We start from the raw sequence: 108,607 nt of genomic DNA, 5'->3' as shown, positions 1-108,607 counted from the left end.
GTGCGCCAGTTCTTCGAGGCCAACGGCACGGCCTATCTGGTGATGGACTACTACGAGGGCCTGTCCTTCGCCGAGTATCTGGAGCAGCAAGGCGGACGGGTGCCGGAAGAGACGGCCGTCCAGTTGATGCTGCCTATCCTGGATGGACTGCGCGCGGTGCATGCCAAGGGCTTCCTGCACCGTGATGTGAAGCCGCAGAACATCTATCTGGCTAAGACCGATGTGGGCGGCGTGCGCCCGATCCTGCTCGACTTCGGTGCGGCGCGCCAGGCGATGGGTGAGCGCAGCCGCTCGATGTCGGTGGTGATCAGCGCGGGCTATGCCCCTCTTGAGCAGTACTCGCGTAAAGGCAAGCAAGGGCCATGGACCGACATCTACGCGGCCGCTGCGGTGCTGTACCAGGCCGTCACGGGAGAAGTGCCGCCGGAAGCCACGGACCGAATCATGGACGACGAGCTCAAGTCGGCAACAGGATTCGGCGTCTCCCAAGAATTGGGCGATGCACTAAGCGCCGCGCTAGCCATGGCCCCTGAAGCACGGCCGCAGAGCGTACAGACGTTGCAGAAGGTATTGAGACGTCCGGCGCATGGACCGAAGAGGCGCGCCGAGGTGCCAGACACGAGCGCGCCAATACCAGCGCGAACAAACCATTCGCATGAACCCAGGGCGCAGAAGCACACGGGAGATTCTGCCGTACCGCCAGTGGACCTGATAGCAGGTCGTTATCACGATTTGGGCGATGGTACTGTCATGGATATTCGGACCGGGCTGCAATGGATGCGATGCGCGTTTGGGCAGAACTTGAGCAAGTCGACCTGTCAAGGCGAAGCCCAGAAGCTGGATTGGAAGTCAGCGCTCGCGGCAGCCCAATCGCTGAACCGATCGGGCGGGTATGCGGGTTATCGGGACTGGCGGGTACCGACGATCGACGAGTTAAAGGGACTAAGATATTGCAAGGGAAGTTCAGAGGACATTGGAATTTGGCTCAACGACGAAAAAAGATGCGAAGGGGATCACTTCACTCCGGCAATTGAGTCGGAGGCCTTTCCAGGATCGCCAGCCGGCGCGTTCTGGTCTTCGTCGCCGAGCACCTCCTATTCGGGCAACGCGTGGTACGTCCATTTCTACTGTGGCGACGTCTACTACCATAATAAGTACAGTCTGGACTGCGTTCGTCTTGTGCGCGGCGGACAGTGACTTTACCTTTTGAATGATTTTTCAATGACGCGGAGACACGATATTAACGACGGATTTATGGGCGCTGTTGTGACCGTTGGAACATCCAGGAGTGGGTCGCGGCGGCGACCGCATGGTGGACTGAGGCAAAAAATGGCTGTCGCCAAGCTGCGAGTCCGTCCGGCCGCGGGCGCCTCCAGAAAGATTCAGGAGTGCCACACGACACTCCCCTCCAGAATGATTACAAACAGGGCATGCCCAAGGATTCTGGCGTATGGCTGATCCAAACTTCAACCACCTCTGCCCCGGCTGCTTCGTCGACAAGGGAGCGAAGCACCCCTGCCCGCACTGCGGATACGACGAGTTCGCGGCACGCGGGCCGCTGGTCCTGCCGCATCGGACCCTGCTGAATGGCCAGTTTCTGATTGGTCGCGTTCTCGGCAAGCCGGGCGGGTTCGGCATTACCTATCTCGGTTGGGACCTGCAGCTGCAGACCAGCGTGGCGATCAAGGAATACCTGCCGCGGGACTTGGCCGGACGCGGGACCGACCAGAGCAGGGTCGCCGCACATTCGGGCGAGGATGCGGAGCTTTTTCGCTTCGGCCTGGAGCAGTTTCTACGTGAGGCGAGAACGCTCGCTCAACTTGACCATCCCAACATCGTTCGAGTACGTCAGTTCTTCGAGGCGAACGGCACCGCCTACCTGGTGATGGACTATTACGACGGGCTTTCGTTGGAAGAGTATCTGGACAAGCAAGGCGGCCGCCTGTCCGAAGATTCCGCGATCCGGCTTATGATGCCGATCCTCGATGGTCTTAGAGCAGTACATGCAAAAGGCTTCCTACACCGCGATCTGAAGCCGCAGAACATCTATCTGGCCAAAACCGACACCGGTGGATTACGTCCGATCCTTTTGGATTTCGGCGCTGCCCGACAAGCGATGGGCGAGCGCAGCCGGTCGTTGTCGGTCGTCGTGAGTGCAGGCTATGCACCCTTCGAGCAATACCACAGGAAAGGCAAGCAAGGTTCATGGACGGATGTTTACTCGGCTGCGGCTGTCTTGTACCGGATGGTCACTGGAGAAATACCGCCAGACTCAGCCGAACGTGTGGCTCAAGATGAGCTGAAACCCGCGACCGCCTATGGCGTCACGCATTGGCTGAATGACGCGTTAATGCAGGCGCTTAGAATCAGCCCTGATGAGCGACCACAGAAAGTAGAAGCGTTTCAGGCGCATATTCGGTTTTCAGCCCAGAACCCTTCCATTCCCGAAAGCTCAGAATCAATGGCCTTTGATGCAGGTAATGACAAATCAGATTCTGAGTCAGACTTCAGCACAGCAGGGAATACTTCCGCAACCCATTTTGGATATATACCTGTTTCGAAATTTTCAAGAATAACGGATTTATCCGAGCGGGAAATCATAGAAAAAATTCGGGATGGAAGCTTCGATGGTAAACTTCTAGGGCGTGAATGGCATATAAGCGAGGAAGAGCTCCCTGGCAGTAAGGATATCGGGCGGGAAACGGAGAATGACAATGATTACATACCGGTTGCCGAGCTTTCGGGACTCGTAGGGATGCCCGAAGAGGTGATTATCTGTGATATCCGCGACGGGAAGTACGATGGGCTGTTGATAGATGGAGAATGGTATATTTATAAAGACGACCTTTTGGATATTCATTCCCCTCTGCCGAGGAATGACAGTATCTGGAGCAAAAGAGAATGGATCATGCAGCTGAGTGGCTTCGTAGGAATATCCATACTTGCCATTTTGTTCCTCAAGGTGGTTTTGGGGGTGGGCTTACCTTAGAGTAGAGTTGGTCTTCGATGACTTATCCACGCGTCATTTCACCAATCTGGCTGTCCTTTTCTTGCGTAATCAATTTCGCCGTATTCTTCTCTACCGATACAGAAGCGAATCTTAGCATCGCTCATATGGACGCCATCACTGTCCGAGTCGTATGCGAATCTGCAGGAGAGAATGAGTTTGATAGCGGGTCAGGTTTCGTGGTGGGGCGCGGCGATGTTGTCGTAACCAACCACCACGTTATCGAGTGCGCCCTTTCCGGCGGGCAGGCAGCAGTTGTCTTAGGTGCGGGTTCGGATGGCCTCGCTGTGGTCACCGCGGAAGTGCTTGGGAGTGATCCTGCCCGGGATCTTGCGGTGCTGCGTTTGCTGCGAAACAGTGGGCGTCCATCGGCACGCTTTGCGACCGCTGCGACGCTAAAGAAGCACGACCCGGTCACCGCTGTCGGCTTCCCGGGTGCAGCCGATGACACCGCTCTTGGCTCCGATCCGACGGATGCCACGCACACCGGCGGCATGATCAGCCGCATCAACCCGCCACCGGAAGATCCCACCGCAGCGCGAACGCTGCAAACGGATGCGCCAATCAATCCAGGAAACTCCGGCGGTCCCCTGTTCGATCGCTTTGGTCGGGTCATCGGCGTCAACACCATGAAGGCGCTCACCGCCGTACCTGGGGTCGGTGCCGATGGAGAACTGATCATCGAGCGAGTTCCGGTCGGTGAAGGCATCGGATGGGCGGTGTTGAGTGACGAGGTGCTGCCGATGCTGGACCATCACGATATCCCCTATCGCGTCAGCCGCAGCCGACCGAACGCGCTTGCGGATCTGTGGCAGCGCGAGCCCCTGATCGTCGTCCTGCTTGGACTGTTGATCGCGCTGAGCGGCTCAGCCCTGGTGCTTGCCAGCACTCGGCGCGGCCGTTCCTTCGTTAGGACGGCTGCCACGCATGCGGTTGGCTTCACCAGATCCCCTCGGGCCGCAACTCCCTGCCGCCGGGCCGTCTTGCACGGTCTGAGCGGTCCCTATGCCGGGCTTGATATCCCCTTGGGCGATAAGTTCCTCGCCATTGGTCGTGATCCTGCCATGGCCCAGGTCGTGCTGGCGAATGCCGAGCTCGTGAGCAAGCGACATGCGGTCATCAGCTTCGACGCTGAGCGCGGTTGCTTTCGACTGGAGGACTGCTGGTCATCCAACGGCACCTTCGTCGGGTCCATCGATCGAGCCCTTGACGCTGCACAACAGCGTCGGGCGGCCATCACCGTGGGAGCCGGGCAGGTCGTGGATCTGAAGCCGGGACAGCATTTTTTCCTCGCCACGCCAGAGATCGCGTTCGAGGTCGTGCTGGATTGAACGATGCCCAAGGCCGACTCAGGTTTGCAGATCAAAACACCCCATGAAGCGCCGCCATCGCGAGATCAACGTCTTCAACCTCTCCATGCTCGACGTGATCTTGGGCGCCATGGCCGCCTTCCTCATTATCATGGTGGTCTTGTTGCCGTATTACAAAAAGGAGCACGTCGAGTATCAAGCGGACAACGCGGCCATTCGTCGAGCGTTAGCTGCAGCAGAAGCAAGGCAAGCAGAGGCTGAACAGGCGTTGTTCGGGGCCGAGGCGAGAGCAGAGACGGCAGAAGCCGCGTTGTCTGAGGCTGAGGCGAGGCTGGCGGCGGCGGAAAGTGCCGTTGATGCATTGCGCCCGCGTGATTTGGACCTGATGCTCGTCCTGGACACGACGGGAAGCATGCGTGAGCAGATCGAAAGTCTGCAGGCGGATCTCAAAGTGTTGGTTCGTGTCCTAGCGGAGCTGAGCAAACAACTCCGGGTCGGCCTGGTGGCCTATCGCGATCAGGGTCCCGAAGAAGCGTACGTGACGCGCGTGTTTCCCTTGACGCCGATGAGCCGCGCCGACCAGGCCCGGCTTGAAGGCTTCGTAGATGCGCTGAGAGCCGATGGCGGAGGCGACATTCCAGAGGCCGTTGATGCCGGGCTCGCCAAGGCCATTGCACAGCCATGGAGTCCGGATGCCATCGGCGTCATCGTGGTGATCGGTGATGCCCCGCCGCACCCCGAGGCACTCTCATCGACCCTCAACCAGGCCGGGGGCTTTGCTGCGCGCTCCGAGCGATTCCGCATTTCGACGATCAGTGCGCCAGGTGCGGCCGCAGCGTTTTTTCGAACGCTCGCGTCACGAGGCAATGGTGTGTCGATCACAGGGACGACGGCGCTCTTGGAAAGCATCTTGACGTCGATTCTTAGCGATAGCTACACCGATGAGTAGAGGTATCGCGCAATCACATTTGCCTCAGATCAAGGGGCCTTGCGTATCTTCGTCACTTGATGATGACCGTGAACACCTCCGAGGTTATATCCGAATGACATCGCTTCACTTTGACAGCGCTTGCCTGACGCACGCTGGTGGCCGGGACGACAACGAAGACAACTGTGGCCAAGCCGATGGGTGCTGGGTGGTCGCGGATGGCCTCGGCGGGCATGGCGGCGGTGAAGTGGCCTCACAGGTGGCCGTGGAGACGCTGCTTGCAGCTGCCGCGCAAGGATCGCTGATTGATCCTGCCGCGCTCAGCTCGGCAATCCTTGCCGCCGACCAGGCCATCACCGCGCGGCAAGCGGCGGAGCAGCGCCTCGCGCAGATGCGCACGACGATCGTTGTCCTTGTCAGCGATGGTCGTACCGCCTTATGGGCGCATATCGGCGACAGTCGCCTGTATCAGTTTCGTGATGGTCGGGTACGCGTTCAAACAGCGGATCACAGCGTACCGCAAGCATTGGCCAACGCGGGCGAGATTGGTACCGCCGAAATCAGGCAGCACCCAGACCGTAACCGGCTCTTGCGCAGTCTGGGCAACGGCAAACCGACGCGACCGACCATGTCAGATCAGCCGCTGGCGCTGCAAAGCGGTGACGCGTTTCTACTCTGCACCGACGGATTTTGGGAGTATGTGACCGAGCCGGAAATGGAGATCGCCCTGGCCAAATCCACCAGTCCGCAACACTGGCTCGACGAGATGCAGCGGCTGCTTCAAGGGCGGGCGCCCGAGGGACATGACAACTACACGGCACTGGCGATTTTCGCGGAGGCGCCGGGTGTATCCCCGTGAAGCGACGCAACCGAGACATCAATGTCTTCAACCTGTCGATGCTCGACGTGATCCTTGGGGCCATGGCGGCTTTCTTGATCATCATGGTGGTCTTGCTGCCGTATTACAAAAAGGAGCACATCGAGTACCAGGCGGATACCACGAGTCTTCGCCGCGCGCTTGCCGATGCGCAGGCAGCGGCGGCATCCGCCGTCGCAAGGGCCGAGGCGGCCGAGGCTGAAGCGCTGCGGGAGCGCGGTCACAGTGATGCCCTCGCGAGTCGTCTGGCCAAGACATTTCTCGTGCTCTACATCCGCTGGGGTACCCTGGATGACATCGATCTACATGTCGTCGATCCTACCGGCGCTGAATTTTATTGGGAGCGGCGCACGGTGGCAGGCCGACCCGGCGAGCTCAGCGAGGACAACGTCGTTGGCCCCGGCGCCGAGGTCTGGGAGGTACGCGAGGCACCACCGGGGGAGTACCGAGCCTCAGCGAAGCTGTTTCGCATCAACGACACTCGGAAACCGGTCGTCATCAAAGGGCGCACCTTCTTTCGCGATGGGAGTCGTCCCTTGCGCGAGGTCGCTTTACACACCAAAGGCGAGAAGGCGTTGCTCGCAGTGATCAATGTCGCGGCCGATGGGTCGGTAACGGTTCGCTAGTCACTGCAGTGCCCGCGCTTGAAGGGCCTATGGCGTGTTACTTGAGACAACTTGAAGCAGAGACACCGAGTCAGAACAAGCGGAGCGCCTGGGTCGATGCGATGTTGTGGTGCAGTAGCCAAAGCGAACCGCTGCGATCAGGTAACTTGACGTTAAATCGATGATCAAGCACAGCCTTTTAGCCTTATGTCCTGGATGCTTTACCGATAAGGGAAGCGCCAATCCCTGCCCCCACTGTGGCTATGACGAGCATGCACCACGCGGTCCGCTCGTGTTGCCACATCGCACGTTGCTCAACGGCCAGTTCCTCATCGGTCGCGTGCTCGGCAAGCCGGGCGGCTTCGGCATCACCTACCTCGGCTGGGATCTGCAGCTGCAAACCCGTGTGGCGATCAAGGAGTATCTGCCGCGTGATTTGGCTGGACGAGGGGTCGATCGGAGTACGGTGGAAGCGCACTCCAGCGAGGATGCCGCGTTGTTCCGCTTCGGCCTGGAGCAGTTCGTGCGCGAGGCCCGCACCCTGGCCCAGCTTGATCATCCCAATGTCGTGCGGGTGCGCCAGTTCTTCGAGGCCAACGGCACGGCCTATCTGGTGATGGACTACTACGAGGGCCTGTCCTTCGCCGAGTATCTGGAGCAGCAAGGCGGACGGGTGCCGGAAGAGACGGCCGTCCAGTTGATGCTGCCGATCCTGGATGGACTGCGCGCGGTGCATGCCAAGGGCTTCCTGCATCGGGATGTGAAGCCGCAGAACATCTACCTGGCGAAGACAGACGTTGGGGGCGTGCGTCCGATCCTGCTCGACTTCGGCGCTGCGCGCCAAGCGATGGGCGAGCGCAGCCGCTCGATGTCGGTCGTGATCAGCGCGGGCTACGCCCCATTCGAGCAGTACTCGCGCAAAGGCAAGCAAGGGCCATGGACCGACATCTACGCAGCAGCGGCGGCGTTGTACCAGGCAGTGACCGGGGTGGTGCCGCCGGAGGCGACGGACCGCATCATGGAAGACGAGCTCAAACTGGCATCCGGCTTCGGCGTTTCCCAAGGGTTGAGCGATGCACTTCGTGCCGCACTAGCGGTGGCCCCTGACAGCCGCATCCAAAGCGTGCAGATGTTTCAAACAGCGCTGAAGCGGCCAGCGTCGCCATCGATTAGCCAGACTGAGGTGCCAAGTACCAGCTCGTCAATACCGTCACGGGCCAATAATACGCGGGCGCCCACGTCGAACAAGCAGACGGAGGCTCCTGCCGCAGCGTCAGCGGAGCTGATAGAAGGTCGTTATCGCGATTTGCGAGATGGCACAGTGATTGATGTGCGGACTGGGCTGCAATGGATGCGATGCGCGCTGGGTCAAACCTGGGACGGGTTAGCCTGTAAGGACGATGCCCAGAAGTTCGACTGGGAGTCTGCGCTAGCGGCAGCCGAATCCCTGAATCGATCGGGAGGTTACGCTGGCTATCGCGACTGGCGGGTTCCGACGATTGAGGAGTTGAAAGAACTAAGATATTGCATGAAGGCCTTTCAAGGTTCGCCAGATAGCGCATTTTGGTCTTCGTCGCCGAATGCCGACTATTCGGGCAGCGCGTGGAGCGTCCATTTCTACTATGGCTACGTCTACGACAGCCTTAAGTACTATCAGAGATACGTTCGTTTAGTGCGCGGCGGACAGTGACTTTGCCTTTTGAGCGACCGAAACCGTAGAAGAACTCCGCCACGACCCAATCCGGAGACAGTCGCTTGAGGGCCTGGATGGTCTTGCGCTGCGAGGTGAGCTTGATCTGGTGGATGCCCAGGCGTTGGTAGATTGCATCAAGCCTTGGATGCTGCGGCGATTCAATGATCGAGAAGAGGGTCATCGCGGCCTCCGTCGCGCGGTCATTCGGTGTAGAGCGACGCTGGCGATCAGCGTCTCGGTTGGAAGGGGACCTGTCTAATCCCGCTGGCCAGCTCCAGCCCTACGGTCATTCAAGACGTGCTCCGAGGGGCATCTGGCAGAGGCCTTAGTGGCCGGGCGTGGCAACGCGTCCACCGCGTCCAGTCCAGCGCCGGCAGGTCACAGGGTGCCCAAGACCGCCGTCGCCAGCGTCTTCTGGATGGCCGTCACGTTCTCGCTGCCGCGCAACGTCTTCGACACCGGCTCACCGTCGCCGGAGACCCAAATCTTCAGTTCGGCATCCAGGTCGAAATGCCCGGCCGTCTCCACGGAAAAGCGGGTCACGGCCCGGTAGGGGATGGAGAGATACTCCACTTTCTTGCCGGTCAGGCCTTGCTTGTCGATCAGGATCAGCCGCTTGTCGGTGAAGATGAACTCATCGCGGATGACCCGGAACGCCACCTCCACCGTCTCGCCGCGCGCCAGGATTGGCGCGAGCCCCTCCGCTACTTTGTTGGCCTCCACCAGGGAGGCATTACCCAGTAGTCCACTCAGTATCCCCATGCGCACCTCGCTCAATCTCGGTTGACCTTTGTCGGCAGCCCCCGCTCAGGTGCCACGGGGCGCCGTCTCGATGGTGGCACAGGCACCGCGCAACCGCAAAAGCAGCCCAAGACCGATCGCGGCCATCAGCCGTGCTGTGGCAGCCAGCACGGGCTCATCGAAGAAGATGCCCGCTGGTGTCCATAGACGAGTGTGTCCCTGGACAGCCTCTCGGGAAAGGTGGGTCTGTAGAGCGAGCTTTCGCGGTCGCGGGCAACGGTTGATCCCGGCACCCTATCGCCACCTGACAACCGGAGGCGAGATGCATGCAACCGTTGGAACTGCCCCAGGGCGTGGATGAGCCGCCATCACTGCTGTTATGGCGGCTCGATGACCTGATCCCGCTGATCCTCATGCTGGTAATCGGCATCCTGTCCGACCGGCTCTGGCTCTTTCTCGTCATCGGCTTCGTGCTCTCGCGCCTCTATGGGCGTTTTCGCGACAGCCGCCCCGACGGCTTCGCGCTGCACTGGTGCTACTGGCACGGGCTGCTGCCGCTGACGGCTCGCAGCTGTCCCAACCCCTTCAGCCGCCGCTGGCGCGCCTGAGGCTCGCGATGGATATGCGCACGCTGACCCAGACCTGGCGCGGCATCACGCTGGAGAACCGCTTCCACCGCATCGCCGTGGCACTGCTGCTCATCACCAACCTGCTCACCCTGCTCGCCCTGGTGCGGGCCGACCGCACCGTGGTGCTGGTGCCGCCGATCCTGGAGGGGCAGGTCAATGTCGCCCGCGACAGCGCGAGCCGCGAGGTCAAGGAGTCCTGGGCGGTCTATGTTGCCGAACTGCTCGGCAACGTCGGCGCGGGCTCGGCGGACTTCATCCAGTCGGCGCTGGAGCCCCTGCTCGCACCCCCGCTGCGCCGTGAGGTCATCGACGTCATCGGCGAGCAGGTCGAGGCGATCAAGCGCGAGCGCGTCTCCATGCACTTCTCGCCCAATGCCCTGCACCACGACGCGCAGAGCGACACCTTCTTCGTCACCGGCATGCAGGTGAGCGCGGGACCGGCCTCCAAGCCGGTGCGACAGCAGCGCACCTTTGAGGTGCGCGTGGCCTTCCGCCACTACCGCCCGGTGATCACGCATCTCGATGTCTATCCCGGCAGCCCGCGCAGCCAGTCACAGCCCTGAGGAGGGCCTGATGCCACACGACACCTTGACCAAGACGCCGCTCGGTGCGGCACTGCTCCTTGCGGCGCTGCCCATGCTCGCGCAGGCCGACAGTCCGTTCTTGCGCACCGCCTCCGCCACGGCCCTGGAGGGCAAGGCGGACGACAGCCATCCGGTGCTGGAGCTCGGTCCGCGCACGGTGACCGTCTCACCGGGCGCCAACGCCGTGCTGGAGCTTGCCGTCGATCATCTCAACCGCATCGTCACGCCCTTCAGTCGCCCCTCGGTGCGCACCGTCTCCGGCGTCACCACCGAGATCGACGGCAACGTGCTCTATGTCGCCACCGCCGTCGAGACCCCGGCGACGCTCTACATCACCGATGCCGATGATGCGCGCACCACCATCGGGCTGACCATCGCCCCGCGCCGGGTGCCGCCGCGGGAGATCCGCCTCGTCGTGCCTGGGGTGCAGCCATTCCAGCCCAAGCCCATTCGCACCGCCGAGGCCGCGCTGACGGCCCCCTTGCTGGCGGAGACCGCCCTCACGGGCCTTGGTCGCGAGCCCAAGCCTTACGTCGAAGCACTGACCGACGCCCTGCGCGCCCTGGCCCTCGGTAAGGTGCCGCCCGGCTATCAGCCGCGCCGAGCGCGCGCGACGGAGGCCGTGCACTGCGCCGTGCCGGGGCTCAAGCCCAAAACCGAGCAGGTGCTCGAAGGCGGCGCGCTGACCCTGGTTCGCGTGTCGCTGCGCAATACCGGCGACATGCCCATCCCGATCGATGAGCGCAGCTGCCATCTGCGTTCCGATCGGCCCATCGCCGCAGTGGCCGCCTGGCCTGAAACCCGGCTGCTGCCGGGCATGGAGACGGGGCTGCTGCTCGCCGTGCGCTCGGCGGATGCGAGGCAGGACGGCTCGGCAGGCGCTGTGCTTGGCGAGTCGCCCACGGAGTCCTTGCTGGGCGCCTTCCCGGAGACGGACCACTGATGGCCGGACTCAGCGACACCTGGCAGTCGTTCTCGCCCAAGACCCGCCAGTGGCTCACCCTCGGCGGCGGCGCGGCGGTGGTCGGGACCCTGGCGCTGCTGATGGCCACGGCGCCCGATGACGGGCAGCAGGAAGCCGAGCAGCGCCGTCGGCTGGTCTCCAACATCCTCACCGATGTCGATCCGCGGGATCTGGGCATCGACGGGCTCGGGCGGCGGCTGAATGCGCTCGAAGGCGAGGTGCGCACCATCGCCTACAACCTGGAGAAGGTGGGCCTGAGCGTCGCGGACGACGGCAAGCAGGCGAAGCTGCTGGAGACGCTGCGCCGCGAGCGCGAGGCGGATCTGAAAACGCTGCGCACAGAGATCGCCGCGCTGCGCAGCGATCTGGCCGTGCGACCGACGCAGACGGCCGCGACACCGGACGGTCTATTTCTGCCACCAGCGCCCTCCGAGTCCGGCACAGCACAAGGCACGCCACGGGGCACAGCCCTTCCGTCGCCCGCCACGCCACCGCGCCCGCCCTTGTCCGATCCCCAGGCGCTGCAGCAGATCTTCGACCCCCCGCCCGCGGTGCGCTCGGAGCCGGCCAATACGCCCGAGGTGGCGCTGAAACCCCTCAGCATCCGCCGCGTGCAGCAGGAGGGACTGCCTGCCGAGCCCGTGGAGGAGGAGATCCCCGATGTGCGCATCCCCGCGGGCAGCATCCTGCGCGGTGTCCTGCTCTCGGGCATGGACGCGCCCACCGGGCGCGCCGCGCGCCAGGATCCCTATCCGGCGCTGCTGCGCCTGAAGCACGAGGCGATCCTGCCGAACCGCTTCCAGAGCGATGTGCGCGAGTGCTTCCTGCTGGTCGGCGGCTATGGCGACCTGGGCTCGGAGCGGGTGTATCTGCGCGCCGAGTCGATCAACTGCATCCGCACCGACGGGCGCACCATCGAGGTGGCCATCGACGGCTATGCCGTTGGCGAGGACGGCAAGGTCGGCGTGCGCGGACGGCTGGTGAACAAACAGGGCCAGATCATCGGCCGGGCGATGCAGGTGAGCTTCCTGCAGGGCTTCAGCCAGCTCTTCAGCACCGTCCCCGTCGCCACCGTCAGCACGGGTGGCAGCACGGTGCCCTACCAGCAGGTGTTCTCGGGCGAGGCGCTGCAGGGTGCGGCCATCGCCGGCACGGGCAAGGCCCTGGACCGGCTCGCCGAATACTACCTGGACCTGGCCGAGACGATCTTCCCGGTGCTGGAGGTCGACGCCGGACGTGGGGTGGAGGTCATCCTCAACCGCGGCGTGGGGCTGAAGCTGAAGTGATTCGGACAACCGTGCGCCGACAGACAAGGTTCAAGCATGCAGGACAGAGGACACCGATGAGACGAACACCGAGATACCCGCGCGCGCTTCCCGCGACCGTCGCCCTGGCCCTGGTGGCGACTGGCAGTGAGGCCGCACCGTCCTTGCCGCCTACCCTGAGTTGGCTTGCGGCGCCGATGGAGGCCTCCGTGCAGCTGCCCGGCACCGGCGTGCAGATGATCGAGGCCGATGGTCAGCAATTCTTCCTCGCCGGCAACGGTCGCTATGTGCTCACGGGTCCCGCCTGGGACCTCTGGCACGGCGAGCGGCTCGCCTCCGTCGCCGAGGCCTCGGCGCTGGCCGGGCGCATCGACCTGACGCGCCTGCCGCTGGATGCCACTGAGCTTGGCGCCTTTCGCAGCGGCGCGGGGCAGGGGGCTGGGCAGGGCGCGGCGGCAGGGCCGACTGACCGCGAAGACGGCGCCGAGAGCGCGTCCTCGCCGGCCCCTGAGGCCCCCGTCTGGGTCTTTGTCGATCCGCTCTGCCCACACTGCCGGGATCTGCTGCAGACGCTGAACACCGAGGGCATCGAGGCGAACGTCGTGCTGCTGCCCATCGGCGGCAAGGCCTCGGTGCAGGCCGCGCGGCAGATCCATTGCGCCGCGGACCGGGCGGTGGCCTGGTCGGCCCTGCTGCAGGCGACCTCGACGGATCTGCCGACCCCCGCGCCCGACTGCGATACCCAGCCCCTGGTACGCGCCCTGATCACGGCGCAGCTGCTCGGGGTGGAGCAGGTACCGCTGCTGATCGCCCCCGACGGGCGCTTGCATCAGGGCGTGCCGGAGCAGCTGCAGGCCTGGCTGGCGGGGGAGTAACCAATGCGTCCGAGTGTCCTGATTCCCGCTTTGATCCTAGCCCTGATCGTGACAACGGCCCTGAGCGGCTGTGCCGGTGGTCTCGGAGGCCAGAAGCACTACGCCTGCGAGGGCCTGCCGAGCCGCCCGCTGTGTCTGTCCACCTCCGACGTCTATGCGCTGACCAACCACGCCGGCCCGCCGCCGGCCGAGCGGTTGGCTCGGCAGGAGAAGCAACGATGAGTCTGTCTGTCTCGACAACGGGCGTCCTGCTGACGGCGGCCCTTGCGCTGTCGTTGGGCGGCTGCGCATCCACCACACCAAGCACTGTTTCCGACCCTGCAGCGGATCGCCCGGCCGGCGTGCTCGACTCCCTGCAGGCCTATCAACCTGCTGCTGCGAAGAAGACCCGAAAACAGGCGAAGTCCGGCCCAGCCAAGGCGCGCGCTCAAGCGCCCAAGACCGCCGCCCTCGCGCAGACCTCCGCGCCCACGCCCCGGCGCGAGCCGGCCCGGATCATGCGCCTGTGGATCGCCCCCTGGGAGGACGCAAACGGCAATCTGCATGGCGCGAGCTTCGTCTACACCGAGGTCCAGCCGCAGCGCTGGCAGTTGGATGATCCCGCGACACGCAACGCGACCCTGGTGCTGCGGCCCCTGCAGATCGAGCCGCGCGCGGTGACATCCGGCCGTCAGTGAGCCCGAGGCCCTGGATGCGATCGCAACTGTATCCCCTGACCAACCCCGGCGCCCTGCGCCGATTCACCCCCAACCCGGAGAGCACTGTGACTCCTATCCCCCTGACTGACACTCAACCGCACTACAGCGCTGTTCGCCCGGCCGCCCGGTCGTCGAAGCTGTTGCTCACGGCCACTGCGCTGTCCCTGGTCGGCCTTGCGCTCCTCGCTCCCGAACCGGTCCTGGCCGGTACCGGCGGCACCGAGTTCCAGGCCACCTACGACATGCTGATCGGCTGGATGACCGGTCTGCTCGGTCGCATCATCGCCATCGCCTTCATCATCGTCGGCCTGATCGCCGGTGTCGCGCGCCAGTCCATCATGTCCTTCGCCATCGGCATCGCCGCGGGCCTGGGCATCTTCATGGCCCCGGACATCATCGACGCGGTGGTCTCGGCAACGCTGCCGATCACCCTCTGAGCGCCGTCCGCCGCCCGATTCGCCGCGACCGCACCCTTCACTGCTGCTGACTGACCGGCCCGAGCGCCGAGCCTGGGCGGGAAACCGCCTCCCCTGACCTATCCAGGTCATCCAGATCATCCTGGTCACCCAGGCGCTCGCCAGAGTCTTGGCTGAGCGCGCGTGTCTTGTCCTTGCCGTTTCCCGGAGTACTGCCCATGCGACGTCGCCGCAGATCCCATCTGCTCGGTGCCGAGCTGTACGGACCCACCGGGGTTGCCGTGCTCGATGCCGCCGGCCAACCACTCGCCCCCTGCGCGCCCGCCCGTGCGCGCCGTCTGCTCAGGCGCGGGCGTGCCTGGCTGCTGCGCGAGCGCCCGCCCCTGATCCAACTCACCCAGACCACCCTGGCCCCGAGCGACCCTGAGCAGCCATGACCAATCCCGCCAGACAGTTCCAGGGCGAGCGCGCGAGCAGCCTGTTCAGCGCGCTGGCCTATGACGCCGACAGCGGCCTGTTCCAGCACGACGACGACACGCTCGGCTTCGGCTTTCTCTGCCTGCCGCTGGCCGGCGCGGACGAGGCCTATGCCGAGCGCCTCTCGGTGCTGCTGAACCAGGACTGGCCGGCCGGTACGCTGATGCAGGTCGCGCTGTGGTCGACGCCCGATATCGACGAGCAGCTGGCGGTCATGCTCGGCCTGCGCCTCGATCTGGATGACGCGGTGCTGCGCGAGGCCACGCGCCAGCGCCTGGCATTCCTGCGCGCCGGGGTCAGCGAGCCCCTCGTGCCCGGCACCGACATCCGCGCGCGCGACCTGCTCGTGGTCATCACCGTCAAGGTGCCGATCGGCAGTGGGCTTGCGACACCGGAGGAGCTGAAGACCGTCGGCGAGCTGCGCGCCACCGCCGAGCAGATCCTGACCACGGCGGGCCTGCTGCCGCGTACCCTCACCGCCGACCGCTACGTGCGCCTCATGGGCACCCTGCTCAACTGGGGTGAGGAGGCCTCCTGGCGCGCGCGCATCGTCCCCGAATGCGATCCGCAGCGCTTGATCCGCGAGCAGCTGCTCGACTACACCCATGCGCTGGAGGTGGAGTCCGGTGCGTTGCAGCTCGGCGAGACGGTGGTGCAGACGCTGTCCTGCAAGCGCTACCCGGATCGGGTGGGCTTTGGCATCGGCACGCGCTACCTGGGCGATCCGCGCTCGGGGACGCGCGGTATCCGCCACAACGCGCTGATCACCCTGAATCTGCATTTCCCGGAGCAGGAACGCCTGCGCGGGCGCATGAAGACGCAGCGCCAATGGGCGACCAATACCGCCTATGGGCCGCTCGCGAAATTCATGCCCGAGGTGCTCGCGCGCAAGCATGGCTACGATGTCCTGTTCAGCGCCCTGGACAATGGCGATCGGCCGCTGCAGGCCTATCTGTCGCTGACGCTGTTCTCCCGCCGCGCCGAGGCGCAAGCCGCGGCCTCCAACGCCATCACCTACTGGCGCGAGCTGGGCTTTCAGCTCATGCGCGACCGCTACTTCGTGCTGCCGCTGTTGCTCAATGCGCTGCCCTTCGGCGCGGACCGCGCGGCGCTGCGCGACATGATGCGCTACCGCACCCTGGGCGCGCGCCATGCGGTGGCGCTGCTGCCGGTGTTCGGCGACTGGAAGGGCACCGGCACGCCCGTGATCAACCTGCTCTCGCGCTCGGGGCAGTTGATGGATCTCTCGCTGTTCGACTCCCAGAGCAACTACAACGCCGTGGTGGCGGCCAGCTCCGGCGCGGGCAAGAGCTTCTTCACCAACGAGCTGGTGTCGTCTTATCTGAGCGCCGGCGCGCGCTGCTGGATCCTGGACGTGGGGCGCAGCTACGAGAAGCTCTGCGATGCCTTGGGCGGGCAGTTCATCGCCTTCACCGATGCAGCCGAGCTCTGCATCAACCCCTTCGAGCTGGTGCAGCGCTGGGAGGAGGAGGCCGATGTGGTCACCGCCATCATCACCGCCATGGCCGCACCCACCGAGCCGCTCGGGGACTATCGCACCGCGGGGCTCAAGCGCGTCTTGAAGGCGGTCTGGGATGCCCGCGGACAGGCCATGTTGGTCGACGACATCGCCGCGGCGCTGCTCGCCGATGAGGATCCGCGCATCCAGGATGTCGGCCGGCAGCTGTTCTCCTTTACCTCCGCCGGCGAGTATGGGCGCTTCTTCAATGGCCCGAACACCATCACCTTCACCGATCAGCTGGTGGTGCTGGAACTCGAGGAGCTCAAAAGCCGCCGGCACCTGCAGCAGGTGGTGCTGCTACAGCTGATCTACCAGATCCAGCAGGCGATGTATCTGGGCGCGCGTGGGCAGCAGAAGCTCGTGGTCATCGACGAGGCCTGGGATCTGCTCACCAACGGCGACGTGGGCAAGTTCATCGAATCGGGCTACCGGCGCTTTCGCAAGTATGGCGGCGCGGCGGTGACCGTGACCCAGTCGCTTGCGGACCTCTACGGCAATCAGGTGGGACGCGCGATCGCCGAGAACAGCGCCAATACCTTCCTGCTCGCGCAGCCGGCACAGGCGATCGATCAGCTGAGCGCCGAGAAGCGCCTGCCCCTGTCCGAGCCCGCGGCGGAGCTGCTGAAGACGGTGCATACCGTCGCCGGGGCCTATTCGGAGATCTTCTGTCTCACCACCTTAGGCGGCGGCATCGGGCGGCTGGTGGTCGATCCGTTCCGGCGGCTCCTCTACAGCACGGCGCCGCAGGATGTCGCCGCGCTCGATGCCCTGCGCGCGCGCGGGCTCGGCATCGTGGAGGCGATCAACCGGCTGAGCGAGGAGCGCCAACATGGGGGTTGAGCTGTCGTCACGGCGCGTGCCGATGGTAGTGGTACTGCTGTCGATCCTGGGTGGTGCCCTGGGCAGTGCTGCGTTTCAGGCGGTGCAGGCGCATTTTGTCGTGGAGGACGCCTCCGCGCCGCCACCGCTGGTCATTCTGAAGCTGGCCGATGCGGTGCGTGCGGGGCAGGATGCGGCCGGGATTCGTGCCATGGCCGAGCGGCTGGCCGACGGAGGCTTTCTGGTGCTGGATGCACAGGCGGTGCTGGCGGCCCCGGCCGAGCTGTATCTGGCACAGGGCGGGGAGGGGCGGCCATGAGCGTCTTGGAGTCGTTCGCTGTGAAGGCAAACAAGAATGCGCCGCAGCGCCAAGGCCGCGCACGCCGCCGCGAGCCCTGGGACCGGTTCGCCCTGCGGGCGCTGTTGGTGCTGACCCTGCTCCTGGGCAGCGGGGCCTACGTCTGCGACCGTTTTCGCATCGGCATCGATGACCAGGAGGCGCTCTGTCTGCCCCCTTATCGCTGGTATCTGATCGACACCCATGATCGGACGATCGGGCAGGGCCAGTTGCTGGCCTTTGCCGCCAGCGAGGCCATGGCGCCGTACTTCACGCCCGGGCAGACGGTCATCAAGCGGGCGGTCGGCGTGGCGGGCGATCGCATCCAGGTGACGGCCATCACCACGCTGGTGAACGGCGTGCCGCAGCCGCAGAGCGCATTGGCGCTGGCGAAGACCCTTGGCGAGAGACCGGCGGCCTTCTCGCGCGAGGGCTTTATCGTCCCGCACGATCAGCTCTGGGTGATGGGCGAGACGCGCGACAGCTTCGACTCGCGCTACTGGGGCGCGCTGCCGATGGAGCGGGTCATTGGGAGGGCGTATGCGCTGTTTTGAATCGATGGTCGCCGCTGGGTTGGCCAAGGGCGACGGGGTCAGTGCCAACATGCTCACGTGCGGTGTTGCCTTGTTGGTTCTGGGCACTGGATCTGGTCAGGTGGCAGCGCAAGCCGATATGGATGAGGCCCTGCGTGAGATTCGCCAGCAGGCCAGTGCCATTGAGGCGCAGGCGCGGAGCGCGCCGCGACCGCCCTGGCTCGAGCAGGCGCGAGGGGTTTCCGAGTCGATGGTGCAGGGCCTTGAACCCATCGCCGAGCAGGCGGCTCGGATCACCGAGTGTGCTGTTGAGGGCAGTGTCTGCGACGCCTCCGCTCACATCGCTGTCGACGCTGGCCCGGTAGCAGACCCACTACACCAGGTCACCTTCACCCTCTATGTCTCGCGCTCCCTCGGCGAGGGTCAATTGCGTGAGCTGTTCGCGTTCGCCAGCGCTGAGCCGGACACCCGTATTCTGTTTCGCGGCGTCGCTGAAGCCGAATCGCTGATCGACTTCGTTGCGTCACTGCAGCCGCTCCTGGCGGAGCTTGAGCCGCCACCCACGGTGCTGCTCGACCCGACGCCGTTTGTCCGCGATGCCATACATGCCGTGCCGACGCTGGTCGCCCATGGTCCGGACGGCTCGGAGCTGGCCCGGGTCTCGGGGCTGGCGACCACTGGCTGGCTGCGCCGCGCGCTGGCCGAGGGCGAGCGCGGGGATCTGGGCGTGCGTGGCCCCGTGCGCGCGATCGCCGAGCCGGATCTGCTCGAGGAAATCCATCGCCGCCTGGCCCGGATCGATTTCGCCGCCCTTGGCGAGCATGCCCTGGAGCGCGCCTTCGAGCGGCTGCGCTTTGAATCCCTGCCGTCCGCCGGTGAGGATCGTACGCGGCTGATCGATCCGACCTTGACGGCGGGCGCCGACATCCGCCTGCCCGATGGGACACTGCTGGTGCGGGCCGGGGAGTCGGTCAATCCCCTCGACCGGTTGCCCTTCACCCAGCGCCTGGTGGTCTTCGATGCCGCCGACCGCCGTCAGCTCGCCTTCGTGCGCGAGCTGGCGGGGCAGGGCAGTGAGAAGCCGAGCGTCTATCTGCTGACCGGACTGCCCCGGAAGGACGGTTGGCGGGAACTGCAGCGTGTCAGCGAGGCGCTGGACAGTCCGGTCTATCTGCTCACCCCGGAGCTTCGCCGGCGCTTCGCCCTGGAGCGCGTCCCCGCCGTGGTCGAGGCCAAAGGCCGGCAGTTTCGCATCACCGAGACCGCCATGAGCGGTGTGGCGGTGGCGGAAGCCGAGGTGGGAGGAGCGCCATGAGGCCGCGCGCGCCGTCCAGTCTGCCTGCCCGTGTGCTCGCGTTGGCGCTGCTCGCCCTCTGCACGCTCCTGCTTGCGCGTCCGGCACCGGCCGCCGATGCCGCCTGCCCCGATGCCGAGCTGCTCTCCGGGCGGCTGATCACCGATGTCTGCTGGGCCTGCCTGTTCCCGGTGCGCATCGCCGGTGTCCCGCTCGGCGGCGGAGAGGTCCCCGACGGCGCGAGCGATGCCTCGGTGTGCGTGTGCAATGACAACCTTGGCGTGCCACGGCCGGGCTTCACCATCGGCCTCTGGGAGCCCGCGCGCGTCATCGAGCTGGTGCGCAATCCGACCTGCGCGCCGGCCCTCGGCGGCATACGCCTGCCGTTCGGCGATGTCCGGCTGCTTGGTACCGGCGGGCAGAGCGAGTACGACGGCAGCGACCTGGTGTTCTACAACGTCCATGTCTACGCCTTTCCGCTGCTGATCATGCTGGATCTGTTCTTCGACGACCGCTGCAACCCCGATGGTTTCAGCGAGCTCGATATCCTGCACTTCAGCGAGCTTGATCCGACCTGGAACAACTCGGAGCTCGGTTTCTTCGCCCATCCCGAGGCGACCTGGCTGACCTCGCCGACGGCCTTGGCGGCCTGTCTCGCCGACGGGGTCTCGGCCAGCGCCGGCACGCCCATCGACGAGCTCTTTTGGTGCGCCGGCACCTGGGGGCTGATCTATCCGTTTGCCGGCGCCCAGCCGACGCTCGGCTCGCGCCCGCGCTACACCTCGCTGTCGGCCACACGGGTCATGGCCGCGCTGCATCGGCGCGGGCTGGCCCGGCGCACCATGGGCGATGCGGCCCTGTGCAAGGCACCGATCGAGCCCTTCCTGCCGAAGAGCCAGTACAAGCTCTCGATGTTCTATCCGCTGCCGGAGGCGAACGATGCCCATGTCATCGGCGAGACCCCCTTCCGCTGGGGCATCCACCGCACCTATCCCGGACCCGGCGAGGACCACCTGTACCTCCTCTGGCGCTGGCAGGACTGCTGTGCGACCTTCTGAGCGGGAGTCCGCGCCCATGCCCTCACAGACGCGCTCCGCGGCCACCCGCGCCGTCGCGACGCTGCTCTGCGTCACCCTGGCCTGGACGCCCTGGGCGCTGGTCTGGGGCGATGCCCTCTCCGAGGTCGGTCGCGAGGGACAGGCCGTGGGCCAAGCCGCGGCGGAGGCCTTCGTGCTGCCGGGGTTTGCGGGCGACACCCTGTTTCTGGAGGGGTCTCTTGAGGGGGGATCGCTCAGCACCGAGGAACTGTTCCCCGGCGCCTCCGGCGCCAGCGCGGAGGACTTCAGCGCCCTCTATGGCCAGGAATACGGTCTGGGCGCGCAGGGCAGGGCAACGCAGTCGAGCCTGCTGGCCGGCGATGCGGGCCAGGCTGCGGCCTTCCAGACCCTCTATGGCGCGGTCGGCGCCTCCGGCACGGACCTGACCCAGGATCCGGTCTGGTCGCTCACCGATGCGGTCATCGCCGACATGGCCACGCTGGCCGACAGCTTCGCCGACTGTGAGGTCACCACTGACTTCCGGACCGACACCCGCGACGTCCATCTGCCGGAGATCGAGACCTGTCAGGAGGTGCAGCAGGGCGGGCAGTGCGTCATCTATCACAACTACGACCTGCCGCCGGCCGATCACATCGTCACCGCCACGGGCGGGGCGGTGGTGAGCAACTGCGGACGCGGCTGCCTGGAGGTGCGCTTCGACTTCCCCGGCGCCGCCCATGTCGGCTCCTGCCCGTCCTGCGCCTATCTGCCCGGTCAGACCTTCGGCTTCGTCGTCAACGACAGCGCACGCATCGAGCGCATCCAGGTCTCGGTGAGTCCACGCGCGACCGAGTTCGACACCGGCTGCACCTGGGATTGCAAGGTCGATCAGCTCTATCAGGCCTGGTCGATCAGCTTTCCCGGCTACAGCTATGCCGACAGCAGCACGGGCAACTTCGATGGGGTCAACCGCCCGAGCGTGATCAATCTCGACACCACGGCGCTGATGCAACAGGGGGCGCAGTTCAGCGCCGCCAACAACTACAAATTCGAGACCGACAGCGGCAACTGGTACGTCGCCCAGGCCCCCTACAGCGTCTCGGTGCGCGTCGACTTCACGCCGTTGCCGCTGAACGACCACGGCTGGGACGCGAGCGAGGCCTGCATCAACCTGGCCGCATCGGTGCGTGACAACGCGCTCTGCGATGGTGGCACCACCTGTCTCGGCGTGCCGCCGTTGAACCAGGATGGCTGCTACGAAGATGTCGGCGTGCTCGTCTGCCCCGAGGACTTCGTGGACTCTCCGGTGCCCTGGCTCAGCCCCTTTTGCCGCGAGATCCAGGTCGTCGCCGACTGTGGCGGCGTTCACAGCGGCCCCATGGACTGCTGGACCGATCCGCAAGGTCAGCTGCAGTGTCCCGACAACCCCGGCGATATCGCCAACGACTGCGGGCCGCTCGAAGAGGACCCCACCTGCGGCTACCTGGGCGCGACCTGCGTCGACGGGGCGCGCGATGCCAATGGCTTCTGCTATGTCACCGAGCACCGCTACGACTGCGGTGTCTCCACCACCGTGCCCGACTTCATCCGCGACAGCGACATGGACTGTGCGGGTCCGGTGCGCTGTGTCGGCAATGATTGTCTGGATCTTGGCTTCGAGCAGTCGGATGATTTCGCCGAGGCGGCCGCCGCGCTGCAAGCGGCGCAGTTCGTGGTGAGCGACGCGAACTGTGTCGCGGTCAACCAGTGCCAGGTCTTTGCCGGTGAGGCGCAGGCGTGCAAGCAGGCCGTGGGCGGCATCGTCGACTGCTGCGAGACGCCGGATGGGATCTCGCTCACGGACTATATCCAGCTCATCCTCGCCGTCAGCAAGATCGACTCGGCCATCATGGCGCTCGATACCGGCAGTGCCATCCGCGGCGGCTGGGAGCTCTTGCGCGATCCGCTGGTGGACAGCTGGGAGGTGGTGACCGAGGCCTTCACCTCGGCGGCGAATACGCTCATGGGCAACACCGCCGCGGCAGTGAGCGATGCGGCGGCCGAGCTGTCGCTGGAGGCGGCGAAACAGGCCCTGATGCGCCAGAGCGCGCAGTGGACGGCGAATGTCTTCGGCGATGCGGCGGCGAATGCGCTGTTCGCCGTCGAAGGCGGCGGGCAGGCCGTGGTCAACGGCACCCTGCAGGCGGGCAACCTCCAGCTCGGCGGCTTGATCGGCACCACGCTCGCCTGGGCCATGACCGCCTATATGATCTACAGCGTCGCGATGATCCTGATTCAGATCATCTGGACCTGCGAGGAGGAGGAATTCGAGCTCGGCGCCAAGCGCGAGCTGCGCAGCTGCCATTACGTCGGCAGCTACTGCGACAGCGAGGTGGTCGGCATCTGCATCCAGAAGCAGAAGGCGTTCTGCTGCTACAACAGCCCGCTCGCGCGCATCATCAACGAGCAGGCCTACCCGCAGCTCGGGCGCAGCTGGGGCGAGGCGAAGCAGCCGGACTGCCGCGGGCTGTCGCTGCAGGAGCTGGAGCGCCTGGACTGGTCGCAGATCGATCTGTCGGAGTGGATCGCCTTACTGACCCAGGCCGGGCAGTTTCCCTCACCCGATGATATGGACATCGACAGCCTCACCGGTACTGGCTCGACACTCAACACCGGCGGGCGCGCCGATGCGGCTGAGCGCACGGAGGCGCGCACCGACGGGCTCGATGCCAATGCCGCGGCGCGCGAGGCCGAGGAGGCGGTGTGGGAGGAGGTGCTGCTGGGGTTGCCTTGATCGGCTTTACGGCAGCATCGATTGGCAGCATTGGCGAAGCGTGGACGCTGGGTGGCGGTCTACTTCAGTTGGCGACCAAATTTGCCAGATGAAGCGGACAATCATTTGATCGAGCTCGCTTTGGCTGGACAGGCAGCGGCGATCGTGACGCACAATGTACGGGACCTTGCCGGCGGCGAGCTGCGTCTTGGATCGCTGCGGGTCATCAGCCCTGCGCAGTGCTTGGAGATTTGGCCATGACGACATTGACGATTCGATTGCCCGATGCAACAGCGCAGCGCTTGAATGCGCTTGCGAAAAGCCGCGGTATGAGCACGAACAGGCTCGTCGAGGAGCTCAGCGCGCAGGCGTTGGCCGCTTGGGACACCGAAAATCACTTCCGTGCATTGGCCGCCACCGGCAGCGTAGAAACGGCTTTGGCGGTGCTTGACCGGCTTGATGCACAGGACACTGAAACGCAGTCCAGCGCACGCGATCCCCTTGGCTGAGCGATCGTTTCTTGCCATTGCCGTTTCCCGGTTTGCTGACACTGCGATCCTCGTCAGCGACAGTCCCACTGGCGCCGGCTCGATACACAACACAGGCGAGCGCGCCGTTGCGGGCTTCGGTGCCAATGCGCTCGCGCGCGAGGCCGATGCGGCGGTTTGGGAGGCGGTGCTGCGGGGTTGCCTTGAGCACGTGGTGACATTGGTTCAGAGTTTGGAGAACGAACCTTACACGTCGTCCCCAGGGACCGTCACTTGACGGTGTGCTTCGGCCCATGATGAAGTGCAACACGGAACCCTGTGTTGAGGACGCTGTTCCATGGCGACAGTCAACTTTACTGGTGCGGTCGATCGCGACTTGCTCAAGCGGGCCAAGGTGATCGCGGCGAAGGCGGATACCTCCGTCAATGCCCTGTTCAACGCCGAGCTGCGCTATCTGGTGGAGACCTTCGAGTCGGCGGAGGCCTGCGGAAACGCCAATTATCGAACGCTGTTGGAGTTTTCTCTGGGGCGTCGCGATGATCGCGCGACCATGGCGGCGCTTGGGATCGACAGCGAAGAAGACCTGTTTCTGCTGATGGCCCAAGCACATCTGCCCATGCCGCGGCTGCCTGAGGCAACCACGCGGGCCATGGTGGATGAGCTAAACGCGCTTGTCTCCTGAGTGGTGTTGCAGGGCAGGGAGACGCCGGTTGTCATCCCCGACGCCGGCCCACTGATTACCCTGGCGTATGCGCAAGCCTTGGATCTCCTATTGCGACCCGGTTGGCCGGTGCAACTGGTCGACATGGTGCTGCATGAGGTGACGCGCCACCAGACGCCCACGAGCGCTCGGATCATGAGCTGGGTGGAGACCAATGCGATCGCCTGCCGCGCCACGCGAACCTATTCTGCCTATTGTGATCGCCTGGCCGCGGGTGATGAGCCGGTGCGGAAGGCACATTTGGGCGAAATCGCCATACAGGAAGCCATGAATGAGATGGCACTGACGACGCCGGACGCCACGGGGCTGTTCCTGTTTGAAGATCACAAGATAGCCCGTGCAAGCTTCCTTCTGCCGCCTAAGTGCCGCAAGATCAGCACGCGCGCCTGGCTGCTGTTTCTGGAGGACAAAGGCTGGATCGAGTCCGCTGCCGAGATCGAGCGGGCAGCGTTGCATGCGGGGCGGCATTTTTCTCGCTTGCGCTTCCCTCCGTGATCGCATGGCAAAAGAGTCAGTGCGTTGGCCGCTCAGACGGGTCCCACAAACGCTGTAGCTGGTCAAAGTCTGACCAATCCGGCCGTGCAGGTCGAACCGCCCGCGGGTTAGGTGATCGGCACCGGGCCTGCGCACAGGGTTATCCACAGCCGCTGTGGAAAGTGCAAGCGCTCAGGGAGGGAGCGTATTGCGGATAGGTGCCGACGTCCTGATGCCGTGGTGGGGATACTCCGGCGCCGACCTGGCATCCTGGAGTCATCCAGGGGCGCATGCTTCGCTCGACCAGCCCTCCCGCAACCGCTCCGCCAGCCGCGTGATGCGCTGCTTCGCCTGCTGGCGGCCGACGGCGATGCGCAGCGCCTTGGGCTCGGCGATGAGCACCACCAGCTGTTTGCCGCGGGTGACGCCGGTGTAGAGCAGATTGCGCTCCAGCAGCTGATAATGCTGCATCGCCAGCGGAATCACGACCACCGGATACTCCGAGCCCTGGGCCTTGTGGATGCTTGCGGCATAGGCCAAGGACAGCTCATCGAGTTCGCTGAAGTCATACTCGACCAGGCGCCCATCGACATCGACCCTGACCAGGCTCTGCTCCGGGTCGATGGTGCGGATGCGCCCGATGTCGCCGTTGAAGACCTCCTTGTCGTAATTGTTCACCCGCTGCAGCACCTTGTCGCCGGGGGCATAGGTGGTCCCGAAGCGCTGCACGCGCGGCTGCGCGCTGGGATTGAGCCGCTGCTGAAGCTCCAGGTTGATCGCCTGCACCCCGAGCGCGCCGCGGTTCATGGGGGTCAGTACCTGGATGTCCTCGACCGGATCAAAGCCAAACCGCAGCGGGATGCGCTGCGTCACCGCGGCAGTGAGCTTCGCCGCCAGGTCCTCGGCATCGGCCGCCTCGATCAGATAGAAATCACTCGTCTCGCCCTTGGCCGGCGCCCTTGGCACCTCCCCGCGGTTGATGCGATGGGCATTGACGATGATCTGCGAGGACAGCGCCTGGCGAAAGATCTCCGTCAGTCGTACCGTCGGTACCACACCTGAGGCGATCAGATCTGCGAGCACCGCGCCAGGGCCAACCGAGGGCAGCTGATCCACATCGCCGACGATCAGCAGCGCGGCGGCATCGGGCAGGGCGCGCAGGAGCTGATTCATCAGCACGGTGTCCAGCATGGAGGCCTCGTCCAGGACCAGCAGCTCCGCGTCGAGTGGCGTGTCGGCATCGCGCTTGAAGCGGTAGGCGCTCGGGTCGAACTCCAGCAGCCGATGGATGGTCTTGGCCTCGCATCCCGTGGTCTCGCTCAGACGCTTGGCCGCGCGTCCGGTCGGTGCGGCCAGCAGGACCGAGACCCCCTTGGCCCGCAGGATGCGCAGCAGGCTGTTGACCAGCGTGGTCTTGCCCACGCCGGGACCACCCGTGAGCACGGCGACCTTGCTCTCGAGCAGGGTGGCGATCGCCGCGCGCTGGGAGGGGGCCAGCGTCAGGCCGGTCTGTGCCTCGACCCAGGGCAGGGCACGCGCCACAGCGATCCGGCCCCAGGGCAGGGGACCGCGCAGCAGCCGCCTGAGATGGACCGCACAACTCTGCTCGGCCCGCTGCAGCGGTGTCAGGTAGATCAGCGCCTCCTCGCGGACGAGATTCTCCTCGTGTTCTTCATCGACGATACCCTGCTCGATGATGGGCGGCGGGATGTCCAGCAGCTTGGTCGCCATGCCCAGCAGCTGCTCGGGCGCTGCCGCGCAATGGCCCTGCTCGGCGTGGACCTGCAGGGCATGACGCACGCCGGCGCGGGCGCGCAACAGCGAGTCACGCGGGATGCCGAGATTCTGGGCGATGGTATCGGCGGTCTTGAAGCCGATGCCCCAGATGTCGAGCGCGAGCCGGTAGGGGTTCTCGCTGACGGTGAGGATGGCTGCCTCGCCATAGGTCTTGTAGATGCGCACCGCACGTGCAGTGCCGACGCCGTGGGACTGCAGAAAGACCATGATCTCGCGGATGACCTTCTGCTCGGCCCAGGCGGCGCTGATACGCGCGCGGCGCGTGCGGCCGATGCCGGGCAGTTCCTCCAGCCGGTCAGGGGTGGTCTCGATGACGTCGAAGACCGCTTCACCAAAGGCCTGCACGAGGGTCCGGGCGAAGTGCGGGCCGATGCCCTTGACCATGCCGGAGCCCAGATACTTCTCGATGCCCTCCAGGGTCGCGGGCGGGACGATCTGCAACTGATCGGCGCGAAACTGCAACCCATGCTGGCGGTCGTTGACCCACTGGCCCTGCGTCTCGATGCACTCGCCGGGGCTGACCGAGGCGGCCGTGCCGACGACGGTGACCAGATCGCGCTGACCACGGACCTTCACCCGCAGCACGCAGAAGCCGGACTGCTCGCTATGGAAGGTGACGCGCTCGATGCTGCCGGCGAGGCGTTCGTGCGGATGGTCGGGGGAGGCAGCGGAGGGCGGGGGCGGCATCGGGCGATTGTAGCGCTGCGCCCGGCTGCTGGGGCGCGTTGCCTGGCTGCTGGGCTGCCGATAGGGCGGCGATCGGCTAAAAAGGCTTCGACGTGTATCGCATGGCTGAGATCTGAGCAGCGTTAGGCGGTTGCGCTAAGGCATGCTCGGTGCCGGGCAGCGCCCGCTGAAATAGGCCTCCAGCGGGCAGGACACACCCTCCGGACTGCGGCAGGTCTGCGTCGCCATCTCCACCTGCCCGCCGGTGATGGCGCAGTAGATCTGGGCCGCGTCGTCGTAGCCGGTGATCTTGAGTCCGCCATTGGGGCACTGGCCGCGCAGCAGCGCCCACTCCTCGCACTGGCGGTTGTCCTCGAAGACACAGACGCCGTACTCGCCCCCGTCGGGGCGCGTGCGGATGTCGAGTGTGCCACCCTGCTCGATGCAGTGCACCGAGGCCGGGTTGGCCACGCCCATCGGGCCGAGCGCCTGCGCCGTGATCGGCGCGATGGCGAGTGCGGTCATCGCTGCGGCCAGCGACCAGCGTCCGGTCTGTCTCTTCATGATCACGTGAACTCCAAAGGTGCGAAATGGGGCTTGCCGGGCAGACCGCGGTGGTGGTGGCGATCCCTGCCGCCGGACTCAGGCCTGACGGAGATAGTCGAAGACCACTTCACCCAGGCTCAGGGTCAGATCCGCGATCAGATGCCTGGCCGCGACCATCTCCAGGACGGGCAACTCGGCCACGGGCGCCAGTGCATGGGGAAACAGGGCCAGTGCCCCAGGCCCGCTCCAGGCACCTTTGACCCTGACATCGGTGAGAGCATAGCGCACCAACTCGCAGATGCGCGCCGTGCCGTCGACATGGGGGATGATCTTGAGCAGGAAATTGGGCGTCTCGCCGAGACTGCGCTGAACCTCCCCGGGATCGAGCGCTCATAGTCCATGGTGCCGACCAGGGTGTCGGTATGCACCGCAAGGCGCGGCGTGGCGAGCTTCTTCGGAAAGCCCCCCCCAGAGCTCGCGTCCGCCGGCAATGGCCGCATGGCCATTCCCAGGTACATGGCGTGGGTGTAGTTGCCGGGCTGATCATTGAACTGCACGGCAATCACCTGGCCGCTCTCGGTGTAGTCGCCAAAGCCGGTGGAGTCCGGCATGCGAATGAACTCGTAGTGCACCAGCGGCTCCGCCAGTTCCAGCGGCTCCGGTACCACCGCGCGCAATTTGTCCGCATCCGTGCGATAGGTCAGGATGAAATACTCGCGGTCGACAAAGCGATACGGACCGGGTGGGTAAGCCGGATTGCCAAAGGGCATGGCGAAGGCCTGACGGCGAATGGTGGACATGTCCATACGCATGGCACCTGCCTGCAGCCGTTGGGCCGCCGCGCCGGGTACCCCGAGGCGCGGCCCGTTGTCGAAGAAGGGGTATAGCCACAGTATGGCGCATGTGCGCCACTTGGTCGGAGTGAGGCGTGGTGAAAAGCCGAACCGATGCGCCGACGGAACGCAACAGCCGGACCGGCACCTATGCCGTCCTGCTCGCGCCCCGGCAGCCCAAGACCGTCCAGATCGGGCGTCTGGGTGCCCTAACCCTCGCGGGCGGGGTCCTCGTCTATGTCGGCAGCGCCCTCGGCCCCGGCGGTATCGCGGCGCGTTGCCGGCATCATGCCCGGATCGCCGCGCGGCCCCATTGGCATCTGGACGACCTGCGCCCCCACTGCGATCTGCTGGGCTTCTGGGTCGCCTATGGAACCGAGCGGCTTGAGCATCGCTGGGCGTTGACCTTGGGCGCGCTGCCCGCAGCAAACTGGCCACTGCTGCGTTTCGGGGCGAGCGACTGCCGCTGTCCGGCGCATCTGATCGCACTGCCCGAGGTCCCGACGTCCGAGACGCTGCATCAGAGTCTGGGTGCCGGGTGCTGGCTTCAGCCTGGCGATCTCTGAGATTGAGCAGATTTGGCGATCAGATTGAACGCGGGCTGGGCATGATTCTGATGCGGTCATGTCCAACTGCTGGGCGGTGGTCAACAGGTCCGGTTATCAGTCCAATCCCGCCATTTGGCCTGGAAGTACACGTTTCCCGCCGAGTCCAATTAGCTGCCGCTCAAGTGGCTGCGGCGGAGGGAAGGTTAGACGCCGACAGAGGACGCTCGGGCATGACTTGGCGATGAGCTAGAGTCTAGTAGACCATCGCAACCACGAAACGTTGCAATGCCGACGAGGATGCCCTGGTGATCTTCGACCGAACCCTGGGCCTGGATTGACGGGACAAGATCTTACGCAGCGAGTGGTCATTCGACGCCAATATGCTAATGGTCCTGGGGATATGCCCGGCCCCTAGGATAACGACGTGACCCAGGACCAAGTGCGTCGACCCGAATACCCCGAGATTGGATTGTTCCCGTATCGCTAAGCCAACCTCTCCGGCGGAACCGCGCTACACTGACTCTGCCTGTAAAATCGCCATAATAAGTCCCACCAAGAGATCCAAAACCATTTTCAGGCATGGACATACCGACGCGCGAACCCATCGGACCCAACCCCGAACGTCTGGGTATTGAGCCGACGCCCAGCGACGACCTCGGTCGGCGCCCCCCAATTCCTAGGCCGCAAGGCCGAGCTTGAGGCCCCCGGTGCCGCCAGACTGACCCCGGACCCGACCCGCCCGCGGGAGGACCGGGGCGGGCCGGGTCTGCGCTAACTCGAAACGTCCAAGAGGATCTGCACATGACACCCGTAGATTCGTCTGAGCACCGAATCACCGCTGCTCCACCCCCCGAGTCCCCGACCGACTTCCTGCTCGTCGCCCCGCTGTCCGAGGAGCGCGACGCCCTGCTTGCACGCCTGCCGGGTCACCGCAAGCTGCCGCCGAGCGAGGACGACATCCGGGTCTACTACGCGGCGCAGATCCCGGCGCAGCTCGCGGACGGGCGCCCGGTCACCTACACCGCCGTGGTGCTGCCACTGGCCGGGATGGGCCATACCCAGGCCGCTGGCGCCACCGCCGATGCCATCCGCCGCTTCCATCCGCGCTATGTACTGCTGATCGGCATCGTCGGCGGCATGGCGAAGAACGCGGTGGCGCTCGGCGATGTCCTGCTGTCGGACCAGGTGGTGGACTACGAGCTGGCCAAGGTCACCCCGGACGGCCCATCCATACGCTGGCAGGTGCATCAGGTAGACCAGCGTCTGCTGATCGCCGCGCAGAATCACACCGTTGGCGACCTTGCGGACACCGCCGCCACGCGCCCGGAGCCGGGCCGGCCGCGGGTGCACATCGGCCCCGTCTGCACCGGCAACAAGGTGGTCGCCGATGACGTCCTGGCCGACCAGCTACGGGAGGTCTGGGTCAAGCTGATCGGCGTCGAGATGGAGGCCGGCGGTGTCGCCAACGCCGTCGCCCAGTCCGCCCGCCGGCCCGGCTTTTTCATGATCCGCGGCGTCTCCGATCTCGCCGACGCCGACAAGGACAGTAACGAGGTCAAGTCCTGGCGCCCCTATGCCTGCGAGATCGCCGCCGCCTGGACGATCGATCTGCTGAAAAACGGACCCATTCCCGCCGGTGCACCGCCCCCTGTTGCCGATGATCACCGTCAGGCGATCAGTCTAGCGAAAGACGTTGCAGTCAGAACCCCGGCGGGCAGGCCAGAGGCAGTCGTCCCCCACTCGACTGCCATTGCCCGATGGCGGGAGAGGTTGGACTTCCTGATGGAACGGGAGGCAGTCGTCTCGAGCCCGGGCCAGCAATTCGAGCTTCGCCATCAGATCGACGAGTGCCGCGCCAAGCTGCGCGAGCTGGGGTTTGATCCGTGACGCAGCAGGCACGCCAGCGCTGGCAGCGCAAGCTAGATCACTTGTTGGCTGAGGAGCCGGTTGTGTCCAGCCCGGTGCAACGGTTCGAGCTGCGCGAGCAGATCGAGGAGTGTCGAGCCAAGCTCGCCGAGCTGGACGAAGAGGATCGGCGTCAAGAAGGTGCCGGAACAGGGCTCGACCTCTCCAAGCTTGCCGCAGTGGCCGACCACTTGCTCGACCCGGTGTCGGGTCTGGAGACGCTGCTCGAAGCCGCCCGAGAGAAGGGTCTGTTGGTGCTCACCGTGCCCATTGGTGCCACGGGGGCGACAGGTCCCTTGATGACTGCCGCGGCGAATGCGACACCCTTGCCGGATGTGGACTTGGTCGATGCGGTGTCGGAACAGATCGCCAAGGACCTCGCGCGCATTCGCGAACGCTATCTGAGCGGTGACAGGGCCGATGCAATCGCAGAGCTGGATGCGCTAGTGGCACACCGGGCTTGGGCGCACCTCGCCCCGAGCCTGCGCGGACGGCTGCTACGCACCGCCGCCCTGTACCGACTGGATTTCGGCCACGATCAGACCGCGGCTGAGGCGCTCGCCGAGCGGGCCGCCGCTGAAGACCCGGACGGAGATGGCCAAGTCCTGGCCGCACACTTGGCGCTGCGCCGCCGCGACACGAAGGCGGCACTCGAGCTGCTGGAGGTGCCCCGCTCGCCCCAGGCCCAGCACCTCGAGGCCGCCATCCTGATCGAGGACGGAGATGCCGAGGCGGCTCTCGGCATCCTGGCCACGCTAATCGCGTCTCCCGAGGGGAGTGCTTCCGATGCCGCGATCCCTGCGGACGCCAGGGACACTGCCGGCAACACCGCAGAGACCTGGCGACTGCGTGCACTGGCCCAGCTCCAGCTGAAGCGGCTCCCCGATGCGATCGAGGCCATCGACGCGGCTCGCGCCCTTGCGCCGAAGTGGGTTGCCGTGTTGAGCGCCGCCGCGGTGGTCGACTTCTGGCGTGTCTGCACACCAGCAGCCCTGGCCCTCACCGAGCAGCCGCTGTGGCCGATGCCTTTCCCGCGTGCCCTGGTGCGCGCCGGTGCCACGACCCGTCTCGGCGAGATCGAGCGCACCTTCGCGACGGTGGCCGACGCGATGCCGGCGGACTCCGATGCGCAAAGACACTGGCTTACCTGGCGTCTGCTCGCTCTGCTTGCGGCGGGTGATCGCCGGGAGGAGGCAACCTACCTGGCTAGGCGCCTGATCGGTGAGGATGGTCCGCTGCACACCTGGCCGCTCTTGTGGGCCAGATTCTACGATCTCGATATCGATCAGGTCCGGCTCGAGGAACGTCTTGGATCTATCTCAGCCGAGGACCCGAACTACATCCCACTGACCGGACTCTATCTGGAGCTGCAGCTGGAGGAAGGAGAGGCAGAGGCCGTACTGGCCGACTTGGAAGGCATCACCCCGACGGTCGAAGGGCTGGGCCACGCTGAGATTACAAGACAGTGGCGCGTGCTCGCGCTGACGGCGGCCGGGCGGCTCGGCGACGCCGAGGCGGTCGCCGACGCCATCGCCGACGAGCGCCTGCGCCTGCGCATGCGGCTGCATGTCGCCCGCAGCCTGGAGGCGCAGATGCCGGGCAGCCACAAGGCGGCCGCCGCGGCGCTGCTCTCGGCCGATCCGGGTCTCGATGTGCTCGCGGAGGCCTGCGACGCCTACGCGAAGGCCGGCGATTGGACCTTCGTCGCCGAGCACGCCGATGCGCTCCTGGAGGCGATCCCGACGCCTGGCTCGCTGCGGCTGTTGGTGATCGCGACCTTCAATCGGTGCGAATACCGGCGTTGCATCAGCGTGCTCGACGAACATCGCGAGGTTTATCCCGACGGCCGGTTGCCGGACGACCTGGCCCTGCTGCGGGTGCGGTGCCAGCGGGAGCTTGGGGAGTCTTCCCAGGCCGTTCACGATGCACAGGCGCTGTTCGATGAGGCCCAGACGGCGGAGCACCTGGTCGAGCTGTTGAATGCCCAACTGGCAGCGGCCAATCGGCCGGGAATGCTCGACGCGCTGCGCCGCCTGGTATTCATCGAGCCCGCCGACGGCCACCTCCTTCTCCAGGGCGCACGCATCGCCGCCCAGCTCGATCGGGACCTCGCGATAGCCCTGTGGCGTCGCGCCGTCGCCCTGGAGCAGGGCGATGCACTATTCGTCTTCCAAGCGGCAACGCTAGGGGAGGGCCTGGGTCTCGGTCCCGACGAGACGGGTCCCTGGTTCCGGCGGATTGCCGAGCTGGGGGCATCTGGCGACGGCGCCGTGCAGACGCTGCATATCTCGGAGATGCCGCGGTTTGTCCGCGAGCGCCGCGAGGCGGTGGACCAATGGGTGGACAAGCTCTGGCACGGCGAGATACCGGCGCACGCGCTGGCGGGTGGCGTTTTGGGTCCCTTGCCTGCGACGTTCCACGCAAACCCGCAGCGCAATCGCAGCGCCCCCGATCCGTTGAAGCAGCCGCCGATCCTGATCCGGCACGGCGCGCGGCCGCTCGGATTTCCAAAGCCGGCTCTGGAACCCCGTCCCCGTCTGATCCTCGACCTCACCGCCTTGGTCACCGCTCAGAGCCTGGACCTGCTGGATCGGCTGGAGGAGGCGTTCGAGCCGCTCTGGCTGCATCGACACTGGCACCAGATCCTTCGGACCGACGTCGAGCGTCTGATGCGTCCGCAGCCGCGAGACTCGGCGGCGCACGCGCAGATCGCAGAGCTGATCCGTTTCAAGGGCATCGTACTGGCAGAGCCCGATGCAGCGGTCGCCGCGGACGAGGCACTGACAGTGTTGGTCGGCAGCTTGCTCGCGCGGGGGCTCGAATGGGCTCTATCTAGCGGCGGCCACCTGCTCACCTATCTGCCCCTGCACGCTCCAGACATCGAGCACTGGCGGGAGGTGGAGCTGCCCTCGCCCTGGGACGGGGTCGTCCTTGGTCCACGTGCTTTGCTGGAAGGACTTCTGGCCGAGGGCCTGATCGATCAGGAGCGCCACCGACAAGGTTTAGCGGCCTTTCCACCCGAGCCCCAGCTGGGGAGTCCACGCAAGCTGCCGGCGCTCGACTCGGTGCTGCTCACCGACACGATATTGTTGAGGCAGTTTGCGGAGTTGGGCCTGCTGACGGCGCTGTCCCATCGTTTCCGTCTCCAGGTCCCGGCAGGAGACTGGGAGCGCAACACTCGAGAAGAGGAGGACGAACGGCTACGCCTCCAGCTTGCCGAGTGGACCATCGCGTTGATCGACCGAGTGTCCGCTGGCCTTCAGGCTGGGCTCTACCGGTTGCTTCCAGCCCACGGGCCGGAGCCGGACGGGACCATTCCGCGACACAGCGGCCTCGACGATCTGTTGTCGTACCCCGGTGAGCCCGGCGACCGGCTTTGGGTAGACGATCGATTCGTCAACGGATTTCCGAGCACGGGTAGGACCTTGATCATCGGCGTCGTCGAGGTCCTGGACCTGCTGCGCAAGCAGGGTGCGATCGATCGAGCGGAGCGCTTTGATCTGCTGCATCGGCTGCGTGCATCCAATTACAGATTCATACCGCTCGACGCGGACGAGATCCTGCACTGGCTGCGGCAGTCGCATTCGGAATTCGGGCGACTGGTGGTCCCGGAGAAGCTGGAAGGACTGGCAAGATATTGGGCGGCATGCCTCTATCAGGGGGATGCGCTCCAGTGGAACGGCAACGACCGCCATGGCGAGGGCGAGCTTCCCTTCTTCATCTCCTCCCAATCGGCGGTGGCGACGGTCTTGTGCCGCATCTGGAGCGACGACCGGCTGAATTTGACTCGCCGCCAGCAGCGAGCCGATTGGGTACTCGGCAACCTCTATGTGGGCGTCGGCGATATCCCACATATTGGCCCGAACCCGAATCCGGAGCGGGACATGAGCCTCGTCGGCACGGATCTGGCCGGATTCTGTTTGGGTGCCTTTCAGGTGATGTCGGAGCGCATCCGCCGCGACCGCAAAGTGGTTGACCGGGACAGGGGGCCGCTGAAACGCGCGAGAGAGCACGCGCTGGGTATCGCGGCGGATTATCTGGGTTGGGTCTGCGATCGCGTTGTGGCGCCTCGTCTGCTCGCCGACCCGTCGAGCGCTGTGCAAACTGCGGCGGTCTTCCGCAGCCTGTTGCTCGGTAGCTTCGCGCATGACGATGACGAGCTGTTGCCGTCGGTTGGTTCCTGGCTCCTGCGTTTCCTACCGATTCTGCCATCGGCGCTGCGGAATGAGCTGCACAAGGACCAGGATCTGATGCAGCGTCTCGGGCTGGAGCAAGTCAACTACCTGGAGGTCGGCAATCTGCGTTTCAGGGCGCGCAACTTCTGGCCGGCGGTCCAGGAGGCACTGCGCGGCGCGACGTTGATCTTGCAGGACAATGATCAGGGCGAGCCATTCAGTCTGCGGCTGATATCCGGTGAAGATACGCCGGTGCCTGTGTTAGCGCTGGCTGATCGCTCGGGAAGACTCGTCGGACGCCATCACTTCCAGTTCAGCGAGCTGTTGCTGGATGACCGCGGCGAGCGGCTCAAAGCGTTGCACACGAATCCACACTGGTGGGACGGCGACCCCAGAGGCGCCCAAGGCGTCGAGCGGGACCTGTCCGCGATCGATTCGGCCGCACTGCGCGTGCGCGAGATCAGGCGGATCATGGACCGATCGGCCGATGCCCATTACGTCGGGTTGGAAGAGTCAATGCAGCGAGAGTTGCGGCGTGAGAGGAGTGTTACCCTCGACCACTGCTTCCCGCCGCCGCTGCCCGCGGTGCTCACGTACATCCGTTGCACCGATGCCGGCGCCGATGGCGAGTCGCCTGCGGGGCAGTGCTGGGAGGCCCTTGTCCGATCTATACCGGACGAGCGCGGTCTTGTCGAATCCCTGTGCAGGATCGCTTTGCTCCCGTGTCCGTTGCCGGAGGGCCTGCGCGTGTTTATCGCCGCCCTCGATACCGAGCCGCTGAGGGAGCTGTTGAGACAGTCCGCTGTGGCGCTGTCCGATCCCATCGGACGCCTGCACCTGATAGACCTGCTGCTTGCCGCCACTGGAACGCTGCCGGAGGCCATGGATCTTGCCCAGGAGCAGATCGGATACCTCGCGACACCACGCTTTGCGGATGAGATCGAGTTGACTCTGGCCCTGGTGGATCTGGCCTACCGTGCGTTTGGTGTCGAGGCGGAGGAGACCGGTGTCGAGCCGCGCCGGCAGCTGTTGGCCGCCTGGGTGCATGCGGGGCGCGCGGCGGGAATCCTGCTCCGTCGCGGGGCAATTCCGGAGCGGCTGGCGAATGCGTTGCGGCAATGGGCACCCTTTCCGTACCGTGACCTATATTCGGGTGGGCGTGAGACGACGGGGGACCTGGCCTGGCCCTGGCACGTTCATGTCTCCGATCTCATCTTCACCGGTCTCGGCGGGACCCTTAGCCGTTATCCAGCGCTGGCAGCGCGGCTCGACCTGTCGGCCCTGCAAGAGCGCCTCGCGCGACTCGATGCCGGTTCACCCGAGTCAGAGCAGGATATATTTTTGCTGCGCGACACGGGATTGCTCGGGGATACCCTGGGCTGCCTGTGGGGCGGCGACCGATCGGTGAATCTGGCACCGCTGACTGGACCCGAAAAGGCAAGCCGATTCGCGCCCGGCAACTTTGCCGGTCTCATCGATGGCTGGCTGGACGGACTTGCCGTGGAGCCGCACCGTGCCGAGCACTGGCAATCCCTGTATGTCACGGTCCTCGATGGGACACTGCCGAGTCCAACCGCGGAGCGTCTGGACGAGATCCTCAGCCGGTCCGACATCGATGCTTTGATCGACTCAGACAATTTCCTGTTGATCCCTTTGATGGATCTCGCGGTCCGGTATGGTAGCGACCATGAGTGCGTTGTCGCGCGGATCTATCGCTGGGCAGAGGGCGTCGATTCCGGGGACCAGCCGACCCCCGCCGTCAGGGAGTACTTCGGCCACGAGGCGACCCACAAATTCTGCGAACGCCTGATCCATTGGCTGCACGGCCTGGCAGCCAGGCACCCGGAAGACCCCGATGGCGAATTCGCGCGTCTGCTCGACGGGCTGATCCTGCGCTCCCGCATCCTGGCCGCGGAGCTGCGCGGGCCCCTGACCAACATCGCCCGCAACCTGCCCTTCTCCAGACACCGCGCCCTGCGCCGCACACTCCTAGCTTCCCGGGCGCGACCCGCTCCACTAGGCGGCCAAAACGCGCCAGGCGGCTCGATACAGACTAAAGGTCTCGTATCGTAGCATCCGTTCACAGAAGCCGGACGCGGCTATAGGCGAGAGCCGTGTCGACCGTTGGGAGATATGCCGGAACCGTTGTTTATGGGGCGCAGATCTACCTCGAGGAGTATGGCGGAGCCTCGTGAAAGTCGGCAGGCGATGCCTTGCGGACTGCTCAGACGGAGCGATCCAGCGGCCGCTTGTTAGACAATTCCTGCCTTTGAGTGGAGAACGGAGCTGCAAGGCGCCAGTGCTGACATGCCGATCGCTCACCCGCTCGACAAGTATCAGTCCTCGATCGCGGGGCTTTGTCAGCTGAGCGGCCGCGACGCTGCATCAGGCGCGAGTGGCTGAGGCGGCATGACCGTGCCCCAGCATCTCCAGGCCTTGTCGCCAATCCTGGACAAAGGTCTCGATCGATTCGATGAAATCCGGCTCATGCGTGGCGCGATTGATGGTGCAGTGGATCAGCACCCCGTCGGGCTCCGCGGTCAGTGTCCAGGCCAAGGCATTCGGGCAGTGAGGCAGGGTGAAGCGCAGCCCGGCGCGGATCACCTCGCGGCGCACCAGAAATTGGCCCCAGAGGCAGTAGACCTCCCCCTGGTCATCACTCCAATTGAGGACCCGGTCGATGGAGGCGCAGACCTCAGCGAGTCGAGGACCGCTGATGTGGTCCTGCAGCAGGGAAGGGGACAGTGAGCAGCGGACGGTGGCGAAGAATTCCATGGGCAAGTCGCGTGTGGCGGACAAAAGATACGGATGCGAAGTCTAGGCGCTTCCGACTGGAGATGGATCGCTGGGCAAGTGTTGAGCGAGGCGTCCAGGCGCATACCGACTCGGTTTGCCTGATGCCGACCCGAGATCCGAGCGGGGAATCGTCGGCCTCTCAGGACAAGGGATCGAGCAGGCTCGGAGCGTCGTTGGCCGGGCTGTTCACTGCCCGCGACACCGGATAGGCGATCCAGCCGTTGGGATCGACTGGCTGCAGCAGCGCCTGCAGTCGTTGCCTGTCCTGAATGCCTGGATTGAGCCAGAGGCCATAGTCGGTGGGATCGAGAATGACCGGCATGCGGTCATGGATGGGCGCCAGCAGCGCATTGGCGTCCGTCACAACGATGGTGCAGGAGTCGATGACGCGGCCCTCGGGTCCCTGCCAATGTTCCCAAAGTCCGGCCATGGCGAAGGGCAGGCCATCGGCGCGGCGGATCAGAAACGGCTGTTTGCCGTCGGCGCCTGTCTGCCATTCATAGAAGCCATCCGCCGGGATCAGACACCGGCGCTGCCGAAAGGCGTTGCGGTAGGCTGGCTTGTCGGCGACCGACTCGGCACGGGCGTTGATCATGCTGTAGCGGTGATCCTGCCCCTTCGACCAGGCGGGCACCAGGCCCCAGCGCAGCTGAATCAGCTCTCGACGGCTTGCGCCGGTCTGCTCCGCCCGGACGGCCAACACCGGCTGGGTGGGTGCGACGTTGTAGCGCGGATCGACCGCACAGACCCGATCGAGCCCGAACTGCTCGGCGAGACTGTCCGGATCGGTGCATTGGACAAAACGCCCGCACATCACACCCTCACTGACCTGGGTTGGCCGGGTGATCTGTTCAACCGGGCATCCGTGCCGGCTTCAGATCCAGCAACGGCGTGCCATCGACGCAATCGAGCCCGCGCACCCGTAGCACCGCCCCCTCGATGCCGATCACGGCCACGACGGCGCTGCCGATGGGATTCGGCCGCACCGGCCAGCGCAGGGCGAAGGTGCCGAACAGCCGGTCACCAGACTTCGGTCGCTGCACCAGCAAATCGCGCCGGGACTGATCGAGCCAGTACAGCACCTGCAACTGACCGGGCGCCTCAAGCCCCATGAGCGCCTGATCCCAGGGGGCAAAGACCTCGATGCGGCATTCCGGACCGGCCCGATCGCCCTGACGCGGGCAGTCCTCGCGGCGCTGCCAGGGGGTGCGTAGCCGGCCGATGAAGCGCAGGCAGGCATCCCCGGCGTCTGGGACCTCGACGGCGATCTCACCGGGGCGGATGGGCTGCGGCATGGCTTAGCCTCAAGACGCCGCTGTGCCAAAGCAGGTCACCACCAGCGTGCGCGCATGACCCTGGGCACGGTGTTCCCAGAGAAACAGCCCCTGCCAGGTGCCGAGCGCCAAGCGCCCCTGGCGGATGGGCACCGTCAGGCCCGAGCCGGTCAGGATGCTGCGGATATGCGCGGACATGTCGTCGGGGCCTTCCTGGTCGTGCGTATAGCGCGGATCACCGTCCGGGACCGCACGCGTCAGATGACCCTCCAGATCGCGCAGCACCGCGGGGTCGGCATTCTCCGTGATCAGCAGCGAGGCGCTGGTATGTTGGCAAAAGACATGACAGAGTCCGGTATGAATGCCCGAGTCGCGCACGCACTCGGCCACGCGCGCGGTGAGCCTGAGCGGACCGCGTCCGGCGGTGGAAAGGGTGAAACTGGTCTGATGACACTGCATGATCGTGAAGATGGTCTCGGATGGGGCGATTCCAGCGCTGTGGCTGAGCGGTTTGGAGCGTCACAGGCTGCCCTCGCTCACCGCGGACAAGTCTGGTTTGTCGCCGCCCTTCGTCGGGACGGATCAGGTCATCAGGATAACCCAACCATGACAGACACGCTCGGCGATCGGCGCCGTTGTCCGAGGCGTGTCGGCACCGCAGCGGCGCAGAGCGATGCAGACCCATGACCTTTGATGCCCTGTTGCTGCTGACGGCGGGATTCTTCGGCGGTGCCCTGAATGCCATCGCCGGGGGCGGCAGCTTTTTCACCTTTCCGGCCCTGCTGGCCGTCGGTGTGCCGCCGATCGCGGCCAATGCCACCAACACCTTTGCCGCCTGTGCCGGCTATCTGAGCGGTGCCTATGCCTTGCGCCGGGAGCTCGCGGGTCATCGAAGCCGCCTGCCGGGCCTGATCCTGATCAGCCTGCTCGGTGGGCTCCTCGGCGCGGGGCTGCTGCTGCAGGCAGGCGAGGTCCTGTTTCGCCAGAGCATCCCCTGGCTGCTGCTACTCGCAACAAGTCTCTTTGCCTTCGGTGGCCCGCTCAATGCGCGCCTGCGCCGGCGGTGCCGTCATCAGCCGCGCAGGTCAACACCGGACCGGGGGCCGCTGCATTGGCTGCTGCCTGTCCTGCTGCTTGGCGTTTGCGTCTACGGCGGCTTCTTCAACGCCGGCCTCGGCATCATCGCCCTGAGCTACCTGATCCTGGCCGGAGAGACCGACATCCATGTGATGAATGGTCTCAAGCTCCTGATCTCAACCCTTGTCTCGGTGGCAGCCCTGATCCTGTTCGGACTCCATGGGGCCATTGCCTGGGGCGAGGGCGGCCTGGTGCTGATCGGCACCCTGGCCGGAGGGTATGTCGCCGCGCATCTGTCGCGACAGATCCCGCAGGGCTGGGTGAAGGGCTTCGTGATCGTCGTTGGCGCCGGAATCACGGCCTACTTCTTTGCCGAGACCTATTGGATCGCGGAGTGATGCGCCTGTGCCTCAGGCTCAGCGTCGTCCTGGACCTGCGCGTCTTCAGCGCTGCGTTCAATCTCCGTCGGAGCTGCCGTCTCGGCTGGCGGCTGTTCGAGATCCTGTGCTTCGTCGTGCCCGTCCACGAGCGATCCGGTGGCGAGTACCGTTACAGCCTCATCGGCGGCTTGCAGTTCTGCCTGTTTGCCAGCGCGCAGGGCTGAATCTCTCGCCCGGCGCTCCAGGTCGATGAGCGAGCGGCCGAGGCCGTAGACCAGCCGGCGCGAGTCATGGGTGGCGTTCTTGCGCTGCTTGTTGCTCAAGACCCCAGCGAACCAGAGCCCATCGAGTAGCATCAGGGTCTTGTCCAGCAACAGCACCAGACGGACGTACTGGGCTAGCTGTGGTGAGGACAACTGCAGCGTCACCGCTCGCGGATGGGTGTAGCGCGGGATCGGCACACCGCCCTCCTCATCGGCCAGCGCCTTCAGGCGCGCGTGCTCGTCCTGCAACCGCTTGGCGACGGTCTCGATGCGCTCGGAGACCAGTGCCTCGATCTGATCCATCTCGGCATCCTCGCCGATGATGCGCAGCACCACCGAGAGCGCATAGAGCGCGCGCACCACCAGCAGGAAGGAATGTCCCCGCTGCAGCACGTACTGGGCATTCTGGCTGTGGATGGTCAGCGTCTGATCGAGAACGGGCTTGGAGAAGCTGCGTTTCTGAGGGGAAGAGGCTTTGGCCATAGGGAACTCCGGGAGCGACGGAAATCCCGGAGGGTAGGGCGCTCCTCATTTCCGCGCAGCCGCGAAAGATCGGCTCGGCGCGAGGGATTGCACATAGTCACGGAAGGCGATGGTTGGTCACGGAGAAAGCTCGGCTCCATAGCGAGCTCTTGCGGTCGCGGTTCCGGCAGGCGCCTGTCTAGAGTGCCCTGCACAACCATAGCCGAGGGCATGCGATGGGGAAGCGACCAACGAGACTGACGACGGGTGGCGTCACTGCAGTGATGCAGGACCGAGCTGCACTGCTGCGACAGGCCGATGGTGCAGTATCGACTGCAGACCGGAGCGTGCTGTGGAGCTCCAGGGTCTTGGTCATGACGCTGGCCCTGCTGTCATCGACGGGCTGGGCTGGTGATGGGCGCGAGCCCCTGGCTTCTGACTTTGGTTTCGAGCGCCCGCTGCGCACGCATGAACTGCTGGGAGAGTGGCATCGACAGACCCGCCGCCAGAAGGCGCCGGGAAACTCGGAGGCAGAACCGGGCAAAGCTCCAACCCTCGCGATCCTGACGGTCTCCAATCAGGCGCAGCACCACCGCCTTCGCCCACAAGCCCTGACCGGCCGACTTGCCGAGCGTCGCGCACGCTTCGCCGCGCTGATTGATGCGACCGCCAAACGGCACGGCATCGATCCTGAATTGGTGCATGCCGTCATCCGCGCGGAGTCGAGCTACAACCCGCGCGCCAAATCCCCCGCCGGCGCCTGTGGCCTGATGCAGCTGATGCCGGCGACCGCCGAGCGCTTCGGAGTCCGTGATCGCTGGGACCCGGCCCAGAACATCCGCGGTGGGGTCGCGTATCTGCGGCTTCTGATGGAGCGCTTCGACGGCGACCTGCGTCTGGTGCTCGCCGCCTATAACGCCGGAGAAGGCGCGGTGGCGAAATACGGCAATCGCGTTCCGCCGTATCGGGAGACGCGGGCCTATGTGCGCAAGGTCATGGGGTATCTCGGGGCGGCTTGAGCCCCAAGTCGAGCAACGCGACCATTGGCGCCTGGCGCAACTCCGGATTTCAGCCCTGGCGGATCACCCCGGCGACGATACCGAGGATCTGCAGCTCCTCATGCCGCAGATAGATCGGCTGCATGCTCGGATTGGCCGGCTGCAGCCGAATGCCGTCGGGCTCGACATAGAAGCGCTTGAGCGTCACCCGCTCGCCGTTGATCATCGCCACCACCGACTCCCCGTTGGCTGCGGTCTCGCGCCGCTCGACGATGATGATGTCCCCGTCCTGGATCTGGTCGTCGATCATGGAGTGACCGCGCACGCGCAGCGCATAGCTGTTCTTGACCACGCGCTTTCGCAGCAGATGCCGCGGGACGGTGACCGTCGCCTGTTCTTCGGGGATCTCGAATAGTTAGCTAGCGCTTATCTGACATCGCAGTGAGTGCGATATTGGGGCGCAGATTGTTCAGCCGCGGCATAAGCGGCTCTGTTCCGCGGCTAGGTAGAAGGCCCAGAGGCCTGGCAGCCTCGAAGGCCACCGTGCAGACGCATTGAGCCTTCACTCACCAAGGGCGACATTCGCTGGCCTGAGTCACTGAATCGGGTATGGCATATCCACGAATCGACCAGCCCACCCGGATTCAAGGTGGAGCGGATTGGACCTGGTCCCGCGTCGTCCGAGAAGATTCGAAGACAGCTTCCCCGCCTAGGCTCCGGCGAACGGCTACCATACGGCTACCGTTAACGAAGGAGCGGAGAGGGTGATCAAGATCGGAGGCGGTAAGTGACTGAATTAATTGGTGCGCCCTGATGGACTCGAACCATCGACCACCTGATTAAAAGTCAGATGCTCTACCAACTGAGCTAAGGGCGCAAGTTTTTGCTTTTCAAGGGTTGTGTCAGCCTCGCAACGATGGCTGATTGCTCGGCGTCTGCGTTGCGCTGGAGGACATGGGCCGACGGCCTGCGTTTCGTGTTGTTGGTCTGCCGCCTGTCCGTTGCAGATGGCGGAGAGGGAGGGATTCGAACCCTCGATGAGCTTTTAACCCATACTCCCTTAGCAGGGGAGCGCCTTCAGCCACTCGGCCACCTCTCCATCTGAAGTCGGTTATTGTAACAGGATATACCGGGTTCTAGTCCAGTGATTTCTTGTGATTCGTTGGGGCTGCCGTGGAGTGGCCTCGGCCCGGCCCGATCCAGACCGTCCCAGCCTTGTACGGCACGATCCAGTCGGCTTCGATGCTGGTGGCCGACTGTGGCCGACGGTACTGACGGCTGCTTCTGGCGCCGGGTTTCTGCAGCCGGGCAGGACGGCGATCGGCTGACAGCGGCCTGCCCAGCAGCGTTATGACCAGCCCCGGGTGCTGAGGTGTGGCCTGGTGGTTGTGCCTGCGGTCAGTCGTCGGTCGGGGTGTGCTCGTCGCTGCCGCCGGGCGCTGAGCCCTGTGCCTGCTCGCGCTTGATTCTTTCGTAGATCTCTTCGCGATGAACGGCGACATCGCGCGGTGCGTTCACGCCGATGCGGACCTGGTTTCCCTTGACCCCCAGTACGGTCACGGTCACTTCGTCGCCGATCATCAGGGTCTCACCGACCCGACGGGTAAGAATCAGCATTCTCTAATCTCCCTACATGTCCTTTTGACTCTGCAGCCTCTCTGACCGATTGCGTATCCCGACGATGGTCAACCCCGGATGGAGGACTGCGACCCGGGCAACTGGCGGCTCGTTCCTGCTGCCCCTGGGCGGAGTGTAGCAGCTAGATCCCGCGGTGTGCATCAACGGCTTGCACACCAAATGAGTGAATACACTTCAATCCGCGTTCGCCAGGTCGAAGGCCTCGTGCAAGGCGCGCACGCCGAGTTCCAGATAGCGTTCGTCCACCACCACCGAGATCTTGATCTCGGAGGTGGAGATCATGCGGATGTTGATGCCCTCGCGCGCCAAGGCCTCGAACATGCGCGTGGCAATACCTGCGTGGGATCGCATGCCGACGCCCACCAGGCTGATCTTGACGATCTTCTCGTCGCCCAGCACCTCGCGCGCCGACAGCGACTCCGCGGTGGCCCGCAGGATATCCATGGCCTTGGTGTAGTCGTTGCGATGCACGGTAAAGGTGAAGTCGGTGGTCTGCTCGTGCGCGGCAACGTTCTGCACGATCATATCCACCTCGATGTTGGCGTCGGAGATGGGTCCGAGGATCTTGTGCGCAACACCCGGCTGGTCAGGCACGCCCAGGATGGTGAGTTTGGCCTCGTCTTTGGCGAAGGCGATTCCGGCGATCTTGGCCTCTTCCACATTCTCCTCCTCGAACGAAATCAGCGTACCGCTGCCTTCCTGGAAGCTGGAAAGCACGCGTAATGGAACCTTGTATTTTCCGGCGAATTCGACCGAGCGGATCTGCAGCACCTTCGAGCCCAGGCTGGCCATCTCCAGCATCTCTTCGAAGGTGATGCGCGGCAGCTTGCGCGCCCGGGGCTCGATGCGCGGATCGGTGGTGTAGACCCCGTCGACGTCGGTGTAGATCTGGCACTCATCGGCGTTCAGTGCGGCGGCCATGGCGACCGCGGAGGTATCCGAGCCGCCGCGGCCCAGGGTGGTGATGTTGCCGTGCTCGTCGATGCCCTGGAATCCGGCCACCACGACGACGCGCCCGGCGTCCAGGTCCGCTTGCACCCGGGCGCCGGCGATATCGCGGATGCGCGCCTTGTTGTGAGCGCTGTCCGTCAGCACCTGAACCTGGGCCCCGGTGTAGGAGCGGGCAGGGCAGCCTAGGGCGTCGAGGGCCATGGCCAGCAGTGCGATGGTGACCTGCTCGCCGGTGGACAAAAGGACATCCAGTTCGCGGGGGGCGGGCGGCTGCTGGATGGCGCGGGCCAGCCCGATCAGCCGATCCGTCTCGCCGGACATGGCCGAGACCACCACCACGATGCGATCACCGCGGTCGCGGGCCTGCTTGACCTTTTCCGCCACGGCCTGGATGCGCTCGACGCTGCCGACCGAGGTGCCGCCATATTTTTGAACAATCAGTGCCATAGTGTCTCGCTGACTGGTGGTTGGTCTGTTCAGATGCGGTCCTGGACCCACTGATGGACAAGTTTCAGCGCCGCCGGAATGCCCGTCGGATCGCTGCCGCCGGCCTGGGCCATGTCCGGCCGGCCGCCGCCGCGCCCGCTCACCTGTTCGGCGGCGGACTTGACCAGGTCGCCGGCCTTGAAGCGATCGGTCAGGTCCTTGGTCACGCCGGCGATCAGGCTGACCTTGCCGGCGTCCTCGCTGGCCAGCAGCACGATGCCGGAGCCGATGCGGCCCTTGAGCTGGTCCAGGGTCTCGCGCAGCGACTTGGCATCGGCGCCGTCGATGCGCGCCGCCAACACCTTGACGCCGTTCACCTCCGCCACCTGCTCGATCAGGTCGCTGCCGGCGGCGCTGGCCAGCTTGGCCTTCAGCTGGTCGAGTTCCTTCTCCAGTCGGCGCGCGCGCTCGACCAGTTGCGCCACCTTGTCGTCGGCGTCCGCGGCGCCGCCCTTGACCAGCTCGGCAATGCGGTTGAGCCGGGACTCTTCGTCCTCGACCCAGGCCAAGGCTCGCTCGCCAGCCACCGCCTCGATGCGCCGGACACCGGAGCTGATGCCGCCCTCGGCGGTGATCTTGAACAGGCCGATGTCGCCCACGGCCCGCACATGGGTACCGCCGCAGAGCTCGGTGGAGAAGTCGCCCATGCGCAGCACCCGCACCTGGTCGGCGTACTTCTCGCCGAACAGCGCCATGGCGCCGGAGGCCTTGGCGTCCTCCAGATCCATGATGCGCGTCTCCACAGTGTGGTTCTCGCGGATCTCGTGGTTGACCAGACGCTCGATCTCGCGCAGTTGCCCGCGGCTGACGGGTTCGAAGTGGGAGAAGTCGAAGCGAAGCCGGTCGGCATTCACCAGTGAGCCCCGCTGCTGCACATGCTCCCCAAGAACCTGGCGCAGGGCCGCATGCAGCAGGTGGGTGGCCGAGTGATGCATGGCGGTGGCGTGTCGGCGCTCGGCGTCCACCCGTGCGTCCACCCGATCGCCCACTAGCAGTTCGCCGTCTGTGACGCGCCCCAGATGGCAGATCACGCCGTCGCCCTGCTTTTGGGTGTCGTCTACCGCAAAGCGCGCGGTCTGGCTGGTGAGCCAGCCCCGGTCGCCCGCCTGGCCGCCGGCTTCTGCGTAGAAGGGCGTGACATCGAGCACCACCAGACCGGTCTCGCCGGCGCCGAGCCGGTCGCGGGCGTCGCCGTCAACGTAGAGCGCCACCACGGTGCCCTGGCTCAGGGTCTCGTCGTAGCCGGTGAAGTCGGTCTCGCCCTCCACATCGATCTGCAGCCGGTCACCGGCGCCAAAGTGGCTGGCGGCACGGGCGCGTTCCTTCTGCGCCTGCATCTCGCGTTCGAAGCCGGCCATGTCCAGCGACAGGCCCCGCTCGCGGGCGATGTCGGCGGTGAGGTCCGACGGAAAGCCGTAGGTGTCATACAGTCGGAACACCGCGGCGCCGGGGATCTGCGTGCCCTCGAGCCCGGCGACAATGTCCTCGAAGATGCGCAGGCCCTGGTCCAGGGTGTCGGCGAAGCGCTCCTCTTCGGTCTTCAGTACCCGCTCGACATGGGCCTGTTTCGCCGCCAGTTCGGGGTAGGCCGCGCCCATCTGCGCCACCAGCGGCGCCACCAGACGATGGAAGAATGGTTGCTGCTGCCCGAGCTGGTAGCCGTGACGGATGGCGCGGCGAATGATGCGCCGCTGCACATAGCCGCGGCCCTCGTTGCCGGGGGTGACCCCGTCCACCACCAGAAAGGCGGCTGAGCGGATGTGGTCGGCAATGACGCGCAGCGACTTGCTGCGGCGGTCGTCGCAACCTGTGGCCTCGGCGGCGGCGGCGATCAGCGCCTGGAACAGGTCGATGTCGTAGTTGCTATGCACCCCCTGCATCACCGCCGCCAGACGCTCCAGCCCCATGCCCGTGTCTACCGAGGGGTGTGGCAGCGGGGTCAGCCGGCCGTCGGCATCGCGGTCGTACTGCATGAAGACCAGGTTCCAGATCTCTACGTAGCGGTCGCCGTCCTCGTCTGGTGAGCCCGGCGGTCCGCCGGGCACCTCAGGGCCGTGGTCGTAGAAGATCTCGGAGCAGGGGCCGCAGGGGCCGGTCTCACCCATGGACCAGAAGTTGTCCTTCTCGCCGCAGCGGGAGAAGCGTGCCGGGTCGACGCCGATCTCATCCAGCCAGATGGCCGCCGCCTCGTCGTCCTCGGTGTAGACGGTCACCCACAGCCGTTCTGTAGGGATTTCGAGCACCCGGGTCAGGAACTCCCAGGCGTAACCGATGGCCTCGCGCTTGAAGTAGTCGCCGAAGCTGAAATTGCCCAGCATCTCGAAAAAGGTGTGATGGCGGGCGGTGTAGCCGACGTTTTCCAGGTCGTTGTGCTTGCCGCCGGCGCGCACGCAGCGCTGGGAGGTTGCGGCGCGGCTATAGGGTCGCTTCTCGTTGCCGAGAAACACATCCTTGAACTGCACCATGCCGGCATTGGTGAACAGAAGGGTCGGATCATTGCCGGGCACCAGTGGGCTGCTCTCGACGATGCTGTGGCCGTGTTCGGCAAAGTAGTCGAGAAAGGCTTGGCGAAGCTCAACGCTGCTCTTCATGGGGGTCTGACTCACGCGATGGATCAGGGGTCGGAATGAACGAATACGGGGTGTGCGGCCGTGGCTGGATCGGGTGCCGGGTAAAGGCTAGCCGTCGTCGCCGAGGTAGCGCGCGATCAGGTACGACGGGAAGCCGCGGTACTCCAGAAAGCGCGCGCGCTTCGCTGCGGTGGCGCGATCGTCCCGGGCGGCAGGTCCGAACCGACGCTGGTGGGCCCGCGCCATCACGGCGAGCACCTGTGTGTCGTCCAGCATCAGGTGAGGGTCGATCTGCGCGTCGGAAAGGCCTTTCTCCCGCAGCTCGAAGCGGATGCGCACGGGGCCGAAGCCCTTGCCCAGGCGTTCGGCCACATAGGCCTCCGCCAGCCGCTGCTCGCTCAGCAGATCGTCCCGCTGCAGGTCGTCGAGCACCTGGCGCACGGCCTGCGGCGGATAGCCGCGCTGTTCCAGCTTGCGTTGCAGCTCCAGGCAGCTGTGCTCGCGGGTGGTCAGCAGCTTGATCGCACGGCTGCGGATCTCCAGGGCAAGGCTGTCATGACCCGGGAGGGCATCGCTGTCGAAAAGGCTTTTTTCGTCGGGTGCGGGGGGATCGACCATGGGTGCGAACGCGCGGGTCGCGGACAGCGGCTCAAGCGTCGCTGACGGTCGCGGCGCTGTCCGGTGCGGCTTCCGGCGCCTTCGGCTGGGGCAGCAGCACGGCGCGGATCCGGCTCTCGATCTCGGCGGCCATGTCCGGGTTCTCTTTCAGGAATCCGCGCACGTTGTCCTTGCCCTGGCCGATGCGGTTGCCGTCGTAGCTGTACCAGGCGCCGGACTTGTCGATGATGCCCTGCTGCACACCCAGGTCGATGATCTCGCCCTGTCGCGAGATGCCCTCGCCGTAAAGGATGTCGAAGGTGGTCTGCTTGAACGGCGGCGCCACCTTGTTCTTCACCACCTTCACCTTGGTCTCGTTGCCCACCACCTCGTCGCCCTTCTTGATGGCGCCGATGCGGCGGATGTCCAGGCGTACCGAGGAATAGAACTTGAGCGCGTTGCCGCCCGTGGTGGTTTCGGGCGAGCCGAACATGACGCCGATCTTCATGCGGATCTGGTTGATGAAGATGACGATGGCGTTGGAGCGCTTGATGTTGGCGGTCAGCTTGCGCAAGGCCTGGGACATCAGCCGCGCCTGCAGGCCGACGTGGGAGTCGCCCATCTCGCCCTCGATCTCGGCCTTGGGGGTCAGCGCCGCCACCGAGTCCACCACCACCAGGTCGACGGCACCGGAGCGCACCAGCATGTCGGTGATCTCGAGCGCCTGCTCGCCGGTGTCCGGCTGCGACACCAGTAGTTCGTCCATGTTGACGCCCAGCTTCTCGGCATAGACCGGGTCCAGCGCATGCTCGGCGTCGACGAAGGCAGCGGTGCCGCCGGCTTTTTGCACCTCGGAGACCACATGCAGGGTCAGGGTGGTCTTGCCGGAGGACTCCGGGCCGTAGATCTCCACCACGCGACCTCGCGGCAGGCCGCCGATACCCAGCGCGACGTCCAGTCCCAGCGAGCCAGTGGACACCGCCTCGATGTTGGGGATGGCACCGGCGTCGCCCATGCGCATCACCGAGCCCTTGCCGAACTGCTTCTCGATCTGCGTCAGCGCCGCCGCCAGTGCCTTCTTTCGGTTGTCGTCCATAGTCGCTCCTTGAAATGGTGGGCGCCGCCCTGGTGGCAGCTCGATTGGGCCGGGTTTGTCGTGACGGAATTATCTCACAGCAAACCTGCAGCGTCATACCCGGCTGCGGTGCACCAACGGCCTCGGGCCGGCGCCAGCCGGTGCAGCCGCGCATCCGGCAAGAGGGCGCAGCACAGGCGCGCTGAAGCGCCGCCGCTCCGGACCCGTCAGGACAGCAGTTCGAGGGCGCCGCGCAGGGCGTGCAGCACGCTCTGGCGGCGGATGGTCTCGCGGTCGCCGGTCAGGTGCAGGGTACCGACGCTGATCCGCTCGCCGAGTGCCCAGGCCAGGCAGACGGTGCCCACAGGCTTGTCCGGCGTGCCGCCGCCCGGGCCGGCGATGCCGCTGACCGCAATGGCCAGGTCGGCGCCGCTGCGCGCCAGGGCGCCCCGGGCCATCTCGCGCACCACGGGCTCGCTGACGGCGCCGTGCCGGGACAGGGTCTGCGCGGAAACGCCCAGTTCCTGCGTCTTTGCGGCGTTGCAGTAAGTGATGTAACCGCGTCCGAAGTAGCCGCTGCTGCCGGCGGTGTCGGTGATGCACTTGGCGATCCAGCCGCCGGTGCAGGACTCGGCCGTGGTCAGGGTCAGCCCTCGTTGCCGAAGGCGGCCGCCGAGGTCGGCGGCGAGTTGCGTCAGGGCGTCTGCCATGGGTAGCGGGCGTCGCGGCGTGAAACAGGCGAATTACCAAGATTGCAGCAGCTTGCCACGGCATTGTCAAAAAAAGGGCCCGAAAACAGCGGCGCTTTGCCGCACCGACCCTTGCATAGGCGTTAGGTTGCCGATAGACTTCCAGGGCTTAGGTGAAGCGCGTGATGAGTCCCGTGGATTGAATTTACGGTAGGACCCCCGATCGCGGGGTTTTTTTTGTTCATCCGCCGCCTGGCCGAACGGATCGGCATGGGCAGGCATCAACTGGGCCACTGGCCCATTTTTTGTTTCTATACAGACAATTATGCGAACGGTACAGGCATCGGTGGCGACGCTGGTGGCGTCGGTTGTCGAGCCGATGGGCTACGAACTGGTGGGCGTGGAGCAGGTGAGTCCTGGCGGGCGCGGGGCTGTTCTGCGCGTCTACATCGATCACGCGCGCGGCATCACGCTGGAAGACTGCGAGACGGTCAGCCGCCAGCTCAGCAGTGTGCTCGACGTCGAGGATCCCATCGCCGGTGAATACGACCTCGAGGTCTCTTCGCCGGGGCTGGATCGCCCGCTGTTCGACCTGACGCATTTTCAGCGCTTCAGCGGATCGCGCGCCAACATTCGTCTCGGCAGCAAGCTCGACGGCCGGCGTCGGTTCAGCGGAACGCTCGCCGGGATCGACGGCCGCAACGTCCTGCTCGACACCGACGAGGGGCGGGTGAGCTTGCCGTTCGATTCGATCGACAGCGCTCGACTCGAGCCGGAATTCTGATTGCGGATCACATGCATGAGTAAAGAAATTCTGTTGGTTGTCGAGGCTGTCTCGAACGAGAAAGACGTCGACAAAGAGATCATCTTCGAGGCCATGGAGGCGGCCCTCGCGTCGGCCACGCGCAAGAAGCACGGTGGCGACATCGAGGCGCGCGTGGCCATCAATCGCGACACCGGTGACTACGAGACCTTCCGCCGCTGGGAGATTGTCGAGGATACGGATGGCCAGCCGCTGGAGGCGCCGGAGCGCATGATCACCCTGTCGGCGGCCAAGGAGCTGGAGCCGGAGCTAGATCTGGGTGACTTCATCGAGGAGCCCATCGAGTCGGTGCTGTTCGGCCGCATCGCTGCGCAGACCGCCAAGCAGGTCATCGTGCAGAAGGTGCGCGAGGCCGAGCGGGCCAAGATCGTCGAGCTGTTCAAGGAGCGCGAGGGCGAGCTGATCACCGGCATTGTCAAGAAGGCCGAGCGCGGCACCATCGTGCTCGACCTGGGCAATAACGCCGAGGCCTTGGTGCCGCGGGATCAGGTGATCCCGCGCGAGAACGTCCGCCCCGGCGACCGTCTGCGCGGGCTGCTGTATGAGGTACGCTCCGAGCCCAAGGGGCCGCAGCTGTTCGTCAGCCGCACCGCACCGCGGTTGCTGATCGAGCTGTTCCGGCTCGAAGTGCCGGAGGTGGGCGAAGGCAACATCGAGATCGTCGCCGCGGCACGCGACCCGGGGCTGCGGGCCAAGATCGCGGTGCGCACCAAGGACCCCCGCATCGATCCCGTCGGCGCCTGCGTCGGCATGCGCGGCTCGCGGGTGCAGGCGGTGTCCAACGAGCTGAACGGCGAGCGGGTGGACATCATCCTCTGGGACGAGAACCCGGCCCAGTTCGTCATCAACGCCATGTCGCCGGCGGATGTGGTGTCCATCGTCATCGACGAGGACGCCGACAGCATGGATGTGGCGGTGAAGGAAGAAAATCTGTCCCAGGCCATCGGCCGCGGCGGTCAGAACGTGCGCCTCGCCAGCCAGCTCACCGGCTGGAACCTCAACGTCATGAGCGAGGAGGACGCCGCCGCCAAGAGCGAGGAAGAGGGCCGTCGGCTCGCCGCCAATTTCATGGAGCAACTGCAGGTGGACGAGGATGTCGCCGGGGTGCTCGTGGAAGAAGGCTTCACCACCATCGACGAGGTGGCCTATGTGCCAGAGGTGGAGCTGTCGGCCATCGCCGAGTTCGACGACGAGCTGGTGGCGACCCTGCGCGAGCGGGCCAAGGACGCGCTGGTGACGCGGGCCATCGCCAACGAGGAAACCCTCGACGCGGTCCCGTCCGACGACCTGCTGGCGATGGACGGAATGGACGAGGCATTGGCCTACGCGCTGGCGCGCCGGGGCATTGCGACCATGGATGACCTGGCCGAGCAGTCGGTGGACGAACTGCTGGCGTTCGAAAACATGGATGAGGAGCGCGCCGCCCATCTGATCATGAAGGCGCGCGAGCCCTGGTTCGCCGAGTCGGAGCAGGACTAGCTTGCGGAGGTGTCTATGAGTAGTGATGTCACTGTTAAACAGCTTGCGTCGACCGTGGGGATCCCGGTCGAACGGCTTTTGTCTCAGCTGAAGGAGGCGGGGATCGACGTCACCGGCGCCGACGCGACCATTACCGAGCAGGAAAAGCTGCAGCTGCTCGGCTATCTGCGGCGCAGTCACGGCAAGAAAGAGCCGGACGAGTCCGAGGCGGCGCCCCAGCGGGTGACCCTCAAGCGCAAGACCGTGGGCGAACTGCGCCAGCCCCAGGCGGCACCGCGCACCGGTGCGGCCAGCCGACCGACCGTCGGCAGTCGGGCGCCGGCCCCGCGGGCGGCGAAGACCGTGAATGTCGAGGTGCGGCGCAAGCGGACCTATGTGCGGCGCGAAGAGGCGCAGCCTGCCGCCGCCACACCGCCCCGACCGGACCAGCGCCCAGGCCAGCGTTCGGACCAGCGAACAGACGCACGACCGGCGCAGCGCCAGGGCCCTGCAGCGCGCTCCACCCGGCCGCTGCTGGATGAGCAGCGCCGTCGTGCCGAGCTCGAGGAGCGGCGGGCGGAGGAAGATGCCCGGCGGCTGGCCGAGCAGGAAGCGCAGGAGCGCCAGCGCCGCGAGGACGAGGCCCGCCGCCGCGCCGAGGACGAGGCCCGTCGTCGGGCGGAGGAACAGGCGCGGGCGAAGCAGGCCGAGGAAGCGGCCGCTCGCGCTGCCATGGCCGCGGAGACCGAGGCCGAGGCTGGCCCTGAGGCGGGAGCTGAGCCGGCAACCCTGGTCGCTGGCGAATCCGCCGAGGCGGAGCAGAAGGAGCAGGAGCGCCAGCGCAAGCACGCCAAGAAACACCCCGAAAAGCCGGATCGCGACGACCTGGGCAAGGACAAGGCGGCAAAGAAGGGCGGCCGCAAGGAACCCGCCCGCGGCAAGCGCGCCGGTGCCTCCGACTACGAGGAAGAGACCAGCGGCGTGGATGTCATCAGCCGTCCCGCGGCACGCCGTCGGCGCAAGGCGTCGAAACCGCAACTGCAGGACAAGCACGGCTTCCAGCGGCCCACCGCGCCACTGGTGCGCGAGGTCGAGGTGCCGGAGTCCATCACCGTCGCCGAGCTGGCAGCGCGCATGTCCGTGAAGGCGGCCGAGGTGGTCAAGGAATTGTTCAAGCAGGGTGTGATGGTCACCATCAACCAGACGCTGGACCGCGACACAGCGATGATCCTGGTGGAGGAGATGGGCCACAAGCCTGTCGAGGCCAAGACCCGTGACGCCGAAGACAACCTGATGAGCCTGCTGGAGGCGGAGACCGGCCAGGCCGAACACAGGCCGAGGCCGCCGGTGGTCACCATCATGGGCCACGTCGACCACGGCAAGACCTCGCTGCTGGACTACATCCGCCGCGCCAAGGTCGCCGCCGGCGAGGCAGGCGGCATCACCCAGCATATCGGCGCCTACCACGTCGACACCGACAAGGGCACCATCTCGTTCCTCGACACCCCCGGCCATGCCGCGTTCTCTGCCATGCGCGCCCGTGGCGCCAAGGCGACGGACATCGTCATCCTGGTGGTGGCCGCGGATGACGGCGTGATGCCGCAGACCGTCGAGGCGATCCAGCATGCGCGCGCCTCCGGCGTGCCCATCGTCGTGGCCGTGAACAAGATGGACAAGCCGGACGCCAATCCGGACCGCGTCATGCAGGAGCTGACCCAGCACGAGATCGTGCCCGAGGAGTGGGGCGGCGAGACGATGCTGGTGAAGGTGTCCGCCAAGACCGGCGACGGCATCGACGACCTGCTGGACGCCGTACTGCTGCAGGCCGAGGTGCTGGAACTGAGCGCGCCGGTGGACAGCGCCGCCCATGGCACCATCGTCGAGTCCAGTGTCGAGAAGGGCCGCGGACCCGTGGCCACGGTGCTGGTCCAGTCCGGCACCCTGCGGCTCGGCGACACCATCGTCAGCGGCTGCGAGTACGGCCGCGTGCGCGCCATGTTCGACGAGGCCGGCCGCGCGGTGAAGCAGGCGGGTCCGTCGATCCCGGTACAGGTGCTCGGCCTGTCCGGCGCGCCCAACGCGGGCGATGATGTCATCGCCGTCGCCGACGAGCGCAAGGCCCGCGAGGTGGCGGAACTGCGCCAGGAGCGTGAGCGCCAGACGCGCATGGACGAGCAGCGCGCGGCCAACCTGGATCAGCTCTTCTCCCAGCTCAAGGAGGGCGAGCTGAAGAGCGTCAACCTGATCCTGAAGGCCGACGTGCAGGGCAGCGTCGAGGCGCTGAAGGACGCCTTGGTGAAGCTCTCCAACGACGAGGTCAAGGTCAACGTGGTCGCCTCCAGCGTCGGCGGCATCACCGAGTCCGATGCCAACCTGGCGGTCACCTCCAACGCCATCATGCTGGGCTTCAACGTGCGCGCCGATGCCGCCGCCCGGCGGGTGGTGGAGGAGCGCGGCCTGGATCTGCGCTACTACTCCATCATCTACGAGCTCATCGACGACGTGAAACAGGCCATCTCCGGTCTGCTCAGCCCCATCGTCACCGAGGAGATCATCGGTCTGGCCCAGGTGCGCGATGTATTCCGCTCGTCCAAGTTCGGCGCCATTGCCGGCTGCATGGTCACCGAGGGCCTGATCAAGCGCAATAACCCGATCCGCGTGCTGCGCGACAACGTGGTCATCTACGAGGGTGCGTTGGAGTCGCTGCGGCGGTTCAAGGATGACGTGGCGGAGGTCAAGGCCGGCACCGAGTGCGGTATCGGCGTGAAGAACTATAACGACGTGCAGCCCGGTGATCAGATCGAGGTGTTCGAGCGCACCGAGCGGGCGCGCCAGCTGTGAGGCCGCCGCAGTCACTGGGGTGGGGCGCATGAGCCGCGTCGGCGGGCGCGACTTCGACCGCAGCGAGCGCATCGGCGCCGAGCTGCTGCGCGAGCTGACGCTGATCCTGCGCGGTGGAGTCAAAGACCCGCGCCTGGGCGAGATCACCTTGCAGGAGGTACGCGTCAGCCGCGACCTGTCCCATGCGAAGGTCTACTTCACCTGCTTTCCGCTGGACGACTGCGGCCCCGGGCAGCAACGCCTGCTCAATGGTACCCTCGCCGGCTATCTGCGGGCTCAGCTGGCGCGCCGGGTGCGACTGCGCACGGTGCCCCAGTTGCACTTCGTGCACGATGACTCGGTGCTCGATGGCGAGCGGCTCTCCGCACTGATCGAGCAGGCTGTTGCGGACACCCACGGCGATGACGCCGATTCCCCTGCCGGTGATGGCGAAGCACCGGCGTCGGGCAGTCAGCCGACCCGAACACACAACTAAGGCAACTATGGCAAGGCGACGCAAACAGGGCCGGAACGTCAACGGCATTCTGCTGCTGGACAAGCCCAGCGGCATCTCTTCCAATCACGCATTGCAGCGGGTCAAGCGCCTGTACAAGGCCGCCAAAGCCGGCCATACCGGTAGCCTCGATCCCCTGGCCACCGGCCTGCTGCCGCTGTGCCTTGGCTACACCACCAAGTTCTCCGCCTTTCTGCTGGACGCCGACAAGCGCTACCGCGTGACAGTGCGGCTGGGGGTCAGGACCAGCACCGCCGATGCCGAGGGCGAGGTGGTGGAGACCGCCCCCACCGATGGCGTGACCGAGGCGGCGCTGCGTGACATCCTGGCAGACTTCACCGGCAGCATCGAGCAGTTGCCGCCGATGTACTCCGCGGTCAAGCACCAGGGCGAGCGGCTGTACAAGCTGGCCCGCGAGGGCAAGGAAGTGGAGCGCACGCCGCGCACCATCCAGATCCACGCGCTGGACCTGCTGCGTTTCGACCTGCCGGACGTCGAACTCGACGTGCACTGCTCCAAGGGCACCTACGTGCGCACCCTGGCGGAAGACATCGGCGCCCGGCTGGGCTGCGGCGGTCATGTCGCCGCGCTGCGCCGCACCGGTGTCGGTCCCTATGTGGAAGGGCAGACGACGTTCGTGACCATGGAGCAGGTGGAGGCGGCCGCCGAGGCCGTCGCCGCTGCCGAGGCGGAGTCCGGTCAGGCGCCGGACTTCCGCGCCATGGACGCCATGCTGCTGCCGCTGGATTCCGCCCTGGACCACTGCCCGGCACTGAAACTGTCCGCCGATGCGGCCTTCTACCTCGGCCAGGGGCAGCCGGTGCTGGTGCCCCAGTCGCCGACGGAAGGCATGGTCCGGCTGTATGATCCGTCCGGGCACTTCGTCGGCGTCGGCGTGATCCTGGACGACGGGCGGGTGCAGCCGAAACGCCTTTTGTAACAGACTTTTCATAACCGGTTTCTTTCCGGTCCGGTCCGCCCTGAGGTCATTGTTGGGGCGGCCCCGACGACTCGGTTGTCGCTCGGCATCGGACCATCATCAACGCTCAACAGAGGAGCCAGACAATGACCATGACCGCAGAAGAGAAACGTCAGATCATCGAGGAGCACGGCCGAGGCACCAACGACACCGGCTCTCCGGAAGTTCAGGTGGCCTTGCTGACCGCCCGTATCAAGCAGCTGACCGGGCATTTCGCCGAGCACAAGCACGACCACCATTCCCGTCGTGGCCTGGTGCGCATGGTCAATTCGCGGCGCAAGCTGCTCGACTACCTGAAGCGCAAGGACCTGGACCGTTATCGCGCACTGATCCAGACCCTCGGACTCCGTCGCTGACGGGTCCCTGGCCGATCGGCGGATTGGCGGCCCCAAGCCGCTGCCGCCGGTCGGCCATCGTCGCCTCCCTCCCCGTGGACCCAGATAGAGGACCCAGCACGTGACTCCCATCCGCAAGACCTTTCAATACGGCGATCACACCGTCACGCTGGAGACCGGCGAGATTGCTCGCCAGGCCGACGGCGCCGTGTTGGTCAATGTCGACGACACCGTTGTGCTCGTCACCGTCGTCATCGACAAGCGCGCGACGGAGATGAAGGACTTCCTGCCGCTGACCGTCGACTACCAGGAAAAGACCTATGCCGCCGGCCGCATTCCCGGCGGCTTCTTCCGTCGCGAGGGACGCCCGAGCGAGACCGAGATCCTCACCTCGCGCCTGATCGACCGACCGATCCGGCCGCTGTTTGCCGATGGCTTCGGCCGCGAGGTCCAGCTGATTGCCACGGTCAAGTCGCTGAACCCGGCGGTCAATCCCGAGGTGCCGGCCATGATCGGCGCGTCCGCCGCCCTGGCCATCTCCGGTGCGCCCTTCAACGGCCCCATCGGCGCTGCCCGGGTCGGTTACAAGAACGGCGAGTACCAGCTGAACCCGGCCGTGGTCGGGCTGAATCCGGACAGCGATCTGGACCTGATCGTCGCCGGTACCGAGAACGCCGTGCTGATGGTGGAGTCGGAGGCCCGCGGCCTGTCCGAAGAGGTGATGCTCGGTGCAGTGCTGTTCGGCCATCAGCAGATGCAGGTGGTGATCCAGGCCATCCGCGAGCTGGCCGCCGAGGTCAACACGCCGCCGCTGGCCTGGGCCCCGCCGGAGCACGACCCGGAGATCGACGTCGCCGTGGCCGCCGCCGCGGAGAGTCGGCTCGGCGAAGCCTACCGCATCAAGGAGAAGATGGAGCGCTACAAGGCCCTGGACGCCATCCGCAAGGAGCTGTTCGACAGCCTGGCCGGCGAGGACTCCTCCTGGCCCCAGCCGCAGGTCTACGCCGCGGTGGAAAAGCTGGAGAAGAAGATCGTCCGCAGCCGCATCCTGTCCGGCGAGCCCCGCATCGATGGGCGCGACGGCAAGACGGTGCGTCCCATCAGCATCCGCACCGGGGTGCTGCCCCGCGCCCACGGCTCGGCGCTGTTCACCCGTGGCGAGACCCAGGCCCTGGTGGTCACCACCCTGGGTACCGAGCGTGATTCGCAGATCATCGACGCGCTGGAAGGCGAGCGGCGCGAGCCCTTCATGCTGCACTACAACTTCCCGCCCTTCTGCGTTGGCGAACTGGGCCGGGTCGGCAGTCCCAAGCGCCGCGAGATCGGTCATGGCCGTCTGGCCAAGCGTGGCGTGCTCGCCGCCATGCCTGGGCTCGATGCCTTCCCGTACTCGGTGCGCGTGGTCTCAGAGATCACCGAATCCAACGGCTCCAGCTCCATGGCCAGCGTCTGCGGCACTAGCCTGTCGCTGATGGATGCCGGCGTGCCGGTCAAGGGGCCGGTGGCGGGTGTCGCCATGGGCCTGATCAAGGAGGGCGACCAGTACGCGGTGCTGACGGACATCATGGGCGACGAGGACCACCTGGGCGACATGGACTTCAAGGTGGCCGGCACCGCCGAGGGCATCAACGCCCTGCAGATGGACATCAAGATCGAGGGCATCACCAAGGAGATCATGGAGACCGCGCTGGCCCAGGCCAGGGACGGTCGGCTGCACATCCTGGGCGAGATGAACAAGGTCATCGACACCCATCGCGCCGAGATGTCCGAGCATGCCCCGCGCATCATCGAGTTCAAGATCCATCCGGAGAAGATTCGCGACGTCATCGGCAAGGGCGGCTCCACCATCCGCTCCATCACCGAAGAGACCGGCGCCACGGTAGACATCAACGACGACGGCGTAGTCAAGATCTTCTCGGTGCAGAAGTCCGCCGGCGAGGAGGCCAAGAAGCGCATCCGGCTCATCACCGCCGATGTGGAGGTGGGCAAGATCTACGAGGGCAAGGTGGCCCGACTGATGGACTTCGGTGCCTTCGTCACCATCCTGCCGGGGCGTGACGGCCTTGTGCACATCTCGCAGATCTGCGAAGAACGTGTGCAGAGCGTCAGCGACAAACTGAAGGAAGGCGATATCGTCAAGGTCAAGGTGCTGGAGGTGGACAAGCAGGGCCGTATCCGGCTCAGCATGAAGGCTATCACCGACGAAGAGCGACTGGCGACCAACTGACCGCCGCGTCTGCCGGCAAGTGAAAAAGGGGCCTTCAGGGCCCCTTTTTTTTGGTCACCATCCAGCCGGGTTGGTCGCAATCCTGGCGACCAGCCTCAACAGCCGTGATCGGCGGCCTCGTCCGAGTCCTGCTCCCGGTGCGCGTGGGCCTGCACCACCTGCTGGATGCCGCCCAGGGAGAATTGCCAGATCTGCTCCACCAGCGCGTCGATGCGTTCCGGCACCGGGGCGCGGTCGGGATGCAGCCGGGCGATGATCGGGCCGGCATGATAGTAGTACAGCACCTGGCCGGCGACGCTGGCGGCGCAGTCGATGGTGATCTCGTCGTCGGGCCGACGGCCGATCAGGGCGGCGATGATGTCGTAGAGTTCATGCGCATCCGGCTCCAGGTGCTCGGTGACGATACGGTCCAGCACCTCGCTCGGGGTGGCCATCTCGGACAGGTAGATGGTGCTGAGCTGGACCTGCTGCTGGGCGTCGACGCCGCAGAAGAAGATCTCCTCGAACAAGGCGCGGATGTAGACCCGCAGGCGCTCCTCCGGCGGCGCCTCGGCCGGCAGAAACGGCGTGCGGCCGTTGCGCAGGGTCCGAAACAGGGTATCGTAGATGGCCTCGTACAGACGGCGCTTGTCGCCGAAGTGATAATGCACCGCCGCCACGTTGGCATCGGCCCGGCTGCAGATCTCGCGGATGGTAGCGGCCTCGTAGCCAAACTCGGCGAATACCTCGATGGCCGCCTGCAGCAGCCGATCGCGGGTGTTCTGTTCACCCGCGGGGGCCATGTCTTTGTCAGTCACTGTCTGATACCGGTTCATTCGCAATGTGGCGTAGTGTATACCCAACACCGGCTGCGTCCGAACCCGACCGTGCGCAAGACCACGCAAAAGACCACGCACAAGACTAGGCACAGGCGACCTTGCTAGACCATGACCAGGCGACGAAGCGCACGGACCGCATCCGGAAATGGTCGGCGGGAAGCTCTGACGGCCCGGGGAGATCGAGCGTCGCCGGCGCATCACGACCGGGTGGGCCCTGTTCTGGACAATTCCCTGCGCCATCATCCGCACCATCACCCAGAGCATCACCACCACCGCCGGTGGGGCCTGTTCGCCCTGTTCGACTGGTTCGCCCGCCTGGTGGCCACGCCGCTGGCGGTGCCGCTGGACCTGGCGATGCTGGGGCTCATCGGCGCCTCCGTCATCATCCACACGGCCGTGCAAGACTTGCCGGACACCGATACGCTGCTGGAGGTGAAGTTCGAGGAGCCGCTGCGGATCTATACGGCGGACGGCTCGCTAATGGGGGAATTCGGCGTGCAACGCCGCCGAGCAGTGGCCTTCGACGCCATCCCGCCGGATCTGGTCAATGCCTTCCTGGCGGCGGAGGACAGCCGCTTTTTCGACCACATCGGCTTCGATCCCGTGGGCCTGGCCCGGGCGACCTATGCCGTTATCCGCAGCGGCACGCCGAGCCAGGGCGGCAGCACCATCACCATGCAGGTGGCGCGCAATTTCTTTCTCACGCCGGAGAAGACCTTCCAGCGCAAGCTCTCGGAGATCCTGCTGGCGATGCGCATGGAGGCGACGCTGAGCAAGACCCAGATCCTGGAGCTGTACCTCAACAAGATCTTCTTCGGCCACCGCGCCTACGGCGTCTCCACCGCCGCAGAGCTGTACTACAACAAGACCCTGTACGACCTGACCCTGGCGGAGATGGCCACCCTGGCGGGGCTGCCCAAGGCGCCCTCGGCCAACAACCCGCTGTCCAACCCCGAGCGCGCGCTGGAGCGACGCAACTACATCCTCGACCGGATGCTGGCGCTGGGCTACATCGATGCCGAACGGCACGCGACGGCGCGGGCCGCTGCGCCCACGGCGCTGCCCTACCAACCGCCGATCGCCTTCCGCGCCGGCTATGTGGCTGAGATGGCGCGACAGGAGGTGGTACGCCGCTTCGGCGATGAGCAGGCCTACAGCCTGGGGCTACGGGTCATCACCACCCTGGACGAGCGACTGCAGCAGTCCGCCGACGCCGCCCTGCGCCAGGCGCTGACGGACTACAACCAGCGCCACGGCTATCACGGCGCCGAGGCGCAGCTGGCGGACATCGCCGGTTGGGGCCAATCCGCCCTGGACGCCGATCTGCAGCAGCGCCCGGATGTGCCAGGTCTCCCGGTGGGGATCGTCACCGCCGTGGATGCCCAGACGGCGGAGGTCTATCTCGGCGACGGCCGCAGCGAGCGCCTGCAGCTGTCCCAGGTGGAGCACCTGCGGCGCTACAGGACGGAGAACCGGCGCGGTCCAAGGCCCCGGCGCGTCAGTGATGTGGTGACGGCGGGGGACGTGGTGCGACTGCGGCAGGCGACGGACGGGCGTTGGCTGTTGACCCAGGTCCCCACCGTCGGCGGCGCGCTGGTGGCCTTGCAGCCGGAGGACGGCGCCATCCGCGCGTTGTCCGGCGGCTACGCGTTCGAGTGGTCCAAGTTCAACCGGGCGGCGGATGCCCGGCGGCAACCGGGCTCGACCTTCAAGCCCTTCGTCTATGCCGCGGGCCTCGGCAAGGGCTACACACCGGCCAGCCTGGTACGGGACGAGCCCCAGGTGTTCGGCGACTGGGCGCCGCGGAATGCCGACGACAAGCACCTGGGGCCCATCCGCATCCGCGTGGCGCTGACCCGGTCACGCAACCTGGCCACGGTGAATCTCATCGACCGCATGGGCGTGGACTACACCCGTGAATTCGTCCAGCGGTTCGGCTTCCGCGCTGACGATGTACCGCCCAACTACAGCCTGGCCCTGGGCAGCGGCGCCACCACGCCGGTGCAACTGGCCGCCGCCTACGGTGTCTTCGCCAACGGCGGCTACCGGATCGAGCCCTATCTGATCCAGCGCATCGAGGACGTGCAGGGCCGGCTGTTGTTCGAGGCCGATCCACCCCGGGCCTGCGTCTCCTGCTGGTTGCAGGCTATCGAAGGCCAGGCCCGGGTGTACCCGGTGGGCGCGTCGGACGATCCCGACGCCGAGCAGGTGCTGGACCCGCGCATCGTCTACAACATGGACTCGATGCTGCGCAACGTGATCACCGCCGGCACCGCCACCCGCGCCAGGCAACTCAAGCGCGATGACATCGCCGGCAAGACCGGCACCACCAACGAGGCCCGGGACTCCTGGTTTGCCGGCTATGTGCCGGCACTGGTGGCAGTGGCCTGGATGGGCATGGACGACAATCGCCCCCTGGGCCGCGGCGAGTGGGGTGGAACGGCGGCCCTGGGCATGTGGATCGATTTCATGCGCGATGCCCTCGTCGGCATCCCCGTCGCCGAGATCCGACGCCCCGACGGCCTGGTCTCGGTGCGCATCGACGCCAACACCGGCCAGCCGCGCAGGGACGGCGAGATCCTGGAATACATCCGCACGGAATATCAGCTGGACACCCAGGGGCCCGATCCCATCGCCTACGCCCGCGATCCGGGCGACCGGACCGCCCCCAGGATGATGGATGAGCTGTTCTGAGTCGGTTCAGGGCCAAGCGTCCCGGCGCGCTGCCTCCGGGCCGGTGACCGGGACAAAGCGCACCGGTAGCAGCTGACGCTGGGTCAGCCGGCCGTCCGGCTGTTTTTCCAGCACCGTGAGCTGCTGAATCGCGTCGCGTCCGCCGAGGGGCATCACCAGGCGTCCACCCACCTTGAGCTGTTCGACCAGGGGTTGCGGGATCTCCGGATGCGCGGCGGTCACCAGCATGGCGTCGAAAGGCGCCGCCTCCGGCCAGCCCAGATAGCCGTCACCGGCGCGCACATGCGCGTTGCCATAGCCCAGGGCGCGAAGGGTCGCGGCGGCCCGTTGCGCCAGCTCCGGCACGATCTCGACGCTGTAGACCTCGGCGCCCATCTCCGCCAGCACCGCCGCCTGGTAGCCAGAGCCGGTGCCGAGTTCGTAGACATGGTCACCCGCCGCGACGTTCGCCAGATGCGTCATCACGGCGACGATGTAGGGCTGGGAGATGGTCTGGCCATCGCCGATGGGCAGCGGATAGTTGCCGTAGGCCTCGCCGCGCAGATAGCGCGGCACGAACTGCTCCCGCGGCACCCGCCGCAGGGCCTTGGCAATCGTGGGGCGGAGCCGGTCGAAGCCCAGATAGTCGCGGGTCTGGTATACCTCAAGCTCGACGGTGTTGATCAGCTGCGTGCGCTCGGCGGCGAAGCGCTGCTGCTCGGTCATGCTATCCGGGGCGCTGCCCATGGCCATGGCGGTCAGCGGTGCGCAGAGCAGGGCGCCGCAACACAGGAGCCCGGGCAACAGCCCGGAACCGGACCTGGAACGGCGACGGCGTTCACTCCGCTCCCCCGGAGGCGCGCAGCTGCTCGGTAAGCTTGGCAAATTCACGTTGCATCTCCAGGTTCTGGAACGGCCGCAACGCCGGCACCTGACGGTCCAGCAGCCCGTCCAGCAACTGCCGGCTGGAGCGCACCAGATCCACCAGTTCGCCGGAGACGCGTACCGTCTCGTAGGTATTCCAGGCGGTGGCGATGTCCTGCTCCAGGGTCTGCCGCGCCTGGCGCACCTGGGCCGCCTGTTGCTTCAGGTAGTCGCGGTAGACGCCGGCGGCGGCAATGGTCAGCTGCTGCGCCTCGAGGTTGCCTGCCAGGATGGCCCGCTTCTCCGGGTGCTGGCGCTGCAGCGTGCGGGTGTCCTCCGCCAGGGCCTCCGCCCGCTCCGCGATGGCGTTGATCTGCGGGATATAGCGTTGCTCGATGGCCTGTTCCACGTCCAGGTGCATGCGGTTCAGCGCCCGCAGTAGCACCACGTACATGCCGTAATAGCGCCGGGCGCTCTGCAGGTCCTCGCCGCTGTCGCGCACCAGTTGCTCCAGCTGCAGGGTCACCGCCTTGACGTTGTCGAAGACGATGCCCAGGTCGACGATGTTGTCGCCCACCACAGTGGACAGCAGGAATTCCACCTGTTCGTCATCCAGTTCCAGGCCGATGCCCCGCAGTTCCGCGGCGAAATCCCGCTTGACCTCCGCCAGCGCCTGCTTGAGACGCTCGATGTTCCGGCTGCGCTCGTCGATGAGACGGTCGTAGTCGGCGACGGTCTTGCCGGTCAGGGACTTTTCCGGGGCGGCGATGCGCGCCTGGCGGTAGCGGTCGAGCTCCTGGCGGGTGGCCTCGAGTTGCTCCTGCAGCTCGCGCAGGCGCTCGCGGTATTGCTGCATCGGCGATGTGGCGAGGATGGCCACGGAGGCGTCCAGCAGGGCGTTGATCTCGTCCTGCACGTCGGCCTGATCGCGCTGGAACCAGGCGCGCTGAGGCAGGTCGCGCTGGGCCTCTTCCAGGGCCACGGTCTCTTCCAGCTTGGGCACCACACGGGTCCAGACCTGTCCGAAGGGGTCCGGCTCCTGGCTGTCCAGCGCATCGCGGGTGGACTCCCAGGCGTCCAGGGTCAGGTCCCGCGAGCGTTGCCACCAGTCGTCGGCGGTGCTGCGCGAGCGCTCCAGCAGGTCGCCGGCCTGTTGCTGCGACTGCTCCCAGGCCTCCCGCACCTGTTGCTGCGAGCGCTGCCACAGTTCCGTCGCCTGTTCCGTGATGCCGGCCGGCGGCGCATCGGCGTTCGGCGGCGCGTCTGATTGCGCGCGCGCGCCGGCGCTGGCGCTCAGGACAAGGGCAAGGACGAAACGCATGGCCATGGCAAGGGGTCTGTTTTTCTGCATAACCTACCTGTTGCAAACGCGCATTCGGTTTCGCGGGTTGGGTGTTGGCCGGCCGCGCGATCGCTCAATGCGCAAACTGCGGCTGCGGTGGTGACGGCGGACGCTGCTCCTGCGCGGCGCAATAGTCGACGGTCTTGCGCATGGCAGACAGCAGCATCTCCGCCATGTCCTGGCTGAAGCCCTCGCGCACCACCACCCGCAGCACGGCGACGTCCTCGGCGTGTTCCGGCATGGTGTAGGCGGGCACCTGCCAGCCGAATTCCCGCAGCTTGCTGGACACGTCGAAGACGCTGTAGCCCTGGATGTGGTCCTTCAGCCGGAAGGCGAACACCGGGATGCTGCTGCCGTCGCTGATCAGCTCGAACGGACCCACTGCGGCGATCTCGCGGGCCAGCCCGGTGGCGGTGTCGCGCAGGGCCTGCATGATCTGCGTGTAGCCGGCGCGGCCCAGGCGCAGGAAGTTGTAGTACTGGGCCACCACCTGATTGCCCGGGCGCGAGAAGTTCAGCGTGAAGGTGGGCATGTCGCCGCCAAGGTAGTTCACGCGAAACACCAGATCCTCCGGCAGATCCGCGCTGGTGCGCCAGACCACCCAGCCGACGCCGGGATACACCAGCCCGTACTTGTGTCCGGAGACATTGATGGACTTGACCAGCGGCAGGCGGAAGTCCCACTTGAGCGTCGGCTGCAGGAAGGGCGCGACAAAGCCACCGCTGGCCGCGTCCACATGCATCGGGATCTCCCAGCCGGTGGCGGTGTTCTGCGCCATGAGGGCCTCGTGGATGGCCTCGATGGGCTCGTATTCGCCGGTGAAGGTGGTGCCGAGGATGGCCACCACGCCGATGGTGTTCTCGTCGGTGCGTGCCACCACCTCCTCGGGGGTGATCACATAGCGCCCCGGCTGCATCGGGATGTAGCGGGGCTCCACCTCCCAGTAGCGGCAGAACTTCTCCCACACCACCTGCACATTGGCGCCCAGGATCAGGTTCGGCCGGTCGGCGGGCTTGCCCTGGGCGCAGCGGCGGTCGCGCCAGCGCCACTTAAGCGCCATGCCCGCCAGCATCACCGCCTCGCTGGAACCGATGGCGGAGGCGCCGATGCCGGGCTCCGGCGCGTGGAACAGGTCCGAGACGATGTTGACGCAGCGCTCCTCGATGGCGGCGGTCTGCGGATATTCGTCCTTGTCGATCAGGTTCTTGTCGAACGCCTCGGCCATCAGCCGCTCCGCCTGGGGCTCCATCCAGGTGGTGACGAAGGTGGCCATGTTCAGGCGGGCGTTGCCGTCCAGCATCAGCTCGTCATGGATCAGCTGGTAGGCGGTATCCGGGGCGGTTTCATGCTCGGGCAGGCGGTTCTTCGGCACCGGTCGCTGCATGCCCCGGCGGGCAAAGGCGGGCGCGAGCAGGGCATCGCGCTGCTCGGGGGCGAGGGGATCCGTGGGGCGCTTGTGTCTGGACACCGGGCAGGCTCCTGGGCGTGGGGATTGGTGCTATTGCGGCTGATCGGGGTAGGGCGTGACCGCGCCGCTGTCCTGGTCCACCCGTTCCGGCGCCACCAGCGGGCCGTACAGGTCCCAGCGACGGTCGTCGATGTAGCGGGTCGCGGCGGAGCGGTCGTTGATGCGGGTCTCGGGATGGGTCGGTCCGTAGAACGCGGGCACGCAGTCGGCGATCAGCAGCATCTGATCGTTCCAGCCGGAACCGGGCTGGTCCTCGCGCCGCGGCGGCAGCGTCATCACCGGGATCAGGAACTGGCCGTGGGGATCCGCCAGGCAGGAGTTGCCCAGATAGCCGCCGACCACCTTGCCGTGAAGGGTCTCGCTGCCCCGACGATTGCTGTAGGCGCAGAAGATGTGGTTATGCCAGGCGTTGGCGCGGATCAGGAACTGCACGTCCGGGTAGGGTGTCTTGGTCAGCTCGCCGGTGCGCAGCACGGTGTAGTCATCGGCGGCGGTGGGGATCACCACCAGTTCCGCCCCCTTCAGCGCCAGGATGCGGCAGAGTTCCGGAAATTCCGCCTCGTAGCAGTTCAGCACCCCGACGCGCAGGCCGTTGACCTCGAACACGCTGTAGGCCTCGCCTTCTTCCGGATGGACATGGCCGAAGGACCAGTTGTTGCGCTCATCCCCACCCCAAAGGTGCGTCTTTCGGTAGTTCTTGAGCAGCTCGCCCGTGCGGTCATAGACGGCGATGCTGTCGTAGTAGCGGCGCTCGCCGGCCACCGTGGCCGCCTCCGGATAGGGACAGATGATGGCCAGTCCCTGCTCCCGGGCCACGGCGGCCACCGCCTCCAGGATGCCCTGGCGCTGGATCTCCTCGGCCAGCTGATGGGCGCTGGCGGCGTCGGTGACGTCGTAGCCCGTGAGATAGAGCTCCGGGAAGCTGAGCAGGTGCACGCCATGGCCGGCGGCGCGTTCCGCCACTGCGCGCAGGGTGTCCAGGTTGTCGCGCACCGCCTGCATGTCGCCGGCAGTGCCTTCGCCCTGGTACAGGCCGAGACGGAGGTGGCGCGTCTGCGCAAGCGCATCGCTGGTGAAGCTCTGGACGATCACGGCGGCCTCCGGATGGGGTCGGACGGTGCATCAGCGGTCGGTCGCTGACACATCAGTCGCATAAACTACCGCAGCCCCAGCACGAATGCCAACGACCGCCTCGCTCCGCCGGCCTAGCGCGCGAGCCGGGCCAGGCGGCGCTGGTACCAGCGCATCACCCGCAGGTGGGCGAACGCCTGCGACGGCAGATACAGGTACCAGGGCAGGGCGGGGGCGTAGTCGTGGATGGCGGTCAGGGTGTAGCGCTGCTCCAGCACGGTCTGGAACTCGAAGCGCGGCAGCCCGTCGGCCTGGCGGCGGGCGAGCAGGCCGCCGGTGATGCGATAGACCTCGCGTCGGGGCGTGCAGTGTTCGGAGGCGCGGCGCAGGCGCAACAGCCTGAGCCCGGGCGTGGCCAGCAGCACGTCGATGCTGCCGTCTGCGCCGATGCGGGTGCGCACCAGGGGCCACAGACAGCGGCCGAGCCAGCGAAAGTAATTCCCCGCCACCCAGGCGGCGTCCTGCCCGGGGGGCAGCAGCACCCGCTGGATCGAACGCACCAGTGACTGGCGCCGCATCAGCTCCAGGTCCTGTCCCTGTACCGACTGCCGCGGGCTGGGCCGCAGGCGGCCGGTCTGCGGGTCGACGGCATCCGCGAGGGCGGCGCGAAAGCCGCGGGCCTGTGGCGCGATGGCCTGCTGCAGCGGATTGTCCTGCATGCAGGTGTCCTGGGGCAGGCTCTCGACCACCGCGCCCACCATCATGCCCGGTGCACCGCTGACCACGCGGGCCACCAGCGAGGCCAGCCGCGTGGGCATCACCGGCACATGCACGAATGCCCGCCGCACGCCCAGCACCTCGGCGGTCTGCCGCAGCATGGCTTCGTAGCTCAACCATTCGGCGCCGCCGATATCGAATGCCCCCTGGTAGCGCTGGGGCTGTCCGAGGCTGAGCAGAATGGCCCGCACCAAGTCCTGCAGCGCGATCGGGCGCGTCAGCGAGCGCGACGACGGCGGCAACAGGAATGCCGGCAGCCGCCGTACCAGGTCCACCAGCAGGCCGGGTCCGGTGCCGCCTGGACCGACCACCAGGCTGGCGCGCAGCGCCGTCACCGGCACGCCCTGGGCGGCCAGCACCATCTCTACCTCGCGCCGGCTCCAGAGCAGCGGCGAGAAGCGAAAGCTCCGGGGCATGACGCCGCTGACGAAGACGATCTGCCGCACCCCGTTGGCCGCCGCGGCCTGGGCGAAGTTGTCCGCCAGCACCAGGTCCATGTCCCGCGGGCTGGCCTGGGTGAGGCGGGACGACGGCGCCAGCGAGTGCACCAGATAGACCGCATAGTCCACGCCCGCCAGTGCCCGGCGCACATCGTCCAGCCGGAACAGATCGCAATGGCGCCAGTGGACGCCCCCGTGGCTGTCCGGTAGCCGGCTGCGGGCGGGTGAGCGGGTCAGCGCGACGACGTCATGGATCTCCGCCAGCCGCGGACAGAGCGCGCTGCCGATGAAACCGCTGGCGCCCGCGACGGCGATCCGCGCGCGGGACCTGGCCTTGATTGCTGTGCTTGCCGATGGATGCGCCTGCTGCGCTCCGGATTCAGCCACGGCTCGGACCCGGCTCAGACCATCACCCCGGGCGAGAAGCTGTAGCTGTCGATGACATTGACATAATTGGCGCGCTCGTACTCCGACGGATTCGGAATGGCCAGGGCGCTGAGATTGCCGCGGACCTCGGTAACCGACTCGAAGCCCTGGGCCTCCATCCATTCGCAGAGCCCCCGCAGGATGTGTGCCACCTGCCCGGTGCCCTGCTTCAGCAGTGTGCTGCACAGATGCACCACGTCCGCCCCCGCCAGCAGCAGCTTGATGGCGTCTTCGGCGCTGTGGACGCCGCCGGTGGCCCCCAGAGACAGGCCCTCGATGCGGCCATACAGGATTGCGATCCAGCGCATGGCCAGCAGCGCCTCGGGCGACGTGGACGGGTGCAGGCTCGGCTGCAGGCGCAGGCTGTCGATGTTGATGTCCGGCTGGTAGAAGCGGTTGAACAACGCCACGCCGTCGGCGCCTTCGGCGGCCAGCCGCTGCACCATGTTGCCCACCGAGCTGAAACTAGGCGACAGCTTCATGTTGATGGGGATGCCGATCTGGCCCTTCAGCGTGTGCAGGATCTCCAGGTAGCGCTCCTCCACCTGGGTGCCGCTCTGGTGGATGTCCGCGGCCACGTAATAGACGTTGCACTCCAGCGCATCGGCGCCGGCCTGCTCAAGCTCCCGAGCATGGCTGAGCCAGCCCCCGGGGGTGACGCCGTTGAGACTGGCGATGACCGGAATGTCCAGCGCCTCCTTGAGCCGGCGCAGATTCTCCAGGTACTGCTCCAGGCCGCCGCTGAAGTCCTGCCAGTCCGGCAGAAAGCCCTGGTCTGCCTCGGCAAAGCCGGTGTCCTGCTGGTGCAGAAAGCGGTTCATGGTCTCCGTCTCGGTGGTGATGGCCTCCTCGAACAGCGAGTACATGATGATGGCCGCCGCGCCGTGGTCCTCCAGCTGGCGCGCCTGGTCGATGCTCTTCGACAGCGGCGAGGCGGACGGCACGATCGGGTTCTTGAGCTCAAAGCCAAGATACTGGGTGGTCAGGTCCATGGGTGTCTCCGAAATAGGGATCGGGATCGTGGATTTTTAACCGCAGAGCCGCAGAGAAGCCACAAAGCACATCAAGATGATGTTTGGACTCGGCATCTGGACCCGCCAAGGCGCCCCGGCGGTTCAACAGCGCCTCCCGACCCCAAGCATATTCGCCTTCTCTGAGTCTTCTCAGCGCCCTCTGCGCCTCTGCGGTTAATCCGAGTCTTCGGTTGGTCGGCTTGGCTACGAGTCACTCGCCACGGGCTTGTCCGCCTTCTGCCAGGCCAGATGGGCGAGCTGCTCGTAGAGGGCGTATTTGCTCTCCACATGCCGCTGGGCCAGCTTCAGGAAGTGCTCGGCGGCGTCCGGATGGGTGCGATTGAGCACGCTGAAGCGGGTCTCGCTGGCCAGGTAGTCGCGGTACGGGAGGCTCGGTGCCTTGCTGTCCATGTGCAAGGGGTTCTCCCCCGCGGAGAGCTTGCGCGGATCATAACGGAACAACGGCCAGTGACCGGAGTTCACGGCCATGTCCTGCTGTCGCAGGTTGTTCGACAGGTCCACGCCGTGGGCAATGCAGGGCGAGTAGCAGATCAGCAGCGACGGGCCGTTGTAGGACTCGGCCTCCAGGAAGGCGCGCACGGTCTGCACGTCCTTGGCGCCGAAGGCCACCTGGGCCACATAGACGTTGTCGTAGGCCATGGCCATCATGGCCAGGTCCTTCTTGAAGGTCGGCTTGCCGCCGGCGGAGAACTTGGCCACGGCGCCCATGGGCGTGGCCTTGGAGGTCTGGCCGCCGGTGTTGGAATAGACCTCGGTGTCGAGCACCAGCAGGTTCACGTTGCGGCCGCTGGCCAGCACATGGTCGACACCGCCGTAGCCGATGTCGTAGGCCCAGCCGTCGCCGCCGATGATCCAGACACTGCGCTTGACCAGCTGCTCGCAGACGCCGGCCAGCATGACCGCCTGCGGATCATCCATGGACGCGAGTCTGTCCTGCAGTGCCGCGACGCGCGCGCGCTGCTCGAAGATGCCGGCCTCGTCGGATTGATCGGCGTTCAGCAGACCCTCGGCCAGGTCGGTGCCGATCTTGTCCGCCAGCAGGGCCACGAGCTCGCGCGCCTGCTCGGCCTGCTTGTCGACCGCGAGACGCAGACCGAGGCCGAACTCGGCATTGTCCTCGAACAGCGAGTTGTTCCAGCTCGGACCACGACCGTCACTGTTGACGGTATAGGGCGTGGTCGGCAGGTTGCCGCCGTAGATGGACGAACAGCCGGTGGCATTGCCGATGAGCATGCGGTCGCCGAAGAGCTGCGTGGCGAGCTTGATGTAGGGCGTCTCGCCGCAGCCCACGCAGGCACCCGAGAACTCGAACAGCGGCTGCAGCATCATCGCATGCTTGATCTTGCTGCCGTCGAGCCGGGTACGGTCGTATTCCGGCAGCGTCAGGAAGAAGTCCCAGTTCGGCTGCTCGATGGCGTGGCGCTCCTCCGCCGGAACCATGTTCAGGGCCTTGCGCTTGGGGTCCTTGCGGTCGCGGATCGGGCAGACCTCCACGCACAGCCCGCAGCCGGTGCAGTCGTCGGGAGCGACCTGGTAGGTGATGTGATGGCCCTCGGGGAAGTCCTTGCCCTTGATCTGCACATGCTGGAAATCAGCGGGGGCCTGCTCGGTGAGCGCCGCCGGATAGACCTTGGCGCGGATGGCCGCGTGCGGGCAGACCAGCGGGCACTTGCCGCAGTGGGTGCAGAGGTCGTCCTCCCACTTGGGCAGTTGCAGCGCGATGTTGCGCTTCTCGAAGCGCGTGGTGCCGGTGGGCCAGGTGCCGTCGGCGGGCATCAGGCTCACGGGCAGGCGGTTGCCCTGACCCGCGATCAGCGTCGCCGTGACCCGCTGCACGAAGTCCGGCGCATCCGCCGGTACCACGGGCGGGCGCTCGAAGCCGCTCGTGACCTGGCCCGGCATCTGCACCGGGTGCAGGCCGTCGAGGGCGGCGTCGATGGCGGCAAAGTTGCGCTCGAGCAGCCCCTGACCCTTCTTGCCGTAGGTCTTCTTCACGGCGTCCTTGATCCGCGCGATGGCCTCGTCCCTTGGCAGGATGCCGGAGATGGCGAAGAAGCAGGTCTGCATGATGGTGTTGATGCGCCTGCCCATGCCGGTCCTGGCGGCGATGTCATAGGCGTCGATGACAAAGAACGTCAGCCCCTTGTCGATGATGTGCCGCTGCATGCTCTGCGGCAGGTCGTCCCAGACCCGGTCGGCGGGCGTCGCGGTGTTGAGCAGGAAGGTGCCGCCGGGCGCCGCCTTGTCGAGCATCTCGTAGCGGGTCAGGAAGGTCGGCTGATGGCAGGCGACGAAGCTGGCCTCATTCCCGCCGATGAGATAGGTGCTGTTGATGGGCCTGGGGCCGAAGCGCAGGTGCGAGATGGTCACGGCACCGGCCTTCTTGGAGTCGTACTCGAAGTAGCCCTGGCCGTAGTTTGGCGTCTCCTCGCTGATGATCTTGATGCTGTTCTTGTTCGCCGACACGGTGCCGTCCGAGCCCAGGCCATAGAAGACACAGGCGGTCACGCCCTCGCCGGCATCGGGCCTGAAGCCCGCATCCCAGGCCAGGCTGGTGTGACCCACGTCGTCGATGATGCCGACGGTGAACGGGTTCCTGGGCGTGTCCGTGTTCAGCGCGTCGAAGACGCCCTTCACCATGGCCGGCGTGAACTCCTTCGACGACAGCCCGTAGCGGCCACCGACCACCCGCGGCATGGTGCCCAGGCGGCCTTCGGCCACGGCGGTGGCCAGCGCGGTGATGACGTCCTTGTACAGCGGCTCGCCGTCGGCGCCGGGCTCCTTGGTGCGGTCGAGCACAGCAAGCTTAGTAGCGGTCACGGGCAGCGCGGCCAGAAGCTCCGCGGCGGCGAAGGGCCGATACAGCCGTACCTTGATCATGCCCACCTTCTCGCCGCGGGCGACCAGGTGCTCGACCGTCTCTTCGGCGGCACCGATCCCGGACCCCATGAGCAGGATGACCCGCTCCGCGTCCTCGGCCCCGACGTACTCGTACAGCCGGTACTGACGACCCGTGAGCGCCGCGAATTTGTCCATCTGCGCCTGTACCATGCCGGGCACGGCGTCATAGAAGGGATTGACGGTCTCGCGCCCCTGAAAGTAGACATCCGGATTCTGCGAGGTGCCGCGGATGACGGGGTGATCCGGATTCAGCGCCCGCTCGCGGTGGGCCTTGACCAGATCCTCGTCGATCATGGCGCGGATGGTCTCCACCGGCAGCTTGGCGATCTTGCTCACCTCGTGGGAGGTGCGGAAGCCGTCGAAGAAATGCAGGAAGGGGATGCGTGACTCCAGCGTCGCCGCCTGGGAGATCAGCGCGAAGTCCTGCACCTCCTGCACCGAGGCCGAGCAGAGCATGGCATAACCGGTGCCGCGGCAGGCCATGACATCGGAGTGATCGCCAAAGATCGACAGGGCCTGAGCCGCCAGGGAGCGCGCCGACACATGCAGCACCGTCGGCGTCAGCTCGCCGGCGATCTTGTACATGTTGGGGATCATCAGCAACAGCCCCTGCGAGGCCGTAAAGGTGGTCGACAGCGAGCCCCCCTGCAGGGCGCCGTGGATGGCGCCCGCGGCGCCCGCCTCGCTCTGCATCTCGACCACGTCGGGGACCGTGCCCCAGAGATTCTTGATACCCAGCGACGACCACTCGTCGGACCACTCGCCCATGGGCGAGGCTGGGGTGATCGGATAGATCGCGATGACCTCATTGGTCATGTGGGCGACGTAGGCGGCGGCCTCGTTGCCGTCGAGGGTAACCATCTGTTGCTGCGACATCGATTCGTCCCGGAGCTGTGGATACACGACCGGATCGCTGGGTCGACTGCACCCGCTCGACCGGCCTCTGGAAAATGACAAATACTGACTATAGCCCGATTCGGGTTTCGATCGTGTGACCGGCGGCGACCGCCCCGCAGGAATTTGCGGCAAGCATGATCGGGGTCAGATGCGTAGTTCGCTGCCGGCGCCCCATCGAAATCGCACGCTGTCGGTGCATAGCCACGTTCCCAATCTGACTAGGCTGGGCCTGGATGGCATAAGCCGTGTACTTATTTTCTTCCCGGCCTGGCAAAAATGTCACCGTACTGTGTGACTTGCAAAGTCGCCCACTTGAATCCGATGCTCGCTGTGTAGTAGCTTATGCGGTTGGTGACCCAGAAAAGTCCAGTCCGGCGACCCGCTGCCAAGCGGAGCGAGCACAGATGAATACGCGCAGCCAGCAGATAGTCCGCCAGGTCTCTACCAACCTTCGGCGGGCGCCCAGCGTCCGCTGGACTGCAGCCGCATGGGCCATCCTTGCGTTTGCATTGTTCTCCCTGCCCACTGCCGCGCTCGCGGTGAGCGCACCGCAGTCCGTCACACCGGACGCTGGTATCACGGCAACCGTTACTGCGGATCCGCTGGAATTGGTTGGCCATTGGGGCTCTGGCCACTACTTGGATATTGTTGTCCAAGGCCAGTACGCTTACGCCGCAGCAGGCACGACCCGTCCGAAAATTTTGATAGAGCCCAGCTGATATGAAAGCGTCAAAGCTCGCACTCTATTTGATAGCTTTAACGATCAATCTAATTTTATTTGGAAGCTCTACCCATGCTCAAACCACAGTAACTATTAATGTTTGGGCGAGTCCCTCCGAGGGAGGTAATGTTGGTTGTTGGCCATCGAATACAATCCCTATCGGCACTGATGCTGTCAAGTCCCGTCTGATTGTAAAGGCGCTTACGAAAGAGTTCGGGGCGTTCGCGCCGCCACTGTTTGAGGCACTCGACAGGCGTTGAGTGTTTCAGCGCCCGCTGCGGGATGTGTTGATTGTAGAGTTTCACGTAGCGCAAGAGGGTCTCATGCAGGTGTTCCCCGGAGCGGAAGCGTGTGGTCTGCAGCACCTCGCCGATGCGCCCGTTGAAGCGCTCGATCATGCCGTTGGTCTGCGGGTGTCGGGGCTTGATCAGGCGATGCTCGATGCCGTAGGCGGCGCAGATCCGATCGAAGGCATGCCGGCCGGTCGGTTCGCGTTGTCCGGTGGCACAGAAGCGATCGGAGAACTCCTTGCCATTGTCAGTCAGCACCTTGGTGATGGTAAACGGCGCGGCCTTCAGGAGGCGTTTGAGGAAGGCGCTGGCATGCTTGGCTGATTTGGTCGGCAGGATCTCCACGTAGACCCAGCGAGAGGCGCGGTCGATGGCGGCGAAGAGGTACTCGCGCTGATCCTGGTCCGGCATCTGTGGCAGGTACTTCACATCCACATGCACGAAGCCCGGCGCGTCGTCCTTGAAGCCCTTCGGCGGGTCCTTCTGCGGCTCCTCGCGCGGGAGCAAGTCCTTCAGACGCGAGACCCCGTGGCGGCGCAGACAGCGATCCAGGCCCGAGCGCGAGACAGTGTCGTTGATGAACTCATGGGTCACCACCAGCAGGTCATCGAGCGGCAGCAGCAGGAGCTTACGCAGCTCAACGACCAGGGCCTCCTGGGCCGGAGAGAGGTTTGCATGCAGGGTATGCGGCCGATGCGAGGCGTCCTCGGTCCCTTCACGATTGCGCCACTTGCGTACCGTGATCGTGCTCAGGTTGTAGCGCTGCGCCAGCACGCTGGTGGGCTCTGTCGAGGCTTGCAGCTCCCGGCGGATCGCTGGTGTGGTACGGGCGTTCTTGTGCAGGCTCACTTGCATCGGCGCTGGCTCCTCGGTGCAACGCATGATCATCAGGGCCGCGCGGGATCGGCGCCGCGCTCGTGGCCGGGGTAGACTCTAGTCGCCCTCCGGGCTCCTGCCGTCTACCCCGGCCACGAGCGCCTCCAGGACCCCGCGGGCGAGGAAGAGAGGATAGCTCCTCTTGGGTAAATAATCACACGGGACGGAACACCTACACCACCGGTGCCATCACGGCTGCCTGCACGGTTACCGCTAGCTTCAGCCAGAACAGCTACGTCGTTACGGCCACAGCAGGCGCCAACGGCAGCATCAGTCCGGCCTCGCGCACCGTCTTGCACGGCGACACCACCACCTTCACGGTGACGCCGGATACCAATTACCGCACAGCCTCGGTTAGCGGCTGTGGCGGCGCGCTCTCCGGCGATATCTATACGACCGGGATCATCACGGAGGCCTGTACCGTCAGCGCCAGCTTCGAGTTCGACCCGGCAGTGGTCACGGCCACGCAGACGTCAACGTCCTATCGCCCGGGTACATCATTAACCGTCACCAACCAGCTGAACGACACCTCCGGCGCAACACAGCTGTCGTTGGTCTGGACGCCCAGCCTGCCGGCCGGCTGGACCCTGCAGAGCGCGAGCGGTGACGGCTCCCCCGAAGTCAGTCAGAGCGGAACCGAGATCCTCTTTACCGGCAGTCTCGGCAGCCTGCCGATTGACTTCAGCTACCAGGTTGCCGTGCCTGCAACTGCCAGCGGCGAGTACAACATCAGCGCCGTTGCCGAATACCAGAACGCGTCCATGATCAACCCCATCAGCGTTTCCGCCGAGCCGAATCCGCTGGGGGTTCAGCAAGTCACCTACCACAGCGCCGATTATCGCGACACGCGCTGGCAGGTCGACAGCACCGAGGCAAGCCGCGTGCTGGCCTACTGGCGTGCATCGGCCTACCACGTCGATGCCGAGGGCGCCGACGGCTATGCGCCGGGCAGCGGCAGCACGGATGGTTCGCTGCACAGCGCCGACTATCGCGCCACCGAGTGGCAGATCGACAGCAGCGAGGCCAGCCGCGTGCTCGCCTACTGGCGGGCTGGCGCCTACCATGTCGATCCCGCCGGAGCGGACGGCTATGCCCCCGGCGCCGGCACCGCGGCCGCGGCTGCGTCCACCGCGGCAACCGGCCTCACCGCCACCCAGGCGGCGTCGGGCTTCACGCCGGGAACCACGCTGAGCATCCGCAACAGTTTCGACCCGGCCGAGGCTGGCTCACTCTTGTCCCTGCTCTGGACCCCGACCTTACCCGCGGGCTGGACGCTGGACAACGCCAGTGGTGATGGCGCTCCGGAAGTGAGCCCGGACGGCACCCAGATCCTCTTCACGGGCAGTCTCTCCACACTGCCGATCGAATTCACCTATCAGGTCTCGGTGCCCGCCGACAGCTGCGATCCGGTGGATATCCGTGCCGAGGCGGAGTACCAGGCCGGCACCATGGTGAATCCTGCCGTGCAATCGGTCGCGCCCGAGCCGCTGACGCTCTCGCCCGTTGACGGCGAACATCCGGTGCTCGAAGACCGCACCGTCACCGGCGAAGCGAGCGAAAGTGCCTCCGGCAGCATCACCGCCGGTCGCAACTACATCATCACGTCTACCGGCAATGTCACTTTCACGGCGGGCCAGCAGATCCGCCTGCAACCGGGCTTCCGGGTGCAGACCGGCGGACAGTTCCGCGCCGTGATCGATCCGTCGCTTGCCACCCAGGCGCTGGCCAGCGTCTGCGCCACGCGGCAAACGGCGGCGATTGACACCGCTCCCGCCAATGCCGCCGGCACGGACGCCAACGCCCTTGAGGACGCGGCCATTATCGCCCCCCGGGCCCAGCGCCTGACCTGGAGCGCCTTGCCCGCGGGCCTGCAAGCGCATCTGCTCGCCCACGAGGCCACCGTGCACGACGCCCAGCAGGACGCCGCCGGCGAGAGCATCGTCTTCGCCACCGTAGCCGCCCTGCTGGCCGACGACGACAACGTCCACAGCGACATCTACCACTACGCCGTGCCCGACGACCGCCTGGAGCTGATCAGCTATGGCCTCGACGGACAGGCCGGCAACGCTCCCAGCGACCAGCCGCGGCTGCATGGTGACGGTCAGCAACTGGTCTATCGCTCAACGGCCACGAACCTGGTTGCCGGCGCGCAGAATGCCTTCGCGCAGCTCTACCAGTACGATCTGGGTCTGATGACCCTGCGCCGGCTCACCACCACGGCCTTCGATGGGCCGGTCGCCGGCGACACTGGTCAAGCCCTGGTGGCTGGGGACTGGGCCATCTTCCGCACCGACGCGGAGGACCTGCACCCGGCCGGACCGGGGCTGTATCGCCAGCATCTGTACCACGGCACCCGCGAACCCGTCGGCCTGGACGCCTGGGGTCAGCAGGATCCGGATGCACATCGTCCAGCCGCCGACGGCGCTGGCAGCGAGATCGTCTATCAGCGCCCTGAGGACGATGCCAGCGTGCACATCTACCTGACCGACACCGTGCAGGCGGAGCGTCTGAGTCTGCTCAGTGATCCCGCTCTGGGACAGCTCACGCACTGCTGCGCCGCCATCAGCCCGGACGGGGCTTACTTCGCGTATCGCGAGCAGGGCGAGGAGGGCGACGCCTGGCTTCACGTCTGCAACCGCAGCCAGTGCAATTACGAGCGACAGCCCTGGCCCGACGACGCGGCGATACAGGACGTCGCGCCGCAGTTCAGCGACGATGGCGCGGAGCTTTGGTGGATTGCCCCCGAGCAGGGGCCGGGATTGCCAGAAGTGCTGCACAAGGCGCAGAATGGACTCTTGATGCCGGTCGGGGCGTGGTAGGTCTCGCCCCGTGAAGAAACCAAGCTCACATGTTCAAGCGTCGTATCTGGGCCTGTTCTCGGCGAACGGGCCACCTGTCGCTCGTGCTGGCGCTGCTCGCCGGAGTGCCCGCCAGCGCCGATAACAACTTCCTTGACGACCTGGGTCCGTTTGGCGCGGATCCAGTTGAAGCCAGCGGCCCGCCGCGGGAGCTGCCGGCGACGGCCGAGGATCGCGAATTGGCGAGCGCAAGCGCGGTCAGCGCCGCGGAGTCCGCCCGACTGACGCAACTGGCCGGAAATGCCAAGCTGCTGAACGCGCAGGCCGTCCTGCAGCCGCTGTCGCGGGGTGCGCCAGAAACCTCCGTGATCGTGATTCTCGAGCCCTCCGCAACGGCGCGCGAGCTTGCGGCTCAGTCGCACTACGCGCTCAACCGTCCGGCCGCTTTCGAGCGTGCGGGTGCCCCCGTCTACTACGACCTTCAGAACACGCACGTCCGCGGCCTGCTGCGCGACACGGTGAGCCAGGCGGTTGATCGGTTCATCGTCGAAAACGAGCGGGTAGGGTTGGTCGTCACCCAGCGGTTCTCCTATCAGTTCGGTTTCGCCGGTCGAGTTGATCTGGACACGCTGGAATACCTGCTTGCACACCCGGATGTACTGAGCATCGAAGAGGACGGAATCCTGTACCCGCATCTGGCCCAGGGCATCCTGCTGATGCAGGCGGACGGACCAAGCGCCGCCTATGACGGTAGCGGCATCAGCATTGCCATCGTCGACACCGGGATCGACACCTCCCATCCGATGCTCGGTGGCGGCGGTAATCCGATCTTCAACGACAAGGTCATCGGCGGCTACGATACCGGTGATGGCGACGCGGACCCTCGCCCCAACAGCAGCACCGGAGACCCCCACGGAACCGCCTGCGCCGGCATTGCCGCCGGTGCTTTGGGTACTATCGGCGACTATATCGGCGGCGTCGCCCCCGGCGCGAAGCTGTATGCGTTGAAGATCTCGGCGGGTGACGGAGGTTCCGCCACCTTTTCGGCCATGATCGCTGCCTGGGAATGGGCCATCACCCATCAGGACGACGATCCGGACAATCCGATCATGGTGATCAGCACCAGCTTTGGCGGTGGACGCTATGCATCGACTTGCGACAGCGCTTCATCCGGGATGACCACCGCAGCCGCTAATGCCGTCGCTGCCGGAATCAGCATTTTCGTCTCCTCCGGTAACGACGGGTACTGCGATAGCATGGGATGGCCCGCGTGCATTTCCTGGGTCAATTCGGTTGGCGCGGTGTATGACGACAATTTCGGAACCTACTACCCCTGCGTTTCCAGTGCATCCTGTGCCAGCAAAATATCTACGACCCAATGCACGGGCTACTACGTGGTTGATAGCACTGCGCCGGACAAGGTTACGTCCTATTCCAACTCAGCTGACTTCCTGACGCTGTTCGCTCCGGCAAACCAGGCGTATACCACCGACATTACCGGCAGCGGCGGCTATGCTTCCGGGGACTACACCAGCGGCTTCGGCGGTACCTCGGCCGCCTGTCCCTACGCCGCTGGCGCCGCCGCCGTCTTGCAGGCCGCGGCCAGGGCCAAAACCGGCGCCTTCCTCTCGCCGGCGGAGGTCACATCCTATCTGACAACCCATGGCACAATCGTCACGGATAGCAAGATCACATCCGTGCAGAAGCCGCGCATCGACCTTCAAAACGCCGTCGATGCGCTGCCTGATGGGACTCCTACCGTGACAGTCGCCGCTACGGATGCGACCGCCACGGAGGCCGGTCCGACCACGGGCACCTTCCGCTTCAGCCGCACGGGCGATACCAGCGCGGGGCTGAGTGTGAACTACACCGTGTCCGGCACTGCGACTGCCGGCACCGACTATCAGACACTGGGAACCAGCATCAGCTTCTCCGCTGGAGCAAGCACCGCAGATAAAGTGCTTACCCCGATGCAGGACGCGCTGGTGGAAGCGGACGAGACAGTCGTCCTTGCCCTGGCAGAGGGCAGCGGGTATGAGGTTGGCAGCCCGTCAAGCGCCACGGTGACCATCACAAGCGACGACGTGCAGAGCTATACCGTGACGGCCACGGCAGGCACGGGAGGCGAAATCGATCCGTTATCGCGCAGCGTGATCCATGGCGATACCACGACTTTCACCGTGACGCCCGACAGCGGCTATCGCATCGATACCGTCATCGGGTGTAGCGGCACGCTCTCCGGCGACACCTACACCACGGGCGCGATTACCGGCGTCTGCGCGGTCAGTGCGAATTTTATCGAAGGCTGTGTCGATGAGCTGGTTTTGGAAGATCAGACCGAGTCAGCCTCTATCTCTCATGTCGCCCGCCAAACCATCATCGCCGGACCCGGCTACACCATCGCATCCACCGGTGATGTCACCTTTGCCGCGGGCCAGCAAATCCGTCTGCGTCCGGGGTTCAGCGTGCAGGCAGGGGGGCAGTTCCGCGCCACGATCGACTCGTCGGCCTGCCCGCCATAACCGCCTGATCATTTGCCAGAGGATTCTGGCTCCTGCCTTGCCATGATCCGCGGCCCGGGGTACCGAACACGAAGGATGCATCGGATTCAAGGATGCAGGTCATCCCGTCTTCGGGCATCATCCCGGGGTCATGGATTACAGCACCCTCGACAGCCTGCGCAGCCTTCACCCCGCCTGGCGGCTCTTGCGCTCGGAGCATGCGCCGCTGGTCGCGAGCTTCCTGCATCGCGCCTTCGTCGCCCCGAACGTGCGGGTGATGGCCGCGGCGGATCTGGCCGAGGCCCTCGAAGACGCGCTGTTTGCGCTGCGCGAGCAGCTCGGTGAGGGCGCCTTCCCGAAATCGGCCATGGACTATCTCAACGACTGGGCCGCGCCAGAGAAGGGCTGGCTGCGCAAGTTCTATGCCCAGGGCTCGGACGAGCCCCAGTTCGATCTGACGCCGGCCACCGAGAAGGCCATCGCCTGGCTCGGCAGCCTGACCGAGCGCAGCTTCGTCGGCACCGAGTCGCGCCTGCTGACGCTGTTCCAGCTGCTCAAGCAGATGAGCGAGGGCAGCGAGGTCGACCCCGACAAGCGCATCGCCGAGCTCGGCAAGCGGCGCGACGAGATCGATGCCGAGATCGCGCGGGTGCGTGCCGGCGACCTGGCCCTGCTCGACGATACCGGGCTGAAGGATCGCTTCCAGCAGTTCATGCAGCTCGCCCGCGAGCTGCTTGCGGATTTTCGCGAGGTGGAGCACAACTTCCGCCTGCTCGATCGGCGCGTGCGCGAGCGCATCGCCCTCTGGGAGGGTGCCAAGGGCGCGCTGCTGGAGGAGATCATGGGCGAGCGTGATGCCATCGCCGACTCCGATCAGGGGCGCAGCTTCCGGGCCTTCTGGGACTTTCTGATGTCCAGCCGCCGCCAGGAGGAGCTGACCGAGCTGCTCGAGACCGTGCTCGCGCTGCCGCCCGTGCGGGAGCTGCGGCCCGATGCCCGCACGCGGCGGGTGCACTACGACTGGCTCGAGGCCGGCGAGCATACCCAGCGCACGGTCGCCCTGTTGTCGCAGCAGTTGCGCCGGTTCCTCGACGACCAGGCCTGGCTGGAGAACCGGCGCATCATGGACATCCTGCACGGCATCGAGGCCAAGGCCCTGGCCCTGCGCGAAGACCCGCCGACCGGTGCACTGATGCAGATCCCGGCGCTGGCGGTCAGCATTGATCTGCCCATGGAGCGCCCCTTGTATACGCCGCCGCTGCGCCCCGTGATCGCCGCGCTGGCGCTAGAGGCGGGCGACGCGGAGATCGATGCGAGCGCCCTCTACTCCCAGATCGTGGTCGACCGCGCTCGGCTGTCGCGGCATATCAAGCGCAGCCTGCAGCAGCGCAGCCAGGTCACGCTGCGCGAGCTGATCGAACAACAGCCGCTGAGCCAGGGTCTCGCCGAGCTGGTGGCCTATCTGCAGCTCGGCAGCGACGGCTTCCGGACCACGGTGGACGAGGGCGCCCAGGATGTCATCACATGGGAGGCATTGGCCGGCGACGGCGCCCCCGTTCGGCGCACCGCGCGCCTGCCGCGGATCATCTTCGTGCGATGATGACGACCCAGCACCGCGTGCGTGCGGGACATCGGCTACACTCGTCCCATGACAAATTCGGCTCATCGACTGGATGATCTGTCTGCCCGCGGGGCTGGAAGTGGACTTTCGCCAACAACTCTATGCCTACGAGGAGCAACAGCGTATGCCGTATGTCACTACGGTTGAGCAAGCGGGGGTCGAGAAGGGTTTGCAGCAGGGGTTGCAGCAGGGCTTGCAGCAGGGCCTTCAGCAGGGCCTTCAGCAGGGCCTTCAGCGGGGCGAGGCCACTATCCTGCAGCGCCTGCTCAGCATGAAGTTCGGCGCCGAGGCGGCTGAGCAGTACCGCACCCGCATTGAAGCCGCTGAGCCGGAGCAGCTCGAGCGCTGGTCCGAGCGTATCCTCAACGCCGAGACGCCCGAGATGATTTTCCACTGAGCGGCGCGCCACATCGACGGCCCGCCAATCAAGCTCGCATGGCTTCGTTCGACGATCCAGGGCAGCTGCCTGACACCCCCGCCGAGGCGAAGGACGACGACCTGTCCACGCTGGCGATCAGCCTGCTCAAGGGCGTTCTCTATCGCGAGGGCGACGAGCGTCTCTGGAACGCGCTGCTGCGCCTGCAGGGCCGGGTGCGTGACTATCTGTCGGTACTGGGCCTTGAGCTCATGCTCGACGAGGCCGAGGGCTATGCCTTCCTGAAGAGCCGGCCCGATGACGAGGCCGGCGAGAAGCGACCGCGCCTGGTCGCGCGTCGGCCGCTGTCGTTTCCGGTCAGCCTGTTGCTCGCGCTGTTGCGCAAGAAACTGGTGGAGTTCGACGCCGCCGGTGCCGACACCCGCCTGGTGCTCACGCGTGACGACATCGCCGAGCTCATGCGCGTGTTCCTGCGCGACAGCAGCAACGAGGCCCGACTCATGGACCAGATCGAGACGCACATCAACAAGGTCGTCGATCTCGGCTTCCTGCGCCGCCTCAAGCCGGCCAGCGGTGCCGCCGCCAGCCCGCCGAGCTACGAGGTCCGGCGCATCCTCAAGGCCTATGTGGACGCCCAATGGCTGACCGAGCTGGACGCCCAACTCGAGGCCTATCGCCGCCACTGCGGTGCGGACACCAGCGATGGCTGAGCCGCGGGCGCTCGAGCTCGATTTCACCGGTGACGATCGCCTCTCGGGCTTTCGCCTGCGCCGGCTCGAGGTGTTCAACTGGGGCACCTTCGACGGCCGTGTCTGGAGCCTTCAGCTCGACGGCAGAAACGGCCTGCTCACGGGCGACATCGGCTCCGGCAAGTCGACGCTGGTGGACGCCATCACGACGCTGCTGGTGCCGGCCCAGCGCGTCGCCTACAACAAGGCCGCCGGCGCCGATGCGCGCGAGCGCACCTTGCGCTCCTATGTGCTCGGACACTACAAGTCCGAGCGCAACGAGGTCACGGGTGCGGCCAGGCCCGTGAGCCTGCGCGACCACAACAGCTACTCGGTGATCCTCGGCGTCTTCCACAACGCGGGCTACGACCAGACCGTCTCGCTGGCGCAGGTGTTCTGGATGAAAGACCCCCAGGGCCAGCCCGCGCGCTGTTATGTCGCCGCCGAGCGCGACCTCGGCATCGCCAGCGACTTCGCCGGGTTCGGCTCGGACATCGCCCAACTGCGCAAGAAGCTGCGCGGGCTCGGTGCCACCCTGGAAGACAGCTTCCCGAAATACGGCGCCTGGTTCCGCCGCCGCTTCGGCATCGACAACGAGCAGGCCCTGGAGCTTTTTCATCAGACCGTGTCCATGAAATCGGTGGGCAACCTCACCGACTTCGTGCGCAGCCACATGCTCGAGCCCTTCGACATCGGCCCGCGCATTCAGGCCCTGATCAGCCACTTCGAGGATCTCAGCCGCGCCCATGAGGCCGTGCTCAAGGCCAAGCGACAGGTCGAGATGCTCACGCCGCTGGTGGCCGACTGGGAGCGCCACGGCCGGCTCACGCAAGAGACGGACGCGCTCAAGGCCTGTCGCGACGGCCTGCGGAGCCATTTTGCCGGGCTCAGGCTGGTGCTGATCGACGAGCGCCTCGCGCGCCTGGGCGAGGACTGGACGCGGCTGGACACGCGCATCCAGCGGCTGCAGACACGCCGCGACGACGCCCGTCTGCAGGTGGATGAGCTCAAGCGCGCCGTGGCCGAGAACGGCGGCGACCGCCTGGAGCGCCTGGCCGCCGAGATCCGCCAGAAGGAGGCCCTGCGCGAGGCCCGCAAGACCAAGGCCCAGCGCTATGCGGACCTGGTGGCCAGCCTCGACGAGACGCCCGCCGCGGACGAGTCGGCCTTCCTGGCCCAGCGCGGCCGTCTGCAGACCCAGCGCGAGGCGCTGCACGCGCGCGAGGCGGACCTGCAGAATGCACTGACCGAGCTCGGCGTCAGCCTGCGTCAGGGCCGCCAGGAGCAGGATGCCCTGCAGGCCGAGATCGACAGCCTGAAGCGCCGGCGCAGCAACATCGACGACCGTCAGATCCAGATCCGCGCCGCCCTGTGCGCGGCCCTCGGCATGGACGAGGACGCCATGCCCTTCGCCGGCGAGCTGCTGCAGGTGCGCGACGAAGAGCGCGACTGGGAGGGCGCCGCGGAGCGCCTGCTGCGCGGCTTCGGCCTGTCGCTGCTGGTGCCGGACGAGGCCTATGCGGCCGTGGCCGGTTGGGTCGACGGCAATCAGCTGCGCGGCCGGCTGGTGTATTTTCATGTATGCCCGCGTCGCCGCGGCGACCTGCCCGAGCTGCATCCCGACTCCCTGGTGCGCAAGCTGGCCATCAAGCCGGACTCCGCCTTCTACGACTGGCTCGAGCGCGAGCTTGCGCATCGCTTCAATGTCGCCTGCTGCCTGACGCAGGAGCAGTTCCGGCGCGAGACCCGCGCCATCACGCGCGCCGGCCAGATCAAGGACCCCAGCGGCCGGCATGAGAAGGACGACCGTCATCGCATCGACGACCGTAGTCGCTACGTGCTCGGCTGGACCAACGAGGCCAAGATCGCCGCGCTGGAGGGGCAGCGCCGTCAGATCGAGGCCCGCGTTGCCGCGCTGGCCGAGCAGACCGCGGCCCTCATGGCCGAGCGCCGCGCTCTGGCCGCTCGTCTGGAGGGCCTGGCTCGGCTGCAGGAGTTTACCGACTTCGAGGAGCTCGACTGGGCCAGCGTCGCCACCGAGATCGCCGCCCTGATTGACGAGCGCCAGCGCCTGGAATCGGCCTCGGACCTGTTGCAACAGCTCACTCGGCGTCTGGTCGAGGCCCAGCAGGCCCAGGCCGACGTCGAGGCCGATCTGGAGCAGGTGCGCGCCAAGCGGGCCAAGGTCGAGCAGCGGCGCGAGGACCTGGAGACCCTGCGCGCGCAGACGCGGGAGATTCTGGAACAGGGGGCAGGGGAGCAGGGGGCAGGCGAGGGCACGATTGATGGACTGGCGGAGCGCATCGAGCAGCTGCGCGCCGAGGCCCTCGGCGAGCACACGCTGACGGTGGAGAACTGCGACCGCCGCGAGCAGGACCTGCGTGGCTGGCTGCAGACCCGTATCGATTCCGAGAATCGCAAGCTCGGCGATCTGCAGTCGCGCATCGTCAAGGCCATGGTGCGCTACAAGGACGACTTCAAGCTCGAGACCCAGGAACTCGATGCCAGTCTCGAGGCCGGTTTCGAGTACGCCGCTCAGCTCGAGCAGCTGCGCCGAGACGACCTGCCGCGCTTCGAGACCCGCTTCAAGGAACTGCTCAACGTCAACACCATCAACGAGATCGCCAACTTCAACGCCCAGCTCGCGCGCGAGCGCGAGACCATCAAGGAGCGCATCGGCCGCATCAACGAGTCGCTGACCCAGATCGACTACAACCCCGGGCGCTTCATCGTGCTGGAGTCCCAGCCGACGCCGGACGCCGACATCCGTCAGTTCCAGGCAGACCTGCGTGCCTGCACCGAGGGCGCACTGAGCGGCGAGCAGGACAGCCAGTACTCGGAGGCCAAGTTCCTGCAGGTCAGGGCCATCATCGAGCGCTTCCGTGGTCGCGAGGGCACCGCCGAGCTCGACCGGCGCTGGACCACCAAGGTCACCGACGTGCGCAACTGGTTCCTGTTCGCCGCCAGCGAGCGCTGGCGCGCCGATGGCAGCGAGCACGAGCACTATTCCGACTCCGGCGGCAAGTCCGGCGGCCAGAAGGAGAAGCTCGCCTACACCATCCTAGCGGCCAGCCTGGCCTATCAGTTCGGCCTGGAATGGGGCGAGGTGCGCTCGCGCAGCTTCCGCTTCGTGGTCATCGACGAGGCCTTCGGTCGCGGCTCGGACGAGTCGGCGCACTATGGGTTGCGCCTGTTCCAGCAGCTCAATCTGCAGCTGCTCATCGTCACGCCACTGCAGAAGATCCACATCATCGAGCCCTTCGTCTCCAGCGTCGGTTTCGTGCACAACGAGGGCGGCCGCGACTCGCGCCTGCGCACCCTCAGCATCGAGGAATACCGCGCCGAGAAGGCCCAGCGCGACGCATGAGCTGGACCGACCTGGCCGACGTCAAGGCCCAGTTAAGCCGGCGCTGGCAGCGCGGCGAGCTGCTGCGGCCGCTGGTCACGGCTGAGCATGCCTTCCCGTTGCGCCTGCGTCTCAAGGCGCCGACGGCATCCGAGCTCAGCGAGCGCTTCGAGGACGTCCGCGCCTGGGTCGCGGCCCTGGCCGCGCTGCCGCAGCTACGCCTCGACTGGCGCGAGCTCAGGCATCGCGTCCTGGGCCAGCAGCGGCTGCCGCAGGCCATCTGGGTCGACAGCCTGGATGACGCCGTCGCGCTCATCGGCCGGCGCGCCGAGACCCGCCGCTTCGAGGCGCTGGTCGCCCTGACCCGCGCGCAACGGCCGCAATTGCTGGGCTGGCTCGGCAAGCGGCCGTTACAGGCCCTGGAGCTGGCGGACGACTGGGAGCGGCTGCTCGGCGTCGTCGACTGGGTGGTCCGCCATCCGCGCCCAGGGTGCTATCTGCGTCAGGTGGATATCCCGGGCGTGCACAGCAAGTTCATTGAGGCCCACCGCGCGGTGCTGGCCGAGCTGCTGGATCTCTGTCTGCCGCCAACGGCCATCGTTGCCGAGCAGACCGGCATCGGCCGCTTTGCGGCCCGCTATGGCTTTCGCGACAAGCCCGTCCGCATCCGCTTTCGCCTGCTCGATACGCGGATTCAGCTGTTGCCCGGCGTGACCTCAGCGGACATCACCCTCGACGCCGAGTGCTTCGCCGGGCTTAAGACTCCCATCCGGCGCGCCTTCATCACCGAGAACGAGATCAACTTCCTCGCCTTTCCGCCGCTGCCCGAGGCCATGGTCATCTTCGGCGCCGGCTATGGCTGGGATGCGCTCGCGCAGGCCCGTTGGCTCCAGCGGTGCGAGCTGCACTATTGGGGCGACATCGACACCCACGGTTTCGCCATCCTGGATCAGCTGCGCGGCCAGTTCCCGTCCGCGGCCTCCTTCCTCATGGACCGCGCCACCCTCATGGCCCACGCGCCCCTCTGGGGCGAAGAGCCAGAGCCCGTGCTGCGCGATCTGCCCCGTCTCACCGAGGCCGAGCGCAGCCTCTTCGACACCCTGCGCGACAACCGCATCCGCAAAGGCCTGCGCCTCGAGCAGGAGCGCATCGGTTTCCGCTGGGTGGAGGCGGCGCTGGCCCGGCTGGACCACCAGCCCGCCTGATCGTTGGTCTGCCGCTCAGGGTGGACTTCCGCGCCGTTGCCGGTGGGCTGGGTTGAGACCGAATGCGCGCACCGCTCAACGGCAGCACCCTGCGCTGCCTGGTGCCTCGCCAATCCTGTACTATCCGCGGTATGGATCTGAGCCCTCTGAGTAGGCCGCGCCTTCCTGTTTCAACATCGCTCATAGAAGGTTTTTAGGCGGGACGCCAAGGAAATCAGCGTCTCCTGAGCTGGCGCAACCCGGTGAGTCAAGCGAGAACGAAAGATGTGCATCAACGTCAATAACTGTCGTGCCTGTCTGCTGCTGTTGCTGTTCGGTCTCTTTCCCTGGCTGGCGTTGGCGGAACCGACAGCAGCACCGGCAACAGCAGCAGAACCGGCATCGACACCGGCACCGGCACCGGTTCTTGTGGGTCTGGATGCCGCTTTCGGCCACAAGGTCAGTACCTCCGAGCGGGCGATTCAGCAGGGTCTCGAGATCGCCATTGCCGAGATCAATGCCAGCGGCGGGGTGCTGGGCGGCCGGCCACTGGAGCTGGTGACGACGGACAACCGGTCGTTGCCCGCGCGCGCCGTGGATAACGTTCGCGAGCTGGCCGCAATGCCGGACCTGGTTGCCGTGTTCGGTGGCAAGTTCAGTCCGACCTATGTCGAACTGCTGCCTGTGGTGCACGAGCTCGGCCTGCCTCTGCTCGATCCCTGGGGTGCCGCGGACACGGTCATCAATCACAGTTTCCAGCCCAGCTACACCTTCAGGCTGTCACTGAAGGACTCCTGGGCCGCGCCGGTCATGTTGCGTCATGCGCTCGAGGTCCACGGCGCGCGTCGGCTCGGAGTGCTTCTTCCAAACACGGCCTGGGGCCGCAGCAACGAGACGGCGATCGCGCGCGCGGCCGGCGCCCTGGGGCAGGCGGTGGTCGCAAAGGTCTGGTACAACTGGGGCGATACCTCGTTGCGCAAGGCCTACGATGAGCTTCTGGACTCCGGCGCCGAGGTGGTGATACTGGTGGCCAATGCGGCCGAGGGGTCCATTCTGGTGCGCGAGATGGCGGAGCGGCCCGTTGCGGAGCGACTGCCCATCGTCAGCCACTGGGGCATCACCGGCGGCGCCATGGTCGAGCTGTGCGGTCCGGCGCTGGACGCGGTGGATCTGAGCGTGGTTCAGACCTTCAGCTTCTTCGGGCGCGAGCAGGAACCGGCGGCGCAGCGGGTGCTGGCCGCACTCCGGGACGACTACGGGATCGCGGGTCCGGTCGACCTCAAGGCCCCGGTCGGGGTGGCGCACGCCTACGATCTGATGCATCTGCTGGCGACGGCCATCGATCTTGCGGGCGGCACGGATCGGGCCACGATCCGGGATGTGCTGGAAAATCTCGGTCCCTACGACGGACTGATCAAGCATTACCCGCACCCGTTCACTGCCGAGCGTCACGAGGCGCTGGATGCGGGCGATGTGTTCATGGCCCGCTATGGTGAGGCCGGCCAGATCCTGCCCATCGGGCACTAGCGTGATACCGCAGTCGCCCAAGGTCGCGGTTCGGCTGCACCACAAGGTCCGGCGTCTGGCCTTTCTGGTGGCCGCCCTGATCACCAGCGCCCTCGCCATGCTGGAACTGGCGACGCTGGTCTACGAGATGCCGCGCGACGCGCGCTCCGCCAATGCCACCGCAGCGCGGATTCTGGGCTCCTACCTGTCGGTGTCCATCAACGATCGCGTGGATGACCTGGCACGCCTGGCGGAGACTGCGCTGGTCTCGACCGCGCTGAGCGATTCGCGCGGAAGAGACGCCTATCTCAAGCCGTTTTTCGACCAGCAGAATGCAGCCTTCCAGCACTATCAACTGAGCCTGCTGGACTACCGGGGTCGCCATGTGGCCGGTGCCGATTTCAGCGAAATCGAGGGCGGCGATGCGGCCAGGGCGCTGGCCACCGAGACCCTAGAGAGCGGCCGTCCGACGGCCAGCGCGCTGCCTGCACCGGATGAGCGTCTGCTGGTGGCGATACCGGTCTTCTTCCGCTACGCGGACGGACCAATCGGCATCCTGCTCGGGAACATCGACATCGGCAGTCTGCTTGCGGCGCAACCGCTGGACGATCTCGATGACCATTCGGTGCGCGTCCTTGACGGGGCCAGGTCCGGCGTCGTGCTGTCCGCGGATGCCAGCGCCGAGCCGGGCTATGCGCCGGCAACCTTCGACATGCGCCATCCCGGGTTACCGGACCTCTATCACCTGACATTCGAGATCGCCAATACCTCCAACCCCTGGCTGGCGCCCCTGGTCATGCGCCTGCTTGCCTGGACCCCCGTGCTGGTTTTCTTCATCTGGCTGGCCTGGTGGCTGGCGGGTCTGATGGCGCGGCGTTTCAGTCTGCGCATCGAGGCACTGGCGGCGGTGCTGAACAAGCCCGCTCCGACGCGCGCCGCCGATATCCCGGAGGATACAACCGGGGATGAGATCGCGTTGCTCAGTGAATGCCTGCGCGACTCGCTGATGGAAGGGGAGCGGGCCAATGCCGAACTCGAGCGCCTGGCGCACTTCGATGCCCTGACCGGCCTGATGAACCGTACCTATTTCGAGCGCGATCTGGCGCAGGCACTGGATCGTGCCAAGCGTCACGGCTACCGGCTGGCGCTGCTGTTCATCGATCTGGACCGGTTCAAGGCGGTGAACGACACGGCCGGCCACGCGGCCGGTGACCGGGTACTTGAGCTGGTCGGTGCGCGGTTGAGACGTCGGGTGCGCGCCTCGGATCTGGTCAGCCGGCTTGGGGGTGACGAGTTCACGGTGTTGCTGGAGCCCTGTGAGTCGCCAGCCCTGGCTGAGCAGGTGGGGCGGTCTCTGGTGAAGGCCATCAGCCAGCCCTGTGACCTGCCCGGCTATCTGCCCGGAGCCGGGAAGGTCGCCGGGCAGGTCGCCGGGCAGGTCACCGTCGGCGCCAGCGTCGGCATCGCCTATTACCCTGAAGACGGCGACACCGTCGAGAAACTGATGGGCTGTGCCGATCGGGCCATGTACCAGGTGAAGGATCGCGGCGGAAGCGCGGGACGGCCAACCGACCCATGAATGCCCGCGCCATCCCCCGAGAACCCGCCGTGCTGCTGCGCCCGATGCAGCAAGCCGACCTGCCGGCGGTGCTGGCGGTGGAGCAGGCGGCCTACAGCGCGCCCTGGGGTGAGGGTATCTTTCGCGACTGCCTGTGGGTGCGCGACAATGCAGTGGCCATAGCGCGCACTTTGCTCGCTTCTACGATATTTTTATCAATTTGTGTATGAGGATTCTTACTGTCATTGGCACGCGACCTGAGGCCATCAAGATGGCTCCGGTGGTTGCCGTCCTGAGAAGCGTCCCGGAGTGCGACGCGCGATTGTGCGTTACCGCGCAACACCGGCAGATGCTTGATCAGGTGCTTGATCTCTTCGCATTGCAGCCCGATCACGACCTTGACATTATGCAACCGGGGCAGGATCTCACCGACATCACTAGCAACATCCTGCTTGGCCTACGCGATGTCCTGCACGCTGAGCGCTACGATTTGTTGCTGGTTCATGGGGATACCACCACGACAATGGCAGCTGCATTAGCAGCCTTTTACGAGAAAGTACCCGTTGCCCATGTCGAAGCTGGTCTCCGTACCGGGAACATCTATGCGCCATGGCCGGAGGAGATGAATCGCAGCTTGGTCGGCCGTATCGCCGCGCTCCATTTTGCGCCTACGTTACGTGCGCGTGGCGCGCTTTTGCGTGAGGGAATTGCCGATTCAAGTATCCATGTCACCGGCAACACGGTCATCGACGCGCTGCAACAGATTACTCAGAGACTCGAAGCAGATGTCACGCTGCAAAAGCGCCTGGATAGGCAGTTTGATTTTGTGGATGTAAGTAAGCGTCTCATTTTGGTTACTGGCCATCGGCGCGAAAATTTCGGCGACGGATTCGAGCGTATCTGCCTGGCACTTAAGCGCTTGAGCCAGCGCGGTGATGTGCAGATTGTTTATCCTGCTCACCCCAATCCTTCGGTTCAAGAGCCTGTGCGTCGTTTGCTTCGGGGCGTGCCAAACATTGAACTTATCGAGCCTCAGGACTATTTGCCATTTGTGTATCTAATGTCGAAGGCCTACTTGATAATCACCGATTCTGGTGGCGTGCAGGAAGAGGCTCCAGCGCTCGGTAAACCGGTGTTGGTGATGCGCAGGCGAACCGAGCGGCCGGAGGCCGTTGAAGCCGGCACGGTCCGCCTGGTTGGCACGGATGTTGAGATAATTCTCGCCGAATCCAACCGGCTACTCGACGACACGGATGCTTATCAATTGATGGCCCGCGCACATAATCCATATGGCGATGGCCAAGCCGCTGGGCGCATACTACAAGCAATCCAGGCGTTCCGAATATCTCGATGCAGTTAAACCAATTCCCCGCCTTAGCTGCCCGAGTGCTTGCTTCAGGCATCGGAAAGGTCAACTGCAGGTGGGGCGATCCGAGATCAACGCAGACCAGACCGTCAGTATCCAGAAGAGTAGTGCAGGCGCAAAGTGCAGCAAGATGCGGTTGATGCTGGCGCCACTGTCCGCCCATTGGGAGGCATCGGTCCAGAAAAACAATACATAGATTGCGAGCAGGGATAATGTGGTCCACATGAGCCCGGCTCGTAGCACCTGATCACCGAGTCCGCGCACAATGAGAACAGCGGCAACCAGCCAAGAAACGGGGATGAGAAACGGCAGTAGATGCCAGTTATTACGTATGAACAGGTGCTCGATCACGGGCTCCCATGAACCGCCCAGTTGAAGCGAAAATACCCCCACCCATGATAATTCTAGTCGATCCGGGCCGATGATGACGTTCCCTAGCATCGGCACTTCAACATCGATGCCCCCGGCGATCCAGACGAGCAGGCCGCCCGTGCCCACCGCAGTCAGGACAAGCAGTAACCAATTACGGCTGAGGCGAGCCGCCAGAACTGTCGGCAAGAACAGCAGCATCCAGATCATCCCTTCGCGCTTGATCAGTGCGCAGGCCAAAGCCAGCAGGAGGGCCAGCAGCGCCTGTCGCCAATCGCCGTCGCGCACCCAGTGCATCAAGGCGAAGAAGGAAAGCCCCAGGGCGGTTGCGAGCCACAGGTCCGCATAGCCGGCCAGAGCAATGTGCGTGTTCAGCATGGGTAGCGACAGAAGCAACCAGGTGAACACCAGCGATGTTAGTGCTGTCGCTCCCCAAAGCCGTGTCTGGCCATAAAAACCTAATGCCAATGCCAGTGCACAGCCGATCCAGGGTAGATTGACCGCCGTCTCGTTCCAGCTCCCGAAGGCCAGTGTCGGCCATGCGGCGATGAGTGAAACCGTGGGTGGATAGCGCCAAGCCCGGATGCTGTGGGTCTCCCCCGTGGGGTCATCCAGCCAGGTGTCCGGTCCAACGAACGGCACCAAGTCCTGGGCGTGGGCCCAGATCTGGGCGCGGACCGCCCATGTGGTCCAGGCATCCCATGGATAGAGGGGTAGCCACCAGACCTCCAGAGACAGGTTCAGCAGGCGGATGCAGACCAACAGCAGCAGGAGTGCAACAAGCAGCCGTTGCAAGGGCATCGGCCGACGTGATGCATGTGCATGGCAAGAACGCATGGTCGTCACAGTCCACCCGAGCCGGTACAGCCCCAGGGCAGCCATGGTCAGGATACCGGCAGTTAGTATAGGAGGCCAAAAAGTCAGCCCCAGAACCGGATCCATGCTTGAACCAAGCGCTGCCTGCAGCCTGAGCTGGAGCGTTGTGCCAAGCAGCCCCAGAACATACCCATACCCAATCAGCAGGGGCCAGCGACCGGGGGCTGGCTGTGGAAAGAGCAGGCGCAGCCAAAGCACCGCGGCCACGCAGGGCAGAGTCAGCGCGGCAACGACGCTGATCAAGCCTGCTGACATCATTCAACCCTCATTCTGTATAGGACGGCTATCCCGGGAATCGCCATCAAGGGCTCTACCGGCAGCCGGCGCACGCCGTTTACCAGCTGCCGTGTCGCGGGGTTATATTGAATATCCGCCGGCGGCTGGATCAGGAGTAGATAATCGTCCGCTTGAACTTGGTCCGGATCCGGCAGGTGCATCATCCCTGGATTCGTGTTCAACGGCAGCAAACGATAGCGCGTTCGCAGTGAGAGGAAGCCATCCGGGTCTGCGGTGACCATGATTATTCGATTCAGATTTGGTGACAGGTACTTTCGAACCTCTGTCACCAGTTTGGCGATAGAGCCATCCGTATCGTTGATCGGGTTACGCGCTCCGGGCAGTGTGTCGCTGTGGCGTTCGAAGGTTTCTTGCAACCTTTTATACAACTGCCATTGCCACTGGGCATCCAGCACCAGCCATGCCACCATCAACAAGGCTGCCGACCCGGTCAGGAGACTGCGGCTATCGGCCTTGATGGAAAGCGCCATGAAGAGGCTGCCACTGATCAGAAGCCAAATTGTTGCCTGAATCAGCGGTATGGTCTGCCACTGATTCCCGACGTGTTCGCGAAAGTTGATCGAACGCATGCTCCAGGGTTCGCGATAGGTCCAGGATCGAAGCAAAACCCGCAAACTGTAGGCGATGGTACGCGGCTTTTGCATCAGCAACACTTGCGCTAACGTTAAGGGCTGCGAAATCTCTCCTTGTACTGTCAAGCCGAGTAGTTCAATCCGTCCGGCCCAGGTGGCTTCGGTGGTCAGGTTTACCACGCCCTCCTGTTTCTGCGAATCCGTGAGCACATGGGCCTGCAACTGCAGTGGCGCCATACTGGACACCCAAAAGATCTGCAGGTCCTGGTCGCTGGTCAATCCCTTCAGGTGCCAACTGAGCGTGCCAAAGCCCTCAGCCTCAATCGCGGGCAGTTGCACGAGCACCACTGACGTTTCGTTCTGACCGGCCCGTTCAATCATCAGCCCGTCACTGTTCACCCGGCCCTGTCCCAGCCGTAATTCCATCTGATCCGGTGCGATCAGCACTGGCCAGGATGGCAGTTTCGTCCTGTTAAGCTGAACGGTAACAAGCCCGACAAGGGTAAGCAATAAACCAATTACGGCCGCCAACACCGCGCGCACGACTGGTAGCATGCAACTGTACCGATGTGGGTCGACCGGTGCAGACAGCGGGGGCATGTAGCCATCAGATGCATCAATCATGTGCCTTGAAGGTTTTGTGGATGGGTACGCAAAACGGTTTCATAGATGTCGGCGACGCGTTCGGCAATGGCATCGATCCCGAAAGATGTTTCCAACGCCTCCTGACCTTGTCTGCCCAGCGCCACTCGTCGAGCGGGATTTTCTCCAAGTTGGCGCAAGGCAGATGCAACAGAAGAGGCATCACCTGGGTTCGTCAGCAGGCCATTGCCGCCTTGGCGAACCACCCAACCTGTGCCGGATCCCGGAATATCGCTGACCACCAGTGGCTTGGCGAAGTGCATGGCCTCGAGCAGGACGAGTCCGAAGGCCTCCGTGCGTTCAATGGAGGGAAGGCAGAAGACGTCGCAGGACGCGAGAAGTGCCGCCAGTGCCGCGGGCGTGGCATCCCCCCATAGGGTCACCTTATCCTGCAGGCCGTATTTGCGAATCAGGGCGTTCAGCCTGGATGCCTGGTCCCCTGTGCCGACGATAATGGCCCGTGCATCAGGCAGCATGCCCATGGCCTGGATTAATATATCGTGGCCCTTGTAGTAGGTCAGTCTGCCTATGGACAGCACCCGCAGTCCGGTTCGACCCCAAAGCCGTTCTGCATCTGTCGTCTCCCGTGCACCAGGGGCTTTAAGGCGACTGGCATCTAGCCCCAGTGGGATCGTGGTGCAGCGCTGGCGCCACGGTCGTAGAGCATCGCTGCTCTGCAGGTAGGGTGGCGATGTGGCGATGACAGCCGCGCTGGTAGCCAGCAGCCGTTGTTCCAACGGACGATAGAAATGGTAGGCGAACGCCAGCCGTCGGTCCACCCGCGACCTAACCACATCGGCATGCCAATGCACGACCCAGGGTAGCGCCTGGGCGCGTCGAGACAACAGCGCCGTGAACACAGACACATTCGGCAAATGTAGATGCAGCACGTCCGGACGAAATTCCAGAATGCAGCGATTCAGCCACCGGAGATACGCTGGACTGATCGGGACGTAGAAGAACCGCCCTAGCGTGGGAACGTGGTAGACGGTGGGCCCCACGTCATTCGGAGAAGCGCCGGCGGTTGATGCAACGCCGACCTCATGGACCAAAGCGCCGGTGGCGATCCCTTGCCGCTCGAGCGCGCTCAGCAGATCTGCCAGGAAATACTCCACGCCTCCGGGTACCGGCGGATAGTACTTTCCCAGGTGGAGAACCCTCATCAATGGCAATCAGACTTGTGCCTTGCGGAGTCTTGCCCCCTTGTCGTCCCCATCGAAGCCATCGCTTGGTTCAGGTCTGCCTCGATGATGGATAACTGCTGAGCAAGTCGGCGGATCTTACGCTCTTGTCGTGAGCGCTCAATATCCAATGTCAAAATTTTCAGTAGTATGAGAGCAAATGCGAGGACAAGCGCGAGGATTGGTGGATAGCTGACGCCGAGATGGTGTGCAATCAGATCGAAGACGCTGGGCCAAAAGCCAACGACGACGACAGTGACCGCAACAGCGATCCACCAGAGAGCAAAAGGACCATGCAGATGATCGCGCCTGATCAGCCACAAGATACCCAAGCCCAGGAACAGGCCGAGGAGGAGAGAGGTCAACTGGTAAGTCATTGAGGAAACGAAACGGATTTTAGACGCTCTTGCCGTGTGGCCGTGACTGTGCGGAACGACTTGTACCGCGCCCGGCGTAGGCTAGGCACAGTACGCTCGTTTGCAGCATATACCGAGTGACCGCCCACCAGGAGTGGAAGATGCGAGAGTGGCCGTGCCGCCGGTCGCGCATGCGGACGGGAACCTCAACAACGCGAAAGCCATGGCGCTTAAGATCAAGGAGCACTCCAACGTCCTGATAGTCAAACAAGGTTGCGTAAGGTTGGGCCAACTTGGCGATGGCCCGCCGGTTGTAGGCCCTGAAGCCCGAGGTCAGGTCCTCGACCGCCAATCCGCCGATCCCCTGAAAGAAGCGCCGCGCCAGTTGCCGAGAAGCACTGGCCCGTTCCGGATAGGCGCCAATTGCAACATCTGCGGTGCCGGACAGGACCGGGCTCAAGACCGGGCCAACGTCAGCAGGCATGTGCTGGCCATCTGCGTCGAGGGTCACTACAACCTGCCAGTCCTGCCGCAATGCGTAGCGCAGGCCAGCCTGCGTTGCCCCCCAGGCGCCAAGCCGGAAGGGCAGTCGAAGCACCGTCGCGCCGATTGCTTCGGCGCGTACCGCCGTGTCGTCCGTGCTGGCATCGTCGACAACCAGCGTCGGCCCATTCACATGGTGACGTACCTCCGCAACCACGTTAGCGATGCTGGCTGCCTCGTTGAAGGCGGGGATGACGACCACGAGGGGTTTCCAATTAGATGCCCAAAAACTAGACCGTAGGGTACCACGACGCATCGTCAGCCACGTGCCGCAATTGTTGGCAAGATGACACATATTGTCCGCCTGGCGACAACGATCCGGATCAAGGGTGCCTTATCTTGTCTGCATTGAGCTTCGGTGCCACTGCGAAGATCGCAGCCAAGATTTCGTCCGTTGTGCGTTCCCAGCTGAAGCGATCTCGATACCTTTCGCGGCCGATGCTTAGTCTGAGCAAGTCTTGGTGCTGTAAAATCGCGTCGAGTGCCGATGTCAATGCCGCTATATCGCCTGGCCGGAACAGAAAGCCGTTGACGCCCGGGGACACGATGGCACCAATCCCGCCCACTGCGGAGCCGACGACAGGGCATCCAGCCACGAGGGCCTCCGCCAGCACCATTCCGAAGGATTCTGCAGTCGAAGTACTGGGCAACACCGTTGCGACCGCCGATGCGTACAGGTCACCGAGGCGCCGACGTTGGTGAAGGTAGTCAATATGGCTTACTCCGGGGAAGTGCCTGCGTGGTATTGGCCCAACGGCGGTCAAGCCGAGATCAGGATACTTGCTGCGCAGGCGACTCCACGCTTCGTAGAGCAAACCAAAGCCCTTGCTCTCTACATCGACCTTGCCGACAAACAACAGGTAGGGTTTGCCCTCGGACCGCACGCCACCGGCAATCGCGTCGTCGACGCCTGGAGGTGCGTAATGGAACACAGCCTCTTCCAGGCTCGAAAGCCAGGGGGACGTCTGCCGATAGGCATCACTGGCGACAACGATGCTGCCTGCGCAACGAAGTGTGCCACGGCCGAGCGTGCGATGGTACGCGGTGCCGACGAGGCGTCTCGGCCAGTCCGCGCCGGTGACGTCGCTGTGATAGACCAGACAGACCGGTATCTGAAGCGCCCTGGCGCAGCGCAGGGTGATATCGACCAGCCCGGGAACCGTGAAATGGGCATAAATGATGTCCGGGCGGTACTCACGTAGATGTTGGAGGATATGGGCGCGCCAACTCGGGTGAAAGCCTCCGCTGAAGACCTTCCAGGGCCTGTGCAGCCGCGCCGCCGATCCGGTTTCATCGCCATGCAGCGTTTCGACCTGGAGCCCTCGCAGACACATTCGCGTCACGGTTTCGTGGAAATAGCGCTCTGCCCCGCCGGTTCGCACGTTTCCGTACTGCGAAACGGCGAGCACGCGACTAGCTCGCGCTGCAACGAGCTGCTCTGTTAGCTCCGTTGTCGACGTCTGTGTTGGTTCTGAGGTAGTGGTGAGCGAATTCACAGGCTATTTCGGTCGGAGAAAGCGGCTCCCTCACGCCGGCAAAGTTCGCATAACAACTTGTGCAGCCGGATTGCCTGGGACTGCCAGGAAAACGCCTTCACCCGCTCCACCCCTAGGTCGAAGGCGGCGTCCAGGGTGTCGGTACTCCACTGGTCCTGCAGCTCAACGAGCGCCTGAGCGATGCGTCCGCTCTCGTTCGGCACGGCAATGCCTCGGCGCAAGTGACTGAGCAACCGGGGAACCGGATCGGACGCATTGGTCGCGATGTGGAGCACGGGCCGACCGGCTCCAAGATATTCGTAGATCTTGCCTGGCACCTGATCATCTCCCCGATTGCCAAGATTGATCAGGACATCCGCACGTCGCTGCAGCTCAAGACAGGTGTCGTGCGGCTGCTTTCCGAGCAGTGTCACCCGATTGCCAATTGCACGGAAGGCCGCCGCGAATGGCCCCATATCCCCGACGAGAACCAGGTGCACGTCCTTGAGCGCGGACAGCGCCTGGATGAATGCATCCGGTGCACGAAAGCCAGGATAGAAGGTGCCCGTGAAGAGCACCACGAACCGCCCCTTCGGCCAGTCCTCAGGGAGTTCATAATCGGGCGCAGGGCGCCAGCGCTGATCGAAGCCCTGGCGGATCCAGGTGAAGCGGTTGGGCGGCAGATTATGACGCGCAGCCAAGGTCCTTGCCACCGCCTCCGTCGTCACCAGGAGCCTATCGGCCCGTTGACAGACCTGTCTTTCGAGCCTAACGTCTAGACGCATACGCCATTTTGGTGTGTAGGGCGCAACCAGCGGATCCGCGAGATCGACCAGCCACGGCAAGCCCCAGGCGCGCTGGGCCCGCAAGCCAAGCAGCAGATCGACGCCAGGCTCGTGAGAGCTAATGATCAAGTCGTACCGCCGCTTTGCATGAAGCCGCCGCGCAGCGTGCCATGCAAAAGGCAGCCATTCCGTGCGAACGTCCGGAAAAACCACCTGATCCAGGATGCCGCGCGCCCATCGGTATGCCCGCTCTACGGGCGTCGGCGGTGACGGACCGCTCGGTGAAGCGGCCGCAATCTCCGGGTTCGGTGAGCCCTGGCTACGGAAACGCCTGGCACCAAAACTCGATAGCCCAACAAAGGGGCCAGCAAAGCAACGATGCACCTGCACCGACGCCTCGAGTGTCGGCTCGAATCCCCAGAGGTTGGGTATCGACGGCGATAGCACGTCGAGCTCCGCTCCGAGCCGCGCAAGCTCGTTGCTCAGGTAGTACCAGCGCAGCGCCTGGGCGGCCAGGACCGGCGGAAACTCGTACGCGAACAACAGAATCCGTATGTTCATAACTCAACGATTTAACAGGTGTTTGATGCAACTGATGCCCATCCGAATCAGCGCGCAGACCGGCTTGCGGCTCGCATCCGTGTGTTGCCGAATGAATCCTGATCCGTCTCCCTGAGGAGCGTTGCTAATTGTGAACCATTATGTTAAATCATCACCCACGAAAGATGGATGATCGGCGCTTAGATCGGTGACCCTGAAAAGTTGGATTTGTCACTGGTTGAACATGCTGTGCCCATGCCGACACGATCTAGAACTGGTAGTAGCTCTTGGTTTAGCGCTGTGTCTTGATAATGCCTGCAAAAATTGGTCCCGTCATTGTGGCCTTAACCGAGGGCCTTGATCTTATTGGAGCAGCCAGTGGACGGGTAGAGTGGAACAATCGCGGTGGTCCCACAACTGACCGCTCGGGAACCTGATCGACGTCTTTCTGGGTTTTGTGTGCAGCTCCAGATGGGTTTGCAAACGTTCGCAGATTGCGGGCCCTTTGTGTTTCTTTTGGCCTATCCTTGAGAGGAGAAATGAAAAGTGTTATCGCTTGAAAAAAAGTCAGTGGTCATGGTGTCTTGCGCTTTTACTCTATCCGCATCAATGAGTGTGTCTGTTTGTGCCCAAGACGCCTTGTATATCAACGAACAAGGATCAGTTGGAATCGGTACGGACGCTCCAATCGAGCAGCTCCATATCGTCGGTGGAGCAGACGGTGTGCTCAAAATGCGCTTGGAGCAAAGCGACACGAATGCATGGGCCTACTCCCTCGTTGCAACGAATGGCCCTGGAACGAAATTCAACCTGTTCCGAGTCTCGAAGCAGGGTAGCGGAGGGCCTGAGATCGAGGTGTCCGAACGCTACGATGCTGGTGGCGTTCCCACCTTGGAGGTCTTTGGCAGCGTGAGGGCGACCAACATCATGTTTAGCTCATCCCGTGAGCTGAAGACCGATTTTCAGCCACTGGATACCCACGAGATTCTTCAAAAGGTCGCCGCCCTTCCGATCATGCAATGGCGGTTTAAGAGCGCGCCCCCAGACCAGGTTCATATGGGCCCTATGGCAGAAGATTTCGCTGACACTTTTCAACTCGACGGCCCGAATCACAGCATCTCCGTGGCGGACAGCACGGGAATCACTCTCGCAGCAATCCAAGGTCTCGTCCAAGAATTGGCGAAGCGCGATCAGCGCATTGAGCATCTTCAGCAGCAGATCGATGCGTTAACGACGCGCTTGGACGAGGTCCATCACTAAGCTCGAGTCAGCACTTCAAGCGGCCTTCCTTATGGGTTCGGCCGCTATGGTGCCGAATGTTCGGCTAAAACATGGGTACAGGCTCCCAGTCTTAGCGTGCACATACGCTGCGCAGACCGCCACCAGCGACGCCGTGGGACTCGAGAGACGTTATTGACGCTTCCGGGCTACATAACCTGCTGGCCAAGATTGCTGCGCAGGCTAAGCTCATGGGCCATTGGACCGTTCCTTCCGCGGCTTCGGCCTCTTCACCGCCCCCGATCGGTTGTTCCCCTTCCTCGCCCTTGCTGAGTGGTCGATCTCGGGATTTTGCGCCCGCGACTCCGCCAACAGATGCGCTCGGGCGCACCCCAAGGCGCGCTTACTAGTTGATCAATCGCCTGCGTACCCACGCCATCAACAATCACCGAAGGTCGGCCACGCCTATTAGTACCTCTTCATCAGGCTAGGACTCCGCCTTGTCGTAAGCGATTTCGTCACCAGCGAGTACTTTGTCCAGCCCGGTTTCCTGAAAGAGGCTTTCTGAACTGTTCAGCGGTTTGTCGACGATTTTGCAGGTTGGACTAATTATTTTCAATGGCTGTGCTTTTGATAGGCGTCGTTACCTTTATTATCCCAATGTGGAGGGATCTTGAGGAAAAGTCCAATAATTCTATTGGATAATCGCCGGCGGTTTTAGAGAGATCGTTCGGAATTACAAAAGTGATGTGGTCTCTCGCTATCTGAGGTGCCACCTCGTGAGTGCCTATCCGGACCATTAAGTGCGTCCTTGAATCAATTAGAGACTCGTCTAGCTTTATCCAGATAGGTGTAGGTTCTGCTGTCGCTGTTATTACCCTGGGGCCCCAATTAGACGCTGAAATATGGCTTAATGGACCAAGATTCTCATCAAGGGGGAAAATTCGATAACGCCACTGGAAACCCCAATTCATGATATTCAGGTCTTCAGACGCCAGCAGATTCAAAAGCTCAGCCCTTTTTCCATCCGGCAAAGAACATAACGGGAGGGATACAGGTGGGCATGCTTCCATCGCGGCTGAAGGATTTAGCATGTAGCGACCAATTGTCTTTGCTTGTTCCTCCTGATTACGTGAGATCCACTGGATTGAGTAATAGGCTTGCGCAGTATAGTACGCCTGTAAGGCTACCAGTATCGCGAAGCCCAACCACGAAAACAATGTCGTCACAGTACGCTTAGCTGAACTTTTCTTTGTGAAAGAGAGATCAATAAGCAACGCAAATGGGATGAGTTGATAAATGATAACATACCTTGGCTGATAGAGATAATTGACCCCAAAAGCGTCTACACGGCCGGCAACAATGCCGAGCACCGAAATAGTCGCATAAACTAAAATAAACGTCGTATAAAATTTAATGCAATTCTGATCTTTCCTCATGAAAATGAGGTTCACAAAATACCACACGTAAGCAAGCAAGACTGCGAACGCAACAACCCAGGAGATTATCCTTTCATGGTTATCGTCCAAATGAGCGAAGTGCTGATTGTGCATGATCGAGGCAGAAAAAATAATTCTGATAGACTCGAAGTAAAAGTAGGGATCAAGCCAGTTGACGCTCGACTGCAATTGCACTGCCGGCTTCGGGTTGAGATCAATAAATGAAATATTTGTCCAAACGAAATAAGCGACCACGAAGGGGGCCGACCAGAACAGCCACTGAAATGAGTTCTTCTTAAAATGAGTGTCGCTCCCGACAAAAAAGATTGCGATCGTCGAGAGTAGGCTTGCCCAAACAATGACGGCGGTCGTATCGCCAATGAGAATAAACAGGAGTGCACTGAGCGCCAGAGCGGTATATGCTTTCTGCGCAGTCAAATAACGATATGTCTGCCATGATATCAAAGAAATTAAGAACAGAATGAGAAAGCCAAATGTCACCAAAGGCCACGAGTACAACTCTGTAGAATTTAGGGAGCTAATGACAAGAATCGCACAGACGAAAGCAATGGCTGTGCGCGTATCAACCTTATTTCTTACGTCAATTTGCGTAATGTATAATATTAGCAACGTAATAATCAAAGCAAAAAGGCCGCAGAATCCCACTAAGGCCTCAAGCCGAAAGTCCAACTTAAAAAACTCATAATTTGCCCATAGCGCTAATTTGTTTAGCGGCTGGGCGTGATCAAAAATCCCCCTCTTAGCAAATATGTCGGCGAGCTCAAAACCCTCACGCGCCCAATTACTAATGACGGAGTCAAGAAAGTACCATCCATCACTTCTGATTATTGGGTTAGATGCCTGGCTGATAAAATATAGGGTGTTCAAAAGGCTCAAAGACGCAGCCATTATTGCCAATAGTAACCACCATGCGTGAGGTTCGATATTATATATGGATCGTCTATTCATGATCATCATCTGCCAATAAGGAGTCTATCGAACTCAAATCTCTTGAAGCGCACCAAGCAGAAGGTGCATAGCTTTGATCCTAAACGGAGCAGTCAGCCCCCAGCCCCTAGCGCCATCCAATCAAGCCCTTGGCCGATATTTGACATGGATCGGGCGATCACCCGTTGGGTGAAAGGCACCCGGCCGGATATCGGCTGTGAAACAAGGTTTCCAGCTGGTGGCTGGCTGCTCTTTCTAGGTGGGTTGATCGGCGGTTCGGCTATCCCGCTTTTAGATGCGTCTTCGACCGCAGGCTCGGGATGCCGATGCGGCTAAGGTCTGACCAACATATCCCTGCGCGCTTTCGTTCATGGTTATTATCAAGGCCGGATAGCCCATGTAAGCGTGGCGGTAGAAACCACGAGTCTTCTCCGGCAAGCGCTGTATCAATCTCAAGGCGAAGATGGCCCTTGCGTTGAGTTCGTTGACGGGTTTATTGATCGCATGTAAGTAACTATCAGCATTGAACTATTCGAACGTATTGGTTCTTGGTCTTCAATGTTCTCAGCGATGCTTCGATCACCCGCTCTTGATGCTCTTCTAGCCCCAGCCACAAGGGCAGCCGCACCAACCGGTCGGCCAGATCCGTGGTCAGCGCCAGATCATCCGCTGCGCGCCCGATCCTCTGGCCCTGCGGCGCACTGTGCAGCGGCACATAGTGGAAGACGCAGTGGATGTCCTCGGCCTTCATGGCCTGGATAAAGGCGGTGCGGTCGTCCAGGTCGCGCAGCAGCAGATAGTACATGTGCGCGTTGTGATCGCAGCCGTCAGGGATCACCGGGCGGCGGACGCGGCCCGCCAACTCCAGCGGCTCGAAGGCGGCGTGGTAGCGCTGCCAGAGCGCAAGCCGACGCGCCGTGATGGCATCGGCCTCTTCCATCTGTGCGTGCAGAAACGCGGCGATGATCTCACCCGGCAGGTAGGACGAGCCGATATCCACCCAGGTGTACTTGTCCACCTGCCCGCGGAAGAACTGACTGCGGTTGGTGCCCTTCTCGCGGATGATCTCGGCGCGCTCGGCCAGGGCCGGGTCATTGATCAGCAGCGCCCCGCCCTCGCCGGAAATGATGTTCTTGGTCTCGTGGAAGCTGAAGGCGCCCAGATGCCCGATGGCGCCGAGCGGCCGGCCGCGATAACTGGCCATGATGCCCTGCGCCGCGTCCTCGATTACCAATAGCCCATGCCGCTCGGCGATCGCCATGATGGCATCCATGTCGCAGCCCACGCCGGCATAGTGCACTGGCGCGATCACGCGCGTGCGCGGCGTGATGGCCGCCTCGATCTTGCGCTCGTCCAGATTCAGCGTATCCGGGCGGATGTCGACGAACACCGGCACTGCACCGCGCAGCGCGAAGGCGTTGGCGGTGGAGACAAAGGTGTAGGACGGCATGATCACCTCCTCGCCCGGCCGCAGGTCGGCGAGGATGGCGGCCATCTCGAGTGCGGCGGTGCAGGAGTGAGTCAACAGGGCCTTTTGGCTGCCCGTTCGCCCTTCGAGCCAGGCTTGGCATCGCTTGGTGAAGCTGCCATCGCCGGCCATCTGACCCCTGGCATGGGCCTGGGCGATGTTCCAGAGTTCCTTGCCGCCGAGGTGGGGCTTGTTGAAGGGGATCATGCTGGATCACCCTTTGTAGCCACCATGATGGCGTGTGTATATGGAATCCTCAGCATGTCACACCGTATGTCGAGATCGACAGCTGTGAAAAATGGGGCGATCAGTGATTTGTAGTCTTCTGCCTCCCGCACATTTCTACCGCGATCCATAGAAATAAGGTAACGCGCTAGCGGGTTCTGTCCTTCGACAAAACAGCAATCGTAAGAACAAAACTGCCCACCGCGCTTCAATGCCTTGGAAGCAACTTCCGCAAGTTCGCGGACTTCTTTATCGCCCAAGTGATGTAAGACGCCGTTTGCCATGACGATATCGAAGACGCCAAACTCTTCAAGTTGCATGTCCAAGACGCAGGCACAGTGCCAATGCCCTCGTTCGTTATATCTTGATTTTGCCGCTTGGATGTAATCCTCGGACAAGTCATAGCCATGGTACTCAACACCAGTCGGCAAATACTCCAGAATCTCGGCGGTACCGCATCCGATGTCGAGGATCCTGACCCCATCCGATGGCTGGACATAAGCGGCAACGTAGAGGTGACGAAATTTTACTGCTCCGACCAGAGCCTGGAACCCGTCGTAAACAATAGGCCAGGAAAGAATCTTCCGAATACCGCTTGTAATTTGGGACATGGATTAGAGCCAGATCAAGAAGGAACTATCGGGTCTTTGGCGAAAACCCAGTAACGCTGCGTAAGAAAGACGACTGGAATAAACACTAATACCACGCCCGCTTGAACAAGCGCATGTGGGTAATATAAGTGATCAACCAGAAACATTAGTACTAGGATATTCGAAGAATAAAGTATTCCATAAAGAGAGAAATAACGTACCGCAGCGCCCCTCCAATTTCCACGGTGAGAAAAACTCCACCGTTTATTGAAGATAAAAGTCATCGACAGACCCAGTATATAGAGCAAGGTTACAGCCAGTTTTGGATCCGTGCCCAGCCAAACCACTAATAAATAAAGCAGGTAGAGCACAAAATTCGAAGTTAAACCGACAATGCCGAAACGTAAACCTTGCAAGCGCCAATTACTCATGCGGCCGCTCTTACCCAATGAAATGTCATCTCGGGTGGCATAAAACGAAAGCCAAGCTGCGCATAGAGGTTGAGCACTCGGATGTTACGGGCTGAGATCGTCGTGGTCACTGTGGCGTAGCCCTCGGCCTGGTGATGACGTAGCATCGCGCACCAGACGCGACGCCCATAGCCACATCCTTGCCATTGGGGCGCAATCGCTGTCAGATGCCAGTACATCGACTGGCTTGCAGTGGCCTCAACAATAAATAGCCCGATGAGTCGCTCGCCATCCAACACCTTGAGCAGACACTGCGTTGCATGGCTCAGACTAGTGCATACCCAGCGCCCATAGCGCTGATTACCCAACGCAGGATCAAGTCGAGGGTCGATATGATAACGTTCGCTGCTAAAAGCAGTTTCGGCAATATGACGCAGGTTTTCGAGATCAGCTTCGATCGCAGGAAGAATTTGGAGGTCATCTTCCTTAATTGTCTGTTTTTGTAGATGATCAAGCCGCGGGTGCAGGACCATCTCGATGAAGCGAAAGCCGTTCGCCTCCAGAAGCATCGACTCACGCAGCCGGTCTTGCGCGAGTCGGCAACTGACGATCCCAAGCCGTTCACGCTCGACCCAGGATTTATAATCCTGATAGTCGGTCATCGCCTGTCTTGGCTCAAGCACTTGCAACTCTTGGATTCGTACCACCGGCGTTCGAAAAATGGCGCTGTCCCAAGGTTCCTCCCTAGCCATGAGCCGCAATCCTGAGGTCGCCAAGCAATATTCAAGACGCTTGTGCTGAGTCATGCACCTTGCTCCGTCGTTTCCTCGCGAACCACATACGTCGGCCGCTCCATGGTTCGGAAATGCATTCGCGCCAGATACTCCCCAATGATTCCCAATGCCATCAACTGTGCGCCGGAGAAGATCGCAATGATAGAAGCCAGAAAAGCAAAACCTGGAACAGCACTACCTTGCAGCAGCCATCGAATCAACACATAGGCCAGAATCGCTAACCCGAAGAGCGCAAAGCTGAAGCCCATCAGGCTGGCAAGCTGTAATGGCCGAGTGGAGAACCCCGTCATCATGTTCAGCGCATGGCGTACCAGCTTACGTGGCGTGTAGCCAGACTCGCCGTATTTTCGCGTCTCGTGCCGCACGCGC

At 64.5% G+C, this 108,607-nt stretch carries 90 protein-coding genes, 2 tRNA genes and 3 pseudogenes (1 of these 95 cut by a window edge); 53 read left to right on the top strand and 42 right to left on the bottom strand.

The features are described from left to right. From F2Q65_RS01530 to F2Q65_RS01500, 7 genes are all read left to right on the top strand, one after another. A partial coding sequence (locus tag F2Q65_RS01530; protein WP_150089670.1) for an Lcl domain-containing protein occupies nucleotides 1–1,197 on the top strand: 1,197 nt, incomplete at its 5' end. Nucleotides 1,198–1,450: 253 nt separating this feature from the next. Then, nucleotides 1,451–2,989, top strand: coding sequence for a serine/threonine protein kinase (locus F2Q65_RS01525; RefSeq protein WP_150089668.1), 1,539 nt, complete (start codon nucleotides 1,451–1,453; stop codon nucleotides 2,987–2,989). Nucleotides 2,990–3,006: 17 nt separating this feature from the next. After that, a complete protein-coding gene (locus tag F2Q65_RS01520; protein ID WP_150089666.1) occupies nucleotides 3,007–4,338 on the top strand; it encodes a trypsin-like peptidase domain-containing protein in 1,332 nt (443 codons plus the stop codon). Nucleotides 4,339–4,381: 43 nt separating this feature from the next. After that, nucleotides 4,382–5,266, top strand: coding sequence for a vWA domain-containing protein (locus F2Q65_RS01515; protein WP_150089664.1), 885 nt, complete (start codon nucleotides 4,382–4,384; stop codon nucleotides 5,264–5,266). A gap of 94 nt (nucleotides 5,267–5,360) precedes the next feature. Beyond that, nucleotides 5,361–6,104, top strand: a complete 744-nt coding sequence (locus F2Q65_RS01510) for a PP2C family protein-serine/threonine phosphatase (RefSeq protein ID WP_150089662.1) — start codon at nucleotides 5,361–5,363, stop codon at nucleotides 6,102–6,104. Beyond that, nucleotides 6,101–6,748 carry a hypothetical protein gene (locus tag F2Q65_RS01505; protein ID WP_150089660.1) on the top strand — a complete coding sequence of 216 codons (648 nt, stop codon included), beginning with the start codon at nucleotides 6,101–6,103 and terminating at the stop codon, nucleotides 6,746–6,748. The genes F2Q65_RS01510 and F2Q65_RS01505 overlap by 4 nt, the downstream gene beginning before the upstream one ends. A gap of 160 nt (nucleotides 6,749–6,908) precedes the next feature. Continuing rightward, nucleotides 6,909–8,417, top strand: coding sequence for a protein kinase domain-containing protein (locus F2Q65_RS01500; RefSeq protein ID WP_150089658.1), 1,509 nt, complete (start codon nucleotides 6,909–6,911; stop codon nucleotides 8,415–8,417). Here F2Q65_RS01500 and F2Q65_RS01495 read toward each other — a convergent pair. Together F2Q65_RS01495 and F2Q65_RS01490 are read right to left on the bottom strand one after the other, a co-directional pair. Beyond that, entirely contained in the window at nucleotides 8,371–8,601 is a 231-nt protein-coding gene (locus tag F2Q65_RS01495) for a hypothetical protein (protein ID WP_150089656.1), read from the bottom strand. The two genes, F2Q65_RS01500 and F2Q65_RS01495, sit on opposite strands and share 47 nt — an antisense overlap. A 197-nt stretch (nucleotides 8,602–8,798) precedes the next feature. Continuing rightward, entirely contained in the window at nucleotides 8,799–9,182 is a 384-nt protein-coding gene (locus F2Q65_RS01490) for a PH domain-containing protein (protein WP_150089654.1), read from the bottom strand. A gap of 305 nt (nucleotides 9,183–9,487) precedes the next feature. Here F2Q65_RS01490 and traL point away from each other — a divergent pair, with 305 nt between their 5' ends. The 20 genes from traL to F2Q65_RS01390 all read left to right on the top strand — a co-directional run bounded on the left by traL (nucleotide 9,488) and on the right by F2Q65_RS01390 (nucleotide 25,067). Then, nucleotides 9,488–9,769 carry a type IV conjugative transfer system protein TraL gene (traL, locus tag F2Q65_RS01485; RefSeq protein WP_150089652.1) on the top strand — a complete coding sequence of 94 codons (282 nt, stop codon included), beginning with the start codon at nucleotides 9,488–9,490 and terminating at the stop codon, nucleotides 9,767–9,769. 8 nt (nucleotides 9,770–9,777) lie between these two features. Beyond that, nucleotides 9,778–10,353 carry a TraE/TraK family type IV conjugative transfer system protein gene (locus F2Q65_RS01480; RefSeq protein WP_150089650.1) on the top strand — a complete coding sequence of 192 codons (576 nt, stop codon included), beginning with the start codon at nucleotides 9,778–9,780 and terminating at the stop codon, nucleotides 10,351–10,353. Nucleotides 10,354–10,363: 10 nt separating this feature from the next. After that, nucleotides 10,364–11,317: a TraK domain-containing protein gene (locus F2Q65_RS01475; RefSeq protein WP_170265436.1), complete on the top strand. Its 954-nt coding sequence runs from the start codon at nucleotides 10,364–10,366 to the stop codon at nucleotides 11,315–11,317. After that, nucleotides 11,317–12,624 carry a TraB/TrbI/VirB10 family type IV secretion system protein gene (locus F2Q65_RS01470; protein WP_150089646.1) on the top strand — a complete coding sequence of 436 codons (1,308 nt, stop codon included), beginning with the start codon at nucleotides 11,317–11,319 and terminating at the stop codon, nucleotides 12,622–12,624. The genes F2Q65_RS01475 and F2Q65_RS01470 overlap by 1 nt, the downstream gene beginning before the upstream one ends. A gap of 56 nt (nucleotides 12,625–12,680) precedes the next feature. Beyond that, a complete protein-coding gene (locus tag F2Q65_RS01465; protein ID WP_150089644.1) occupies nucleotides 12,681–13,478 on the top strand; it encodes a thioredoxin domain-containing protein in 798 nt (265 codons plus the stop codon). A gap of 3 nt (nucleotides 13,479–13,481) precedes the next feature. Then, nucleotides 13,482–13,700 carry a conjugal transfer protein TraV gene (locus F2Q65_RS01460; RefSeq protein WP_150089642.1) on the top strand — a complete coding sequence of 73 codons (219 nt, stop codon included), beginning with the start codon at nucleotides 13,482–13,484 and terminating at the stop codon, nucleotides 13,698–13,700. After that, a complete protein-coding gene (locus F2Q65_RS01455) occupies nucleotides 13,697–14,155 on the top strand; it encodes a TraV family lipoprotein (protein WP_150089640.1) in 459 nt (152 codons plus the stop codon). Before F2Q65_RS01460 ends, F2Q65_RS01455 begins: the two co-directional genes overlap by 4 nt. A gap of 14 nt (nucleotides 14,156–14,169) precedes the next feature. Next, nucleotides 14,170–14,613: a TrbC/VirB2 family protein gene (gene traA, locus F2Q65_RS01450; RefSeq protein ID WP_246155844.1), complete on the top strand. Its 444-nt coding sequence runs from the start codon at nucleotides 14,170–14,172 to the stop codon at nucleotides 14,611–14,613. A 197-nt stretch (nucleotides 14,614–14,810) separates the two neighbouring features. Continuing rightward, nucleotides 14,811–15,029: an RRXRR domain-containing protein gene (locus tag F2Q65_RS01445; protein WP_150089638.1), complete on the top strand. Its 219-nt coding sequence runs from the start codon at nucleotides 14,811–14,813 to the stop codon at nucleotides 15,027–15,029. Beyond that, nucleotides 15,026–17,431: a type IV secretion system protein TraC gene (gene traC, locus F2Q65_RS01440; protein WP_150089636.1), complete on the top strand. Its 2,406-nt coding sequence runs from the start codon at nucleotides 15,026–15,028 to the stop codon at nucleotides 17,429–17,431. The genes F2Q65_RS01445 and traC overlap by 4 nt, the downstream gene beginning before the upstream one ends. After that, on the top strand, nucleotides 17,421–17,729 hold the full coding sequence (locus F2Q65_RS01435; protein ID WP_150089634.1) for a hypothetical protein: 309 nt from the start codon (nucleotides 17,421–17,423) through the stop codon (nucleotides 17,727–17,729). Before traC ends, F2Q65_RS01435 begins: the two co-directional genes overlap by 11 nt. Beyond that, the gene (lepB, locus tag F2Q65_RS01430) at nucleotides 17,726–18,301 is read left to right on the top strand and encodes a signal peptidase I (RefSeq protein ID WP_150089632.1); all 576 of its coding nucleotides are present in this window, start codon (nucleotides 17,726–17,728) and stop codon (nucleotides 18,299–18,301) included. The genes F2Q65_RS01435 and lepB overlap by 4 nt, the downstream gene beginning before the upstream one ends. Nucleotides 18,302–18,401: 100 nt before the next feature. Beyond that, entirely contained in the window at nucleotides 18,402–19,595 is a 1,194-nt protein-coding gene (locus tag F2Q65_RS01425; protein WP_246155840.1) for a TrbC family F-type conjugative pilus assembly protein, read from the top strand. Further along, nucleotides 19,592–20,632: a TraU family protein gene (locus tag F2Q65_RS01420; protein WP_150089630.1), complete on the top strand. Its 1,041-nt coding sequence runs from the start codon at nucleotides 19,592–19,594 to the stop codon at nucleotides 20,630–20,632. Before F2Q65_RS01425 ends, F2Q65_RS01420 begins: the two co-directional genes overlap by 4 nt. A gap of 16 nt (nucleotides 20,633–20,648) precedes the next feature. Beyond that, nucleotides 20,649–23,384, top strand: coding sequence for a conjugal transfer mating pair stabilization protein TraN (gene traN, locus F2Q65_RS01415; protein ID WP_170265435.1), 2,736 nt, complete (start codon nucleotides 20,649–20,651; stop codon nucleotides 23,382–23,384). Nucleotides 23,385–23,405: 21 nt separating this feature from the next. Beyond that, nucleotides 23,406–23,624, top strand: a complete 219-nt coding sequence (locus F2Q65_RS01410; protein WP_150089625.1) for a PIN domain-containing protein — start codon at nucleotides 23,406–23,408, stop codon at nucleotides 23,622–23,624. After that, nucleotides 23,621–23,872, top strand: coding sequence for a ribbon-helix-helix domain-containing protein (locus F2Q65_RS01405; RefSeq protein WP_150089623.1), 252 nt, complete (start codon nucleotides 23,621–23,623; stop codon nucleotides 23,870–23,872). Before F2Q65_RS01410 ends, F2Q65_RS01405 begins: the two co-directional genes overlap by 4 nt. After that, nucleotides 23,865–24,128 (top strand): hypothetical protein, encoded by a 264-nt coding sequence (locus F2Q65_RS01400; protein WP_150089621.1) that lies wholly within the window; start codon nucleotides 23,865–23,867, stop codon nucleotides 24,126–24,128. The genes F2Q65_RS01405 and F2Q65_RS01400 overlap by 8 nt, the downstream gene beginning before the upstream one ends. 60 nt (nucleotides 24,129–24,188) lie before the next feature. Beyond that, nucleotides 24,189–24,533, top strand: a complete 345-nt coding sequence (locus F2Q65_RS01395) for a hypothetical protein (protein WP_150089619.1) — start codon at nucleotides 24,189–24,191, stop codon at nucleotides 24,531–24,533. Between the two features lie 108 nt (nucleotides 24,534–24,641). After that, complete coding sequence (locus tag F2Q65_RS01390; protein ID WP_150089617.1) at nucleotides 24,642–25,067, top strand: hypothetical protein; 426 nt, start codon at nucleotides 24,642–24,644, stop codon at nucleotides 25,065–25,067. Between the two features lie 255 nt (nucleotides 25,068–25,322). Here F2Q65_RS01390 and recD2 read toward each other — a convergent pair whose 3' ends face one another. The 4 genes and pseudogenes from recD2 to F2Q65_RS20355 all read right to left on the bottom strand — a co-directional run. Then, the gene (recD2, locus tag F2Q65_RS01385) at nucleotides 25,323–27,530 is read right to left on the bottom strand and encodes an SF1B family DNA helicase RecD2 (protein WP_150089615.1); all 2,208 of its coding nucleotides are present in this window, start codon (nucleotides 27,528–27,530) and stop codon (nucleotides 25,323–25,325) included. 135 nt (nucleotides 27,531–27,665) lie between these two features. Further along, nucleotides 27,666–28,073, bottom strand: coding sequence for a putative hemolysin (locus F2Q65_RS01380; protein ID WP_150089614.1), 408 nt, complete (start codon nucleotides 28,071–28,073; stop codon nucleotides 27,666–27,668). A gap of 78 nt (nucleotides 28,074–28,151) precedes the next feature. Further along, the gene (locus tag F2Q65_RS20360; RefSeq protein ID WP_425473410.1) at nucleotides 28,152–28,382 is read right to left on the bottom strand and encodes an acetoacetate decarboxylase family protein; all 231 of its coding nucleotides are present in this window, start codon (nucleotides 28,380–28,382) and stop codon (nucleotides 28,152–28,154) included. Between the two features lie 71 nt (nucleotides 28,383–28,453). Beyond that, nucleotides 28,454–28,855: pseudogene (locus F2Q65_RS20355) on the bottom strand (acetoacetate decarboxylase); the annotation flags it as partial. 131 nt (nucleotides 28,856–28,986) lie between these two features. Between F2Q65_RS20355 and F2Q65_RS01370 the strand changes: the two are divergent. From F2Q65_RS01370 to F2Q65_RS01360, 3 genes are all read left to right on the top strand, one after another. After that, entirely contained in the window at nucleotides 28,987–29,454 is a 468-nt protein-coding gene (locus F2Q65_RS01370; protein ID WP_246155836.1) for a GIY-YIG nuclease family protein, read from the top strand. A gap of 783 nt (nucleotides 29,455–30,237) precedes the next feature. Beyond that, the gene (locus F2Q65_RS01365) at nucleotides 30,238–31,323 is read left to right on the top strand and encodes a 5'-methylthioadenosine/S-adenosylhomocysteine nucleosidase family protein (protein ID WP_150089612.1); all 1,086 of its coding nucleotides are present in this window, start codon (nucleotides 30,238–30,240) and stop codon (nucleotides 31,321–31,323) included. Between the two features lie 62 nt (nucleotides 31,324–31,385). Further along, a complete protein-coding gene (locus tag F2Q65_RS01360) occupies nucleotides 31,386–37,589 on the top strand; it encodes an HTH domain-containing protein (protein WP_150089610.1) in 6,204 nt (2,067 codons plus the stop codon). 312 nt (nucleotides 37,590–37,901) lie between these two features. Here the strand turns inward: F2Q65_RS01360 and F2Q65_RS01355 are convergent, their stop codons facing one another. The 4 genes from F2Q65_RS01355 to F2Q65_RS01340 all read right to left on the bottom strand — a co-directional run bounded on the left by F2Q65_RS01355 (nucleotide 37,902) and on the right by F2Q65_RS01340 (nucleotide 40,045). Continuing rightward, on the bottom strand, nucleotides 37,902–38,291 hold the full coding sequence (locus tag F2Q65_RS01355; protein WP_150089608.1) for a hypothetical protein: 390 nt from the start codon (nucleotides 38,289–38,291) through the stop codon (nucleotides 37,902–37,904). A gap of 160 nt (nucleotides 38,292–38,451) precedes the next feature. Then, nucleotides 38,452–39,126: an SOS response-associated peptidase gene (locus F2Q65_RS01350; RefSeq protein WP_150089606.1), complete on the bottom strand. Its 675-nt coding sequence runs from the start codon at nucleotides 39,124–39,126 to the stop codon at nucleotides 38,452–38,454. A 37-nt stretch (nucleotides 39,127–39,163) separates the two neighbouring features. Continuing rightward, on the bottom strand, nucleotides 39,164–39,607 hold the full coding sequence (gene tsaA, locus F2Q65_RS01345; protein WP_150089604.1) for a tRNA (N6-threonylcarbamoyladenosine(37)-N6)-methyltransferase TrmO: 444 nt from the start codon (nucleotides 39,605–39,607) through the stop codon (nucleotides 39,164–39,166). Between the two features lie 9 nt (nucleotides 39,608–39,616). Next, the gene (locus F2Q65_RS01340) at nucleotides 39,617–40,045 is read right to left on the bottom strand and encodes a secondary thiamine-phosphate synthase enzyme YjbQ (RefSeq protein WP_150089602.1); all 429 of its coding nucleotides are present in this window, start codon (nucleotides 40,043–40,045) and stop codon (nucleotides 39,617–39,619) included. Nucleotides 40,046–40,269: 224 nt separating this feature from the next. Here F2Q65_RS01340 and F2Q65_RS01335 point away from each other — a divergent pair, with 224 nt between their 5' ends. Continuing rightward, nucleotides 40,270–41,061: a sulfite exporter TauE/SafE family protein gene (locus F2Q65_RS01335; RefSeq protein ID WP_150089600.1), complete on the top strand. Its 792-nt coding sequence runs from the start codon at nucleotides 40,270–40,272 to the stop codon at nucleotides 41,059–41,061. On the opposite strand, the gene F2Q65_RS01330 is transcribed toward F2Q65_RS01335, so the two are convergent. Continuing rightward, nucleotides 41,043–41,789: a hypothetical protein gene (locus tag F2Q65_RS01330; RefSeq protein WP_150089598.1), complete on the bottom strand. Its 747-nt coding sequence runs from the start codon at nucleotides 41,787–41,789 to the stop codon at nucleotides 41,043–41,045. The two genes, F2Q65_RS01335 and F2Q65_RS01330, sit on opposite strands and share 19 nt — an antisense overlap. Before the next feature lie 353 nt (nucleotides 41,790–42,142). Between F2Q65_RS01330 and F2Q65_RS20295 the strand changes: the two genes are divergently transcribed. After that, nucleotides 42,143–42,787 carry a lytic transglycosylase domain-containing protein gene (locus F2Q65_RS20295; RefSeq protein WP_150089596.1) on the top strand — a complete coding sequence of 215 codons (645 nt, stop codon included), beginning with the start codon at nucleotides 42,143–42,145 and terminating at the stop codon, nucleotides 42,785–42,787. 49 nt (nucleotides 42,788–42,836) lie between these two features. Here F2Q65_RS20295 and F2Q65_RS01320 read toward each other — a convergent pair. From F2Q65_RS01320 to F2Q65_RS01280, 9 genes and pseudogenes are all read right to left on the bottom strand, one after another. Continuing rightward, nucleotides 42,837–43,160 (bottom strand): annotated as a pseudogene (locus F2Q65_RS01320) (LexA family protein); the annotation flags it as partial. A gap of 407 nt (nucleotides 43,161–43,567) precedes the next feature. Beyond that, nucleotides 43,568–43,643, bottom strand: a tRNA-Lys gene (locus tag F2Q65_RS01315). Nucleotides 43,644–43,774: 131 nt separating this feature from the next. Further along, a tRNA-Ser gene (locus F2Q65_RS01310) sits at nucleotides 43,775–43,865 on the bottom strand. Nucleotides 43,866–44,164: 299 nt separating this feature from the next. Then, complete coding sequence (gene csrA / locus F2Q65_RS01305) at nucleotides 44,165–44,383, bottom strand: carbon storage regulator CsrA (RefSeq protein ID WP_150089592.1); 219 nt, start codon at nucleotides 44,381–44,383, stop codon at nucleotides 44,165–44,167. Between the two features lie 195 nt (nucleotides 44,384–44,578). Beyond that, nucleotides 44,579–45,802 (bottom strand): aspartate kinase, encoded by a 1,224-nt coding sequence (locus F2Q65_RS01300; protein ID WP_150089590.1) that lies wholly within the window; start codon nucleotides 45,800–45,802, stop codon nucleotides 44,579–44,581. 29 nt (nucleotides 45,803–45,831) lie between these two features. Further along, nucleotides 45,832–48,432, bottom strand: coding sequence for an alanine--tRNA ligase (gene alaS, locus F2Q65_RS01295; protein ID WP_150089588.1), 2,601 nt, complete (start codon nucleotides 48,430–48,432; stop codon nucleotides 45,832–45,834). Between the two features lie 87 nt (nucleotides 48,433–48,519). Next, a complete protein-coding gene (locus tag F2Q65_RS01290) occupies nucleotides 48,520–49,029 on the bottom strand; it encodes a regulatory protein RecX (RefSeq protein ID WP_150089586.1) in 510 nt (169 codons plus the stop codon). A 31-nt stretch (nucleotides 49,030–49,060) separates the two neighbouring features. Beyond that, the gene (gene recA, locus F2Q65_RS01285) at nucleotides 49,061–50,104 is read right to left on the bottom strand and encodes a recombinase RecA (RefSeq protein WP_150089584.1); all 1,044 of its coding nucleotides are present in this window, start codon (nucleotides 50,102–50,104) and stop codon (nucleotides 49,061–49,063) included. A gap of 206 nt (nucleotides 50,105–50,310) precedes the next feature. Then, nucleotides 50,311–50,793, bottom strand: coding sequence for a CinA family protein (locus F2Q65_RS01280; RefSeq protein ID WP_150089582.1), 483 nt, complete (start codon nucleotides 50,791–50,793; stop codon nucleotides 50,311–50,313). Between the two features lie 325 nt (nucleotides 50,794–51,118). Here F2Q65_RS01280 and rimP point away from each other — a divergent pair, with 325 nt between their 5' ends. The 7 genes from rimP to pnp all read left to right on the top strand — a co-directional run bounded on the left by rimP (nucleotide 51,119) and on the right by pnp (nucleotide 59,928). Further along, the gene (gene rimP / locus F2Q65_RS01275) at nucleotides 51,119–51,556 is read left to right on the top strand and encodes a ribosome maturation factor RimP (protein WP_386116444.1); all 438 of its coding nucleotides are present in this window, start codon (nucleotides 51,119–51,121) and stop codon (nucleotides 51,554–51,556) included. A 15-nt stretch (nucleotides 51,557–51,571) separates the two neighbouring features. Beyond that, a complete protein-coding gene (gene nusA, locus F2Q65_RS01270; protein ID WP_150089578.1) occupies nucleotides 51,572–53,074 on the top strand; it encodes a transcription termination factor NusA in 1,503 nt (500 codons plus the stop codon). Between the two features lie 15 nt (nucleotides 53,075–53,089). Further along, nucleotides 53,090–55,894: a translation initiation factor IF-2 gene (gene infB / locus F2Q65_RS01265; RefSeq protein ID WP_150089576.1), complete on the top strand. Its 2,805-nt coding sequence runs from the start codon at nucleotides 53,090–53,092 to the stop codon at nucleotides 55,892–55,894. Between the two features lie 28 nt (nucleotides 55,895–55,922). Further along, nucleotides 55,923–56,369: a 30S ribosome-binding factor RbfA gene (gene rbfA / locus F2Q65_RS01260; RefSeq protein ID WP_150089574.1), complete on the top strand. Its 447-nt coding sequence runs from the start codon at nucleotides 55,923–55,925 to the stop codon at nucleotides 56,367–56,369. Between the two features lie 7 nt (nucleotides 56,370–56,376). Next, on the top strand, nucleotides 56,377–57,327 hold the full coding sequence (gene truB / locus F2Q65_RS01255; protein WP_150089572.1) for a tRNA pseudouridine(55) synthase TruB: 951 nt from the start codon (nucleotides 56,377–56,379) through the stop codon (nucleotides 57,325–57,327). A gap of 125 nt (nucleotides 57,328–57,452) precedes the next feature. After that, complete coding sequence (gene rpsO / locus F2Q65_RS01250) at nucleotides 57,453–57,722, top strand: 30S ribosomal protein S15 (RefSeq protein ID WP_150089570.1); 270 nt, start codon at nucleotides 57,453–57,455, stop codon at nucleotides 57,720–57,722. A gap of 100 nt (nucleotides 57,723–57,822) precedes the next feature. Beyond that, nucleotides 57,823–59,928, top strand: coding sequence for a polyribonucleotide nucleotidyltransferase (gene pnp / locus F2Q65_RS01245; protein WP_150089568.1), 2,106 nt, complete (start codon nucleotides 57,823–57,825; stop codon nucleotides 59,926–59,928). 95 nt (nucleotides 59,929–60,023) lie between these two features. Here the strand turns inward: pnp and F2Q65_RS01240 are convergent, their stop codons facing one another. Further along, entirely contained in the window at nucleotides 60,024–60,725 is a 702-nt protein-coding gene (locus tag F2Q65_RS01240; protein ID WP_170265433.1) for a CerR family C-terminal domain-containing protein, read from the bottom strand. A 228-nt stretch (nucleotides 60,726–60,953) separates the two neighbouring features. Here F2Q65_RS01240 and F2Q65_RS01235 point away from each other — a divergent pair, with 228 nt between their 5' ends. Continuing rightward, nucleotides 60,954–63,440 (top strand): penicillin-binding protein 1A, encoded by a 2,487-nt coding sequence (locus F2Q65_RS01235; RefSeq protein ID WP_246155831.1) that lies wholly within the window; start codon nucleotides 60,954–60,956, stop codon nucleotides 63,438–63,440. Between the two features lie 6 nt (nucleotides 63,441–63,446). Here F2Q65_RS01235 and F2Q65_RS01230 read toward each other — a convergent pair whose 3' ends face one another. From F2Q65_RS01230 to nifJ, 7 genes are all read right to left on the bottom strand, one after another. Beyond that, on the bottom strand, nucleotides 63,447–64,223 hold the full coding sequence (locus F2Q65_RS01230) for a protein-L-isoaspartate(D-aspartate) O-methyltransferase (protein ID WP_342782205.1): 777 nt from the start codon (nucleotides 64,221–64,223) through the stop codon (nucleotides 63,447–63,449). 34 nt (nucleotides 64,224–64,257) lie between these two features. Further along, the gene (locus F2Q65_RS01225) at nucleotides 64,258–65,634 is read right to left on the bottom strand and encodes a hypothetical protein (RefSeq protein WP_170265432.1); all 1,377 of its coding nucleotides are present in this window, start codon (nucleotides 65,632–65,634) and stop codon (nucleotides 64,258–64,260) included. A 64-nt stretch (nucleotides 65,635–65,698) separates the two neighbouring features. Further along, a complete protein-coding gene (gene gad / locus F2Q65_RS01220; RefSeq protein ID WP_246155826.1) occupies nucleotides 65,699–67,093 on the bottom strand; it encodes a glutamate decarboxylase in 1,395 nt (464 codons plus the stop codon). A 30-nt stretch (nucleotides 67,094–67,123) separates the two neighbouring features. Next, a complete protein-coding gene (locus F2Q65_RS01215) occupies nucleotides 67,124–68,185 on the bottom strand; it encodes a nitrilase-related carbon-nitrogen hydrolase (RefSeq protein WP_246155825.1) in 1,062 nt (353 codons plus the stop codon). 113 nt (nucleotides 68,186–68,298) lie between these two features. Beyond that, a complete protein-coding gene (locus F2Q65_RS01210; protein ID WP_246155823.1) occupies nucleotides 68,299–69,768 on the bottom strand; it encodes an NAD(P)H-binding protein in 1,470 nt (489 codons plus the stop codon). 14 nt (nucleotides 69,769–69,782) lie between these two features. Further along, nucleotides 69,783–70,799 carry a dihydroorotate dehydrogenase-like protein gene (locus F2Q65_RS01205; RefSeq protein WP_150089562.1) on the bottom strand — a complete coding sequence of 339 codons (1,017 nt, stop codon included), beginning with the start codon at nucleotides 70,797–70,799 and terminating at the stop codon, nucleotides 69,783–69,785. 225 nt (nucleotides 70,800–71,024) lie between these two features. After that, nucleotides 71,025–74,618 carry a pyruvate:ferredoxin (flavodoxin) oxidoreductase gene (gene nifJ, locus F2Q65_RS01200; protein WP_150089560.1) on the bottom strand — a complete coding sequence of 1,198 codons (3,594 nt, stop codon included), beginning with the start codon at nucleotides 74,616–74,618 and terminating at the stop codon, nucleotides 71,025–71,027. A 425-nt stretch (nucleotides 74,619–75,043) separates the two neighbouring features. On the opposite strand from nifJ, the gene F2Q65_RS01195 reads away from it, so the two are divergent. Next, nucleotides 75,044–75,358, top strand: coding sequence for a hypothetical protein (locus F2Q65_RS01195; RefSeq protein WP_150089558.1), 315 nt, complete (start codon nucleotides 75,044–75,046; stop codon nucleotides 75,356–75,358). A 175-nt stretch (nucleotides 75,359–75,533) separates the two neighbouring features. On the opposite strand, the pseudogene F2Q65_RS01190 reads toward F2Q65_RS01195, so the two are convergent. Continuing rightward, nucleotides 75,534–76,505, bottom strand: a pseudogene (locus F2Q65_RS01190) (IS481 family transposase); the annotation flags it as partial. Between the two features lie 62 nt (nucleotides 76,506–76,567). Here F2Q65_RS01190 and F2Q65_RS01185 point away from each other — a divergent pair. The 11 genes from F2Q65_RS01185 (at nucleotide 76,568) to wecB (ending at nucleotide 93,504) form a co-directional block, all read left to right on the top strand. Beyond that, nucleotides 76,568–79,345, top strand: a complete 2,778-nt coding sequence (locus F2Q65_RS01185) for a 3-coathanger stack domain-containing protein (RefSeq protein WP_342782204.1) — start codon at nucleotides 76,568–76,570, stop codon at nucleotides 79,343–79,345. A gap of 29 nt (nucleotides 79,346–79,374) precedes the next feature. After that, the gene (locus F2Q65_RS01180; protein WP_150089554.1) at nucleotides 79,375–81,846 is read left to right on the top strand and encodes a S8 family serine peptidase; all 2,472 of its coding nucleotides are present in this window, start codon (nucleotides 79,375–79,377) and stop codon (nucleotides 81,844–81,846) included. Between the two features lie 130 nt (nucleotides 81,847–81,976). Next, nucleotides 81,977–83,425 carry a DUF3375 domain-containing protein gene (locus F2Q65_RS01175; RefSeq protein ID WP_150089552.1) on the top strand — a complete coding sequence of 483 codons (1,449 nt, stop codon included), beginning with the start codon at nucleotides 81,977–81,979 and terminating at the stop codon, nucleotides 83,423–83,425. 73 nt (nucleotides 83,426–83,498) lie between these two features. Continuing rightward, nucleotides 83,499–83,843 (top strand): DUF4351 domain-containing protein, encoded by a 345-nt coding sequence (locus F2Q65_RS01170; RefSeq protein WP_211353915.1) that lies wholly within the window; start codon nucleotides 83,499–83,501, stop codon nucleotides 83,841–83,843. A gap of 38 nt (nucleotides 83,844–83,881) precedes the next feature. Beyond that, nucleotides 83,882–84,532 (top strand): DUF4194 domain-containing protein, encoded by a 651-nt coding sequence (locus tag F2Q65_RS01165; RefSeq protein WP_150089549.1) that lies wholly within the window; start codon nucleotides 83,882–83,884, stop codon nucleotides 84,530–84,532. Then, nucleotides 84,525–87,917: an ATP-binding protein gene (locus F2Q65_RS01160; protein ID WP_150089548.1), complete on the top strand. Its 3,393-nt coding sequence runs from the start codon at nucleotides 84,525–84,527 to the stop codon at nucleotides 87,915–87,917. Before F2Q65_RS01165 ends, F2Q65_RS01160 begins: the two co-directional genes overlap by 8 nt. Continuing rightward, nucleotides 87,914–89,101, top strand: a complete 1,188-nt coding sequence (locus F2Q65_RS01155) for a DUF3322 domain-containing protein (protein WP_150089546.1) — start codon at nucleotides 87,914–87,916, stop codon at nucleotides 89,099–89,101. Before F2Q65_RS01160 ends, F2Q65_RS01155 begins: the two co-directional genes overlap by 4 nt. Before the next feature lie 264 nt (nucleotides 89,102–89,365). Continuing rightward, complete coding sequence (locus F2Q65_RS01150; RefSeq protein WP_150089544.1) at nucleotides 89,366–90,607, top strand: ABC transporter substrate-binding protein; 1,242 nt, start codon at nucleotides 89,366–89,368, stop codon at nucleotides 90,605–90,607. Between the two features lies 1 nt (nucleotide 90,608). Then, complete coding sequence (locus tag F2Q65_RS01145) at nucleotides 90,609–92,165, top strand: GGDEF domain-containing protein (RefSeq protein ID WP_150089542.1); 1,557 nt, start codon at nucleotides 90,609–90,611, stop codon at nucleotides 92,163–92,165. Continuing rightward, a complete protein-coding gene (locus F2Q65_RS01140; RefSeq protein ID WP_150089540.1) occupies nucleotides 92,162–92,374 on the top strand; it encodes a hypothetical protein in 213 nt (70 codons plus the stop codon). Before F2Q65_RS01145 ends, F2Q65_RS01140 begins: the two co-directional genes overlap by 4 nt. Beyond that, nucleotides 92,371–93,504: a non-hydrolyzing UDP-N-acetylglucosamine 2-epimerase gene (gene wecB / locus F2Q65_RS01135; RefSeq protein WP_150089538.1), complete on the top strand. Its 1,134-nt coding sequence runs from the start codon at nucleotides 92,371–92,373 to the stop codon at nucleotides 93,502–93,504. Before F2Q65_RS01140 ends, wecB begins: the two co-directional genes overlap by 4 nt. Nucleotides 93,505–93,555: 51 nt before the next feature. Here wecB and F2Q65_RS01130 read toward each other — a convergent pair whose 3' ends face one another. From F2Q65_RS01130 to F2Q65_RS01100, 7 genes are all read right to left on the bottom strand, one after another. Further along, nucleotides 93,556–95,013 carry a hypothetical protein gene (locus F2Q65_RS01130; protein WP_150089536.1) on the bottom strand — a complete coding sequence of 486 codons (1,458 nt, stop codon included), beginning with the start codon at nucleotides 95,011–95,013 and terminating at the stop codon, nucleotides 93,556–93,558. Continuing rightward, a complete protein-coding gene (locus tag F2Q65_RS01125) occupies nucleotides 95,010–96,179 on the bottom strand; it encodes a hypothetical protein (protein WP_150089534.1) in 1,170 nt (389 codons plus the stop codon). The genes F2Q65_RS01130 and F2Q65_RS01125 overlap by 4 nt, the downstream gene beginning before the upstream one ends. Before the next feature lie 65 nt (nucleotides 96,180–96,244). After that, entirely contained in the window at nucleotides 96,245–97,381 is a 1,137-nt protein-coding gene (locus F2Q65_RS01120) for a glycosyltransferase (protein WP_246155819.1), read from the bottom strand. 47 nt (nucleotides 97,382–97,428) lie between these two features. Then, on the bottom strand, nucleotides 97,429–97,824 hold the full coding sequence (locus F2Q65_RS01115; RefSeq protein WP_150089532.1) for a DUF2304 domain-containing protein: 396 nt from the start codon (nucleotides 97,822–97,824) through the stop codon (nucleotides 97,429–97,431). 19 nt (nucleotides 97,825–97,843) lie between these two features. Then, complete coding sequence (locus F2Q65_RS01110; protein WP_246155818.1) at nucleotides 97,844–98,548, bottom strand: glycosyltransferase family 2 protein; 705 nt, start codon at nucleotides 98,546–98,548, stop codon at nucleotides 97,844–97,846. Between the two features lie 121 nt (nucleotides 98,549–98,669). Then, a complete protein-coding gene (locus F2Q65_RS01105) occupies nucleotides 98,670–99,755 on the bottom strand; it encodes a glycosyltransferase family 4 protein (protein ID WP_150089530.1) in 1,086 nt (361 codons plus the stop codon). 83 nt (nucleotides 99,756–99,838) lie between these two features. Beyond that, nucleotides 99,839–101,167 carry a glycosyltransferase gene (locus F2Q65_RS01100; RefSeq protein ID WP_150089528.1) on the bottom strand — a complete coding sequence of 443 codons (1,329 nt, stop codon included), beginning with the start codon at nucleotides 101,165–101,167 and terminating at the stop codon, nucleotides 99,839–99,841. Nucleotides 101,168–101,692: 525 nt separating this feature from the next. On the opposite strand from F2Q65_RS01100, the gene F2Q65_RS01095 reads away from it, so the two are divergent. Then, entirely contained in the window at nucleotides 101,693–102,406 is a 714-nt protein-coding gene (locus tag F2Q65_RS01095; RefSeq protein WP_150089526.1) for a tail fiber domain-containing protein, read from the top strand. A 563-nt stretch (nucleotides 102,407–102,969) separates the two neighbouring features. Here F2Q65_RS01095 and F2Q65_RS01090 read toward each other — a convergent pair. From F2Q65_RS01090 to F2Q65_RS01065, 6 genes are all read right to left on the bottom strand, one after another. Next, complete coding sequence (locus tag F2Q65_RS01090; protein ID WP_150089524.1) at nucleotides 102,970–104,772, bottom strand: hypothetical protein; 1,803 nt, start codon at nucleotides 104,770–104,772, stop codon at nucleotides 102,970–102,972. A 496-nt stretch (nucleotides 104,773–105,268) separates the two neighbouring features. Then, nucleotides 105,269–106,426: a dTDP-4-amino-4,6-dideoxygalactose transaminase gene (rffA, locus tag F2Q65_RS01085; protein WP_150089522.1), complete on the bottom strand. Its 1,158-nt coding sequence runs from the start codon at nucleotides 106,424–106,426 to the stop codon at nucleotides 105,269–105,271. Beyond that, nucleotides 106,423–107,055 carry a class I SAM-dependent methyltransferase gene (locus F2Q65_RS01080; protein WP_150089521.1) on the bottom strand — a complete coding sequence of 211 codons (633 nt, stop codon included), beginning with the start codon at nucleotides 107,053–107,055 and terminating at the stop codon, nucleotides 106,423–106,425. The genes rffA and F2Q65_RS01080 overlap by 4 nt, the downstream gene beginning before the upstream one ends. A 14-nt stretch (nucleotides 107,056–107,069) precedes the next feature. Beyond that, nucleotides 107,070–107,465 (bottom strand): GtrA family protein, encoded by a 396-nt coding sequence (locus F2Q65_RS01075; protein ID WP_150089519.1) that lies wholly within the window; start codon nucleotides 107,463–107,465, stop codon nucleotides 107,070–107,072. Further along, complete coding sequence (locus tag F2Q65_RS01070) at nucleotides 107,462–108,250, bottom strand: GNAT family N-acetyltransferase (RefSeq protein ID WP_150089517.1); 789 nt, start codon at nucleotides 108,248–108,250, stop codon at nucleotides 107,462–107,464. The genes F2Q65_RS01075 and F2Q65_RS01070 overlap by 4 nt, the downstream gene beginning before the upstream one ends. Next, nucleotides 108,247–108,607, bottom strand: partial view of a glycosyltransferase family 2 protein gene (locus F2Q65_RS01065; RefSeq protein ID WP_150089515.1) — the 3' portion only. The gene runs 566 nt beyond the window's last position; the window shows 361 of its 927 coding nt (coding positions 567–927); its start codon lies beyond the right edge, outside the window; its stop codon occupies nucleotides 108,247–108,249. Before F2Q65_RS01065 ends, F2Q65_RS01070 begins: the two co-directional genes overlap by 4 nt.

This window comes from Thiohalocapsa marina, assembly GCF_008632335.1.
Taxonomy (GTDB): Bacteria; Pseudomonadota; Gammaproteobacteria; order Chromatiales; family Chromatiaceae; genus Thiohalocapsa; species Thiohalocapsa marina.
Note: the sequence above shows the minus strand (reverse complement) of the source record. Positions and strands in the feature narration are given on the sequence as shown.

Excerpts from the sequence above, each read along its gene's own strand:
- F2Q65_RS01525 (WP_150089668.1), top strand. The coding sequence starts at position 1,451 with ATGGCTGATCCAAACTTCAACCACCTCTGCCCCGGCTGCTTCGTCGAC.
- F2Q65_RS01520 (WP_150089666.1), top strand. The coding sequence starts at position 3,007 with ATGACTTATCCACGCGTCATTTCACCAATCTGGCTGTCCTTTTCTTGC.
- F2Q65_RS01515 (WP_150089664.1), top strand. The coding sequence starts at position 4,382 with ATGAAGCGCCGCCATCGCGAGATCAACGTCTTCAACCTCTCCATGCTC.
- F2Q65_RS01510 (WP_150089662.1), top strand. The coding sequence starts at position 5,361 with ATGACATCGCTTCACTTTGACAGCGCTTGCCTGACGCACGCTGGTGGC.
- F2Q65_RS01500 (WP_150089658.1), top strand. The coding sequence starts at position 6,909 with ATGATCAAGCACAGCCTTTTAGCCTTATGTCCTGGATGCTTTACCGAT.
- F2Q65_RS01495 (WP_150089656.1), bottom strand. The coding sequence starts at position 8,601 with ATGACCCTCTTCTCGATCATTGAATCGCCGCAGCATCCAAGGCTTGAT.
- F2Q65_RS01490 (WP_150089654.1), bottom strand. The coding sequence starts at position 9,182 with ATGGGGATACTGAGTGGACTACTGGGTAATGCCTCCCTGGTGGAGGCC.
- traL (WP_150089652.1), top strand. The coding sequence starts at position 9,488 with ATGCAACCGTTGGAACTGCCCCAGGGCGTGGATGAGCCGCCATCACTG.
- F2Q65_RS01480 (WP_150089650.1), top strand. The coding sequence starts at position 9,778 with ATGGATATGCGCACGCTGACCCAGACCTGGCGCGGCATCACGCTGGAG.
- F2Q65_RS01475 (WP_170265436.1), top strand. The coding sequence starts at position 10,364 with ATGCCACACGACACCTTGACCAAGACGCCGCTCGGTGCGGCACTGCTC.
- F2Q65_RS01470 (WP_150089646.1), top strand. The coding sequence starts at position 11,317 with ATGGCCGGACTCAGCGACACCTGGCAGTCGTTCTCGCCCAAGACCCGC.
- F2Q65_RS01465 (WP_150089644.1), top strand. The coding sequence starts at position 12,681 with ATGAGACGAACACCGAGATACCCGCGCGCGCTTCCCGCGACCGTCGCC.
- F2Q65_RS01460 (WP_150089642.1), top strand. The coding sequence starts at position 13,482 with ATGCGTCCGAGTGTCCTGATTCCCGCTTTGATCCTAGCCCTGATCGTG.
- F2Q65_RS01455 (WP_150089640.1), top strand. The coding sequence starts at position 13,697 with ATGAGTCTGTCTGTCTCGACAACGGGCGTCCTGCTGACGGCGGCCCTT.
- traA (WP_246155844.1), top strand. The coding sequence starts at position 14,170 with ATGCGATCGCAACTGTATCCCCTGACCAACCCCGGCGCCCTGCGCCGA.
- F2Q65_RS01445 (WP_150089638.1), top strand. The coding sequence starts at position 14,811 with ATGCGACGTCGCCGCAGATCCCATCTGCTCGGTGCCGAGCTGTACGGA.
- traC (WP_150089636.1), top strand. The coding sequence starts at position 15,026 with ATGACCAATCCCGCCAGACAGTTCCAGGGCGAGCGCGCGAGCAGCCTG.
- F2Q65_RS01435 (WP_150089634.1), top strand. The coding sequence starts at position 17,421 with ATGGGGGTTGAGCTGTCGTCACGGCGCGTGCCGATGGTAGTGGTACTG.
- lepB (WP_150089632.1), top strand. The coding sequence starts at position 17,726 with ATGAGCGTCTTGGAGTCGTTCGCTGTGAAGGCAAACAAGAATGCGCCG.
- F2Q65_RS01420 (WP_150089630.1), top strand. The coding sequence starts at position 19,592 with ATGAGGCCGCGCGCGCCGTCCAGTCTGCCTGCCCGTGTGCTCGCGTTG.
- traN (WP_170265435.1), top strand. The coding sequence starts at position 20,649 with ATGCCCTCACAGACGCGCTCCGCGGCCACCCGCGCCGTCGCGACGCTG.
- F2Q65_RS01405 (WP_150089623.1), top strand. The coding sequence starts at position 23,621 with ATGACGACATTGACGATTCGATTGCCCGATGCAACAGCGCAGCGCTTG.
- F2Q65_RS01395 (WP_150089619.1), top strand. The coding sequence starts at position 24,189 with ATGGCGACAGTCAACTTTACTGGTGCGGTCGATCGCGACTTGCTCAAG.
- recD2 (WP_150089615.1), bottom strand. The coding sequence starts at position 27,530 with ATGCCGCCCCCGCCCTCCGCTGCCTCCCCCGACCATCCGCACGAACGC.
- F2Q65_RS01380 (WP_150089614.1), bottom strand. The coding sequence starts at position 28,073 with ATGAAGAGACAGACCGGACGCTGGTCGCTGGCCGCAGCGATGACCGCA.
- F2Q65_RS01365 (WP_150089612.1), top strand. The coding sequence starts at position 30,238 with ATGACACCCGTAGATTCGTCTGAGCACCGAATCACCGCTGCTCCACCC.
- F2Q65_RS01355 (WP_150089608.1), bottom strand. The coding sequence starts at position 38,291 with ATGGAATTCTTCGCCACCGTCCGCTGCTCACTGTCCCCTTCCCTGCTG.
- F2Q65_RS01350 (WP_150089606.1), bottom strand. The coding sequence starts at position 39,126 with ATGTGCGGGCGTTTTGTCCAATGCACCGATCCGGACAGTCTCGCCGAG.
- tsaA (WP_150089604.1), bottom strand. The coding sequence starts at position 39,607 with ATGCCGCAGCCCATCCGCCCCGGTGAGATCGCCGTCGAGGTCCCAGAC.
- F2Q65_RS01340 (WP_150089602.1), bottom strand. The coding sequence starts at position 40,045 with ATGCAGTGTCATCAGACCAGTTTCACCCTTTCCACCGCCGGACGCGGT.
- F2Q65_RS01335 (WP_150089600.1), top strand. The coding sequence starts at position 40,270 with ATGACCTTTGATGCCCTGTTGCTGCTGACGGCGGGATTCTTCGGCGGT.
- F2Q65_RS01330 (WP_150089598.1), bottom strand. The coding sequence starts at position 41,789 with ATGGCCAAAGCCTCTTCCCCTCAGAAACGCAGCTTCTCCAAGCCCGTT.
- F2Q65_RS20295 (WP_150089596.1), top strand. The coding sequence starts at position 42,143 with ATGACGCTGGCCCTGCTGTCATCGACGGGCTGGGCTGGTGATGGGCGC.
- csrA (WP_150089592.1), bottom strand. The coding sequence starts at position 44,383 with ATGCTGATTCTTACCCGTCGGGTCGGTGAGACCCTGATGATCGGCGAC.
- F2Q65_RS01300 (WP_150089590.1), bottom strand. The coding sequence starts at position 45,802 with ATGGCACTGATTGTTCAAAAATATGGCGGCACCTCGGTCGGCAGCGTC.
- alaS (WP_150089588.1), bottom strand. The coding sequence starts at position 48,432 with ATGAAGAGCAGCGTTGAGCTTCGCCAAGCCTTTCTCGACTACTTTGCC.
- F2Q65_RS01290 (WP_150089586.1), bottom strand. The coding sequence starts at position 49,029 with ATGGTCGATCCCCCCGCACCCGACGAAAAAAGCCTTTTCGACAGCGAT.
- recA (WP_150089584.1), bottom strand. The coding sequence starts at position 50,104 with ATGGACGACAACCGAAAGAAGGCACTGGCGGCGGCGCTGACGCAGATC.
- F2Q65_RS01280 (WP_150089582.1), bottom strand. The coding sequence starts at position 50,793 with ATGGCAGACGCCCTGACGCAACTCGCCGCCGACCTCGGCGGCCGCCTT.
- nusA (WP_150089578.1), top strand. The coding sequence starts at position 51,572 with ATGAGTAAAGAAATTCTGTTGGTTGTCGAGGCTGTCTCGAACGAGAAA.
- infB (WP_150089576.1), top strand. The coding sequence starts at position 53,090 with ATGAGTAGTGATGTCACTGTTAAACAGCTTGCGTCGACCGTGGGGATC.
- rbfA (WP_150089574.1), top strand. The coding sequence starts at position 55,923 with ATGAGCCGCGTCGGCGGGCGCGACTTCGACCGCAGCGAGCGCATCGGC.
- truB (WP_150089572.1), top strand. The coding sequence starts at position 56,377 with ATGGCAAGGCGACGCAAACAGGGCCGGAACGTCAACGGCATTCTGCTG.
- rpsO (WP_150089570.1), top strand. The coding sequence starts at position 57,453 with ATGACCATGACCGCAGAAGAGAAACGTCAGATCATCGAGGAGCACGGC.
- F2Q65_RS01225 (WP_170265432.1), bottom strand. The coding sequence starts at position 65,634 with ATGCAGAAAAACAGACCCCTTGCCATGGCCATGCGTTTCGTCCTTGCC.
- F2Q65_RS01205 (WP_150089562.1), bottom strand. The coding sequence starts at position 70,799 with ATGGACCTGACCACCCAGTATCTTGGCTTTGAGCTCAAGAACCCGATC.
- nifJ (WP_150089560.1), bottom strand. The coding sequence starts at position 74,618 with ATGTCGCAGCAACAGATGGTTACCCTCGACGGCAACGAGGCCGCCGCC.
- F2Q65_RS01195 (WP_150089558.1), top strand. The coding sequence starts at position 75,044 with ATGAATACGCGCAGCCAGCAGATAGTCCGCCAGGTCTCTACCAACCTT.
- F2Q65_RS01180 (WP_150089554.1), top strand. The coding sequence starts at position 79,375 with ATGTTCAAGCGTCGTATCTGGGCCTGTTCTCGGCGAACGGGCCACCTG.
- F2Q65_RS01175 (WP_150089552.1), top strand. The coding sequence starts at position 81,977 with ATGGATTACAGCACCCTCGACAGCCTGCGCAGCCTTCACCCCGCCTGG.
- F2Q65_RS01170 (WP_211353915.1), top strand. The coding sequence starts at position 83,499 with ATGATCTGTCTGCCCGCGGGGCTGGAAGTGGACTTTCGCCAACAACTC.
- F2Q65_RS01165 (WP_150089549.1), top strand. The coding sequence starts at position 83,882 with ATGGCTTCGTTCGACGATCCAGGGCAGCTGCCTGACACCCCCGCCGAG.
- F2Q65_RS01160 (WP_150089548.1), top strand. The coding sequence starts at position 84,525 with ATGGCTGAGCCGCGGGCGCTCGAGCTCGATTTCACCGGTGACGATCGC.
- F2Q65_RS01155 (WP_150089546.1), top strand. The coding sequence starts at position 87,914 with ATGAGCTGGACCGACCTGGCCGACGTCAAGGCCCAGTTAAGCCGGCGC.
- F2Q65_RS01150 (WP_150089544.1), top strand. The coding sequence starts at position 89,366 with ATGTGCATCAACGTCAATAACTGTCGTGCCTGTCTGCTGCTGTTGCTG.
- F2Q65_RS01140 (WP_150089540.1), top strand. The coding sequence starts at position 92,162 with ATGAATGCCCGCGCCATCCCCCGAGAACCCGCCGTGCTGCTGCGCCCG.
- wecB (WP_150089538.1), top strand. The coding sequence starts at position 92,371 with ATGAGGATTCTTACTGTCATTGGCACGCGACCTGAGGCCATCAAGATG.
- F2Q65_RS01130 (WP_150089536.1), bottom strand. The coding sequence starts at position 95,013 with ATGATGTCAGCAGGCTTGATCAGCGTCGTTGCCGCGCTGACTCTGCCC.
- F2Q65_RS01125 (WP_150089534.1), bottom strand. The coding sequence starts at position 96,179 with ATGCTACCAGTCGTGCGCGCGGTGTTGGCGGCCGTAATTGGTTTATTG.
- F2Q65_RS01115 (WP_150089532.1), bottom strand. The coding sequence starts at position 97,824 with ATGACTTACCAGTTGACCTCTCTCCTCCTCGGCCTGTTCCTGGGCTTG.
- F2Q65_RS01100 (WP_150089528.1), bottom strand. The coding sequence starts at position 101,167 with ATGAACATACGGATTCTGTTGTTCGCGTACGAGTTTCCGCCGGTCCTG.
- F2Q65_RS01090 (WP_150089524.1), bottom strand. The coding sequence starts at position 104,772 with ATGAATAGACGATCCATATATAATATCGAACCTCACGCATGGTGGTTA.
- rffA (WP_150089522.1), bottom strand. The coding sequence starts at position 106,426 with ATGATCCCCTTCAACAAGCCCCACCTCGGCGGCAAGGAACTCTGGAAC.
- F2Q65_RS01080 (WP_150089521.1), bottom strand. The coding sequence starts at position 107,055 with ATGTCCCAAATTACAAGCGGTATTCGGAAGATTCTTTCCTGGCCTATT.
- F2Q65_RS01075 (WP_150089519.1), bottom strand. The coding sequence starts at position 107,465 with ATGAGTAATTGGCGCTTGCAAGGTTTACGTTTCGGCATTGTCGGTTTA.
- F2Q65_RS01070 (WP_150089517.1), bottom strand. The coding sequence starts at position 108,250 with ATGACTCAGCACAAGCGTCTTGAATATTGCTTGGCGACCTCAGGATTG.